This is a genomic window from Psychrobacter sp. JCM 18902, from assembly GCF_904846615.1.
Classification (GTDB): domain Bacteria; phylum Pseudomonadota; class Gammaproteobacteria; order Pseudomonadales; family Moraxellaceae; genus Psychrobacter.
Map to the genome: position 1 here is coordinate 2,133,843 of NZ_CAJHBK010000001.1, position 115,343 is coordinate 2,249,185.

101 protein-coding genes, 1 tRNA gene and 1 pseudogene (2 of these 103 cut by a window edge) are annotated in these 115,343 nt (G+C 42.9%); 48 read left to right on the plus strand and 55 right to left on the minus strand.

From position 1 onward, the window contains the following. Window positions 1–1,188: the 3' portion of a tRNA (N6-isopentenyl adenosine(37)-C2)-methylthiotransferase MiaB gene (miaB, locus tag JMY05_RS08760; protein WP_201614846.1), read on the plus strand. 303 nt of this gene lie to the left of the window's left edge; only the last 1,188 of its 1,491 coding nucleotides appear in the window; its start codon lies off the left edge, out of view; its stop codon occupies window positions 1,186–1,188. Window positions 1,189–1,287: 99 nt separating this feature from the next. Here miaB and JMY05_RS08765 read toward each other — a convergent pair whose 3' ends face one another. From JMY05_RS08765 to JMY05_RS08790, 6 genes are all read right to left on the minus strand, one after another. Further along, window positions 1,288–1,524, minus strand: a complete 237-nt coding sequence (locus JMY05_RS08765; RefSeq protein ID WP_045444143.1) for a hypothetical protein — start codon at window positions 1,522–1,524, stop codon at window positions 1,288–1,290. Window positions 1,525–1,674: 150 nt separating this feature from the next. Next, a complete protein-coding gene (locus JMY05_RS08770) occupies window positions 1,675–2,889 on the minus strand; it encodes an RtcB family protein (protein WP_045444141.1) in 1,215 nt (404 codons plus the stop codon). 796 nt (window positions 2,890–3,685) lie between these two features. After that, entirely contained in the window at window positions 3,686–4,420 is a 735-nt protein-coding gene (locus JMY05_RS08775; RefSeq protein WP_045444138.1) for a LysE family translocator, read from the minus strand. Window positions 4,421–4,565: 145 nt separating this feature from the next. Further along, window positions 4,566–5,786, minus strand: a complete 1,221-nt coding sequence (argE, locus tag JMY05_RS08780; RefSeq protein ID WP_201614848.1) for an acetylornithine deacetylase — start codon at window positions 5,784–5,786, stop codon at window positions 4,566–4,568. Window positions 5,787–5,920: 134 nt separating this feature from the next. After that, window positions 5,921–6,403: a nucleoside deaminase gene (locus tag JMY05_RS08785; protein WP_201614850.1), complete on the minus strand. Its 483-nt coding sequence runs from the start codon at window positions 6,401–6,403 to the stop codon at window positions 5,921–5,923. A gap of 78 nt (window positions 6,404–6,481) precedes the next feature. Next, window positions 6,482–7,135, minus strand: coding sequence for a UPF0149 family protein (locus JMY05_RS08790; RefSeq protein WP_055124733.1), 654 nt, complete (start codon window positions 7,133–7,135; stop codon window positions 6,482–6,484). Window positions 7,136–7,381: 246 nt separating this feature from the next. On the opposite strand from JMY05_RS08790, the gene JMY05_RS08795 reads away from it, so the two are divergent. Further along, a complete protein-coding gene (locus tag JMY05_RS08795) occupies window positions 7,382–7,822 on the plus strand; it encodes a hypothetical protein (RefSeq protein WP_045444135.1) in 441 nt (146 codons plus the stop codon). A gap of 114 nt (window positions 7,823–7,936) precedes the next feature. Beyond that, the gene (locus JMY05_RS08800; protein WP_045444132.1) at window positions 7,937–8,368 is read left to right on the plus strand and encodes a cell division protein ZapA; all 432 of its coding nucleotides are present in this window, start codon (window positions 7,937–7,939) and stop codon (window positions 8,366–8,368) included. 82 nt (window positions 8,369–8,450) lie between these two features. Here JMY05_RS08800 and JMY05_RS08805 read toward each other — a convergent pair whose 3' ends face one another. From JMY05_RS08805 to JMY05_RS08820, 4 genes are all read right to left on the minus strand, one after another. Continuing rightward, window positions 8,451–8,747, minus strand: a complete 297-nt coding sequence (locus tag JMY05_RS08805) for a hypothetical protein (RefSeq protein WP_045444128.1) — start codon at window positions 8,745–8,747, stop codon at window positions 8,451–8,453. Between the two features lie 360 nt (window positions 8,748–9,107). After that, entirely contained in the window at window positions 9,108–11,201 is a 2,094-nt protein-coding gene (gene glyS / locus JMY05_RS08810) for a glycine--tRNA ligase subunit beta (protein ID WP_201614852.1), read from the minus strand. Window positions 11,202–11,210: 9 nt separating this feature from the next. After that, entirely contained in the window at window positions 11,211–12,188 is a 978-nt protein-coding gene (glyQ, locus tag JMY05_RS08815) for a glycine--tRNA ligase subunit alpha (RefSeq protein WP_201615386.1), read from the minus strand. Window positions 12,189–12,695: 507 nt separating this feature from the next. After that, the gene (locus tag JMY05_RS08820) at window positions 12,696–12,908 is read right to left on the minus strand and encodes a PspC domain-containing protein (RefSeq protein WP_045444125.1); all 213 of its coding nucleotides are present in this window, start codon (window positions 12,906–12,908) and stop codon (window positions 12,696–12,698) included. Between the two features lie 562 nt (window positions 12,909–13,470). On the opposite strand from JMY05_RS08820, the gene nadR reads away from it, so the two are divergent. From nadR to JMY05_RS13870, 4 genes are all read left to right on the plus strand, one after another. After that, entirely contained in the window at window positions 13,471–14,511 is a 1,041-nt protein-coding gene (nadR, locus tag JMY05_RS08825) for a multifunctional transcriptional regulator/nicotinamide-nucleotide adenylyltransferase/ribosylnicotinamide kinase NadR (RefSeq protein WP_045444122.1), read from the plus strand. Window positions 14,512–14,624: 113 nt separating this feature from the next. After that, window positions 14,625–15,356: a nicotinamide riboside transporter PnuC gene (pnuC, locus tag JMY05_RS08830; protein WP_045444119.1), complete on the plus strand. Its 732-nt coding sequence runs from the start codon at window positions 14,625–14,627 to the stop codon at window positions 15,354–15,356. Between the two features lie 195 nt (window positions 15,357–15,551). Further along, window positions 15,552–16,004: a DUF962 domain-containing protein gene (locus JMY05_RS08835; protein ID WP_045444116.1), complete on the plus strand. Its 453-nt coding sequence runs from the start codon at window positions 15,552–15,554 to the stop codon at window positions 16,002–16,004. A gap of 578 nt (window positions 16,005–16,582) precedes the next feature. Continuing rightward, window positions 16,583–16,795, plus strand: a complete 213-nt coding sequence (locus JMY05_RS13870) for a hypothetical protein (RefSeq protein ID WP_305080009.1) — start codon at window positions 16,583–16,585, stop codon at window positions 16,793–16,795. Between the two features lie 149 nt (window positions 16,796–16,944). Here JMY05_RS13870 and JMY05_RS08845 read toward each other — a convergent pair whose 3' ends face one another. The 4 genes from JMY05_RS08845 to JMY05_RS08860 all read right to left on the minus strand — a co-directional run bounded on the left by JMY05_RS08845 (window position 16,945) and on the right by JMY05_RS08860 (window position 19,184). Next, window positions 16,945–17,361: a roadblock/LC7 domain-containing protein gene (locus tag JMY05_RS08845; protein WP_140412966.1), complete on the minus strand. Its 417-nt coding sequence runs from the start codon at window positions 17,359–17,361 to the stop codon at window positions 16,945–16,947. A gap of 8 nt (window positions 17,362–17,369) precedes the next feature. Continuing rightward, on the minus strand, window positions 17,370–17,903 hold the full coding sequence (locus tag JMY05_RS08850; protein ID WP_060491787.1) for a GTP-binding protein: 534 nt from the start codon (window positions 17,901–17,903) through the stop codon (window positions 17,370–17,372). A 4-nt stretch (window positions 17,904–17,907) separates the two neighbouring features. Next, window positions 17,908–18,636, minus strand: a complete 729-nt coding sequence (locus JMY05_RS08855; RefSeq protein ID WP_201614854.1) for a BLUF domain-containing protein — start codon at window positions 18,634–18,636, stop codon at window positions 17,908–17,910. A 188-nt stretch (window positions 18,637–18,824) separates the two neighbouring features. Continuing rightward, window positions 18,825–19,184, minus strand: coding sequence for a hypothetical protein (locus JMY05_RS08860; protein WP_045444104.1), 360 nt, complete (start codon window positions 19,182–19,184; stop codon window positions 18,825–18,827). A 432-nt stretch (window positions 19,185–19,616) separates the two neighbouring features. Between JMY05_RS08860 and JMY05_RS08865 the strand changes: the two genes are divergently transcribed. After that, window positions 19,617–20,855: an amidohydrolase family protein gene (locus JMY05_RS08865; RefSeq protein WP_045444101.1), complete on the plus strand. Its 1,239-nt coding sequence runs from the start codon at window positions 19,617–19,619 to the stop codon at window positions 20,853–20,855. 202 nt (window positions 20,856–21,057) lie between these two features. Here the strand turns inward: JMY05_RS08865 and JMY05_RS08870 are convergent, their stop codons facing one another. Together JMY05_RS08870 and JMY05_RS08875 are read right to left on the minus strand one after the other, a co-directional pair. Next, on the minus strand, window positions 21,058–21,849 hold the full coding sequence (locus JMY05_RS08870; RefSeq protein ID WP_193007180.1) for a glucose 1-dehydrogenase: 792 nt from the start codon (window positions 21,847–21,849) through the stop codon (window positions 21,058–21,060). Window positions 21,850–22,139: 290 nt separating this feature from the next. Beyond that, window positions 22,140–22,214, minus strand: a tRNA-Gly gene (locus JMY05_RS08875). Between the two features lie 687 nt (window positions 22,215–22,901). On the opposite strand from JMY05_RS08875, the gene JMY05_RS08880 reads away from it, so the two are divergent. The 4 genes from JMY05_RS08880 to JMY05_RS08895 all read left to right on the plus strand — a co-directional run bounded on the left by JMY05_RS08880 (window position 22,902) and on the right by JMY05_RS08895 (window position 25,407). Further along, window positions 22,902–23,714 (plus strand): M48 family metallopeptidase, encoded by an 813-nt coding sequence (locus JMY05_RS08880; RefSeq protein ID WP_201614856.1) that lies wholly within the window; start codon window positions 22,902–22,904, stop codon window positions 23,712–23,714. A gap of 368 nt (window positions 23,715–24,082) precedes the next feature. Next, entirely contained in the window at window positions 24,083–24,406 is a 324-nt protein-coding gene (locus JMY05_RS08885; RefSeq protein ID WP_055124744.1) for a BolA family protein, read from the plus strand. Window positions 24,407–24,498: 92 nt separating this feature from the next. Next, window positions 24,499–24,858 (plus strand): SirB2 family protein, encoded by a 360-nt coding sequence (locus JMY05_RS08890; RefSeq protein ID WP_201614858.1) that lies wholly within the window; start codon window positions 24,499–24,501, stop codon window positions 24,856–24,858. 147 nt (window positions 24,859–25,005) lie between these two features. Continuing rightward, entirely contained in the window at window positions 25,006–25,407 is a 402-nt protein-coding gene (locus JMY05_RS08895; RefSeq protein WP_045444098.1) for a hypothetical protein, read from the plus strand. A 161-nt stretch (window positions 25,408–25,568) separates the two neighbouring features. On the opposite strand, the gene trxC is transcribed toward JMY05_RS08895, so the two are convergent. From trxC to JMY05_RS08910, 3 genes are all read right to left on the minus strand, one after another. Beyond that, entirely contained in the window at window positions 25,569–26,006 is a 438-nt protein-coding gene (gene trxC / locus JMY05_RS08900; protein ID WP_045444096.1) for a thioredoxin TrxC, read from the minus strand. Window positions 26,007–26,103: 97 nt separating this feature from the next. Continuing rightward, complete coding sequence (locus JMY05_RS08905) at window positions 26,104–26,286, minus strand: DUF2892 domain-containing protein (protein WP_045444095.1); 183 nt, start codon at window positions 26,284–26,286, stop codon at window positions 26,104–26,106. Between the two features lie 166 nt (window positions 26,287–26,452). Further along, window positions 26,453–27,325, minus strand: coding sequence for an MBL fold metallo-hydrolase (locus JMY05_RS08910; RefSeq protein ID WP_201614860.1), 873 nt, complete (start codon window positions 27,323–27,325; stop codon window positions 26,453–26,455). 279 nt (window positions 27,326–27,604) lie between these two features. On the opposite strand from JMY05_RS08910, the gene JMY05_RS08915 reads away from it, so the two are divergent. From JMY05_RS08915 to JMY05_RS08935, 5 genes are all read left to right on the plus strand, one after another. Then, window positions 27,605–27,973 carry an ArsR/SmtB family transcription factor gene (locus tag JMY05_RS08915; RefSeq protein ID WP_319020723.1) on the plus strand — a complete coding sequence of 123 codons (369 nt, stop codon included), beginning with the start codon at window positions 27,605–27,607 and terminating at the stop codon, window positions 27,971–27,973. A 238-nt stretch (window positions 27,974–28,211) separates the two neighbouring features. Next, on the plus strand, window positions 28,212–29,921 hold the full coding sequence (locus JMY05_RS08920; protein ID WP_201614862.1) for a SulP family inorganic anion transporter: 1,710 nt from the start codon (window positions 28,212–28,214) through the stop codon (window positions 29,919–29,921). A 217-nt stretch (window positions 29,922–30,138) separates the two neighbouring features. Beyond that, window positions 30,139–30,465 (plus strand): beta-lactamase hydrolase domain-containing protein, encoded by a 327-nt coding sequence (locus JMY05_RS08925; protein WP_045444092.1) that lies wholly within the window; start codon window positions 30,139–30,141, stop codon window positions 30,463–30,465. An 81-nt stretch (window positions 30,466–30,546) separates the two neighbouring features. Beyond that, window positions 30,547–30,879 carry a TIGR01244 family sulfur transferase gene (locus JMY05_RS08930; protein ID WP_021813753.1) on the plus strand — a complete coding sequence of 111 codons (333 nt, stop codon included), beginning with the start codon at window positions 30,547–30,549 and terminating at the stop codon, window positions 30,877–30,879. Window positions 30,880–31,031: 152 nt separating this feature from the next. Then, the gene (locus JMY05_RS08935) at window positions 31,032–31,772 is read left to right on the plus strand and encodes a glutathione S-transferase family protein (protein ID WP_045444090.1); all 741 of its coding nucleotides are present in this window, start codon (window positions 31,032–31,034) and stop codon (window positions 31,770–31,772) included. An 84-nt stretch (window positions 31,773–31,856) separates the two neighbouring features. Here the strand turns inward: JMY05_RS08935 and ahpF are convergent, their stop codons facing one another. After that, a complete protein-coding gene (gene ahpF, locus JMY05_RS08940) occupies window positions 31,857–33,434 on the minus strand; it encodes an alkyl hydroperoxide reductase subunit F (RefSeq protein WP_201614864.1) in 1,578 nt (525 codons plus the stop codon). Window positions 33,435–33,936: 502 nt separating this feature from the next. Between ahpF and JMY05_RS08945 the strand changes: the two genes are divergently transcribed. Continuing rightward, window positions 33,937–34,185, plus strand: a complete 249-nt coding sequence (locus tag JMY05_RS08945) for a YdcH family protein (protein ID WP_045444089.1) — start codon at window positions 33,937–33,939, stop codon at window positions 34,183–34,185. Between the two features lie 173 nt (window positions 34,186–34,358). Here JMY05_RS08945 and ahpC read toward each other — a convergent pair whose 3' ends face one another. After that, a complete protein-coding gene (gene ahpC, locus JMY05_RS08950) occupies window positions 34,359–34,925 on the minus strand; it encodes an alkyl hydroperoxide reductase subunit C (protein WP_045453533.1) in 567 nt (188 codons plus the stop codon). A 348-nt stretch (window positions 34,926–35,273) separates the two neighbouring features. Between ahpC and JMY05_RS08955 the strand changes: the two genes are divergently transcribed. Further along, window positions 35,274–36,182 (plus strand): hydrogen peroxide-inducible genes activator, encoded by a 909-nt coding sequence (locus JMY05_RS08955; RefSeq protein WP_045444087.1) that lies wholly within the window; start codon window positions 35,274–35,276, stop codon window positions 36,180–36,182. Window positions 36,183–36,224: 42 nt separating this feature from the next. Further along, a complete protein-coding gene (locus JMY05_RS08960) occupies window positions 36,225–36,911 on the plus strand; it encodes a hypothetical protein (RefSeq protein WP_227678150.1) in 687 nt (228 codons plus the stop codon). Here the strand turns inward: JMY05_RS08960 and JMY05_RS08965 are convergent. The 7 genes from JMY05_RS08965 to JMY05_RS14020 form a co-directional block, all read right to left on the minus strand. Continuing rightward, window positions 36,889–37,494, minus strand: coding sequence for a methyltransferase domain-containing protein (locus JMY05_RS08965; protein ID WP_045444081.1), 606 nt, complete (start codon window positions 37,492–37,494; stop codon window positions 36,889–36,891). The two genes, JMY05_RS08960 and JMY05_RS08965, sit on opposite strands and share 23 nt — an antisense overlap. A gap of 154 nt (window positions 37,495–37,648) precedes the next feature. Beyond that, window positions 37,649–38,317: a M48 family metallopeptidase gene (locus JMY05_RS08970; protein ID WP_045444078.1), complete on the minus strand. Its 669-nt coding sequence runs from the start codon at window positions 38,315–38,317 to the stop codon at window positions 37,649–37,651. A gap of 2 nt (window positions 38,318–38,319) precedes the next feature. Beyond that, window positions 38,320–39,861, minus strand: coding sequence for a DUF1513 domain-containing protein (locus tag JMY05_RS08975; protein WP_201614866.1), 1,542 nt, complete (start codon window positions 39,859–39,861; stop codon window positions 38,320–38,322). Window positions 39,862–39,864: 3 nt separating this feature from the next. Continuing rightward, entirely contained in the window at window positions 39,865–41,013 is a 1,149-nt protein-coding gene (locus tag JMY05_RS08980) for an imelysin family protein (protein ID WP_045444075.1), read from the minus strand. A gap of 151 nt (window positions 41,014–41,164) precedes the next feature. After that, window positions 41,165–42,844 carry a di-heme oxidoredictase family protein gene (locus JMY05_RS08985; protein ID WP_413786570.1) on the minus strand — a complete coding sequence of 560 codons (1,680 nt, stop codon included), beginning with the start codon at window positions 42,842–42,844 and terminating at the stop codon, window positions 41,165–41,167. A gap of 290 nt (window positions 42,845–43,134) precedes the next feature. Further along, on the minus strand, window positions 43,135–44,595 hold the full coding sequence (locus JMY05_RS08990; protein ID WP_045444072.1) for an imelysin family protein: 1,461 nt from the start codon (window positions 44,593–44,595) through the stop codon (window positions 43,135–43,137). A gap of 470 nt (window positions 44,596–45,065) precedes the next feature. Then, window positions 45,066–45,719, minus strand: coding sequence for an OmpA family protein (locus tag JMY05_RS14020; RefSeq protein ID WP_045444070.1), 654 nt, complete (start codon window positions 45,717–45,719; stop codon window positions 45,066–45,068). 351 nt (window positions 45,720–46,070) lie between these two features. On the opposite strand from JMY05_RS14020, the gene JMY05_RS09000 reads away from it, so the two are divergent. The 5 genes from JMY05_RS09000 (at window position 46,071) to minE (ending at window position 50,985) form a co-directional block, all read left to right on the plus strand. Beyond that, the gene (locus tag JMY05_RS09000; RefSeq protein ID WP_045444067.1) at window positions 46,071–47,033 is read left to right on the plus strand and encodes an acyltransferase; all 963 of its coding nucleotides are present in this window, start codon (window positions 46,071–46,073) and stop codon (window positions 47,031–47,033) included. A 313-nt stretch (window positions 47,034–47,346) separates the two neighbouring features. Further along, window positions 47,347–48,408 (plus strand): hypothetical protein, encoded by a 1,062-nt coding sequence (locus tag JMY05_RS09005; RefSeq protein ID WP_413786584.1) that lies wholly within the window; start codon window positions 47,347–47,349, stop codon window positions 48,406–48,408. A gap of 126 nt (window positions 48,409–48,534) precedes the next feature. Further along, window positions 48,535–49,428 (plus strand): septum site-determining protein MinC, encoded by an 894-nt coding sequence (gene minC / locus JMY05_RS09010; RefSeq protein WP_201614868.1) that lies wholly within the window; start codon window positions 48,535–48,537, stop codon window positions 49,426–49,428. A 451-nt stretch (window positions 49,429–49,879) separates the two neighbouring features. Further along, entirely contained in the window at window positions 49,880–50,695 is an 816-nt protein-coding gene (gene minD, locus JMY05_RS09015; RefSeq protein WP_045444058.1) for a septum site-determining protein MinD, read from the plus strand. After that, window positions 50,695–50,985: a cell division topological specificity factor MinE gene (minE, locus tag JMY05_RS09020; RefSeq protein WP_055124765.1), complete on the plus strand. Its 291-nt coding sequence runs from the start codon at window positions 50,695–50,697 to the stop codon at window positions 50,983–50,985. The genes minD and minE overlap by 1 nt, the downstream gene beginning before the upstream one ends. Window positions 50,986–51,094: 109 nt before the next feature. Here the strand turns inward: minE and JMY05_RS09025 are convergent, their stop codons facing one another. The 9 genes and pseudogenes from JMY05_RS09025 to pilG all read right to left on the minus strand — a co-directional run bounded on the left by JMY05_RS09025 (window position 51,095) and on the right by pilG (window position 64,468). Continuing rightward, window positions 51,095–51,622 (minus strand): cytochrome b, encoded by a 528-nt coding sequence (locus JMY05_RS09025; protein ID WP_201614870.1) that lies wholly within the window; start codon window positions 51,620–51,622, stop codon window positions 51,095–51,097. Window positions 51,623–51,768: 146 nt separating this feature from the next. After that, window positions 51,769–52,284 carry a hypothetical protein gene (locus JMY05_RS09030; RefSeq protein WP_045444051.1) on the minus strand — a complete coding sequence of 172 codons (516 nt, stop codon included), beginning with the start codon at window positions 52,282–52,284 and terminating at the stop codon, window positions 51,769–51,771. A gap of 17 nt (window positions 52,285–52,301) precedes the next feature. Further along, window positions 52,302–53,306, minus strand: coding sequence for a chemotaxis protein CheB (locus tag JMY05_RS09035; protein ID WP_045444048.1), 1,005 nt, complete (start codon window positions 53,304–53,306; stop codon window positions 52,302–52,304). Continuing rightward, the gene (locus tag JMY05_RS09040) at window positions 53,296–60,204 is read right to left on the minus strand and encodes an Hpt domain-containing protein (protein WP_201614873.1); all 6,909 of its coding nucleotides are present in this window, start codon (window positions 60,202–60,204) and stop codon (window positions 53,296–53,298) included. The genes JMY05_RS09035 and JMY05_RS09040 overlap by 11 nt, the downstream gene beginning before the upstream one ends. 30 nt (window positions 60,205–60,234) lie before the next feature. Continuing rightward, the gene (locus JMY05_RS09045) at window positions 60,235–61,176 is read right to left on the minus strand and encodes a CheR family methyltransferase (RefSeq protein ID WP_413786585.1); all 942 of its coding nucleotides are present in this window, start codon (window positions 61,174–61,176) and stop codon (window positions 60,235–60,237) included. Window positions 61,177–61,321: 145 nt separating this feature from the next. Then, window positions 61,322–62,395, minus strand: a pseudogene (locus JMY05_RS09050) (methyl-accepting chemotaxis protein); the annotation flags it as partial. Between the two features lie 516 nt (window positions 62,396–62,911). Next, window positions 62,912–63,442, minus strand: a complete 531-nt coding sequence (locus tag JMY05_RS09055; RefSeq protein ID WP_045444036.1) for a chemotaxis protein CheW — start codon at window positions 63,440–63,442, stop codon at window positions 62,912–62,914. 3 nt (window positions 63,443–63,445) lie between these two features. Continuing rightward, window positions 63,446–63,808 (minus strand): response regulator, encoded by a 363-nt coding sequence (locus tag JMY05_RS09060; protein ID WP_045444033.1) that lies wholly within the window; start codon window positions 63,806–63,808, stop codon window positions 63,446–63,448. Window positions 63,809–64,090: 282 nt separating this feature from the next. Then, on the minus strand, window positions 64,091–64,468 hold the full coding sequence (gene pilG / locus JMY05_RS09065; RefSeq protein WP_045453505.1) for a twitching motility response regulator PilG: 378 nt from the start codon (window positions 64,466–64,468) through the stop codon (window positions 64,091–64,093). 689 nt (window positions 64,469–65,157) lie between these two features. Here pilG and JMY05_RS09070 point away from each other — a divergent pair. The 7 genes from JMY05_RS09070 to JMY05_RS09100 all read left to right on the plus strand — a co-directional run bounded on the left by JMY05_RS09070 (window position 65,158) and on the right by JMY05_RS09100 (window position 74,111). Further along, window positions 65,158–66,450, plus strand: a complete 1,293-nt coding sequence (locus tag JMY05_RS09070) for an efflux RND transporter periplasmic adaptor subunit (protein ID WP_045444608.1) — start codon at window positions 65,158–65,160, stop codon at window positions 66,448–66,450. A 297-nt stretch (window positions 66,451–66,747) separates the two neighbouring features. Beyond that, window positions 66,748–67,470 carry a response regulator transcription factor gene (locus tag JMY05_RS09075; protein ID WP_045444030.1) on the plus strand — a complete coding sequence of 241 codons (723 nt, stop codon included), beginning with the start codon at window positions 66,748–66,750 and terminating at the stop codon, window positions 67,468–67,470. 102 nt (window positions 67,471–67,572) lie between these two features. Further along, window positions 67,573–69,762 (plus strand): sensor histidine kinase, encoded by a 2,190-nt coding sequence (locus JMY05_RS09080; RefSeq protein WP_045444027.1) that lies wholly within the window; start codon window positions 67,573–67,575, stop codon window positions 69,760–69,762. Window positions 69,763–70,305: 543 nt separating this feature from the next. Next, on the plus strand, window positions 70,306–71,076 hold the full coding sequence (locus JMY05_RS09085; protein WP_055124775.1) for a methionine ABC transporter ATP-binding protein: 771 nt from the start codon (window positions 70,306–70,308) through the stop codon (window positions 71,074–71,076). Window positions 71,077–71,095: 19 nt separating this feature from the next. Then, the gene (locus JMY05_RS09090) at window positions 71,096–71,782 is read left to right on the plus strand and encodes a methionine ABC transporter permease (protein WP_060491817.1); all 687 of its coding nucleotides are present in this window, start codon (window positions 71,096–71,098) and stop codon (window positions 71,780–71,782) included. A 218-nt stretch (window positions 71,783–72,000) separates the two neighbouring features. Continuing rightward, window positions 72,001–72,960 (plus strand): MetQ/NlpA family ABC transporter substrate-binding protein, encoded by a 960-nt coding sequence (locus JMY05_RS09095; RefSeq protein WP_193009030.1) that lies wholly within the window; start codon window positions 72,001–72,003, stop codon window positions 72,958–72,960. A gap of 302 nt (window positions 72,961–73,262) precedes the next feature. Next, window positions 73,263–74,111, plus strand: a complete 849-nt coding sequence (locus tag JMY05_RS09100; RefSeq protein ID WP_045444024.1) for an aldo/keto reductase — start codon at window positions 73,263–73,265, stop codon at window positions 74,109–74,111. A 280-nt stretch (window positions 74,112–74,391) separates the two neighbouring features. On the opposite strand, the gene ccmE is transcribed toward JMY05_RS09100, so the two are convergent. The 5 genes from ccmE to ccmA all read right to left on the minus strand — a co-directional run bounded on the left by ccmE (window position 74,392) and on the right by ccmA (window position 77,869). Beyond that, the gene (gene ccmE / locus JMY05_RS09105; RefSeq protein WP_045444021.1) at window positions 74,392–74,889 is read right to left on the minus strand and encodes a cytochrome c maturation protein CcmE; all 498 of its coding nucleotides are present in this window, start codon (window positions 74,887–74,889) and stop codon (window positions 74,392–74,394) included. A 271-nt stretch (window positions 74,890–75,160) separates the two neighbouring features. Continuing rightward, window positions 75,161–75,382 carry a heme exporter protein CcmD gene (ccmD, locus tag JMY05_RS09110; RefSeq protein WP_045444018.1) on the minus strand — a complete coding sequence of 74 codons (222 nt, stop codon included), beginning with the start codon at window positions 75,380–75,382 and terminating at the stop codon, window positions 75,161–75,163. Window positions 75,383–75,425: 43 nt separating this feature from the next. Next, window positions 75,426–76,214, minus strand: coding sequence for a heme ABC transporter permease CcmC (ccmC, locus tag JMY05_RS09115; RefSeq protein WP_060491821.1), 789 nt, complete (start codon window positions 76,212–76,214; stop codon window positions 75,426–75,428). A 241-nt stretch (window positions 76,215–76,455) separates the two neighbouring features. Continuing rightward, the gene (locus tag JMY05_RS09120) at window positions 76,456–77,112 is read right to left on the minus strand and encodes a heme exporter protein CcmB (protein ID WP_045444605.1); all 657 of its coding nucleotides are present in this window, start codon (window positions 77,110–77,112) and stop codon (window positions 76,456–76,458) included. 127 nt (window positions 77,113–77,239) lie between these two features. Further along, entirely contained in the window at window positions 77,240–77,869 is a 630-nt protein-coding gene (gene ccmA, locus JMY05_RS09125) for a heme ABC exporter ATP-binding protein CcmA (protein ID WP_045444015.1), read from the minus strand. A 76-nt stretch (window positions 77,870–77,945) separates the two neighbouring features. Here ccmA and JMY05_RS09130 point away from each other — a divergent pair, with 76 nt between their 5' ends. The 3 genes from JMY05_RS09130 (at window position 77,946) to JMY05_RS09140 (ending at window position 80,951) form a co-directional block, all read left to right on the plus strand. Then, complete coding sequence (locus JMY05_RS09130) at window positions 77,946–79,037, plus strand: hypothetical protein (protein WP_227678151.1); 1,092 nt, start codon at window positions 77,946–77,948, stop codon at window positions 79,035–79,037. Window positions 79,038–79,105: 68 nt separating this feature from the next. Continuing rightward, entirely contained in the window at window positions 79,106–79,915 is an 810-nt protein-coding gene (locus JMY05_RS09135; protein ID WP_045444012.1) for a YbjN domain-containing protein, read from the plus strand. Window positions 79,916–80,033: 118 nt separating this feature from the next. After that, the gene (locus JMY05_RS09140) at window positions 80,034–80,951 is read left to right on the plus strand and encodes a histone deacetylase (protein WP_201614879.1); all 918 of its coding nucleotides are present in this window, start codon (window positions 80,034–80,036) and stop codon (window positions 80,949–80,951) included. Between the two features lie 48 nt (window positions 80,952–80,999). On the opposite strand, the gene JMY05_RS09145 is transcribed toward JMY05_RS09140, so the two are convergent. Both JMY05_RS09145 and coaBC read right to left on the minus strand, forming a co-directional pair. After that, window positions 81,000–81,782, minus strand: a complete 783-nt coding sequence (locus JMY05_RS09145; protein WP_201614881.1) for a sulfite exporter TauE/SafE family protein — start codon at window positions 81,780–81,782, stop codon at window positions 81,000–81,002. A gap of 39 nt (window positions 81,783–81,821) precedes the next feature. Continuing rightward, window positions 81,822–83,240: a bifunctional phosphopantothenoylcysteine decarboxylase/phosphopantothenate--cysteine ligase CoaBC gene (coaBC, locus tag JMY05_RS09150; protein ID WP_045444009.1), complete on the minus strand. Its 1,419-nt coding sequence runs from the start codon at window positions 83,238–83,240 to the stop codon at window positions 81,822–81,824. A gap of 127 nt (window positions 83,241–83,367) precedes the next feature. Between coaBC and radC the strand changes: the two genes are divergently transcribed. The 3 genes from radC (at window position 83,368) to JMY05_RS09165 (ending at window position 89,517) form a co-directional block, all read left to right on the plus strand. After that, window positions 83,368–84,051 carry a RadC family protein gene (gene radC, locus JMY05_RS09155; protein ID WP_045444006.1) on the plus strand — a complete coding sequence of 228 codons (684 nt, stop codon included), beginning with the start codon at window positions 83,368–83,370 and terminating at the stop codon, window positions 84,049–84,051. Between the two features lie 349 nt (window positions 84,052–84,400). Then, window positions 84,401–87,346, plus strand: coding sequence for an acyl-CoA dehydrogenase (locus JMY05_RS09160; RefSeq protein WP_201614883.1), 2,946 nt, complete (start codon window positions 84,401–84,403; stop codon window positions 87,344–87,346). Between the two features lie 794 nt (window positions 87,347–88,140). Beyond that, window positions 88,141–89,517, plus strand: a complete 1,377-nt coding sequence (locus JMY05_RS09165; RefSeq protein WP_045444003.1) for a dicarboxylate/amino acid:cation symporter — start codon at window positions 88,141–88,143, stop codon at window positions 89,515–89,517. A 111-nt stretch (window positions 89,518–89,628) separates the two neighbouring features. Here JMY05_RS09165 and JMY05_RS09170 read toward each other — a convergent pair whose 3' ends face one another. After that, the gene (locus JMY05_RS09170; protein ID WP_198330152.1) at window positions 89,629–90,384 is read right to left on the minus strand and encodes a TSUP family transporter; all 756 of its coding nucleotides are present in this window, start codon (window positions 90,382–90,384) and stop codon (window positions 89,629–89,631) included. Between the two features lie 509 nt (window positions 90,385–90,893). Here JMY05_RS09170 and nhaA point away from each other — a divergent pair. The 3 genes from nhaA to JMY05_RS09185 all read left to right on the plus strand — a co-directional run bounded on the left by nhaA (window position 90,894) and on the right by JMY05_RS09185 (window position 94,257). After that, the gene (nhaA, locus tag JMY05_RS09175; protein ID WP_045444001.1) at window positions 90,894–92,096 is read left to right on the plus strand and encodes a Na+/H+ antiporter NhaA; all 1,203 of its coding nucleotides are present in this window, start codon (window positions 90,894–90,896) and stop codon (window positions 92,094–92,096) included. A gap of 149 nt (window positions 92,097–92,245) precedes the next feature. Then, window positions 92,246–92,830, plus strand: a complete 585-nt coding sequence (locus JMY05_RS09180; protein WP_201614885.1) for a DUF2799 domain-containing protein — start codon at window positions 92,246–92,248, stop codon at window positions 92,828–92,830. A 62-nt stretch (window positions 92,831–92,892) separates the two neighbouring features. After that, complete coding sequence (locus tag JMY05_RS09185) at window positions 92,893–94,257, plus strand: oxygenase MpaB family protein (RefSeq protein WP_045443999.1); 1,365 nt, start codon at window positions 92,893–92,895, stop codon at window positions 94,255–94,257. A gap of 66 nt (window positions 94,258–94,323) precedes the next feature. On the opposite strand, the gene JMY05_RS09190 is transcribed toward JMY05_RS09185, so the two are convergent. After that, complete coding sequence (locus JMY05_RS09190; protein ID WP_109591867.1) at window positions 94,324–95,058, minus strand: NUDIX hydrolase; 735 nt, start codon at window positions 95,056–95,058, stop codon at window positions 94,324–94,326. A 591-nt stretch (window positions 95,059–95,649) separates the two neighbouring features. Between JMY05_RS09190 and JMY05_RS09195 the strand changes: the two genes are divergently transcribed. Together JMY05_RS09195 and JMY05_RS09200 are read left to right on the plus strand one after the other, a co-directional pair. Continuing rightward, the gene (locus tag JMY05_RS09195) at window positions 95,650–96,213 is read left to right on the plus strand and encodes an NUDIX hydrolase (RefSeq protein WP_045443995.1); all 564 of its coding nucleotides are present in this window, start codon (window positions 95,650–95,652) and stop codon (window positions 96,211–96,213) included. Between the two features lie 191 nt (window positions 96,214–96,404). Then, complete coding sequence (locus JMY05_RS09200) at window positions 96,405–97,733, plus strand: serine hydrolase domain-containing protein (RefSeq protein WP_045443993.1); 1,329 nt, start codon at window positions 96,405–96,407, stop codon at window positions 97,731–97,733. 130 nt (window positions 97,734–97,863) lie between these two features. On the opposite strand, the gene JMY05_RS09205 is transcribed toward JMY05_RS09200, so the two are convergent. Next, complete coding sequence (locus JMY05_RS09205; protein ID WP_201614887.1) at window positions 97,864–100,941, minus strand: insulinase family protein; 3,078 nt, start codon at window positions 100,939–100,941, stop codon at window positions 97,864–97,866. Window positions 100,942–101,378: 437 nt separating this feature from the next. Here JMY05_RS09205 and JMY05_RS09210 point away from each other — a divergent pair, with 437 nt between their 5' ends. Then, window positions 101,379–101,840, plus strand: coding sequence for a universal stress protein (locus JMY05_RS09210; protein ID WP_045453475.1), 462 nt, complete (start codon window positions 101,379–101,381; stop codon window positions 101,838–101,840). A 165-nt stretch (window positions 101,841–102,005) separates the two neighbouring features. Here the strand turns inward: JMY05_RS09210 and JMY05_RS09215 are convergent, their stop codons facing one another. Further along, on the minus strand, window positions 102,006–102,941 hold the full coding sequence (locus JMY05_RS09215) for a LysR substrate-binding domain-containing protein (protein ID WP_045443990.1): 936 nt from the start codon (window positions 102,939–102,941) through the stop codon (window positions 102,006–102,008). Between the two features lie 233 nt (window positions 102,942–103,174). Here JMY05_RS09215 and JMY05_RS09220 point away from each other — a divergent pair, with 233 nt between their 5' ends. Further along, complete coding sequence (locus tag JMY05_RS09220) at window positions 103,175–104,260, plus strand: YeiH family protein (RefSeq protein ID WP_087813546.1); 1,086 nt, start codon at window positions 103,175–103,177, stop codon at window positions 104,258–104,260. Window positions 104,261–104,518: 258 nt separating this feature from the next. Here JMY05_RS09220 and JMY05_RS09225 read toward each other — a convergent pair whose 3' ends face one another. From JMY05_RS09225 to JMY05_RS09235, 3 genes are all read right to left on the minus strand, one after another. Then, window positions 104,519–104,728, minus strand: coding sequence for a cold-shock protein (locus JMY05_RS09225; RefSeq protein ID WP_045453470.1), 210 nt, complete (start codon window positions 104,726–104,728; stop codon window positions 104,519–104,521). A 244-nt stretch (window positions 104,729–104,972) separates the two neighbouring features. Next, window positions 104,973–105,395: a YbaN family protein gene (locus tag JMY05_RS09230; protein ID WP_045443986.1), complete on the minus strand. Its 423-nt coding sequence runs from the start codon at window positions 105,393–105,395 to the stop codon at window positions 104,973–104,975. 296 nt (window positions 105,396–105,691) lie between these two features. Continuing rightward, window positions 105,692–106,987, minus strand: a complete 1,296-nt coding sequence (locus JMY05_RS09235; protein ID WP_201614889.1) for a VWA domain-containing protein — start codon at window positions 106,985–106,987, stop codon at window positions 105,692–105,694. 125 nt (window positions 106,988–107,112) lie between these two features. Between JMY05_RS09235 and JMY05_RS09240 the strand changes: the two genes are divergently transcribed. Further along, window positions 107,113–108,183 carry a DUF262 domain-containing protein gene (locus JMY05_RS09240; RefSeq protein ID WP_045443984.1) on the plus strand — a complete coding sequence of 357 codons (1,071 nt, stop codon included), beginning with the start codon at window positions 107,113–107,115 and terminating at the stop codon, window positions 108,181–108,183. After that, window positions 108,180–109,028 (plus strand): MAE_28990/MAE_18760 family HEPN-like nuclease, encoded by an 849-nt coding sequence (locus JMY05_RS09245; RefSeq protein WP_045443982.1) that lies wholly within the window; start codon window positions 108,180–108,182, stop codon window positions 109,026–109,028. The genes JMY05_RS09240 and JMY05_RS09245 overlap by 4 nt, the downstream gene beginning before the upstream one ends. 76 nt (window positions 109,029–109,104) lie before the next feature. Here JMY05_RS09245 and JMY05_RS09250 read toward each other — a convergent pair whose 3' ends face one another. Continuing rightward, window positions 109,105–112,038 carry a valine--tRNA ligase gene (locus tag JMY05_RS09250; protein WP_201614891.1) on the minus strand — a complete coding sequence of 978 codons (2,934 nt, stop codon included), beginning with the start codon at window positions 112,036–112,038 and terminating at the stop codon, window positions 109,105–109,107. Window positions 112,039–112,450: 412 nt separating this feature from the next. On the opposite strand from JMY05_RS09250, the gene JMY05_RS09255 reads away from it, so the two are divergent. Then, a complete protein-coding gene (locus tag JMY05_RS09255; protein ID WP_227678152.1) occupies window positions 112,451–113,467 on the plus strand; it encodes a formate/nitrite transporter family protein in 1,017 nt (338 codons plus the stop codon). 94 nt (window positions 113,468–113,561) lie between these two features. On the opposite strand, the gene JMY05_RS09260 is transcribed toward JMY05_RS09255, so the two are convergent. The 3 genes from JMY05_RS09260 to JMY05_RS09270 form a co-directional block, all read right to left on the minus strand. Next, window positions 113,562–114,485 carry a bile acid:sodium symporter family protein gene (locus JMY05_RS09260; protein ID WP_045443973.1) on the minus strand — a complete coding sequence of 308 codons (924 nt, stop codon included), beginning with the start codon at window positions 114,483–114,485 and terminating at the stop codon, window positions 113,562–113,564. A 290-nt stretch (window positions 114,486–114,775) separates the two neighbouring features. Then, window positions 114,776–115,030, minus strand: a complete 255-nt coding sequence (locus JMY05_RS09265) for a hypothetical protein (protein WP_201614893.1) — start codon at window positions 115,028–115,030, stop codon at window positions 114,776–114,778. 126 nt (window positions 115,031–115,156) lie between these two features. Next, window positions 115,157–115,343, minus strand: partial view of a YbjQ family protein gene (locus JMY05_RS09270; RefSeq protein WP_045443970.1) — the final stretch only. The gene runs 284 nt beyond the window's last position; only the last 187 of its 471 coding nucleotides appear in the window; the start codon falls outside the window, past its right edge; its stop codon occupies window positions 115,157–115,159.

Genomic DNA, 115,343 nt, shown 5'->3' on the forward strand with positions numbered 1-115,343 from the left:
GAATTGGGTCGCTGGCGCAAATTAAAAGAAAAGCGTCCTGATCTTGTGATCGGTGTCGGTGGTTGCGTGGCCTCACAAGAAGGCGATAACATTCAAAAACGCGCGCCTTATGTCGATATGGTATTTGGCCCGCAGACATTACACCGTTTGCCAGAGCTGTATGATCAATCAAATGAGCAGCGTGAAATCGCACCAAAAAATCGCATCGGCACAGTTGACGTATCCTTCCCAAGTATTGAAAAATTCGACTTTTTACCTGAGCCAAGAGTAGAAGGCTTTAAAGCCTTTGTCTCTATCATGGAAGGTTGCTCAAAGTATTGCTCATTTTGCGTGGTGCCTTATACCCGCGGTGAAGAATTGTCACGCCCACTCGATGACGTATTGGCTGAGATTGATAGCTTAGCGGCGCAAGGCGTGCGTGAAATCAACCTATTGGGTCAAAACGTAAACGGCTATCGTGGTGAAAAAGATGATGGCAGCATTTGCCGTTTCGCTGAGCTATTACATTATGTCTCGCATGTCGATGGCGTTGAACGTATTCGCTATACGACTAGCCATCCGCTTGAGTTCACCGATGACATCATTGATGCCTATGTACAATTGCCAGAGCTGGTATCGCACTTACATCTACCCGTACAAAGTGGCTCAAACGCTATCTTGGCAGCGATGAAGCGCAACCATACGATTGACGTTTATATCAATCAAATTAATAAGCTCAAAGCCATTCGCCCAGATATTCACTTGTCGAGCGACTTTATCATTGGCTTCCCTGGCGAGACGGATCAAGATTTCCAAGATACCTTAAATCTAGCAAAAGAATTAAATTTCGATCACTCCTACAGCTTTATTTACTCCAAACGTCCGGGCACGCCAGCCGCTGAGTTGCCAGATGACGTGAGTTTCAAAACTAAAAAAGAACGCTTGGCTGAATTTCAAAAAGTCATCATTGACTCAACGCTTGCCAAAACCCATGAGATGGTCGGAACCACGACTCGTGTGTTGGTGGAACAAGTTGCCAACCGCCATCCTGATTGCTTAATCGGCACAGCGGATAACACTCGTACGGTCATGTTCCCTTATGACGAAGACAAAATGGATGAGATGCTGGGTAAACTCGTGAGCGTACGTATTACTGATTTCGTCAGCCCGCACATGGTAAAAGGTGAGCTAATCCAAGTATTGGCGTAACTGTTAATTTTTAAGTCTGAGTAAAAATAAAAAAGCCGTTCACTATAAATAGTGAGCGGCTTTTTTGTTGTTTAAATTTAAGATTAAGATGAACGATTGCTACTCCGACAACCAATCCGTCTGCCGTAGCTGCTGCTTGGTCTCACGGCGACGTTTTTTTCGGACGATATCGATATCCTCCTTTTCGTGAATACCACCTTTTCTTAACAGTGGATCTAGTGCCAAATAGTTGCGCGGCTTGACAGTGCCTATTGAGTGTTGTGCACCTGTCTCGGCTTGCTGTTCTAACTGCCGCTCAATCTGTTTGGCTTTTTTTAAAGTTTGTTTTAAGCTCATATTGTTACCTATACTTTTAATATATATCAATCTGTTTTGTCTGTTCGAGTGACGGCATAGTGAGGCCACGACTAGGAAATCGAGCGCAAATAGTACACTTAGTACATTTAGCTCGGTTGACATCGTCGTGGCTCGCTATGGTTTAACTCGTTAGCCTTTAATACACATCACCTGCTTCAGCGTATGCACCACTTCTACTAAGTCAGATTGATTCGCCATTACTTCATTAATGTCTTTATAAGCGCCAGGTATTTCATCGATGACGCCTTTATCTTTGCGACATTCGACACCATCTGTCTGCGCTTTTAACTCATCAATAGTGAACGCTCGCATGGCTTTACCACGGCTCATCTGTCGTCCTGCCCCGTGCGAGCAAGAGCAAAACGATTCCTCTGCGCCTAGACCGCGCACAATAAAAGACTTTGCGCCCATAGAGCCTGGGATAATGCCGAGCTCACCTGCATAAGCACTGATCGCACCTTTACGAGTGACATAGACTTGCTCACCGAAATGCACCTCTTCATTGACATAATTATGATGGCAATTGATGGCTTCTTTGGTCAACTGAAATCGTGGTAACCCCGCTTGTGGCGACTGCAATGACTTGATGACCAAGCGCATCATCTCACGGCGATTTTCTAGCGCGTAATCCTGCGCCCAGCCCACCGCTTCAACATAATCAGCAAAGCTATCAGACCCTTCAGCAAAGTACGACAAATCATGATCTGGCACATGACCAAAGCGCGATTGACGCTCTTTTTTGGCAAGGTTAATAAAGTACTGGCCAATACAATTACCAATACCGCGACTTCCAGAGTGCAGCATTACCCAGACGTCTTTGTTTTCATCCAAGCAAAGCTCAATGAAATGATTGCCACCACCCAGTGTACCGAGCTGCTTTGCCCAAGTGCGCTCAAAACCTTTGAGCATTTTGAGCAAACCTGGATGCTTATCAGTAATCGGCTTTAAGCGCTTGCCTAGTGGATCAAGCGTTGAGTTCTTGGCTTGGATTTGTTTGTGCATGTTGAAGCCAACAGGCACTTGCTGCTCAATGATCGACCGCAATGACTTTAAACTGTCAGGCAGATGACTCGCTGTCAGTGACAAACGCACCGCGTTCATACCGCAGCCGATATCCACACCAACGGCGGCAGGAATGATGGCTGATTTAGTCGGAATCACACTACCGACTGTAGCACCTTTGCCAACATGCACGTCAGGCATAACTGCAATGTGTGAGTGTACAAACTCCAACTGAGCCAAATTGCGTAGTTGCTGCATCGCACCTTGCTCAATATCTGAGGTATAAATCTTGACTGGTACGCCGTGTTTACGGTTTTCGTTTAATACTAATTGAATGCTCATAATTTATGTTTTCCATTTTATTATTTTTATAACCATGTACATTTTTTATTTAACTATTATTATAATTTTTAGACATTACTTATCCGTACCAATTAAACATAGCGTTTAATAAGAAATTATTTAATAATCTATAAAATTTAGGTAATAAAATACCGTATTTCTATTAAATTAAGAATCAATAGAAATGCACGGTTAGTTTATTATGGACGTTTTAAAGGAAGATTTTACCATACCAAAATTGAAAGCATAAAAATTATGCATACAGAAGGGCATACGCTAAACGATGGCGTAAGTAACCTTATTGGCAATAACGGTAAAGTAAGATGTAGGGCAAACAGATAGCAACAGGCACAGTGCTTAGCACAATCGCAGAGCTATTTTGACACAGTAGACTTAAAAGAAGGATAAAGGGATTAGATACAGAACGCTATTCATTGATATCAAAAAATAGGATATCACTCAATAGCTTGTATATAGATTCAGCCAAACCTGTTCGAAGTCGTCATTGCTGTCAGGTAGTTTACACATTCAATCTTTAAAAACGTCTTGATAGTTAAATAGGACACGATGATTCCTCCATAGGTTGTGGCTAATCATTGTAGACAATAATAGCAGATTTATTGGGATGACTTATCGCTTACATAGAAGCTAATAAATAGATGTAGTAATACTAACGATTTAAAAAATAAAGTCAATAATTAATTTTAATTAAATAAAAAAAATATATTTCATTAATCATGTTATTTAAAAAGTGTTACTTTGAGAGTGTTATTTTAAATATAGAACTAAAAAACCTTTAAACCATAAAGCTATTTATTACTTCAGCCAATAAAGCGGCTGCAATAATGATAAATATGAAGCCGCAACCACGATTGAGCCACGCTAAACGATTGCCAACATCGAGCCAACTTGCCAGTTTTGTACCACCCAAGGTATAAACGATTTGCCAAATTGTTTCACTTAAGAACAACCCTATCGTTAATAAAACATATTGTGGCCATAACGGCGCACTAAAATTGATAAATTTAGGAAAGAAAGCTGCAAAAAATAAGATGGCTTTGGGGTTAGATAGCGATACCCAAACACCTGTACGGAACAAGGTTACATTGCTTGGCGAGATTCTAACCGCTGCGCTTGAGAGCGAACGCGGCTGCAGTGTACCAGCTGTATCTTTACTGCCAGAAATAGAATATTCAGCCGCGACTTCTTCGCTCATTTCACGAGCGTCACTCATCAAGCTGCCATCGCCTGCATCGCGCCAAGAGCTAATACCCAGATAGATTAAATAAGCCGCACCCACTGCTTTAATGACTGTCAACAACCAAGGCGACTGGCGACTGATCACATCGAGTCCAAGTAGGGTCGAAAGCAGTAATATAAATAGCCCAAGGCTCAGTCCTGCCAGCGTCCACAATGTGCGCTTTACGCCATAGTTCATGCCATACTGAAACGCGAGCAGCATATTGGGACCTGGGGTCGCTGAGATAAAAAACGTACTTGCAAAGAATACTGCAAACAGATGCCAAGACATCGACCAACCCCTACTTTATTATTTATAAAAATTTATCGTAATAATGCCAAACTACTAAAAAATAAACACCGCCATAAAGACGGTGTCTTTTCTGCTAACTCGTCACTTGCTGATAACAGAAAGGAATACTTGCTGATTTAATCCATCAATTGATCGCACAGCTGTCTAATAACTTCTGTAAAAAACCATCACAACGCTCAATTTCGCTCAGCTCGACATATTCATCGGCTTTATGTGCCTGCTCAATGCTACCGGGACCGCAGATAATCGTTGGGATGCCAGCATTGGTAAATTGCCCGCCTTCAGTGGCATAAGCGACTTTATGACGTTTTTCATCGCCCGTCAAAGCAGCTATCAACGCTTGTAGCTCAGCGCTGTCGCTATCGGTCATTGCCGGTACGCTTTCTTCTTGCAGCAGCTCAATGCCAGTATCGGCAGCGCGTGCTTGCATTTGTGCGCTAAGCTCTGCAACCTTCGCCTGAATCGGCGCGAGGATATCGTCTTGCGTCATATGCGGCAGATTGCGATAGTCAAAGGTAAACTCACATAGATTAGGCACAATATTGGTCGCCGTCCCACCCTTTATCGTGCCCACTGAAAGTGTCGAATAAGGTACATCAAACAACGTATCATTATCGTCACGATGGCTCAATTCTTCTGCTAAATCATCGACATAACCAATCAAACGACTGGCATAGCTGATAGCATTGACACCTTGGGCGGTCAATGACGAATGCGCAGACTTACCATGGACGCGGCAACGATAAACGGCAATGCCTTTATGTGCCACAACCATCGTCATATTGGTTGGCTCACCAACGATACAATAATCAGGGGTGATACCACGCGCTTTCAAATCTGCCAGTATCAATGGCGCACCCAAGCAGCCCACTTCTTCATCGAATGACAGCGCCAAGTGCAGCGGGCGACGCAACTGACCTTCATTGGATAACTGCACAGCGCGTGGTAATAACGTCAATGCACAAGCGATAAAACCTTTCATATCACACGCACCGCGCCCGTATAGCTTATCGCCACGTATCGTCGCAGTGAATGGATCTGACGCCCAGTCTTGACCATCAACTGGCACCACATCGGTATGACCAGACAGCACCAGACCATGATTTACTTCATCAGAGTTTTTGCCTGCTGGCACAGTAACGAATAGATTGGCCTTGTTTTTGGCCTCATTAAAAGTCAAATCTATTATCAAACCTAATTGTTCACAGTACGCTTGCACATCTTCAATCAAGGCTAAATTTGAATGGCGACTGACCGTATCAAAGCCAATCAAACGCGTTAGCCAATCAATACTATGCGCAGGGTAAGACGTATTTTTGAGCTGATTATTATTGTTCGAAGTCATGAAATATCCTTATCACGATATAATACCGATTTTAGAAATACGGTTAGCGATGTTAAATTTTCCAAGCCTACTAGATGTAGTACTCGCACACATTTTTCGCTACTGTAATTTCTGGAATGGTAAAATAGAAAGCGTTAGCGCCTTTGAAATGCGCGATGTTGCAGCGCCTTTACTTCTGCATCTAATCCAGCAATCGGACCTTGTACTGATACATTTGGTGCTACTTCTTGAATACTTAATGAATTAATTGGTGATGTTGATGTCACGCCCATCTCCTCCATCCATTCATCCAACTGTTTTGATGAGCTGACATAAACGATACGACCAAGCCCTGCCCACGCATGCGCGGCCGAGCACATGGCACAATGCTCGCCTGAGGTATAAACCACAGCGTTAGCGCGCGCCTCCGCTGTCATATTTGCTGCTGCCCATTTTGCAACAGCAATTTCAGGATGATAGGTTGCATCGACCGTATTGGCACGATTGCGATCTTCATGCAGCACACGACCGTCGCCGTCGACCAATACGCTACCAAATGGCTCATCGCCCGCCTCTAGCGCTTCAGTAGCAAGCTCTACGCACCGGCGCAAATACATCATATCATTGTCGGTAATCATCTCCATCTCCTTTTATCACTTCATACTAGGACGTGTTGAATATCAACTCATATCAAAGCATTTACGATAGCGTCTTTATTATGAAGGACGGTTTTGATTCATCGCATCGACGACTGGCGGCATTGGCTTTGGTAACTTGCCTTCTGCCTGCAGCTCTTTGGTGGTTTTGGCATCGATAGCCAGTCCAGCAATCAGGGCAATATCTTTAACAGGTTTACGCGTGCGGGTGGCAAAGCTCACTGGCACCATGCGCGCAAACTCATAAATATGCAGATAAGACTCTTCGCCACCTTCAAAGTTTTCATCATCTTCTAAGCGAATACCACCGATTTTAGCCAAATCAGACAGCATCTCATTTTCGTCACCACTGAGACCACAGTCAGTAATTCCAAAACCGGTCATAAAACCATTTGCCCACTGTTTCAATGCCATCACGCGCTCGTACAAATCATGTTCATCATCTGGCACTAATGGCGTGTAAGAATAAGCATCGTCTTTGTCTTTAAGCTGAAAAACCGTGTCTTCCGCTTCTTCTGTTAACAGTGTCAATGCCTCATCAGGTAAAGGCGCAAAACTGAGTTCCTCAAATACCTTAGCCCATACTTGCTCATCAGGCGCATTACAGGCAGTCATCAGCCCTGTCATCAAGCCGTGCACTTCGCTGATAGATACGTCAGTCCAGTCATCAAAAGCAGTCAGCCATGTATTCCAGCCAGATATATTGTCATTCATAATAGAGGTCCTAGTGATTGATTATTGCTTAAAAAATATTGCTTAAAAAATAAAAACAGACGGATAAAATAGGTGTGAGACATCGCTTGATATTATCAATCAAACCATGGCTAATAAAAATAAACAAACAACGCCTAATATAGGTAATTACTTTGTTGATATAGATATTATGCGGTCACCTATGGCATTATTAAACGCAGAGAACAAAATTCATTCACGCTTACTTGTTAAGGATAAAAACTGACTATGTATGATCAACTTAGAATATTAGAAAAAATGATACTCGACATAAAAAAACAGTATCAGCTTGTCAGTGCTGAACTTAGCAGCCTCAAACAGCATCCTGTTAGCGACCCTCAAGAGCTTGCAGCATTAACGACCAAGCTCAACACTAGTCATAGCGAACGCGACGGTGCCAAAAAACAATTGAACGATCTCGACAAGCGCTACCAAAGCTTGGCTGAAGCGCATCATATGATAGGCGAAGAACAAGACAAACTGCAAAAACAGGTCAGCCAATTGCAACAACAAAACAGCCAGTTACAACAACGAAATAATGAATTAAAGCAGCAATATAGCGATATTAAACAGCAAAACAGTGAGCTGCAGAAAAAGAATCAATTGGCAGCTGAGCGTACACAAGTTGTATTAAAACGCTTAACTCACATCGATCAAGTAGAAGGCTGATGGGATGGTAATAAACGATGACCGATCATCACTACTTGCTAATGAAACCGACAAAATCAAAACGGTAATATCTTATATTACTCATTTTACTGACCAAACATTGTAGGATTTATCATGACCGATGACCACAAAAACTCTATAGAAAAACAGCCACAAAATGGCCAACAGCAAAATATTTCTTCTAAACCACAACCAGTCGCTGCAACTGGTTCAAATACGTCGAGTGCTACTGTGAAAACCACTATCCCTGAACCACAAATCAAAAAGGTTGATATTGCAATTGCGGGTGTCACTTATCCTATTTATTGCCCAGTACACGAACAAGAAGAGCTGCTCTCAGCTGTCTCGTATATCAATAACCATGCACTAGATCTCAAACGAGATGCGCCAAGCCTCAGTCAAGAAAGCATCTTGGTACTGTGCTGCTTAAATTTGTATGAAAAAATACACACCAATCAAAGAATCGATGAAGATCGACTACAGCAAGATAAACAATCTGAAGCGCTATTAAATAAAATTATGAAAGACGCACAGTCTGTTTTATAAGCACATATTACGCGACGAAACAATAAGCGCTTCGCTCTGATGAGCCAAGCGCTTTTTTATGCCCAAGCCATAATCTAATTATTTATACGTCAGGGTTATAAACCTTACCTGCATGAAAATCTGCTTGATGCTCATAATTGCAAAAAAACAATGCTTGGTTTTCGCCAATAGTACTCTCACTATTTGCAGCCAAGTCGGGCTTGGTTTCAAGGACGCCGCGGTATTCAGCCAAGCTGTTGCCACAAAAATTGCACTGACACGGTGTAATCACATCCCCTTTTTTTGGCATCATGCTTTTGGGCGCACGCGGGTACATAAATTTATAAAACCCCCACATTACTATCCAAATAACGATGATGATAATGATAACAGCAAACACGGCAGTGCTCCTTTGAATATGAGTAAGCGCTATGAATGATAAAAGCCGCTTGGCGGATTATTCAATACGTCTGAACAGTATAACTTAACCAGCAATACTGACGATATAGTCAGAGCATTTTTAAACCGCTACGGTGTTACCCGCCCTAGATGTAGTCAGTGTACTATCTGCGGTCGGTCGCCTTGTAGCGATTCTAAAATTCCTTGACTATAGTGCTATGCTTTAGCGAGTTAATTGTCCATCCATTTATCATGATAATTTATCAATAAATGCCATGATATGGCGTAAAAAACTGGCCATAGCGGGCCAGTTTTTATATTAAATAGAAAATAATAAAGTGAGCGATCTATATTAGTGAAACTATAGCTGCAACTCACTGATATCAGCGACGGTTAAAAACAATGCGCGTACTTGCTTAAGCAGCGCTAAGCGGTTGTTTTTAAGGGCGGCGTCTTCACTGTTGACCATCACATTATCAAAGAATTGCGTCAACGGCTCATCTAAGCTGGCAAGCGTTTGCAATACTTGCGTATAGTCGGCTTGCTCAAGTAATGGCTGTACTGCTGTCTGCGCCTCACGGACATTACTATACAAGTTCTGCTCGGCAGGCTCAGATAATAACGATTCATCGACATTATCAGCGACACTCACTTCTGACTTGGCTAATATATTGGCAACACGCTTGTTTGAATCAGCAAGCATTGAAGCTTGTGACAATTCGCTAAAGGCTTGTACCGCGCGAATACGCTGATCAAAATCAAGCGGCATATGCGGGTTAATCGCTTGCACTGCCTGAATGGTATCGACGCTCACGCCCTGCTCGGTATACATCGCACGATAGCGCGAGTTTAAGAATGCCATGACCTGAGTAAACGTATCACCCATTTTTTCAATCTTGCTGCCTTCAGCGTCACTATAGCCTTTGATTGCTTGTTCAACCAACGCAACTAGATTAATTGGCAATTGCTTTTCGATCAAAATACGCAAGATACCGATGGCTGAACGACGTAAGCTGAACGGATCTTTTGACCCTGTCGGCGCTTGGTCAATGGCAAAAATACCAACAAGCGTATCTAAACGGTCGGCTAATGCTAAGCAAATGCCAATTGGCGTCTGAGGCAGTACATCACCGCTGAACTTGGGCAAATATTGCTCTTCTAAACTTGCCGCGACTGCTTCAGGCTCATTATTCAAACGCGCATAATAAGTGCCTGCAATGCCTTGTAATTCAGGATATTCACCGACCAATGAGCTTGCCAAATCGGCTTTTGACAAAATACCCGCACGCACCGTTTCATCGATATCAATCTGCTGATCCTGCTGTTGCATCAAGGCGGCAATAAAGGCGGCAAGCTTGGCAATACGCTCAGACTTCTCCCAAATCGTACCCAGCTTGTCTTGGAAGACACGAGTTTTGAGGCTTTCTGTCAACGCAAACAATGGCTGCTTCTGGTCTTGTAAGAAGAAAAACTCGGCATCGGCCAAACGTGGACGTACGACTTTCTCATTACCTTCGATAATTTGATTGGGGTCTTTTGATTCAATATTGGTAATAAAAATAAAGTAAGGCTGCAACTTACCTGCTTTATCGGTTAAACAAAAATACTTCTGATCCGCTTGCATGGTAGAGATAAGCGCTTCTTGCGGTACCTGTAAAAAACGCGGCTCAAAGCTTGCTCGTAGCGCAATGGGAAAATCAACCAGTGCAGTGACTTCATCCAACAAATCTTGCGGCACGATAGCATCAGCATTGACTTCATCTGCTAGCGCTTTGACTTGGTTTTTGATCAGCATTTGGCGCTTATCAAAATCAGCCACGACTTTTAAACCGCCTAGTAATTCTTCGTAGTCATTGGCGTGCGCGATCTCATGATAATTAGGACTATGGAAGCGATGACCACGAGTTTGCATGCCTGTCTGATGGCCTTGGATAATGGCATCAATGACAGCACTATCTTGCATCAATACTACCCACTGTACCGGACGCACGAATTCATTGCGGCTGGCACCTGAACGCATACGCTTAGCAATCGGTAAATTGTCTAGTGCAGTCTGGAAAATGGCAGCCAACAGTTCAGTAGTTGCTTGACCATGAATGACTTGCTCATAACCGACATAATCACCTTTATCGGTGTTGATCGTTATCAGCTCACTGGCTTCAATGCCTAAACCCTTGGCAAAACCCATCGCTGCACGTGTTGGATTACCTTCCGCATCAAAGGCAGCTTTAATCGCAGGACCGCGCTTTTGCTCACTGCGATCCGGCTGCTTATCGCTAATACCCTGAATCTGAAGTGCCAAACGACGCGGCGCAGCAAAAGCTTTGATACTATCGAAGCTAATTTCTGCTTCATTCAATTGTTCAGTGACACTCGCTTGTAGCGCATCACGTAGTGACTTTAGACTTTTTGGAGGTAGCTCTTCACACCCCAGTTCAAATAAAATGGTACTCATGGGATGCTCCTATTTATTGTTATTAGTAGATTGATTGTTATCGATAGCTGTATTCTCAGCGGCTTCTTCTTTTGGCAAATACTTATCAAGCGCCGCCTGACGATGCGCCTCATCTGCCAATGGAAAACCCAATTTTGCGCGTGCTTCAACGTAACCAATGGCAACCTTACGGGCAAGCGTACGCACACGTAGGATAAAACGCTGACGTTCGGTCACTGAAATCGCACCACGAGCATCGAGTAAATTAAAAGCATGTGAGGCTTTTAGTACCATCTCATAGGCAGGTAATGGCAAACCTTCGGCAACCAATTTATCTGCTTGCTGCTCATAAAAGTCAAACATCTGACCCATCATTGGCACATCGGCGTGCTCAAAGTTATAGGTCGATTGCTCAACTTCGTTTTGATGGAAGACATCGCCATAAGTGACGCGGCCAAACTCACCATCTGCCCACACCAAATCATAAACGCTGTCAACACCCTGCACGTACATTGCTAAGCGCTCAAGACCGTAGGTAATCTCGCCGGTCACTGGGAAGCACTCAAGACCGCCTACTTGCTGGAAGTACGTAAACTGCGTCACTTCCATACCGTTGAGCCAAATCTCCCAGCCTAATCCCCACGCACCCAGCGTTGGCGACTCCCAGTTATCTTCAACGAAACGCACATCGTGCACCAATGGATCAATACCAATGGCTCTTAGCGAGTCCAAATACAGCTCTTGGATATTGGGTGGATTTGGCTTTAGCACCACTTGAAATTGATAATAATGCTGCAAGCGGTTGGGGTTGTCACCGTAGCGACCATCAGTTGGACGACGTGATGGCTGCACATAAGCAGCATTCCAACGCTCAGGACCTAACGAGCGTAAAAATGTCGCGGTGTGAAAAGTACCCGCGCCGACTTCCATATCATAAGGCTGCAAGATAACGCAGCCCTTATCGGCCCAATAATTCTGTAGGGTTAGAATTAAATCCTGAAACGTCATCGGTTGAGGGTCTGTATTTTCTATCATCGGAGTTGTCGCTTGGGATGTCATAGTTTGGGTTTTCATAGTAAAGCCACTGTGGAATGGATATTTATAAATAAAGTTTTGATAGCACTCGTATAGCCTATTCGGCAACAACTCTATTTGCCTGCTCACCTTACTAAAAATTGACTATTTTATCTATATTTACATCAATTAAATTTATGCTACAGACCTAAACGAGTCGTTATAAGGCTCATTTATAATCAAACTGCTGCAATATAGGAGGCACAAAAGTAGCAGATAAAAAAATACCCAAATGCGCGAGCATCTGGGCAGGAGGAAAAGTATGTCTTTGGTATCCTGATGAGTCAGGCTTTTTGTTTTTTAGTCGAACTGCTATTCTCTTTTTTTGGTAAAAATCTATCTGAACTAATTTCTATAGTAATTCTATTAAAACGATACTGCTATTAAGCTGTTAAACTGCTATTAAGCTGTTAAAAAGATACGAGCAAATATGAAATAACTTTACTGGTAAGAGGCATTAGTCGCTTTTGGCATGATTATCCATAAAATTATATAAATTAAGATGCCAGGTACTGCTGCACTCAAAGATGAGATAATCACGAATAATACTCTCACCCAAGTTGGTGACCAACCAACGTATTCGGCAATGCCGCCCATCACACCTGCTATCATGCGATTGTTCTGTGAGCGATGTAGTTTTGCTAGTTTAGCCAAATCAAATACCTCTCTATCATTTCTATTGTTATTTAAAATTCTGCTTTTTACTTTTTTTCTTCTATTTTTATGCTTTTTTTCCGATTCTAGTCAGGAAACTACTTAGCCTTCTTAACTTATGAATAAGTATAGCAACTATTTAATATTTATCTGTTGAACGTATAGACGTACTTTGTGAGTTTATGCTAACCAAGCTTGCCCTAATCTGTCATAAAACCTCATAAACTGCTGATTTTAAATAGTTATTTCAAAATGTTTCACAATTAGCTTTATTGCTGCCATATTACACATGTTGTTACAAATCCAATATTTAGCCATTTTCAGCACATAGATATTGTGTAGATGGAACTTCAGAAATGGTGAGATAGTCAAACAATCACAGTTAAATTAATAACTTGGTCATATTTTTATCAGAAAAAAGTCATATAAAAAAACACCCCTTTACAATAACCTACCTGTAAATCGCCTTAAACCTTTATAACATGCTGGTAAATAACAGATATTCCAGCAGTCTATCGATAAAATTAGTGCGATGAAGCATGAATAAAAATTAAGGAAAGCTATGTACGAGTCAGGCTTGATGATTGGACATTTTGAGCCACTACATTTAGGTCAAATGCGCAGTATATTGGCTGCGGCAGGACAAACGAAAACCTTGCATATTATCATTATGGCGCATCCAGCACCGCATCCAGACTTTGACATTACTTTGCAAGACAAAGCACGTTGGCTACAGATGGCGTGTGCTGATTTACCATTTATCCAAATTCATACCACTCATGAGATTGAGCTGCCGCTACATGATAGCTTCGTCGATGTGACAATCGACATTCCTGCCAGCAATGCCAAACTACAACGTTTGACGACAGCGCTCGACTTACCAGCAGATACAGTCTTGTTTGTCGCAGAAAACCACCCATTGGCGCAGAGTGATGTCTATGAGCGATTATCGATACCAGTCGTCACGACCCCGTTACAGCCTGAGTTTGATTCTTATGCCATCGCTCGTAATCCAGTCGCGCATTGGTCAGCTATTCACCCGCAAGCGCGCGGCGACTATACCAAAACGGTGGCGATTGTTGGCGGCGAAAGTTCGGGTAAGACCACATTGGTGCATAAACTGGCCAATTATTATGGCGCCAGCTTTGCTTTAGAGATGGGACGCTTATATGTCGGTACAGATTTGGGCGGTAGTGAAGTCGGTCTACAATATAATGACTATGGTCCGATTGCCCTTCAGCATGCTCAAGCTATAAGAGATGTGGCGGCTAATGCGACCGCTCCTGTCACCATCGTTGATACCGATTTTGTGACCACTCAAGCATTTTGTGAAGAATATGAAGGTCGCAGCCATCCTTTTGTGGCGGCTTGTATCGATGAGTTTCGCTTAGATCATACCATTATGCTGGATAACAATACGCCGTGGATTGATGATGGTATGCGCTCATTGGGCACGCCTGAGGCGCGTGGACGCTTTGAGCGACGTCTTGTCGATATTTTTGCTCGTCATGATATCAAACCACATATGGTTGATCAGCCAGATTACGATGCGCGCTATCAGCAAGCGCTGCTGCTTATCGATCAGTATGTTTATGGCAGATAGAGGAGATGGTAAAAATAGCGATGGCAAGAATAGCGATAATACAAAAATAATATGATACTAAAAAATAAAATAAGAACTCATTGTAGTTTTAATACTTTAAGGAAAAAGGCTTTATGCGTATTCAGCTATTAGATAATATTACTGGAAAGTGGGCGATGCAATGGATTGTCACTTGGTTCATTTGCGGGATGATAGCCTTATCCGCAGGTTTTTGGCTCACAACAGAACACACCACGCTTGATATGTTTTATTTGGGCGTGTCTTTCGTTGGTTTGGTCTGTGTGGCTTCGCTATCATTTCGCAAAAACGTCATGGGCAACGGGCTGGGAATGGCAGCGACTGCGGGAGAAGTCGTCGTGCAGGCGACGTCTGGTGCAGTCGGTTTGATGCTCGCGCCGCTCTTTAACTTTTTCACCCATGTCTACGGTATTTTTTATTGGTCAAAACATACCGATCCTGATGGCGACATGATACCAAAGGCGGCGAGCAAAGCGGTTTGGTTGATTACCGCCGCCTTTATTATTATTGGTCTCGCACTTTTCCCCACGGTAAATAATTTACTAGCCAGCTATGGCTATGCAGTGGTTGAAGATGATAATAGTAAATTCCTAGGATTTATTTCCTTCTTTTGGATCAACGTCATTGCTTTTGTCCTCTCCATTACTGCACAAGCCGCGATGATTTTGCGCTATTCATTTAACTGGTGGTTATGGATTATCGTTAACTTTGTCTGGCTCATCGTCAATCTAATGTCAGGCAATTACATTTTTGCCATTCAAACTATGATATATCAAATAAACGCCTTTATTGGTTTGTATGAATGGCAGCGCAGTGAACAAGGTTAACGCTTATCTTGTATGGTCATAAGTGGTGATATCTTAAAAGAATAAAACCAAAGAGCTCGCAGATATTGGCAAACATGTTGATAACGTTATAGGTTTTGACTGTGGCGTCTATCAGATAATGTGGTGGACTGGCTCAATTAATGCTACAACTGATAGGAGAGATTTTTCAATTTATCTACTAACATGGAGGTTAGTATGTCTCGTACTCAGCAAAAACGCCTGTCTAAACGCACACTTGAGCAATGGCTTAGTGAATATTCTGTCAGTCATCAAAACCTACTCAATAAGAAGATCCATTGGCTATGCGTTCCCACGATATTTGTCAGCCTGTTAGGCATGGGCATGTCGCTATCAGTCTGGTTTACCTTGGTACTTAGCGCGTTGGTATTGTTATTTTATATGCGTCTATCCACGCCGTTATTCTTGGCTATGGGAATGTTTATTCTTATTTGTTTGTCAGTAATGACATTATTACCATGGGGCTTTAAGGTTTGGGCAGCTGTTTTTGTGGTTGCTTGGATTGGACAGTTCATTGGTCATAAAATTGAAGGCAAAAAACCCTCATTTTTTGAAGACTTACAATTCTTATTAATTGGTCCAGCATGGGTAGCTAATAGCTTGATGGGTCGTAAAAAAAGCAAAGCCTAACTATTTATCCTTGATAGTATCTTTAAGCTTAGTATCTTTAAGCTCGGTATCGTTAGAATTAGTACCTAAAAAACCACTATCTAAAACTGATATCTTGACTCAAAAAAGCACCGCTCAACAATCCGTTAAGTGGTGCTTTGTGTATTAAGCTAGCAAATAACAAGTTATAAAAAATAAGCTCTCAAAAAAATTTATTTACTGTAATTAACTCCTCTAAATTTCAGAACAATAACACTGTAAACATAGCGTCAAATAGCCACAGCAGAACCGTTTACTTCAGAATAGAGCCATTCATTTTAGAATAGAACCAACAGCACAAATTCAGCCTATTTGTCCGATAGTTAATATGCGACAAGCCTCTATGCAATGTGTTGTAAAAACTCTTTATTACGCGCCATCACCGATAGATACAGCACTGCTGTCCCGTCCTAAACGTTGAGTTGGATTTTCCTGATCGACATTGACTTGATCGAAGAAGGGTATGAGCTCGCTGTTCGCATTAAGAGCTGCAAGATTCCAGCGACCAAACAAAACGGCTGGCGCTGATTCGTTATTCACTCTGTGCCAGTCCCGATTATCTGAGCAGAATGGGATTACTTGAGACGTTAGCAGATTTGGAGAATCATGAATTTTTACAATATGGTCTGGGCACAACCAGCAACCTAAAGCTGACGGACGAAGAAGGCAGAAAGCTTAAGCATAGGATTCATGCCAAAATTAATGCCACTAATGGTGCGTTTTTGGTAGATATGGTCGTCAAAGGTCAGGGCATTACCTTTATACAAGGTTGATACCTGAATACAGTGTCGATATCTGAATACAGTGTCGATATCTGAATACAATGTCGATATTTGATCACGCAAATAATATCACATGTCTATCACAGTCGAATTATCGCTTATAGCCTGACGAATCCAACAATCTTGGTTACTTGTGCGCCTTACTCAGTGATAGCAGAAATGACACCAATTAGTTTTTTGGTCTTATATCTTGCTTCTGCTAGTGCCATCTTATTCTGCGCTACCACGGTCAATACACACGGCTTACCGATATAGTCAGTTTTGACAAATAGCATATTTCCAGCAGTGGCTTCGACAATAGTGATGTCGCACTTGCCCTGCTTCATTTGACTCGCGGATGAATCGCTCAGCGCTGATAGCGTACTACTCATCGCTGCAAACTTGTCCGTTTGATTGCTCAATTCACTGATCGAAAAGCAACTAATGGGAAAGCCATCTGTGGTGCATAAGCTAACCAATATGACTTCTCTATTGGCGTCACACAATGCTTTCATGTGGCTTAATAACGCTATTTTTGCTGGTGATTTTTCGTCTAATTTTTCTTTTAACATAGTCATATCTGGCATTAGTCTTGATTATTAAGGGTATTAAATAATGACAACAGAGACACGGCGGACTCTCTGTTTCTAGGATCTGTATGGAGCACAGGTGCCACCACGTTATGCTGCATCAACATCACTCTTATTTCTTGTCCCAGTGCTGAAAGACTATCTTTGTCAGCATCTTCGCAATGAGTGATGCCAATGATACACGTGGTCTGATTTTTTTCTGGTGCAAAAAAGTGTAACAGCTTATCTAAATTGGCATAATCGGGTGTCTCGCCATATCTAATCAAAATGAGCAATCCCCATAGCGACTGATTGACAAACTCCCATAAAAAAGAAAACCGCTCTTGACCTGGCACACCGTAAATACCTAGTGCCATATCGTCAGACAGAGTGATGCGTCCATAATCGATGCCGACCGTCGTATACTCTTTACCGATATCGATACTAGATTTTGCTTCTGTTTCGATGGGGCTTATCTCGCTTAATGTCTTGACCAACCGAGTTTTTCCAGCACCTACTTCACCAATGATTGCTAGCTTCTGATAATTCAATTTTTTACCTCATTCCTAAGAATTTTTTGATCGCACCATAAAATTTATTAGGTTTTTTCTCATTTACGGTTTGCTCGTGTATCGGTGCTGCCTCTGTGACACTCAATAAACCTAAACGATCAAACTCTCTGATAATCTGTGTGACTTGATGATGGCTGCCAAAATCACCACTATCCGCTAGTGCATTAAACGAATAAGGCTTTTTAGTCAATTTAATACACAGGTTCATAATCATTTGCGGCTGGCTTTCATTGTTGAGATCAGGCCATGCCAGCAATCTTAAATCTTTACCTTCATAATACTTTTCAGGCACCGTATCAGATTTTTTTATATCAATAAACGGTTGAATACGTCTTTGTTGAGACTCATTAAAGCTGTTTAACACAGCGCTATTATTCTCAATGAACGCATTAAAAAAGTTGCCTTGATCCACAAAATCAAACACGCTCACAGCCCAATTATTAAAGCTGCGTTTGATCACGCGCACATCCAAAAACACCCAAAGATCTTCATGTCTAGGATCAGAAGCTATCTTACTCATTAACTTGTCTACTTCCAGATGAGGGCCTTCTAGCACTTGCAGATACTGACCGTCACGGTAAGAGATGATACCCGTAATTTGCGATTTTGGATTATGCTTACGAGAGACGCTAACGATGTCTGATAACCCAGTAGGCATTCGAATAGTACGATCACTGATAGGCACTCTACTGACGTATGCAATACACTTCATTTTGCCACCACTTGATAAAACGGCTCACGCTCGTTAAGTTATTCCTACTGCTTATAAAATAATAATTCGCTATGTACAGTACGTACATAACGAATTTGACCTTGTTGCCAGTCTTGTCTTGTTTAAGGCGCGATAAGCAACAAGGAGAGTTTGATAAATCACTCATTTTTTGAACACGACCAACCGAATTATACCTCTAGTTTATTTTCTACCGCTTGTACCTTACGGCGGGCTAATGCAAGATTGGCTTTTGATTTATCAAGCACCAAATAAATAAACAAGTCTTCATGCTTGGCTGTAGGACGGATGATGTGCAGTTGAGACTCCAAGGTGATCAACATATCTTCGATTTCACCTTTGATATCTAATGACTTCATCGTTGCTACTTTCGCCTTTACCACTTGCGAGTTACCTGCTGCTGCAAGTTCTAAGTCAACGCCGCCGCCAGCCATACCAAGTACCATGCCTGACATATAGTCGACGATACAGCCACCCATTGCACCATCAAGATTCATTAACTCTTGTAACGACTCATCGATATTTGACATACTTTTTCCTGTTTATCTGATTGTATTTAAATGAAGTCATTCCATCACAGAAATGCCTTCGTAGTTTCAAGCTATGAAGCTAAATTTAGCTTATTATTTACTCTTTTTTATTATTAGTATATCTTAACGTACACTAAAAATTTATAAGATAATTATAACAATAAAATATCAATAACTAAGTATGTTTTTTGGTAAAAACCATATAGTCTATTTATAAACAAAGTCTACATACCGTAGCGGTGGTCATTATATTCCATATATTAGACTCGATGACGCTTGCCCCTAACCACTCATGAACAAAAAACGACCGTTGAGTAGGAAAAAATAAAAACATCGAATAGTCATGCGGATTTAAAGCTTAAAACCCCCACTCTTGACACTAAAATGCCATTGATCGTTGAATCACTCCAAGCAAAGAAACAAGGAAAAATGATGCCCGATTTACTTATAAAAAATGCCCAATTACCCAATCATAAAAACTTGGTTAATATCAGTATAAATGGCGCTTATATTGAAAGTATTGACGACGTTGCAAAAAAAACTGAACATGATGATGCGCCAAGAGCACTTTACGATGCTAAAGGTTACTTTGTCTGTGCAGGATTCTATGAGAGCCACATTCACCTTGATAAAGCCTGCATCCTTGATCGCTGTACTATAGAGCAAGGTGATTTAAACGAGGCTGTTGAAGAAACAGGTAAGGCTAAAAAGGATTTTACGGAAGTAGATGTGTTTAATCGTGCTTCACGAGTGATTGAGATGGCGATTAAAAAAGGCACCGTTGGTCTGCGCACCTTTGTTGAAACAGATTCAAAAACAGAGATGCGTGCCTTTAATGCCATCAAAAAAGCCCGCGATACCTATGCATTTGCCATCGATATAGAGATTTGCGCCTTTGCGCAATCAGGATTGAGCAATGACCTGCATACTTATGAGCTACTAAAACTGGCATTGTCGCAAGGCGCTGATTTGGTTGGCGGATGTCCATACAAAGATGAGAATCCTCACAAGCATATTGAAATGCTGTTTGATTTGGCTGAGCAGTTTGACGTCGATGTTGATTTTCATCTGGATTTTGATCTGGATCCACAAGGCTCGAGCATTCCAAAATTGGTTGAAGAAACCATCAAGCGCCATTATCAAGGTCGCATATCTATTGGTCATGTGACTAAACTGTCGGCGATGGACAAAGACAAACGTATTGAAATGGCTGCGTTACTTAAATTCGCTGACATTACCTTGACCGTGTTACCAGCTACCGACATATTTTTGAATGGACGTGATTATGATACGCTCATTCCTAGAGGCATGGTCAACGCCAATGAGCTATTAGCAATGGGCATCAATACGACTATTTCTAGCAATAATATTTTAAATGCTTTCACGCCTTACGGTGATGCCTCACTAATTAGAATGGCAAATATGTATGCCAATATCACTCAATTAGCAAAAGATGAGCAGATAGCGGAGGTATTCGATATGATTAGCAAAAATGCAGCGAAGCTTTCGTCACGGCAAACGGAGATTAAAGTAGGAGCACCGGCTACCCTAGTCATATTAGAAGCGAAAGACGCGGTAGAAGCGATTAGAATCAATTCTCAAGCCATAGCAGGCTTCAAAAATGGCAAGCAAACCTTTTGCAATGAGGTTGCCCATATTTGCTTTGAATAACTTGAATATCATCAATTGAGCATATTCAGTCAATTGAAAGATACAGCCTATCAATGCGCCAGCACCTTTATCGTAGAACATAGGCTTAAAACGATAAAAGCGTCACCCAACTATACGTTGGATGACGCTTTTCATAACAGTTCTTTTACTATTTACTATAGCTTTAACATCATGGTTTAAATACTTTCATATGCAGATAAGCTTAGTCTAAGGTTTGCACACCGCCGCCATTCACAAATATGGTTTGACCACTGACCCACTCAGATAGTGGTGCGGCAAAGTACAGCATAGCACCAGCGATATCATCGGCTTCACCCAAACGTTGAATCGGCGTATGCTCTAGCATTTTCTTTTCGATTTCTGGTGTTAGTACGGTTTTTAACGCATCAGTACGCGTGGCACCAGGGCCAACCGCATTGACGCGTACCTCAGGGCCAAAATCATGTGCCAAGTTCGCCACCATATGATTGACAGCCGCTTTTGATCCTGCATAACCACTCATGTTCGGGCTTTTATTGATACTCGACATCGAAGTGGTAAATACAATCGAACCATAACCCGACGCTTTCATGTGTGGCACGCATAATTGAGACAAGCGCCAGCCACTAAACACATTTAACTCAAAGTCACGGCGAATATCATCGACCGATGCGGTGGCTGGGTTTTCACGACCACCGCCGCCGCCACCAGCATTATTGATTAAAATATTGACAGTGCCAAATTCAGCGACGACCTTGTCTACCATAGCGACCAAATCTTCATCTTTTAAGATATTACATTCGACTGCCAAGCCTTTGACACCATACACTTCGATATCCTTGACCGCAGCCTTTGCATCTTCTAACTTTAAATCAGCAATAGCGATATTTGCCCCAGCTTGTGCTAGACGTAACGCCGTTGCTTTACCAATACCATTTGCACCACCTGTCACAATTGCGGTTTTTCCTGACAGATCAAATAATTCATTAAATGCTCTATGTTTGAATTCTTGCATAATTATTCCTTATTATCATCATTATTTATAGATGGATTATTTGTTGTTATATTCGTTTAAACGATCTATATAATTATGCATGATTGAACTGAGCCTAATGTGTCAAATTGACCACCTTTTGTAACTTAGTTTTGGCGCTACAACTTTTAGTAATCTATGTCGTGAATTCCGTCGATAGTAACTTGGCATGTCATCGAAATATTCTTAAAAAACAATGACAACCCTTAAAATCAGGACAAAAAAAAAGCCTCACAATAAAGTGAGGCCTTGATGCTTTTTCAAGCCATATTTGGAGCGGGAAAAGAGATTCGAACTCTCGACCCCAACCTTGGCAAGGTTATGCTCTACCACTGAGCTATTCCCGCTGATTATCGAATTGTAGTGTTGTTAACAACAACTCCGTCTCGATAGGCTGGCTATTCTATCAGATATTCTAACCCTGTCAACCTTATTTTTAACGTTTGTTTCCAATAGTATGTCTTTAACTCGCTATTTATTGATGTAATTATCATAAATAATTGATTTAGAAATAATTATTTATTTTAAATAATATCAATTATTTTTCACAATAATGTTAAAAATCTAAAGCTCTGTCCTTGTAGGTAGTGTCTCATTACCTATGAGACTATTTTTTGACTGAGATTTATGCCGCCTATCAAGTTTATAGACGTTAGTATCGAAAAATAGATTTGTTGGTGTCAACGTCCCTCTCACTTACAATCCTACGTTGTATTGTTACTTTTCCTGCATTGGTTTTGCCTTAGTAACATTATTATACTTATGCCTAATGACAGTTCGGGTAAAATTTTACTGTTGAGGTCGCGTAGCAAGCATAGGTAGAACATTAATAAAAAATTGCCTTACTTGCTGCTTTGACTCTTTATTCCACAAAAAAATTTAATACGAGTCATTTGAACGACAATTGTTTCAACGATAGTCGCTTTGATAATAATCACTTTGTTATTAATAGCCGCTTTGATAACAGTCACTTTGTTATTAATAGCCGCTTTGTTCTATTTTACTTTTTATCATTTACAGCGAGGATGTTTATTATGAAAAAATTACTGATCAGCACCGTGATGGCCGCTTCATTGTCGGCACTAGCCCTGACAGGCTGTACCAGCACCACCAGTACTGGGGCCGTTGGCGTTGACCGTCAGCAGCTATTACTGGTTTCTAGTGAGCAAGTTTTGCAGCTGTCTGCACAGAGTTATGCCAAAACGTTGCAAGAAGCAAAAGCGCGCGGCGTACTAGATACCAATAAAGCTCAGCTTAATCGCTTAAAGAACATCGCTAATCGTTTGGTCGGTCAGGTCGGCGTCTACCGTCCAGATGCGGCGAAATGGCAATGGGAAGTGCATACGATCAAATCTAATGAGCTGAATGCCTTTGTGGTACCGGGTGGTAAAATCATGTTTTACTCGGGTATCATTGACCGCTTGAATCTCACCGATGACGAGATTGCGGCTATTATGGGTCATGAGATGTCACATGCGCTGCGTGAGCACTCACGTGAACGTCTCTCACGCCAATATGCGACACAGACTGGTATCGGCGTGGCTGCTAGCATCTTTGGACTGTCACAAGGTCAAGCTGAGCTAGCAAACGTTGCTGGGGATTTGGGGCTGAGCCGTCCACACAGTCGCACACAAGAAGCTGAAGCCGATCAGATTGGTCTAGAGTTAATGGCACGTGCTGGCTATAATCCGCAAGCAGCGGTTACCTTATGGCAAAAAATGCAAAGCGCGAGTCAAGGTGAGCCACCGCAGTTTTTAAGCACTCACCCGACAAGCAGCAATCGTATTGCTCAATTGCAATCATTAATGCCTAAAGTGATGCCGCTTTATCAAAAAGCGCGTCGCTAACAAGATTGTTAGATTTCATGCTTTGAGTAAATGGCTGTTACTTATAATGATTGTTACTTATAAAAGCAGAGTACAGGCTATCAATTGTGCTCTGCTTTTTTATGCTGATAGCTAACAGATGCCGCTACTTGCCATGACTGGCTATTATTTATCGTCATTAAAGACAGTATGTTAAAAAGAATATCTTTCATAGCTATATTTTTTAGAAACAGGATAGCTCAAAAGTGTAATCGCTTACAGGCACACGCCACTTAATAGCAGGTTTTACCGCTAATAGCGTCTGCTATAATGGGCATTATTTGCAATTCACAAATTGCTAAGTATGATACCGCCAAGTACTATTAGGCAAAATATATGGAAAGATTATTATGAGTAAAACACCGACTGCTGATGCGCTCAATGCTGAGCTACAAGCGTTGCAGCCGCAACATATAGAATTGTTGAATGAGTCAATGAATCATTCTGGTTATTTTGATGGTAAAGAAAGCCATTTTAAGCTTACGATTGTTAGTGATGCTTTTGAAGGCAAAAGATTGGTCGCACGCCATCAGCTTGTATATGGACTGGCAAACTCCTTATTAACCTCGCAAGGCGGTCAAATCCATGCTTTAGCGATTCATGCTTATACCCCAATAGAATGGCAAGGTCAAAGCCCTGATAGTCCGTTATGTGCTGGACAAAACAAGGGCTAATAACGAACTATTGCGAAGATAGTGTTTTCCATACCATCATTATATGTAACCAGTAAGCGCTGAAACTGCACCTTTAAAGGAAAGAATATCTCATGAAACATCTACACATGCTCATGGCTGTATTGCTCATTGCACTGTTTTTATATCAGAGCTATTTGGTATTAAGCTCAAACAAGCAAGCGCCACGCGTGGTTAAAATCTCTTCGCACATTCTCTATGCCCTCATTATTGTGTCAGGGGCAGTCATGCTAATGCAGCTGATGAGTGCCAATGCACCCATACAATGGGTATTTGCAAAAGTAATCTTACTCGTTGCGGCTATCAGTGCCAGTATCAAAGCGTTTAATAACAACGCCACATCTAGTCAAAGAAAGACCGGTATTCTTATTGCTGGAGCGGCGTATGTGGGCATTGTGGTACTAGCCTTTGCTAAACCTAGTAACTTATTTTAATAAACATATCATATTTTGATTGCACAAATACTTATATTACTAGCATTGAAAATATTTAATAATTGCTATATTTTCAATATCTTAATCCCATTATTTTTGCTATCTTACATAAATACAATCGCCTCAACCTAGCCTAATGGAGCCACTATGAAAACTCTTACTGCAGCGACACTACTGGCGACAGCTGGCATTTTTGGTCTCTCAGGCTGTGCCTCGACGGGTAATGTCACGCCACAATATGTGCCACCAAGTACGTATCAAAGTTACGATTGCCAAGCCCTTAGTCAAGAATATACCCGCGTCAATCGCTATGTCGATGCGGCGCGCAACGAACAATCAACTTTATCCGCCTCAGGTGTCGGGGTTGGGGTTTCTGCGGGACGTTGGGGCATCTCCCCTAATATTAGCTTTGGCGTTGGCAAAAGCAACAATACCAAGGCGCGCGATGCAAAATTATCACGGCTCTATGGCGAGCGTGATGCCATCATTCAATCCGCCCGCATTCAGCGTTGTAGCTTTGCCAATGGTGTTAAGATTTATGGCGAGTAATGCGTGATAGGTTATGTTTAATAGATTATATTTAATAAGTTAAGTTTGATAAATAATATTTAACTGTTCAATCCTTTGATGACTTTAGATAGTGTTTGTTATGAAAAAAGCCAGCATGCAATAAGCATACTGGCTTTTTTATAATCATAATCCGTTAAAACTCAAGAATGTAAGCTTTGTACCCACTGAACAATTTGATCGCTAGGTAACGCACCTGACTGCCGTGCTATCTCTCTACCATTTTTAAAAGCCACCATGGTTGGCAAACTGCGAATATTATAAGGTGCCGCCGCTTGCTCATATTTATCTGTTTGTATTTTGGCAAACACTACTTGTGGCAGTTGAGCCGCTGCGGCTTTGAACTGCGGTGCCATCATTAGACACGGCTGACACCAACTCGCCCAAAAATCAACGATGGTCAAGACCTCATTTTTTTGAATGACTTTACGAACCGTTTGGGCGTTTAGTTCATGAGGACTACCCGTTAATAACAGCTGACCACATTTGCCACAATTTGGCGCAGCACTAAGTTTGGCCGCTGGTATGCGGTTGGTTGCCTGACAATGTGGGCAGACCAGATGAGAGTTTTGCTCACTCATTATAAGACTCCTATGCAAGTAGCATGGGTATTGGTCAATCAAAGTATCCAATACCCATGCTTGATTATGTATTTATGACAATAAATCTAGCGACTGTTTAACGCTTGCAGGTATTCATCCCAAGCATTTTATACAAAGGACAAAAGCGGAAGAGTCCTGTGAGTAAAGGCACTAAGCCAATCACGCCCCACCAGCTTTGAAAATACAAACCCAAGCCGATAATCACAACACCCGCGATGATACGTAGTAAACGCTCAGTACTGCCGATATTAATTTCCATGGTTCAATCCTTAAGTGTGAAGACTCAATGGTAGAGGAGTAATATAGCCCTGTGTTTACGGTAAAGACTAGCATTATGATGGCTTATACTCGTATTGTGCTTACATAACGTTATGCATGTTTATAATGTTTGCTTCTTCTGATGTTTACTTATCCTGATATCTGTCTTATTGCCCAAGTACATTAATCGGTACTTTGAGATAACGGGTACCATTGTCTCCTGGCTCTGGGAAATGACCTGCATCGATGTTTACTTGTACCGACGGAATAATTAGACGCGGCATGTCAAGAGTGGCATCGCGGCGCTCACGCATTTGCACAAACTCTGCTTCATTGATACCATCTTTGACATGGATATTGCCCAGTTTTTGTGCAGCGACAGTCGTGGTTGGACAGTGCTGGCGACCCTTGCTTGGATAATCATGGCACAGATATATTATCGTATCTTCAGGGAGCGCAAGGAGCTTCTTGATTGAGTGGTACAGCGTCTTGGCATCCCCACCTGGAAAGTCACAGCGAGCCGTCCCGACATCAGGAGCAAATAAAGTATCACCAACAAAGACCACGGTCTTTTCATCATCAGTAGCAATATAGGCCATATCTGCCGGCGTATGACCCGGTACATACATGACCGTAATAGTAATATTGCCAAGCGCCAAAGTATCGCCCTCATCCGTTAGAATATCGAACTGGCTGGCATCGGTGCGAAAGCTGGTATCAAAGTTGAATATTTGCTTAAATATTTTTTGCACTTCGGTGATATGTTGACCGATGACCAACTGCCCGCCAAGTGCGTCTTTGACATGTATCGCGGCGGATATATGGTCAGCATGCGCATGAGTCTCTATGATATAAACCAGCTCCCAACCATGCTCGCGGACGAACCCTATCACCTCATCGACGCTAGTAGTACTCGTGCGCCCTGACTTAGCATCAAAATCCAATACAGGATCGATGATGGCACAGACTTGTTGTTGAACGTCCGCGAGTACGTGAGTATAAGTTTCTGTGTCGCTATGTAAGAATGAATGAACTTGCATGGCTACCTCTTTGCTTTTAGATGAATATTTTATTTTTTGATAAATTGTTCAGTATAATATGCACCGGCTTCAGCTTATCGTATTGACCGCCACATATTTATCAACGATGCATACCAATATAACAACGATTTAACATTTTATCAATTTATATAATGTAAATAATGATAACTTGCTATCCGTGGCAATATCATTGATAATTAATCTTATCTTAGCTATTAATCCTAAATTTTTTATTATGTCTTATATAAGGAGCTTGCTCTGACTACTTCTACTTCAGCATTGAGCACCTCGACTACCAGCATTGATGATGCGTCATCTAGCGTAGCAGACTTTGCCCCTAAAGACCTTGCTGAGCAAATGCAGCAAGCGTCCATGCAAGCCAGCCAATTATTAAAGTCGCTTTCACATCCTGATCGCTTATTACTCTTATGTCAGTTGACTCAAGGAGAATATTGCGTCAGCGAGCTTGAAAGCTTAGTCGGTGTTGGTCAGCCAAGCTTGTCACAGCAGCTTGGTATTCTACGCAAAGATGCGCTGGTGACGACCCGCCGCGAAGGCAAGCAAATTTATTATAGTATTGCCAGCGACGATGCCTTGGCGGTGTTACATTTATTGTATGAACGCTTTTGTGCCAAAACTGACAGCTAGTTTGTTGGCTTGCGTTTTTAGCATCACTTGTTAGCGTCATTTTTCAGCATAACTTTATGAATTTAGCGCTTGGCTGTAATTAACCTTTTCTTTTATTCAATTTTTTCTACTATAGTCGGTTCAATATAGTTTAGATACAAGGAAGGCAAGCGAAAATACTACAAATAGTAGACTAAGCGAGCCTGACACCATATCTGATTTATATAGGATTGACTATATATTGTGATGACATATTGCTATGCCTTCTATTGCCGCTCGTCTGATTCCTGCTTGGTTGCGTCGATACCAGCTGTCTGCGTTGCCAACTGACGTTGTTGCTGGGTTGGTAGTTGGGGTGCTCGTCATTCCGCAAAGCTTAGGTTATGCGGTATTGGCAGGATTACCACCCGTCTATGGACTCTACGCGGCCATCGTCCCCGTGTTGGTCTATGCATGGATAGGATCGAGTAATGTGCAAGCAGTAGGGCCTGTCGCTATTACAGCGATTATGACAGCCAGCAGCCTGCACCCTTATGCTACAGAGGGTACTCAGCAGTATATATTGATGGCAAGTTTACTGTCATTGATGGTTGGTACGATGTTATGGCTAGCAGGGCGGCTCAAGCTTGGCTGGATTATGCAGTTTATCAGTCGCGGCGTTTCAGCAGGCTTTATCAGTGGTGCAGCCGTATTGATTTTTATCAGTCAGCTTAAATATCTGACCGCAATTCCGATTGCGGGAAATAACTTAATCGGTTATCTATCAAGCATGCAACTTTATGCACGCCAGCTACATCCGCTAACCTTAGTTATTGGCGTCATTGCTTTTGCACTGTTGGTGGCCAATCGCTACGGTAGCAAATGGCTATGGAAGTCTTGGTTATCAGTATCTTATGCCAAATGGGCTGAGCGACTATTTCCGCTTATTTTGCTCGGTATTGCGATTGTTTTGAGCATCAGCTTACACTGGACCACGAACGGCGTGGCCACGATTGGGAATATTCCACAAGGCTTACCAACCTTTACTCTGCCCTATGTACCAGACTTCGATGAAGCGCTGAATTTATTACCTAGCGCAGGTTTGATGGCATTGATTATCTTTGTCTCTAGCAGCTCCGTCGCCAGCAACTATGCACGCCTGCGCGGTGAGACTTTTAACGCCAATAGCGAGCTGACTGGACTAGGACTTGCCAATATGGCGGGTGGCTTTTTTCAAGGCTTTACTGTCGCTGGTGGCTTTTCGCGCACCGCTATCAATGCCGACTCAGGGGCCAAAACACCAGTTGCAAGTTTAGTAACTGTGCTGGTCATGATTGCTGCTTTAATCGCTTTTGGCAAGGCACTCGCACCACTGCCCTACGCTTTATTGGGCGCAACCATCATGGCATCGATCATCGGTCTCATTGATATGGCAACCTTGAAATCGGCATGGCAACGCGACCGTCTAGATGCGGCCAGCTTTTTGGCGGCATTCATCGGCGTATTGATATTTGGATTAAATACAGGCTTAGTAATTGGTTTGATGGTGTCGTTTGCTAGCCTCATTTGGCAATCGAGTAAACCGCACGTCGCTGTGGTTGGTCAGCTAGCTGGCACAGGGCATTTTCGCAATATAAACCGTCACGATGTAGTGACCTTTAGCAATTTATTAATGCTGCGTATCGATGAGAGCTTATTTTTTGGCAATAGTGAATCTGTCCATCGTAGGGTCATACAAGCCACTCAGCAATACCCAGAAGCGCATGAGGTCATACTTATTATGTCAGCGGTCAATCACATTGACCTGACCGGACAAGAGATGCTGATTAGCCTCAATCAAGAACTGTTGAACCAAAATAAACATTTAAACTTTAGCTTTATTAAAGGGCCAGTAATGGACATTATCGAGCATACTCCGGTCATTACCACCCTCTCAGGTCAAGTTTATTTAAGCACGATGGATGCGGTAAATGCGCTAAAAGATATCTAATCGGTCTGTGAGACATATGTTGCTCAATCAAGCATACTTATTATTATGCTGTGACAAAATATAGATATGATAAAAGCTGTGTTATGCTAAATTGGTATAAGCCCTTAAAAAATACAGCCTTTAGAAGAGATACCTAAAGTACAGCCTTTATACAATGGCTCTTAGCTACAATACTATACCTCCAAACGTCTTTTAATATACGCGACCGAAGCTACTTATGACCGATAATTTAACCATTTATAAGCAAATTTATCCAAGCCAATGCACCAAGATTGCTGAACTTGGCTATCGCTCCGTGCTTAATATTCGTCCTGATGCCGAGACAGAAACGCAGCCCAATAGCGACGACTTTACCAGTGCGACGGCAAAAGCCAACCTTACTTATCATCATTTACCCTTTGATGATGAGCGCTTGAGCATGGCGACTGTCGAGCAGTTTGCGGCGTTTTATCGCTCGATGCCTAAACCGATATTGATGTTTTGCGGGACAGGTGCACGTGCTAAATTGTTGTATCAAAGCGCATTGATGCAAGGTTTGTTGTAAAAAACCGCTATACCCTATTGAAATATTTTAATCCAAGCGCAAAAGTTTCGTTTTTACGCTAAAAAATAAAAAGGAGCTCTTATGAGCCATCAAATTAGTATTACCGGACAAATCACCCCTGATCAAGTACCTATGATTGCTGAAAATGGTTTTAAAACCATTATTAACAACCGTCCAGATGGTGAAGAGCCGAACCAACCGACCAGCGCTGAGATTGAAGCTGCTGCTAAAAAAGCAGGTCTTGCTTATAAAGAAGTGTCTTTCGCTGGTAGTGAGCTTAATCAAAACCATGTCGAAGAATTTGCTGATTTCTTTAATCAAGCTGAACAGCCAATGCTGATCTTTTGCCGTACTGGCAACCGCTCAACAGGTATCTACGAAGCAGCCAAGCGTATGGATTTATTAGACGATTGATAGTGATTTAAATATAATCGCTACTGTTGAAAAAACGCCCGTCCAAATTTTGGATGGGCGTTTTTTATTGGAATTACTGAACTATAGACTGGTTAATTTTTAATATTGAGCACATAATAAAGTACTACTTATACAGCTCAATAGGACTTTTTATGCAAAAACCGCTACTCATCATCGGCAATAAAAACTATTCGTCATGGTCATTACGAGCTTGGCTATTACTCAAAGCTTTTAATATTGATTTTGATGAGCAACTGATTGAGCTGTTTCATCCATCCGCAACAGCCATTCTCGATGAGCATGCGCCAACAGGCAAAGTGCCAGTTTTAGTCTATGGTCAAGATGATGAAAAAGTCACGGTCTGGGATACTTTAGCGCTTGCCATTCATGCCAATGACTATCTGACAGAATTAGATCTTTGGACAGGATTGAAGAAGTCTGACGCTGAGACCAATACCAGCAACAGAATAAATAGCGCTTATTGCCAAAGCATCATCGCTGAGATGCACTCAGGGTTCATGGGCATTCGTAGTGAGATGCCGATGAACATTCGAGCGACGGCGAAGATACAACCCAGCAATGCCTGCTTAAATGATATCGCGCGTATAGAAACAATATTCGAAGATTGCCTGAAAGAGCGCTCAAAAGACGGCTACTTGTTTGGTTCATTTACGGCTGCTGATGCTTTTTTCGCACCAGTTATTCTACGTTTGCAAACGTATGCCGATGCCTCTGGCATAGTATTGAAATCAACGACCAAACAGTATTGTGAGACGATGTTAAACGATCCTCATCTACAGGCTTGGCGAGAGGCAGCACTTGAAGAAACTCGCGTAATTAAAGAAGATGAAGCAGGTGAGATACTTTCGGTGGTTGGGGTGTTGGCTGAATAGTACTTAATTCATATTTATAAGCAAAAAAACCCGACGCCTTAGCATCGGGTTTTTATCTAAACTTGTAGAAAATTCATTTAAAGCTTACTGCATAACCAAGTACTCGAACGCTGATAATGCCGCTTTACTACCCTCACCCATCGCAATATTAATCTGCTTAAATGGCACAGTGGTCACGTCACCACAAGCAAAGATACCTTTGCGATCAGTACGGCAGCGCTCATCAATCTCAATCTCGCCAAAACGGTTCAAATCAACAAAGCCTTTAACAAACGCAGAGTTCGGTACTAGACCAATCTGTACAAACACCCCTGCCAAGTCACGCTCATGAGTATCACCTGTGCTGCGCTCTTGATAAACGATCGAAGTCACTTTACCATCAGTCGCTTTAATTTCTTGCGTCGCTGCGCCAGTGATAAATTCGATATTATCTTTCTCTTTGGCTTTGTTAATCAATACCTGATCCGCTTTTAAATCATCCGCGAACTCAAGCACGGTCACATGCTTCACGATACCAGCAAGATCTAATGCCGCTTCGATACCGGAGTTACCACCACCGACGACAGCAATGTCTTTACCCTTAAAGAATGGGCCATCACAGTGCGCACAGAAAGCCACGCCTTTACCGATGTTTTCTTCTTCACCCGGAACACCAAGCTTACGCCACTGAGCACCCGTCGCTAAGATAATACTGCGTGTCTCAAACGTCTCACCCGTGTTTAGATGAATGCGATAGTTTTCATCTTCTGTCTCACTGATTTCTTTGACGCTGACGTGCTCTTTTAAAGTAATATCGTATTCGCGTAAATGCTTTTCAAAGTTCGCTGATAGCTCAGTACCCGTGGTTAAAGGCACAGAAATCAAGTTTTCGATATCCTGCGTGTCTTTCACCTGTCCGCCGATACGATCAGCAACCATCGTCACTTTTAAGCCTTTACGAGCGGTATAAATCGCAGCGGCAACACCAGCTGGACCTGCACCAATAATCGTCACATCTTGCTGCTCTAACTGCTCAGCATCGTCATCAGCTTCTGCTAACAAGTCAGGAAACTGCTCTTGCAACTTTCCAATCAATTTGGCCATGTCGATGAGACCATTGGCAAACGGTTTACCATTTAAGAATACCGCTGGTACACCTTGGATGTTATTAGCATCAACCTGCTCTTGGAATAGAGCACCATCAATCATCTCGTTGCTAATACCATCGTTCAATAGTGCAAACTGGTTGAGCGCTTGTACCACTTCTGGGCAACTGTGGCAAGATAGCGATACGTAAGTTTGAAACTGTAGTGGCTTATTAAAACGCTTAATCAGCTTTTGAATACTTTCATCCAATTTTAGCGTATGACCACCGGCTTGCAAAATAGCCAGAATCAGCGAGGTAAATTCATGACCACCGGGGATACCACTAAAAACAATACCCGTATCAGTCAATGCACCATCGACATGACTGACCACTTTAAAGCTAATTGGACTTGGTAAGCTGTCATCAGTTGCTGTTGCATCAAAATTGATTTTATCTGTGGTGCCAGCGATTTTAGTCAAAAAATCAATCAACTCAGCACGCTTACTATGTTCGCCACTACCCAATACGAAGGTAATTGGACGAGTCATTTTTTCACTATAACTTTTGATGGCATCTAATAAACTTTTATCTATCATGTTTGTTCCTCATCATTACTGGATATGTAACGGCAACTGTCATGTTGCTCGTTCAAATATAGACTATTTGGTATTAATAATTTTATGTAAAATCTTATAGGCCATAAGTTTATGCCCTTTGATGTCTCTATTATCATAGGTTCTGAGGGTTTCGGCAAGCTGAGAAACTCAAACCTTATGTTTTATAAAACCAATCATTAATTATAATTCATAATTAAATATTAATCTATATGTGGATTATTCTCATGGTAACAATGCTGTTTTTTCGCTACAATCAAATGAGGCTAATAGGAAAAACTCTTATTTCCCTCGTTGCAGATTGTCTTTTATGCAAGTTTATCAAAGAAGCTTTCTGCTACTATTAGGTCTTATCCATATTGAGCTAAATAGTGTTTTGGCTTAATAAAATCAAGTCTCAGAATCATAGCAATTCATCAAAAAAATCTTACGACCATGCGCGGATGCTTACTGCAAACTTGCGCTTCATAACAAGGATGACAACATGAGAAAGACTGATACATGGCAAGATAACAAAGACATTATTGCTGAGCTTAAGCTAAAAGACAGTCATTTTGCGACGATCTTTGATGAGCATACCCAGCTAGATCAGCAGATTAATCAGTTGGATAAAAACTTGGTGACACACACCAGTCGCGATGAAGAAATTGAACTGATGAAACGACGAAAACTGCATTTAAAAGATGAGATTTATAAGATAATTGATAAAAATAAACTACAATCTCATGCTTAGCGCTTCACTTATTATCACGATGCATAAATAAAAACATTTATTGATAAATGACATAAAAAGACCCCATCAACTTATGCTGATGGGGTCTTCATTTATAATGCTCATTTAACTCAAAGTAGGATATACAGCACTACAAATATCTAAAGTATTGAGCCAGTTCGTTAAATCAAGAGTTAGATTTTACCAACAAGATCAAGACTTGGTTTTAGCGTTTCTTGACCAGCTTCCCAAGCTGCTGGGCAAACTTCGCCATCGTTTTCACGAACATATTGGGCTGCTTTTACTTTACGTAGCATGTCTTTTGCACTACGGCCAATACCACCAGCATGAATCTCAGCAACTTGAATCAAGCCGTCTGGATCAACTAGGAATGTACCGCGTTCAGCCAAACCTGCTTCTTCGATCATGACGTTAAAGCCACGAGTGATACGGCCAGTAGGATCGCCGATCATTGGGTATTGTACTTTACCGATCGCTTCTGAAGAATCATGCCATGCTTTATGCGTGAAATGAGTATCCGTAGATACTGAGTATACTTCTACGCCCAAACCTTTAAGTTCGTCGTAATGAGCCGCCATGTCTTCAAGTTCAGTTGGGCAAACAAAGGTAAAGTCAGCTGGGTAGAATAAAAAGATTGCCCAGTTGCCTTTTACATCTTCTGAAGTGATGGTTTTGAATTCGCCATTAACGTACGCATCAGCTGAAAATTCTGGGATTTCTTGATTGATAATAGACGCCATGATTGGCTCCTTTATAGTTGATTGATAGTTAAGTTGATTAAAATTTCTTGGTATGATTGTTTCTATTAAGCCTTTACTGCTTTGGGCTACCTGACAAACTATACGCGAATTCTATCGTTAATCCAGTTAAAAGTTTTTAATGTGATGTTTTGTTTTATTAAACTTGTTAAACTATTCTCTCTACTTTTTATCATCAGTGCATTATGCGTAAGCCACTATAGAGCATGCGTCAGTCACTATACAGCCGTTAGGTTACGTTAAGATGACATCGAGTTTGGATATCGAATTGGTACACCAAATGAATCAGCATAATATATCACGTTAAAAACCCATTAATAGAGAGGTTTTATGATTACTTTACGTCAACTTGAGTTTGCTTTAGCAGTGGCCAAGCACCGTCACTTCAAACGTGCAGCAGAAGACTGTAATATCTCACAATCGGCACTGAGTTTGGGGATTGCCGAGTTAGAAAAGCAACTGGATACGCAGATTTTTGAGCGTAATAATAAGCAAGTATTGATTACCCCTATCGGTGAAGACATTTTAACACGGGCGCAGCGAGTTTTCTCTGAAGTCAATGATTTGACCACACGCGCCCATAGCCATCAATCGCCGCTGGCGTATCCGATGACTGTCGGTATCATTCCAACGATTGCGCCTTATCTACTGCCAAAAGTCTTACCTGCCCTGCGTGCTCAATATCCTGAGTTTCGTATGACCATCGTTGAGCAACAAACGGAGCGTTTGCTAGAGCAAGTGCGTTACGGTCATATTGATACGGCTATTATTGCGCTGCCTTATGCGGTCGATGGTTTGCACAGCTTTGAGTTTTGGAGCGAGGATTTCTTTGCCGTATTCCCAAAAGATGATGTGCATGCCAAGCTTAAGACCATCAACGCGGATGAGCTGGCTACCGCCAATCTTATGCTGCTCGGCGAAGGGCATTGCTTGACCGATCAAACCCTGTCTGTCTGTCATTTTGACCGTGCACAGATGAAATCAAGCTTTTCAGATGCCAGTCTAAACACCCTTATACAGATGGCACTTGCCAATATGGGGACGACATTGGTGCCAGAAATGGCATTGGATCAGCTGCATCTGCAGAACCAAAATGCCGTCGCGATACCACTCGCTGAGCAAGGACCGCATCGTCATATTGCCTTTGTCACCCGTTTGAACTACGCACGCGTCGATGATGTCAATTTATTGGGTAAAGTGTTTAAGCAAGCCTTTGAAAATGCTGCTAATAAAGGATAATGTGTTGGTTGTAAATTGCCAGCAGTTATCAAACGAAGGTTAATGATGGACGATTTGTCGCAACTAAATACTGAGCTTGGTACGATTTTTACGCAGCATTTATCCGCTATGAGTAGCCATATCACGCTAGAGCAAGTGAGCATACTTTGGCAGGATATCGCCATGCGTTATAACGAGCCGCAGCGTGCTTATCATACCTTGCAGCATATTCAGCAATTATTTGGACAGTTCGATCAGGTTAAGGCTAATTTGCATGAGCCGCATATCATTGCGTTAGCACTGTTGTATCATGATGTGATATATGAACCGACGCGCTCAGATAACGAGCTTAAAAGTGCAGAATATGCAGTAGAGTCATTAATTGGTTATTTAAATGCGGAGCAATGCCAACATATCTATGCGCTGATTATGATGACGGCTAGTCATCAAATTGACAAATGGTCAAACGAAACTAAAGAGAGAGAAAAATACAGCGATGCCGCTTATTTACTAGATATGGACTTAAGTATTTTAGGGTCATCTTGGTCGGAGTATGAACACTATGCTCACGCTGTACGCCAAGAGTATGCGCATGTCTCAGATGACGATTATCGCGTCGGACGCATGGCAGTGTTAAAAGAATTACTGGCGCATCCAACGCTTTATCTGACAGATTATTACTATGAACGGTTAGAAAAACAGGCTAGAAAAAATATTGAGCACGAAATTACGCTTTTACACGCATCTTAATAAACAGCTCACTGCCCTGCCGTGCAGGATGTGAATTATAGCTTGGCTCCATGACTTCAATATCAAAATGTTGCTCAAAACGCTGCTGATATTCAGCTTTTGTGCCGCCAAACGGTGGTTCTTCCCGTCCAAAGTCTTTATCAAAGAGCAAACCAATCAGCTTACCATTCGGTTTTAGTAACGCTGCCATCTGCTGCACATACTCGTCACGGCGTGATGGATTTATCGCACAAAAAAACGTCTGCTCAAGCACCCAATCAAACTGATACTGCTCAGGCGATAACTCAAAAAAGTCGGCACAGATTAAATGCTCAACTGGAAAGTCAGGATAACGCTCAGCAAACGCTGCAATCGGCGCTGGGGCAAAATCAACCAAGGTGACATTGGTAAATCCTTGCTCATGTAAATAACCTACTTCGTAAGCATTGCCCGCACCCGGCACCAGAATCGCTTGCTCTTTGGCAGATTCGGGCAGTTGGTCAATATAGGCTTTGAGCGGTGGCGATACCTGTCCCATATCCCAGCCGATACTGTCTTGCTCATAACGCTGCTGCCAAAATTCCGCTTGATTGACGTTTTCCATATGACATCCCTGTAGACAAACTTATTATTTAAACGACACGATTTATATCGTTATTTCTTATCATATCAGGCTTATTAGAGCGTGTCTCATTTTAAAGATGGTGATGAAAATGAGGACATGCCTTACGATTATGCATATTATTTAGATAAATCGTTTAATCTAGCTTTCCAGTCTTCCCTGCCAGCATATCGTGCCAATGCTGATAATCAGGCATTGCGGTTGCGACCGTATGCCAAAAGGCACGGCTATGATTGGCATGATGTAAATGACACAGCTCATGGACGATGACGTATTCGGTGCACGCAATAGGATAAGCAGGCAGATACACAGACAACCAAATTCGGCGCGCACGCGTATTACAACTGCCCCAGCGCGTATGCATTTTTTTTAGGCGTATCTCATTGGCTGTCGCACCGATAATCGGTTGCCACTTTGCAAATAATGCAGGTATCACTTCAGAAAGATGTTGCCGATAATAGGCAAGCTTTTCATCATGGTTTAAAGTGAACGGTTGCTCTTTACCCCACAATAGCAAAGTACTATCAGCAGTTAAAGCTTGCGCTAAAGCAAGTTGTTGCCGTTTATACTGCTCTAATACTTGCGGATGGTTTGCTATCGCCCATGACACGCGTTTCATCACAGCCTGCGCAGCTTCAGCTGGGCTAATAAATAGTGGTACAGATACCAGTAATTGATGTGGCTTTAAGCGAAAGTTGATATTTTTCACCCGCTTTTTGCTGATATGTAGCTCAATACCTGCTTGCGCCAAATGCTGTATCGATTTTTCTAGTAAGCGAGACTGATATGCTGGCAGTACATTCATGCTCAGAGCGCTTGCAAGTGATTATCAAAGGACATCATATGGCATTGACTGTCTTTAACGATAGCTTGATTTGTAGTGACGATGTCTGAGTTTGGTATAGATAAATCATTGATCGTTAATCTGGTCAATTGACCTTGACCATCACTAACGATAAAACCTGATCGCTCATAATGATTGGCTGTATTATTAGTACTTTGCCGCAAAAACACTGCTGCCCCTGCACAATCTGGTAGGCTAACGTCATTTATTAAGGTGCGAGTGTTTAAATCATAAATCGCTGCACAACCGCCAATAGGTGTGGTCACGCATAGTAGGTTACGCGCACTATCGACCGCTACACTGGCGATATACTGATGAAAGCGCTGCCATTGATCATTGGGCATAATGAGCGCTTTAAAATCAGCATCACCGCGCTTATGCGTCAATACTAACGGTACATTAATATGTTTTTCACCTTGGAATTGAATACCTATCATCACCGTTCCATCGTCATGCATGGCTAGGTGACGCACGCTCATTTGATTGTGCTCAGGCATAATCTGCTCAATTAAAGCACCAGTATGACGATTAACGTAAACCAATGAAGGACACATGCTGTCTAGATTTAGCTCTTCACGCGACGCTTGCTCGGTTTTGATACCGCCGTTAGCGATCACCAACGTCTCGCCATCAGGATGCATAATCAGCTCATGCGGACCGATACCATACGAGTCATACTCTGCTATTTTTTTATAATTATCGTAAGCATCGTAGATACCGATTTTACCATCCAAACTTATGGTGTCATTCTCGGTCACATACAGCAATTCACCGTCTAAGCTATAACAAGCGTGTCCATAAAAATGACGGTTGTTTGCAGCGTTAATGGCAAATTTCACGTGTCCAGTTGCTGTGTCTAATACCCAAAAATTTTCGCTCGGACGACGCCCCATCACCACGACGTCACGACTGCTATGATTCTTCATCGTACTATCTTGATCACTAAGCACAGGCTGAACGACAATATCATGGACACGTTCAGGCATGGTCGTTTGCCAAACAATTTGTCGCTCAGCATCAATACCAACCACACCAAAATCATTGTCAGCACGCTGATCATCATTTGCTAAGGCGCTATTTTTTGGCATAGACGCCACGCCGCTAACCCAACAAATGGGTCGCGTCAATACGGTGGTGGTATGTGCCGCGCTAAAGTCAGCGACACTATGATGGTTGGTATTATTCTTATCATCTAGCGATAAATGATAAGCGTGTTGCCATGCAGTAGCGGCTTGCTGACAAGCGTAACTAAACCGTGCTAGCTGGGGTGTTGGTGTAGAGGTTAACGACTGCAACTGCGAACGTATGCCTACGACATAATCCTGCAAGCGGGCATCAGCCTGACGCTGCTTGCGATAACGATGATGAATACCGACAAGCGCTACGGTACCCATTATAGTAGAAAGCATCGTCAATGCTGATGTTGCCAACAGCTCATTATTAGATTGCTTATCTTCTGGCTGCGGCTGTGATTTTTTTGCTGTCTTAGTATCGATAGAGTGCATTTTTTAATCGCCATCAGTACTGTTAAAGCCCACACGGATACCCAGCGTCGGAATCAATTGGCGCTTAATAATACGTGTAATAGTCGTGAGGTGATCAAACAGCTCTTGTTGAGTGGCTTTATCGGCAGTCCCTAAGTCTTCTGGCATTTGCGCTAATAGTGTAGTGGCATCAGCAAGCGCGGTCGATAAGTTATCCGCGACTTCATTTTCATTATTGCTGCCCAAAATAGCTGTCAAAACGGGATCTGTCAGTGCTTCATTCAATGTCGCCAATTTAGCATTGATAATGGCACGGCTTTGCTCTGCGGTAGCGGCTGGCAAATGACCTTTTGCCTTTCCTGTTAAGCCTAACGGTTGATCGATGGCATTAGACTTCATGGTCTCAACCAACGAGAGTAAAGAATTAAACCATTGATTCAATCCTTGATCGCTGTCAGCCGTTTTATCAGTGGCTAATAGATTAGTGGCATTTTGCTGCCAGTTTTTCTCAATATCTTTTAGGCGCGTGCTCAAAGCACTGCTTGCACTCATCACATAAGCACATTGAGCAGCATCCAGACTGTCATTGGCATATAACGCTTCTTCTAATCCTGGCACCCCTTGCACGATGGCGCTCTCGTTAGCCAATTGCTCAGCGGTGAGCTTAGGATTGGCAGCGATTAGATCCGCAACGCCACTGTGTACCAGACCGCGCTCATCAGGATAGTAATTGATATATAAATTACTCATGCTGGCGGTCGCTGGACCAAAGTTAATCATCTCAGCGCCTGCCCATGCTTGTGCCAGCACTAGCCATTGATCGCGCAGTGCTTGCAACTCGTCACCGCTGACTGGTGCTTGCTGACAATGCTTTTGTGCCAAATCATGCAATAAATCACTCTGCTTTGCGGCATCCGCATAGGCTGGAATGACAATGTCATTTGCCACATGGGTCAAATAGGTCTTTTCAGTCTCGGCACTAATATCGACAGCGGTAATTTTATCTCCACTACTATCTTTTTCTGCTGCGCTGGTAGATGCCGCACTGTCTTGCGCAACTTTTTGGCTATCTACTTCTGGCGCTTTATTGTCATCAGCCGGTTTAACACAGCTGATCAGCAAGCCTGCGCTTAAGGCCGATAAGGCCACCGCTAAAGCATGGTTCATTTTCATAAATTTCTCAATATTATTATCAATAATGGTTTAAATTCTAATCTTTACAAGCTCTAGTCTCTAGTGTTTGATTGGGCGGATAACCTTATCAACACTTACTTATTTTCTTAGCCATTATTCAGTCATTTAGCATAGATAAATGACTTTATCTCTATAATGACTGTAAGAACGCATTCAATTCAGAACGACCTTGTTTGTCGAGTTTGAGTACTTTTTGCTGTTGCTTCTGGGCTTCACCGCCGTGCCATAGCACCGCTTCCATCAACGTACGGGCACGACCATCATGCAAAAATGTCGCTTGTGGATCGACCGTTTGCGCCAGACCAATGCCCCATAAAGCAGGCGTACGCCATTCATAAGAATTCGCTAAAAACTCAACTTGGATATTTTTTGCGGGTAATTTTCCAGCAATCGTGCGATCGGCAAGATCATCACCCATGTCATGTAATAGCAAATCCGTATAAGGATAAATCACTTGTCCATGCTGCTCAAGATGGTCATCGTCAGTTTTTGGCAACTGATATCTTGGCGTATGGCAACTTTGGCAACCCATATCATAAAAGCGTTTTTTACCTGCTAATACTAGCTGATCGTCAGCATCACGCCGATGCGGTACGGCTAAATTTCGCGTATAAAACTCCACAAACTTAGCCACTTCATCATTGACTTCAACGGGCGGCTTGCCATTGCCTTGCTCATCAGCCCCAGTTGTCGCATTCATACAAGCCGTCTGTGTCGGCATACAGGATTCATGAGGACGTATATTTGAGGTCAAGCCCATGTCTTCATTAAAAGCACTTTGGTTTTGAGTAATCAGCTTGGTTTGCCCTGCTTTCCAGCCAAAGCGTCCAAGAGCATGCTTGCCAGTCTGTGGATCCATGACCCAATTGAACTTGCCACTGATATCGCCATTCGTACTGTTTTTATTATCAACCGCTTGTTTTTTAATCGCTTCATCCGGTATTTGCTCAAGTAATCCAAGCCCAATCATCGGTAAAGCCACTCGCGGCGACACCATCAAATCATCATCAAATGCCCCATAACCCGGTTTGGTTAAATTAAAGGTGGGCGCACGCAATGTTTCGATATGACCATCTGCAAAAGTAACGGGCTTGTCTGTCCACTGGACTGCAATTCTGGCTTCAGCAGGCACACCTTGGATGCCTCGATCTTGTAGCTGACCACCATACATAGGATGAACGACTTTTTCGATAAGTGAGTTTTGCAGTTGCTGACGCTGCTCATCGGTGGTCGCTGGCATCGCAAGGCGAATAAGCAAGCTATCAGCATCGTCATCACTGGTCATCGGTGCATGACCGCGACCGTCCTTGACATGGCACGACTGACAGGCAGCAACATTGAACAATGCGCCCAGACCATCGCGGCTGTCGGTGCTGGCAGGGGCAATCACCCAGGGTTGCCGAAAGAACGCATTACCAATAAAGAAATGCCCTTTTCGTGATGCCGTCAAGTTTGATGAAGGTTTAGAGTAACTCTCAGCGCTGCTAATACTGATTCCTGTATCGCCACCTTGCTTGACCTCTTGCGGATCAAAGCTTGCCAATTGCTGCATTGGTACGCCAGCGAGCGTTTCGATGGTTTGGAGGCGTTCAGGTGTTAGCGTTGGGTTGTCACCATTATTAATGGCAGATTTTTCATTTTCAGAAACGTCATCAGAAACACTGTCCGTCGGCTGACAAGCACTAAGGGATAGCACACATAGAATACCAAGCATTGGCTTTAACAGGGTGGTTTTGCTGACAAAAGGCGCATAAAAAGAGGCAGGGGTTTTGGCTTTAAAGATATTTGTGGTGTTCATCGTGGTGTTCATAAAGAGTACCTTAGTTCTAATCTAGAACCATTAAAATCGCATGCTATAAAGTGTTTCACTTCTAGTCGATAAGGTACAGCAATGTAATTACGTACTGACCTATCAGGCTATTTTAATATGGTAAAAAAACACGCTGCCAACGGTAGTCGACAACGTGTGTATTATACCTAAATTATTTTTCCATGAAAATAATTCTCATTAGCTTATAACGACTTGTCAGGCATTATCTATCAATGCTATGTCGATCAATACTATGTCAATCACTGTTAAGCCAGTAAATTCGTGATCGGTTAAAACTGCGAACCTGCGTCAGCATCTAAATTGTCAATACCGACCGCTTTTGCCGCATTTTCGATACCCGCTGTCAGCTCTTGTAGGCTAGTGATACTATTTTCAATCCAGCTACGACGGGTATTTTGCTCTTCAGCTGAAATACCTTGTTTACTTACTTGACCAGCGGTGGCAATCATTTGATCAACTTTGATACCTTCTTTTTCACCTTTTTCAACGATCACATTAAAGGCGGCTTCTACCTTAGCAAAGTCAGTCGCCAATTTATCAGCCGCTTCTTTGTTGTTGGTATCGACGAGGTAGTTTTTAACACCATAACCACCAACGCTCTTACCAGAGACTGTCTTATAGTTGCCGTTAAAGACATTTTGGATACCACGGGCATTGTTGGCATAGCTTAGATGGGTCAAATCACTGAAGCATTCGTGCTCATCTTCGGTAGAGCCCGTTACAAACGCAACCTGTATACGCTCAGAAGCAAGCTCACCCAATGCTAAGCTGCCCATCTGATACATGATTTGGCGTAGACCATTATCGTATTTGCGAGCCATCAGGTCGCTACGTAAGGTATTCTCACTCTCAGGCTGCCACTCAGCTTCCATTGCAGTCAAATCATCAACCAGTAATTGAGTCGCTGCTTTCAAGAACGCGCCACGACGCTCACATATACCAGCATCTGCATTGACCGTCTCACCACTGGTACATTGACCCGCTTCAGTTACATAGTCAGTCACTGGGCGGTTGCCTGCACCTTCGCCAACACCGTTGTTATCTTGTCCCCACAGCATAAACTCAATCGCATGGTAGCCGGTCGTCACATTCGCTTCACTGCCACCAATCTCATTCATTTCTGCTAATAGCTCAGGAGTAATAGTACTGGTATCTTGTTTGATACTACCGACCGTAATGCTATCGCTATTGATGATATTGTCTTGGCTATTGTATTCACCTTCATAACCATCACTAACGTAATCAATCAGCGCCTCATCAAGTGGCCAAGCATTTACCTGTCCTTCCCAACCATCGATACTACCGAGTGCTCGTTTATCATTGGCTGTCACAAAGCCTTCATCAAAACGGAAAATCTCAGTTTGCGAATACGGCTGGCGCGCGGCTTTATACGCCGCTTTTGCCGCATCAAGGTTTGCTTGGGTTGGTGTTGTCACATAGGTCTCTACTGCCGTTTGCAAGGCTTTAGCAGTATCTAGCGAATCTTTATAGGCCGCATGCGCCATGTTGGCATAGCTGATCATCAGTCTATCGGTATAAGCTTGATCAACCGCTGATAGTTTCGTCGTATCTGCAGCGGTTGTGTCTTGCACCGCTGTTTGCGTATCAGCGTTAGTGTCCGTGTCTTCCTTGGCTTGCTTGGTACAACCCGACACCATTAACAACCCTGCAAGCGCAGCAGCTAAAGTAGTTGGTAAAATCTTACGGCTCGTTACTGTGGTAATCGTCATACATATCCTCAAAAAGTATCGCAAAAGAAAAATGGGCTTTGAATAAAGAGCATTAGGGCATATCCTCATTTTAAATAACGCTGATAAAAATGAGAAAAACAGCGCCCATAATATCAAGATATTGACCAGAATTTGATACTATTAGACAAAATTTAGCTATTTTTAGTCCATTTAGAAAAGCCTCAAATGAACTGACAACCTACCCTAGTATCGCCACGATAACAAAGCTTTGTAAATTATAGTGTTATTGATAATCATTATCAATATTTAATTAATATTAATGTAACCATTTAGCTAACGATTGTTTTATAAATAAAAGCATCAGAAATATTCTAAATTGATTTAAAGATAACGGAATCCTGATACATAAAATCATTTTTAATTTCAAATCTAAATATCAGGCATAAAAAAAGGCCAGTTTATCACTGACCTTTTTTAACACTATAATGACAGCTAAACCATCATATGAATTAACGTACGTTGTTTGGCGCATTGATGGTTAATTCAACACGGCGGTTTTGCTGACGACCATATTCGCTGCTGTTATCCGCAACTGGACGAGACTCACCATAAGCGACGACATTGATACGGCTAGAAGCCACACCGCGTGCGCTTAAATAGTTGGCTACTGCATAAGCACGATCGCGTGACAGTTTCATGTTATAAGCATCAGAACCTTTGCTATCAGTATGACCAGCAACGGTTATCGTGTTTTGGTTATACTCATTTAGCGTTGATGCAAGCTTATCAAGCGTTGGTCTAAATGATGGGTTTAAAGACGCATCATCAAATGAGAACGTGATGTTGCCTGGCATTACTAGGTCAATATTACCGTTCGCATTTGGCGTAACGGTTACACCCGTACCAGCCATTTGCTGCTCAAGCTGCTTGGCTTGACGCTCCATGTAGTAACCAACACCAGCACCCAAAGCTGCGCCAATCGCGGCATCACGACCTGTGTTATCACCACCTGTTGCTTTTGAAATTGCACCGCCGCCTAAAGCACCTGCCAATGTACCAATGGCAGTTTTGTTCAAGCGTTGTTGTCCAGTGTTTGGATCAGTAGCACAACCGCTAAGAGCTAGACCTGACGCTACTGCTGCAATCATTAATGTATTACGCATAATATTTCCTCTTAAGTTTAAAAAATTATAGACAAAGTGTGCTTTTTATAAATATTTTCTGTTAATTCCATCTACATGCTTAATATACACTCGTCATTATTATGGCAATTACAATCTAATCATGTGTAATATTTTGTCACACCTGTGTATGAGAAGTGCAGAATGATTTAATGAGACTTTCACAGTGATTGGATACGTTTGTGTTCTCACTTTTCACTACCCATTAGCGCAAGGTGTTATCACAAGTCACGTTTACACTCGTACACTCTGAACCGTTTCTGCTAAAATTGTGCAATAAAACTGGCAATGAATCATTTATATACTAATAAGACTGACCGAAAAGGATTTAGCATGCGATTGACATCCACTATTCGAAAAATACACGAACGCAACCCTAAATTAGGCAAAGCCGTTTCACTTGCGACAGCGACTGGGGTTATTGCAGCCAACAGCTTCGGTGGTAGTATTCCCTTATGGTTAATGGGTGTCGGCAAAGTCATCACTGGTGCTCCTATCGCAGACAAAGCGGTCATCAAAATCGCGACTTATTGGATCAGTAGCAACAGTGCCTTGATCGATGACATGTTGCCACGTAAAGATTGGCGCATCAGCTTACCCGATGACGTGCACATCAATGGCAAATATTTGCTGGTCAGCAATCATCAGTCTTGGGTCGATACCAGTATCGTGCAGTACATTAGTGAAAAACGCTTGCCATTGACACGGTTTTTTACCAAATTTGAACTGATTTACATTCCGATTGTGGGTCAAGCCTTTTACTTTTTAGACTTCCCAATGATGCGTCGGCATTCTAAAGAAGCCGTCGCTAAAAATCCTGCTCTACAAGGCAAAGACATCGAAGAAGCCAAACGTGCCTGTGCCCTGTTAAAAGACAAACCTTTTACTTTGTTAAATTACTTAGAAGGCACGCGTTTCACCAAAGCCAAACATGCAAAGCAACAGTCTCCTTATACGCATTTATTGAAGCCACGGGCAGGCGGCCTATCTTTAGCCATTAACGCGCTAGGCGAAGACATCGATGGCATGCTAGATATGACCATCGTTTATCCTGATGGTGTGCCAAGTTATAGTGATTTGTGGAAAGGTAACATCAAGCGTTTGGGCGTCGATGTGCGTTATATTGAGATGCCTGATGCATTATTTAACGGTATTAAAAATGGTGGTTACGAAAATGATGACGCGGTAAAATCTCAAATGTTTGATTGGGTAGAGCAAATTTGGCAGCAAAAAGATCAGCGTATTACTGATATGTTGGCTGAGTTTGAAACAAACCCTAAAGCTCCGAGCGCTTAGAGACATCGTTAACAGAGCAACGGCATACAACAGTGAATTACTTTAAGTCGTTTTAAAACTACGATCGAGCGCGGTTGTTTAAAATGCCGATTCGTAAATGCTGACTGTAAACCCCCACTCATAAATGATAATGCGTAATTATAATGAAAGATGGGTTGTTTTTTGGCTCTATTCATTGATAATGTGAATAGTCATGAGCCCATGACTTTTTGACCGTTAGTGACTTGATAGCCCTGTACTATTTGAGCCGCTTATTTTTCGTGCTATTTATCATTTATAAGGTTTGACTGTGCCCGCTTCCTCTTCTACTAGCCTGCCTCTAGACTCAGCGCCTGTATCCAATCAGCCGCCTAATAATACGCTGCCACCGCCAAACCGACCAACGCCAAATCGCTTAAAACTCACTTACGATATCGTGATGATTATTGCCATCAGTATCGATCTATTATTGATTAGTATTGATGCTATCTTGATGAGTAGCTTTAGTAGCAATGCCGCAGGATGGCTCAGTATTAGCGATGCTCTCAATTGGTATCAAAATACCTTACATGAGCCTTTGCGTACCGCTGGTGGATTTTTTACCCTATTTTTGATCTTTGAGCTACTGCTACGTTGGGCGATTGCGATTAAACAAAACGTCTACTATCGCTGGTTCTTTTTTCCTTTTGTACATTGGTATGAAGTATTGGGGTGCTTTCCGCAGCTGCGTGCCTTACGTTTATTCCGAGCGGTCATCATTGGGCGACGCTTATACCAGCTTGGTTACCAAGTGCTGCCGCAGCCATGGATCAATCGGATTAGGTTCTATATCGACTTATTACTAGAAGAGCTGTCCGACCGCGTTATATTGACGACTATCCAAAACTTTCGGCAGCAACTGACCGATCCTAAAACGCATAAATCTTTTATTGAATCAACGATAACTCGTAATCGTAACGAGATTGAGGCAGCAGTGCTGTCGATACTGCGCACAGAGCTAGCACCAAAACTGCAGGAGTTGACGGCATCATCAGGTGGCGGCAGTATATTAGCCAGCGAGATGGGCAATGCTATTGAAGAGGGTTTGGCCAATACGCCTGAGCTGCGTCGCTACCTACGCATGATACCGATTGCCGGTAGCTTGATTGAATCACAGTTGCAACACGTCGGGCACAATATAGGCGAAAATGTCGTTTACGCACTGAATAAACGCCTTCTAGACCCCGAACGCCTCGATTCATTGATGGTAGCGATTGCCAACGGCATTGCCAGTATCGATACGGATAATACTGCGTTAGATACCTTGATTTCGAGTATCATTGATGACAGTTTGACAGAATTTGAAGCGCAGGTAAAAGTGCAGCAGTGGAAGCATCAAGAGATGCTTCATCTATAATCCATACTGCTAATAGCACGCCCTGCCTAAAAAACATTAGGCAGGGCAAGCAAATGAATGGTATGACTCGATAATAAAAACAACACCGTGAATACAGCGACAGAATTATCTCTTGAGGATTTATATATGACAGTTTCAGACAACGACAGCCAAGGCTCGAGCGCCGCGCCAGCATTACCAGCATTGGCATTTTATGGCAAGATGCTGACTTTTTCACGTTTGCAATTTAGCACAGATGATTTAAGTGCGATAGACGACCAGCTTGCCGCAACGCTTAGTAATAAATCTAGCAATATCCCTATCCTTATCGATAGCGAGGTTGAACAGGATCTCTCAGCATTGGTAGAGCTTTTATGGTCGTGGGGCTTACAACCTATTGGCGTCGTGACTGGCACACTAGATGCGCAAGCCCGTGAACAGCGATTGGCCATCTTCCCTGCTGATGGCAAACGTATTGAGCGTATATTACCTAGCAAGAAAGCTGCAGCTCAAGTAAGCAAAGCTCCCGATGATAAACATACAGAATCAGCCAGTACCAATTCAGACAGTACCAATTCAGACAGTACCAATTCAACCAGTAACAATTCAGACAGCACCAATGATACTGCAGCCATCAGCGAGTCAAACACAGAAACAACGATAGCAACCACCACATCAGAGACATTGGTGAGCGCTGAGCATATTACCAGCCTAATTTACGATCAAATGCTACGTTCAGGACAAAGCCTAAATCACGTGGGCGGTGATTTGATTTTGACCAATAGTGTCAATAGCGGGGCGGAAGCGATTACCGATAATAGCTTGCACGTTTACGGTCGTGCCCAAGGTCGCTTGGTTGCTGGCGCTACTGGTGACAAAGATGCTCGTATTTTTTGTCAAGTTTTTAACCCTTCTTTGGTGTCAGTAGCGGGAACTTATTGCTTACGAGACAACTTACCTGAGCACGTGATTGACAAATCTGTACAAGTAAGATTTGTAGAAGGTGAAGGCTTAGTATTTACGGTAATGGATGACGCTTAAATTCTTTTGCCGTTAAGAACAATAGATGCGTCCGTGATTTTTATAAATGTAAACAGGCTAAGCCGATTTTCATCATACATGACGCTTATCAAAAAACGTTTATTAGAAAATCTCAACAGTAGACGTTTAGACAGCACATTTAATATTATAGTAAGTTTATTTAACAAAACTGTTCTATGATGAATCGCTAGCTCTGCCACTATCTACACTACTCGTCAGCGTCTATTTTATTATTCACAATAGGCAATATTGACCAGAAAATTCTAGGTAGCAGCGCTTTGTGATCCATATATAAGCTGTTTTTCTGCTTTACTATGGACGTGCTATAAATTTTTGTTTATTTATGCTAGGCTACCTTCGCAGGTAGTGTATATATAGCATGTGAATAATGTGCAATTGCGCTATTTTTTTATATAAAAGATATCCCATTGATTCATAGGAGTGTGCCATTGTGGCGAAGATAGTTGTAATCACTTCAGGTAAAGGCGGTGTGGGCAAAACCACGACAAGTGCCTCTTTTGCCGCAGGTTTAGCATTGCGTGGCTATAAGACAGTCGTTATCGATTTTGATGTAGGTCTACGTAATCTAGACTTAATCATGGGTTGTGAAAACCGAATTGTTTATGATTTTGTTGATGTCATCACTGGTAGCGCACGCTTGTCGCAAGCACTGGTCAAAGACAAACAGCTTGAAAACTTGTATATCCTACCCGCCAGTCAAACGCGTGATAAAGACGCCCTGACAGACGAAGGGGTGGCAGAGGTCATGTCTGAGCTGTCTAAACAGTTCGACTATATTATCTGTGATTCACCAGCTGGTATTGAGCGCGGTGCACAACTCGCCATGTATCATGCTGATGAAGCGATCATCGTCACTAACCCTGAGATTTCTTCAGTGCGTGACTCAGACCGTATTATTGGTATCTTGCAAAGCCAGACCAAAAAGGTTGAAGAAAACCAAGGCTCTGTACGTGAGCATTTGATTATTACTCGTTATAATGCTGAGCGCGCAGCAGCCAACGAGATGATGGACATTGATACCATTTCAAATGATATCCTAAAAGTTCCGTTACTTGGGGTTGTTCCTGAAAGTCACTCAGTGCTTGAAGCATCTAACCATGGTGAGCCTGTCATTCATTATACCGATTCAGTTGCTGGTCAATGTTATGATGACATCGTCGCCCGCTTCTTAGGTGAAGAACGCCCACTACGTCATATTGACGTGAAGAAAAAGAGTCTATTACAGCGCTGGTTTGGAGGTCAATGATGACGAAGAAAAAAGGATTTTGGAGTAGCCTATTTGGTACTGACGACAGTGGTAGCGCAGGTAGCGCTAATATGGCTACTGAGCGTCTTAAGGTTATCGTTGCGAGCGAAAATCGCTTAAATAACCGCTTAACAGCTGATCGTATCGAAAAAATGAAACGTGAGATTTTAGAAGTGGTCAACAAATATGTCAATGGCGTACAGATTGATGATGTGAATATCAATCATCGTTCTGAGGACAGCCTAGACGTATTAGAGATGAATATCAGTCTACCTGAACACAAAAAATAAGCGCTGTCTTAGAAAAACAAAAAAGCCCTAAGTATCATAACTTAGGGCTTTTTTATATTGCATGAAATAGTAAGTTTACCTATAGCAGCCTACGATTATTTTGATACCATTATTTTATACGCGCTATTAAATTGTCTTTTTTGACAAACTGATGATATAGAGCAGCACCGATATGAATAAGTGTAAAGGCAATAATGGTCGGCCAAATAATATCAGTATGCAGGTCATTATAAAAGCGTGCCAACCCTCTATCTGGTGTGACAAATACAGGGATTTGAAACAAGCCAAAAATATCGACGGAGCGTCCACCATAAACGGACATCAGCAAACCAGCTATTGGCATTGCAATTAATAAGGCATATAAGCCAAAATGCGACAGTTTAGAGACTAATAACTGCCACTTTGGCATCGGTACAGGTGGCGGCGCCTTAATAAATACACGATTAAGCACCCGTGCTATCATCCAACATAACAAACTAATACCAAACGCTTTATGCAACCCAATATAAAGATTGTTATCCAGATTATCGTACAACAGAATCATTATCCACGTAACCAACAGTAAAACTGCACTGATCCAGTGAAATATCCGGCTGCTGACTGGCCACTTTGACACATTTGAATTGCTACTATTCATGAGCTGTCCTATTACCCTCATCACTAATTATCTATCATCAATGTTATAGACAAAATAACCACTCATTCAACGATTAGCAATTATCAAAGTAATTGGGTAACCCTATTTCTCTGATAGTAGAAATAAACCCTGATATAAGCGAGATGCTATCTGTCTAAATCGACCAATTGATGCGCAATTTTGTCTAAGTCGGGCACCAAATAAGCCTTATCATCAATCATAACCGTTTGGAAAAGATAGGATAGCATAACGTTTTCATCAAAAGGTAGGGCTGTTTTGTCGCTGTCTATATTATCGGCATGCTTAGGGCTGTTAAATTGCTCAGGAACGTCAATATCTTTAACCTCAGAAATACGCACTTGTCGGTGGTGCAGCTCGCCTGCCGTTTGTAAAGCTAAGCGATGATCGGTAGTATTGCCCTCTAATACAATCATGGTATCTGGCATTTGATCCTGTGGTAGCAGATGACATACCACTACCTTTTGCTGCTGCCATTCATAGGTTGCCGTGCGCTCATTATAATCATCCACACTCAAAATTAGGCTGCTTGGAATAAGCCAGTCAGGTTGGTCAAACGCTGGCACAATAGTGACATCAAGCATACCGTTATTTGTGGTCAGTAAACTCACTGCCTCAAACGAATGTTTCAAAATTTGTTTCATACATCGCTCACAATCAGTTAATGCAAAGAGGCTACTACTAATCTTTCATCAATATAATCTGTTAGTTTTTGTGCTAAATCCGCTGGACTGCCAATAAAACCACAATACCCTGAATCAATAATCGCCTGAGGTTGACTTGGGCAAGCGCTTAAGCTGGGATCTTGTACCCACAATTGACTGTTGTTTTCTTGAATGAGATCCAGATACTGCGAACCATCATTACCCATGCCAGAAAATATAATATTGATAAGCTCGCTACCATAAACGTCGCTGGTGTTTTTGAGAATCTGACCAATCGCGGGCTTATACTCACCCTCCCAAGCTTGCTCTAGCAATATGACTCGACCGGTAGAGTCACAAACAATCTGCTTATCAATAGGAGCTATAAGACACTGGCCTGCTCTTAAACGCTGCGAAGAAGTAATCACCTGACAATGCCAGTCATTATGGCGATTCAGGATGCGTGGCAGTGTGCCAATCATCGTTTTATTAAAATGGTGCGCCAGTAAAATACATACCGGTAGCGTCGCCGACAAGTTATCCAAAAATTCTTTTATAGCGCTCGGCCCACCCATAGAAGCACCCAAAAATACTACGTAGCGCCAGTCTGCATCAGCATTATCAGGTTTGTGCACGGGTGCATCCATTAAAACGGGTAATGCCAGCATATGTGCCAGCTTACGCTTTAATTTGCGCTGCCATTTGGCGTATTGCGGCGCTTCATTTAGATAAGGTGCTTGACTAAAACCCACCAACACCGCAGCAGGTTTAGATGCCGTGGTCGCGGCTACCACACTGTCGTCGTAATCACTATCTATTAGCCAGATGTCAATAGAGGTATCAGAGCGCCCCTGTTTTTCTTGCAGTTGCGCCCGTGACATACAGCCAACAAGGCTAAAACCACAACTGCGTACAGTATCTGAAAAGGCCATACGCTGATGATGGTCTTCTGCCACTACCATCACCTTAATATCATCCTTGTTTTTTCCTCTTAGCGCCAAGACACGTGCATTATCCTTCATAAGTTAAGCTGACCTTTTGACCCAGTATGTGCTGGATTTTATTAAGTAGCTCTTGTTCTTGGAATGGCTTACCCATGTAATCATTCACACCAATTTCCAGTGCACGCTCACGATGCTTTTCACCTGTACGTGATGTGATCATGATGATTGGGATATGTTGTAAGCGCTTGCTGTGTCTCACTTGAGTAGCCACCTCGAAACCATCCATGCGTGGCATCTCAATGTCGAGCAATATCATGTCTGGTATCATGTCTTGTAATATCTCAATCGCATCGATACCATCTTTTGCCACCGCCACAGTAAACCCTTGTCGTTCTAAGAAACGTGACGTCACTTTACGAACGGTAACAGAGTCATCAACCACTAAAATAGTAGACTTAAACTCTAAACGACTCCGTTTAGAATCAGCAGATTGCGAGATATTTTTGACCAACTGCGCATTACGCATCAAAGCAATCAGGTCTAAGATAAGCATTACTGAACCATCGCCCATGATAGTCGCTGCTGAAATACCTGGTAGATTCGATAACTGTTGTCCTAGAGGTTTGACCACGACTTCAATACGTGACCCTGCAATCTGATCAACCTGCAATGCAATATTTTGTCCGCTACGATTCTTGATGATAATGAGTGGCAAACTGGTATTGGTATTAACGACCAGCTCATTCAGTTCATTGCCTGACAAAATCTCATTTAAATAACGCACTCGATAATCAACATCTTCAAAGTTCAACGTTGCATCGCCTGACTGGTAATAGTCATAAAGCTTCTCTGGATTAATCCGTACCACACGCTCAATCTGTACCAAAGGTATCGCATAATAGCGATCCGCGGCACGCACAACCAATGCATCAGATACCGCAACCGTCAGTGGTAAACGCATCGTAAAGCGTGAGCCTTTACCCAGCTCTGAGACAACCGATACAGCACCACCTAATTGACGAATCTCGCTGATGACCACGTCCATGCCCACGCCACGTCCAGAAATCTGCGTTACTTGCTTACTGGTACTCAATCCAGCATGGAAAATATACTGCATGATATCAAGATCTGTTAGGCTGTTATCATTGGCATCAATCAAGCCTTGAGAAATGGCTTTGTTACGAACGGCTTCTACATCGATGCCGCGACCGTCATCTATTAACTGAATGACAATCTCACTACCTTCTCGATTTACCTCAAGAGTAATGCGACCACTACGCTCTTTACCTGCTTTTAAACGCGTTGAGGTATTTTCGATACCATGATCGACGGCGTTACGGAGCATATGTTCAAGCGGTGAAGTGATGCGCTCTAGAATGGTTCTATCCATCTCATCATCGGCATTGATGATCGTTAATTCGACAGATTTATTCAGCTCATTGGCAGTTTGTCGTACGATACGCTCAAGACGTGGCGTTAAGCGCGTAAACGGCACCATACGTGAATTCATAAGCCCATCTTGTAACTCGGTCTGTGTACGAGACAGCTGTAATAAAAGGCTTTCACTGTCTCGTGTTTTTTCTAATAAAGTATGATTAATATCAATCAAATCTGAGGCTGACTCTGTCAAAGATTTGGATAACTGATTTAAAGAAGAATATTGATCCATCTCTAGAGGGTCAAACCCTTCGTGATTAATCAGCTCATCGTCTATCTGCGACAAGATCTGCGCCTCAAGCTCGATTTCCATTCGGCGTAACTGATCAGCCAAGCGCTGTACCGTAATACCCATATCTTCGATACTATTGGTCAAGCTACTCATGCCCATATCGATACGAGCACGGTTGATGGCTGACTCACCAGACAGGTTAATCATATGCTCGATCAAACCACCTGAGATACGAATCATCTCATTATTATTGGCACTCTGATCTTCCTCACCCGTACTGCTGAGCATAGAAGGCATCTCACTAATATCTTTTGCCAGATACTGTGAGTCTTGCTGTTCTCTAGCAATAAAGAGCGCTTCATGCTGCGATTGTAGGGATTCTTTAGGAATTTGCTTTAGGCTGTCAGGATTTTTACTAAATTGCTGCAATGCCTCAATCAATAGCGCAGGCGTCGGTGGATTGACATGTTGTCTAAGGATAGAGATCGCATCAGCAAGCCAGTCATGACTGGCAACCAGCAACTCCAATACTTTTTTGGTAGCAGGACGACGATTATCTACAAAATCTGTATAAACCGATTCCATTTCATGTGCCAGATCAGCGATACCAGCTGCGGTGACCATTCGTGCGCCACCTTTGATGGTATGCAAATCACGCTGCAATGCCTGTAATGCTGTCGTATTATTGGTATCTTTTAAGAACAGTTGCAGATACTTATTACGATTGGTGAGCTCTTCAGCTTCTTCTAAAAACACCGACAATATATCAGGATCTGGCAAACCATTCGCCCATGACTGTTTAATCATCATGTCTAGGCTCAAGGTATCCGATACGTCAGCGCTGAGGTGAGCGTTGTTAGTCACCCTGCTTTGTGCTTCAGGTTCGAAGTGGGTTTTTGGTATAGGTATGATTAGCTCTACCGTTTCTGGCAAGGCTTGGGCTTTTACAAACTGTTGTAGTTGCTCAATCAACGCTGAGGCAAAAAATGATTTTTTATGATTTACGATATGCAGTACTTGCAACGACATTGTGTCTTGCACTATTTGCATTATTTCAAGCCATTGTGCTGTCGGTATTCTTCTATTTTCTACAAATGCTTCATAGACACTTTCAGCTTCATGGGTCAGATCACCAATACTACGAATACCTGCCATTCGCGCACCACCTTTGATAGTGTGCAGATGGCGCTGTAAAACTTTTAGCGCATTTATATTGCTGATATCAGTACGCCACTTATTAAAACTCTCATCCAACGCAGCATCGAGCTCTTGAGCTTCTTCTAAAAATATCTCTAATAGCTCAGCATCAGTATCAATAGATTCAAGCTGTAGCTCAGGTGCTGCAACGGCTCTCACGACAAAGATACCCTCATCACCATTGCTATCATCGTCTTGGTAAATACGTTGTAGATCTTCAATAACTTGTTGGTCAATCTTCAATGACGTGCTACCAGCCAATGCATCGAACAAACCAACCAGTTGAGCATGTCCAGCGTGTAAAACCGCTTGGGTATCGATATTTCTTGCTGTATCAATATTATCTTTCAAATAGCCATAAGCGTGACCCAACTCATTGAGAATAGAGGTGAATTTTGGAAACGCTTCTGCTTTATTGGCTAAGTAAGCTATTTGCGATATTTGCTGCGATATATAGCCCTGAACATGTGCTGTCTCAGAATGATTAAGTGCGTCATCTAACTCCCACTCAGCATCCAATAGTTCATCAATATTATTATCCAACAACTGCTCTATCGTTGGTTTGTTATCGGCCGTGATCTTATCATCGCTAATGACGTATTGCTCACCAAGCATGGCTTGCAATGAGGCTATGTCTTGCTGACTTTGTGCATCTTCGATCGATATATTTTGCGGCTGAACGTTTTGCTTGTAGTTGTTTAAATAACCGTCCATTAGCGTAGCAGACTTCGCCAATGCTTCTAGATGTTGAGCATTCATGGCAGTATCTTGCTGCTGCAGTAGCTCTAAGCTATGCTCTATCGTTGCGCTAACCTCGCTGATCGCTGCTAAAGCGCTAGAACCTGAAGCCCCTCGTAAGGTATGAAATGCGCGTACAATCTCATCCGTCACTTCAATATAAGACTGATCTTGATGCTCATCAACGAATTGGTCAATATCTTGCAACAGTCCTTCTGCTTCGTCGATAAAAATCTCACAAAACATTTTTTCTTCTTCGCTTTGCGGTGCTAAATAAATAGGCGCTTCTGCTATCATTTCATTGACAGAATTAATCGTCTGCAGCGTGGTATCTATCGCTGCATTAAGATTATCTTGGGTCGGGCTATGCTCATCAATAGCAGGCGACAGTACTGACGCTTGTATGGTCTCATCCTCAGAACTATTTGATGCTTGCTCATACAAGGCAGAATAGCTAAATTCGTCCCCTTGCTGTTTGCTATAAGCATTGGCGCATGCGATCCATAAAGGCACCATCGCTGGATAATTTTGGCTGTCATTTTCAAATACTGTTAGCATCGCAGGATAGGCAGCTAGCACATCAGCAATAAGCTGGCGCATATCTGCTGAGACAGTCACACTATGATCCAAAATGCGATTAAGCATATTTTCTATAGCCCAAGCCAGCTCAGCCGTATAATTTGCACCGACCATACGACCGGAACCTTTTAAGGTATGGAACCCTCGACGAATATCCACCAATCCGCTTAAGTCGGCTGGCAATAATCGCCAATCTTCATATAAAGGTACAATCTCAGCCAATACTTCATCAGCTTCTTCTAAAAATATCTCTTTAATATCAGGATCGGCATCATGAGCATCTGCCGATAGCTGCTCAGTTTCTTGCATAAAGGGTTTGAGTATCGCTGGAATATCAATAGCAGATAAGGAAGCAACAGCAGTGCTCTTTGTACTATCAGCAGTTGTCTCGTTTGACTCATTGCTCATGTCGAGAGCAGTTAGCAATTCAGCATCATCATCGAATGGAGGCGATAGTTCTAATGCTGAGTCTGAATCAGTAGTGACAGCATCTAATATGGTCAGCCCAGCATTGATAGGTTGCTGTGTCATGAGATTATGGCTTTGTAGAATAGTGATAGCAGGATCAAAGCTTGGAGATTGTTGCGCTTCAAAATCTATCACTAATGCTGGTAGCCGTTTTGCCGTATCCATCACCAGATTTACGACGTCATCTGTGACAGGCAGCGTCTTATCTAACAGACGATTGAGCAGATTTTCGATTGACCATGCCATCTCGCTGATGCTAAAAGCCCCAACCATACGTCCTGATCCTTTTAAGGTATGGAACCCTCTACGCACTTCAGTGAGTGGGGTTAAATCCTTTGAATCTTGCTGCCAAATAGGTAAAAAGTCTTCTAAATCAGCAATGACTTCCGTCACCTCTTCGATAAAGATGTCACGAATCTCTGCGTCCATCTCAAAATTATCAGGCTTAACTTGCTCACGAGCACGCGTTAATGCGTCACTCTCCGTACTATCACCATCAGCCGTATCTTGCCCTACCACACGCTCATGATCTACATCAGTCAAAGCTTGGTTAGCAACATCATTTTGACTATTAGCAGGAGCAATCTCGCCACTATCATCGTAACGCAATACGTTGGTCGCTACGGATTTTTGGGTAAGGAAAGTGTCGCTAATCGTCTCTGGCGATGCAATATAATGAGTAAGAAGTTGGGCGGCAGTCGCAGTATACTCATTTGCCCGTATTAATAGCTGCTGGTCAAAAACCTGCTGTGCAAGGTAATCAAGCAACAATTCAATAGACGTTAGCCCTTCAGCCAATGCCTGAGTCACATCCCAACTGAGTACGTCAATCTCATGAATGGTCAATTGTGTAAATATGCTTGCCATATCATTCATGGTTTGACGAATTGATGGCAATCCCATGTCGGTAAAAGCATCACCAATATAGGTAAAATCAGCAGAAATGGGCAGTAAGTCAATGTCTTGACGCTGTACATATTCATGGAAGCTTTGTTTGACATCTTCTACCGCGATGCGCAGCTCACGTAAACTTCCACCAATGGAAGCCGTCGCAGGGCTTTCTTCCGACTGCGTTTCAATAGCTTCAAACGTTGCAGACAATGTCGTAAAAGAAGCGGCGTCCCCTATTTTGAGAGATATCGTCTGTTCAGTATGATAGATAGCGTTATATAGCTCTTGAAGCTGACGCTCAATCTGCCATTGTTCTTGCGCAAATCCTGTTCCTGATGATAGAGCCTGCTCTATGTCTGTAACAATTGCATGTATTTGCGACACGTAATAAGTCCAACCTCGACCTTCGAGTTGACTTTGTATTTTCTGTAAAGGAACGAGAAGCGTGTCTGGCTTATCCAAAGTAAAGATAAGTGTCTCAAGCTCACTGAGTATACGTGGTAAAAAACGTGATCCCGTTGACGACGTTTGTGACAAATTATTTAGAAGTGACTGAGTGCGCTTGCTACTTTGAGCAAGGCTATTTAGTTCGATATACACTCTTATGATTAAGCTTCGAATAACGCTTGATGATAACTCAGCTTGCTGAGTGCGAGACTCTATTACTTGATCCAGCTGACTTAGCAATGACGCATAATGCTCAGGTAATGGGGTGTCATTATGAGCAAGGTCATTTAGCCACAGTTCCGTTAAGTACCAAAGGCGTTGTAAGTCATCATGTTGAGTGGTCTGCCATAAGTATTGGCTGACTCTTTCTAATGTAGGCAATAAGGACGGTTGATTGGTATTGGCACTCAATAACGCTTGTACTTGCTGTCGCCAAACCAGTAATAATTGTTGATAGTGATAATCAGCTAAATGCGTCGCCGTTCTATTCGCCGGCATCATCACTTCGATGCTATTGATACCATCGATAATATGATCATCGATAGCATGATTATTTAGATTCTTATGCTGAGTATTCGGCAAGCTGAACGAGATATCTGGTGCTATCCCTAGTTTCGATAGTGCTTGAGTAAGCTCCTCAGCAGCATTATCAATTAAAATGATGTTGTGATTACCCATACCTGCGTATTGATTCAACTCACGCTGTAGCAAGCGATGAGAAAACTGACCAATGCGGCGGTCGTTAGCAGAAATACGATCGCGACTACTCACGTCTGCCAGCAAGCTCAGTTTATTGGCAAGATCTGCTAATAAATTAAGGCGAATCATCGTTAGCGCGCCGCCAACCTGATGATAATGTTGCACCATCTGATCGTAATCAGTGCTATCAGCGTCTAACTGCCAGCCATCAGATATCTGTGATAATTGCTGATTAAACAGTGGTAATAACCACTCAAGCGTCACTATGTCATTGGGCTGGTTTTTCATAGGGTTATCCTAACTTGTCTAGGCACTAATCTAGACATTAATTTTTTGCCACACATTAACCTGTGGGTGCGCAATACGGCGCATATTTGAAGGACGCCAAAACAACGCCTCACCTGGAGCCAATATAATATATCCACCTAACGCACACTGCTCTGATAGCCTTGCCAAAATATCACGCTGATCAAACTTGCGAAAATATAGCAGCATATTTTGACAAATAATGACATGCTGAAGGTGCGAATTGGGTGGTTTTTGCTCAATAATATTGTGTAAAGCGAAGCTAACATAGCGTCGTAACGTTGGCGCAATCTGCCAGTCTGCCTGAGTGCCAGTCATCGCCTTTTTTGCGGTAGACACCTTATAAAAATGCGATTGACTGATATCACACTTAGCTCGCAATGGCTGAACGAACTGCTGGCACAGGTCTGGAATTAACGACTGCTGCCGCTTATCATACTGCCCTAGTCGTGCTTTTGTAATGGCTTGTTGGCTGACATCTGTACCCAATATCGTATAATTAATCAATTGTTCAGAAGCCAAGCTCATCGCCAATGACCATGTTTCTTGTCCACTGGCACAACCAACACTCCAAATGCGAAATAAATCATTAGCATCATTGTCGTGACCACGATCAGTACTAGTGGCAGTAAGCTGCTGGCGCTGATGCTGTAATGCACACTTTGTGACAAACTCGATAGAAGGCATATGACGAAAAAAACGACTTTCGTGAATCAGTACTTTATCCAATAACTGCTGGCGTATTTCATCATTCTTTGGTAGTTGACACCACAGCTTTCCAACTGTCAATCCATGTGATAATGCCGTGTGTTCAATCGCATTTATCAACCATTGCAGCTGGACATTGGGTAGAACGAAACCTATCTCTTGTTCTATATATCGCTGCCAATGCTGCACATCAAAACTGTCTGCCTGCAGCAAACCCTTAATCAACGAGGGCTTGATTGCTTTGATAGAATTGCTGTCTGGTTGAGTAAAATTATTCACGTCACCTGCTATAGTCACTGCTGCAAATCATCGTATATGCACAGCATATTATTAACACATTAATTTAAAGACGGTCAGTGGTCTCACACCTACTTGACGTTAACACTTGTCATTACACACTTGCTGATAACGCTTCTTCGGTGTCCAACATCTCGTTTTCTAGTAGCTCATCATCGTTCGATACTTTAAAACCAGTGACTGACTCTTGCAATGCTGCAGCCATTTCGCTCAGCTCACCAATAGAGCGCGCGGTTGCCATTGTGCCAGAAGAGGTTTGTGAGGTAATATCTTGAATAATATTCATCGTATGAGAGATGTGACCAGCAGATTCTGCCTGCTGCAAAGCGGCGTTTGAGATGTTTTGAATCAAGTCAGCCAAGGTATTAGAAACGCTCTGCACTTCTTCTAGCGCTTCACCAGCATCTTTTGCCAAGCGTGCACCGCGCACAACTTCAGAGGTCGTCGATTCCATTGACATAACTGCTTCGTTGGTATCTGCCTGAATGGTTTTCACCAAGGTTTCAATCTGCTTGGTAGCGTTAGCTGAACGCTCAGCAAGACGTTGGACTTCATCAGCAACGACCGCAAAGCCTCGACCGGCCTCACCTGCCATCGATGCCTGAATAGCAGCATTCAATGCCAAAACGTTGGTCTGGTCAGCAATATCATTAATCAAACCAACGATATCACCAATTTCTTGCGAAGACTCACCAAGACGCTTGATACGTTTTGAGGTCTCTTGAATCTGATCACGAATCACGTTCATACCCTCAATAGAGCGCTGTACAACTTCCGCTCCATTATGAGAGATGGCTACTGAGCGCTGAGCAACAGTCGCTGATTCTGAAGCGTTGTTCGAAACTTGGTCAATCGATACTGTCATCTCATTAATAGCCGCCGATACACCAGCAATTTCTTGTGCTTGGTGCTCAGATGCTTCAGCAAGTTCGACTGCATTCATCTGTGTTTGGTCTGAAGACTGCGAAACGCGGTCAGCCGTGTTGTTAATCACCAAAACCAATTGACGTAATTGGTCAATCGCAAAGTTCACTGAGTCAGCAATTGCCCCAGTAAAATCTTCTGATACGGTGGCATTAACGGTCAAATCACCTTCTGCTAAATCACCCAATTCATCAAGTAGACGTAGAATAGCAATCTGGTTACGTTCGTTTTCTTCTTGAATTTGACGCGCTCGCTCAGATTCTGCTTCTGCTTCCTGACGACGACGCAAGGTTTCTTTTTCAATGAGTAGACGCTCTGATCCCCCACGCTGCTTCAGTAACTGATACAGCGCAAAGAGGATGCCTAATACCCCTACGACAAATATAAGCGCTGGTAAAGTAACGGATTGGTTAAAATCAGCCAAGTACTGACTTACTGACGATAACGAATTGACCAACCAAATCAGGCAGGCCACACTTATTAGCACAAAAAACCCTAATAATAACTTCCACTTGCTATTAGCGTCCTTGCCATCTGTTGTATTGGTCGTACCAGCTACAGGTTTCTTTATAACATCACTCATCGTACGTATTCCTTTCAAACAATCATCAAAGTCTCATCGTGACTGACTTTGACAATCTTATTGTTATAAAAACAACAGTGATTAGCAAAGCCTGTATGAATACTGACACCCAACCGTATCATGTCATTCGCTATTATTTCGTCATCGTTATAGCAGCCAGATAGCTGTTATCGACTGCTATACTGCAGCATCGGTATACTGCAGGTCTTGTGCGAGCAGGCTTGGCATAAAAACATACCAATCTTGCTCATTTTTAAAGAACTTGCCGTGATTATAAGGAGCAAAGGGCGAATTAGGCTCTATAGCTTCTGCACGGTATTGATCATGCGTAAATTGTTCAATCCCAATAACTTGATCCACTAACAGTCCTGAAAAGAGATTGTCATGTTCAATGACAATGACTTTGCGTTGGCTCATTTGCGTTAAACGACTAGGAACCTGTAAAAACTGAGACAAATCGGTGATTGGCAATAGGCGTCCGCGGATATTGGCGATGCCTAGCATCCAAGGCTTCACTAGAGGCAAGCTGGTATACTCTGGCATGGCCAATACTTCTGATACTTGACCCATCGGTGCAACTAACCGCTGTCCGCCAATCTCGAATACCACACCTTGCCAGTCATACTCTTGTCCACCGCGGCGACCACTTTTGCGCGCGCGTGCCAAGTCTGCTAAACGCAGAAGCTCAATAAACCCTCTGGAAGCCACAATCTACTCCATTACTTTACGAATGATATTAACCAATCCATTTTCGTCAACGGGCTTTGCCATATACTCTTTAGCGCCTTGGCGTTTTCCCCAAACTCGATCGGTTTCCTGATTTTTGGTACTGATCATAATCACTGGAATATGCGCGGTGGTCTTACCTCGAGTAATTTTGCGAGTGGCCTGAAAACCGTTCATCTCAGGCATAACCACGTCCATTAAAATGACATCTGGTAAGTGATCAATGGCCATCTGGCAACCTTGCTCACCATTTATGGCCTCTAATACTTTAAAATTATGTCTGGCAAGCATGTCGCGAAATTTCGCCATCTCAGATGGTGAGTCGTCAATGACTAAAACTGTAGTCATAGGAATTTCCTTTATTTTCGAAAGTATCCATAAGGATATGTTGTTATATTATTGAGACAATCCGACTGAAAGTAGCACGCCAACCATAAATGGCAGGGCAACTCTCTTAACAGTTTCGATTAAATATTGAGCCGTTATTAGTAATATTTTATCAATACTAAATCTCTTAACCGTAATGCCTAGCCTAATTTATCTGACTCTATATAAAGCATAGCTGTGCATAAATCATACCAACTTGTAAGACGATATTTAATGATATATCTACAAGCGGACTTATTTATATTAGCGGTACTGATTAATTGCCTCGAACAGCTCATCTTTACTAAATGGCTTGGTCAGATACTCATCTGAACCCACGATACGACCACGCGCTTTATCAAATAAGCCATCTTTAGACGACAACATAATCACAGGTTTGCTGGCATAATCAGGGTTGTTTTTTATTAGCGCACAAGTCTGATAGCCATCCAAACGCGGCATCATGATGTCGACAAAAATAATATCTGGATTGTTATCGACAATTTTTGCTAAAGCATCAAAACCATCAATGGCGGTCACAACTTCGCAACCCGCTTTTTGTAATAAAGTCTCTGCGGTACGGCGAATGGTTTTTGAATCATCAATCACCATTACTTTTAAACCATCAAAATTATTTTCCATTATCAGTGTCCTATAAACGACTATTTATTCTTAATACTATCCATCAATGCAAAAATTTAACGGTTATTTCAACTTGTCATATCATTCATTGTTGGACTGATATGAGACGCTAAATTTGCATTACCATATGTTATGACAGTCAACATATCATCTGCCAGTATCTGCCTGTCAAACAGAGCGTCAACATGGGCTACTATACGCACTTTCTAATTAATAAGCTTACTAAATTGCGCCAAATCTATGGCTTTTTAGACGACTTATTTTGCTTTTATTATCGTCCACTGCAACCGTATTTGGTCTAAAACAAGGTAAAGTACCTTTTATTACTGATGACCTTGACGATAAAAGAGGTAAGCCCGAAGTAGAAGAACCATCAACCTTATGATATTTCTGCATTATATAGAAACGCTTGGCACATTGCTGAATAATTTTCTTTTGTAATAAAAATGTATCATTGTATTTTGTTATGTTTGTTTTAGCACAGTTATCGACTAATTTCCAGTTATGAGTGAGCCAATATTCGAACTGGTCAGTAATATAAAAATTTGTTCAGACTTGCTATCACTACTAGCTTAGCTAATGACTGGATTTATCAGCCTTAATGTCAGCTGTTTATTAAGTTTTCTGCACTTATTTCACCCAGTTGCAATTCACTATATAATAAAACGATGACTACTATGGTGACTGCTATGACGGCTTCTAAATTTTTAAAAAATAGCACCTATCTACTGAGTGCTTTTCTTCTTGCTGCCTGTCAGCCATCACCGCCTACCAATGAGCCTGTGACTGCAGAAAACAGTGAGACTGTAGATACCCCTATTGTCATTACCGACGATAGTGTGACCATGACGCCAGATCATATATTAAGCATAAAACCTTCACGTTATCAGCCTAGCCTTGGTTTACAAGGTAAGATCGAACCTATCAAACAGACTAAGCTTATCGCTGCATACCCCATTAACGTCGAAGAAATACTGGTTACTGAGGGTCAATGGGTAGAAAAAGATATGCCGCTGCTTATTGTTCGACGCGTGCAATCAGAAAGCAAAACAGTAGATGCATCCAACCCAGCCAAGGAGCAATCTTCGGCATCGAACAGCGTTGCCCCAGATTCTGAGATGACGAACGATGCGGTTGATGTAAAGCAAACACACTCACAAAAAACGGACGCTAGCTCAAAACCCAATCAACCTACAGCAGAAAATGGTGCAACAACCACTAAAAACGATCCAATTGCTAACAAAGAAGAGGCAGCAGCAAAAGCCACAGTGGGCGCTCCTAAAAACGCAGTCGGCAATCCTAAAAACAATGACCAAACCAGCGCTAATAGCACGGCGAGCTCAAAACCGCAGCAGAATCAGTATAATTTGATCACTGTGCGTGCCAGTTTTTCTGGCCGTGTAAAAAACTTATATGCCAAAGCAGGTCAAAGACTAGAGGCGCGCACGCCTTTATTACAGATTAGCGATGAAACTAAATTACACTTTATCGCGACCCTACCTATTCAAGCAGAACCGCAACTTTCGGTTGGTCAGACTGTCAATTTTACAGCTGAAGGTATGTCGGAACAGTTCACAGGACAAGTCAGTAAACTGACCGCGACCAGCCAGCCAAAAAAGCTGTTGGTCTATGTTAACGTCATTGACAATGAAGCAAGTCGAGACAAGTTATTGCCAGATATGAAAGTCACGGGGCGGGTTAATTATGGTCAAATAGATGTGGGCACTATCGTACCTAAGCGCGCGTTGCACGATGTTGACTTGACAGAATTACAAACGTCACCATATAAGCCTCTGTCACCGTTGACTGCTAACGTGTGGATTATTGGACAGGATCAGCGCCTGACACGCCAGCCTATTGAAGTAGTCGAATATGACCCTATCACAAAGCAGTATTTAATTGCAGGTATTAGCAACGACAGTTTGATTTGTTTGGCTGATTTACCGGCTGATGCTAAAGGTAAAAAAGTCAATGTCTCATAGCTATGCATGCCGACAGTTACATTGTGTAGAAACATTAACAAAGCCTCTCTTGTTTTGTAACTGCGTAATTAGGCAATATGACCGTATAATATATAGCATGAACCGAGTATTATGAATCATTGGTATTAAATGACTCAATATCTTGAAAGTTTGAGAAATCTTAGAAAGTTTGAGAACCTAGAGGCTTAATCGTTTAACTGTTTAAAATCCTAAAATCAGCGATGTATTTATCGTGATACAAAATATCAAAACAGATGAAACGTTTGGCCAACCATAACAACAACTAGAGGATAACCCATGAGCAAGCAGATTTTATTAATCGAAGATGATCCTGATCTAGCTGAGTTAATCAGCGATTACCTGACCATGAATTATTATGACGTCCATCATGCAGGGCTTGGTCAAGAAGGGCTTGATTTATTGGACGCCAAAGAGCGTGACATTGATTTGGTCGTGCTTGACTTAATGCTGCCTGACATGGATGGTATGCAAGTTTGTCAAAAAATTCGCGGCAATAAAAACAACATGACCAATAAAGTGCCAATTATCATGTTGACAGCGAAAGGTGATACCACCGATCGCGTGCTAGGTCTTGAGATGGGTGCTGACGATTATATATCTAAGCCTTTTGAGCCACGCGAGCTTCTCGCTCGAATCCGTGCTGTTATTCGCCGTCATGAGCAGCCCAATCAAGCAGATAGCCAGTCTGACAGCTTGACCTTTGGTCGTTTGAGTGTCTTTCCTGATAGCCATGAAGTGACCATCGACGATGAGCCTGTTCGTTTAACGACGCATCAGTTTCAATTATTGCATTACTTTGCCACCCATTCTGGTAAAGTATTGAATCGCGAGCAACTGTGGCAAGCCATGCCTAATGATGACAGCTCAGATAATATCGATCGCGCCATTGATGTTCATATCTCGCGCCTGCGTGCTTTAATTGAAGACAACCCACGCCAGCCAAAACGTATTATTACCGTACGCGGTGTTGGTTATCAATTTGCCACTGATCAAGTTTGATCGCAAAAGCGGCAAATTAATCGATAAAAACCATACTTTTGATTTGTTTATGCAAATTAGAAGTATGAGTCGATATAAACGGCTGATAGTAGAGACGGTTTAATGCAGCAGTTGGGATTTCGTTCGGTATTTGCCAAGTTATTTGCCAGTGTCATGCTGGCACTTATTTTATTTGCAGTGGCGATGGTGCTGTTGACGCAACTTGTGCATGATAAAGATGCAAGTATTCGATCAGAAGTATTGGCCACCCAGATTTTAGGACAAATAGACCCCTTCTTGCATGAGCTGAATATCTCTGTTAGTGAGGACAATCGCTTGCAAGCGCGCTTTATGCTAGCAGTGGTCAAAAAGAGCTTTGATATCTTTGATGAGTCATTACAGGCAAAGATGGGCTTGTATGACAGCGAAGGTCGATTGCTAATGCAAACGGATAACAGCGATTTGCCATTGGAGTTGCCCGCACCGCCCTCTTTATTTTCACGCGTTTTTCCCTCTCTCGCAGACACCTCCCCTACCAAGCAAGCTCAGGTTTATAGCAGCACCGGCTATACGCTTTTGTATGAATCACGCTTACCGCCTAAAAAACCAGTACTCTCTTCTGCGCTGAATTTATTTACTGGCACACTACTACTGTTACTTATTATGGCAGGTGTCCTATGGTGGATTGCTCGTACCATCACTTGGCGCATCAATCAGATGAGCCAGCAGATGGCGCAACTGGGTGATGGTGATTTTACCGTACGGGTGAATGCTCGTGGTAACGATGAGATCGCCTCACTAGCGCGTGGATTTAACCAAGCAGCACAAAAAATTGAACACCTTATCGATGCCAATAACCTGCTCTTAGCACATGCTTCTCACGAGCTACGTACCCCAATTACTCGTATCCGCTTACAGATTGAGATGATGGATATGCTCGCAGGAGCGCTACCATCTGATACCAAAGCAAAGTTTGATAAACGTGCGCAAGCGATTAACCGCGATTTGTCAGGGCTCAATGATTTGGTAGAGAGTATCTTATTGGTGAGTCGTTTAGACGCCGGTCATGCCTTGCAGCAAGTTGAAAGTTTAGATTTATACGATCTGGTGAATCAAGAACGGCAACATTATCCTGAAGCGACGCTCATTGGTGAACATATTGTGATCGATGGTCAATCATCGATGTTGACCCATTTAATTCGCAACTTGTTAACCAATGCCATGCTACACGGCAAGCCACCCGTGACGGTACTATTGTATGGTGTGCAAACTATTGATGAAGCAGATACCATACCTAATTACCTGCTACAAACGATACTCTGCAGTAGCTTTGCCGATTATAATAGCTCTGATTTTGACTCCTATCACGAACCAATCGAGGTTAATGAAGACAATACGCATAATCATATTGCGCATAGTCATACACACTCAAACGATTCTTCTCATAGTACTGGTAAAGTTAAATCTGAAGCAACGGATGCTATTATCGTGTTGCCAGCACCACCGATATATAGAAACGGAGAAAATATTGCGGTTGAGCATGATCTCAATTCCGATATTGATACCGATACCGATACCAATGTAAATATAGAGACTAAAATAGATAAGGCTGATATTAATAATATCAACGGAGACATTGACTCTATTGAGACCTGTGCGACAACAGAATCTACTGATGCGAATAGTGTTCAAACTGACGCAAGTACTTCGGCAAACTCAGTCAACAGTAACGATACCGTTGGAAGCACCAGTGCATCCTCATTGATTGCTAATTATCATAACTTTACCAATGATTTGACTGACAAAATTAAAAAAATGGTTTGGAAAGCAGTTCCTGACACTGAAGAGCCGTCTGCAGTTATCAATGACGCTAAGAGTACAGCCTTGAATGATGCAACTCCTAAATCCAAAGGCGCCATAACAAATAAAGGTGGCAATACACGCGATAAGGTTGATGCTCAAAACAACACTCAAAATCCTACGGAAGTACTCAGTACACCGCGCAAAGAAGGCTTGTTTGCCAAGCATCTCAAAAAAGCCAAGACCGATCCTGTACGCCCATTACCGAAATATGCAGTATTGGCAGTGATTGATGAAGGCACGGGTATTCCAGAAGACAAACGTGAAGAAGTATTTAGTCCATTTGTGCGGTTGCAACAAAAAAATAAAGGCTCTGGACTAGGCTTATCGCTAGTATCACAAATCGTTACCGCCCATCAAGGGCGCATCATTACTGATACGTTGAATGGACATACCAGGTTTTTAGTTGTCATACCAGTCAAGCACGACCCACATTATCACCAACATGACTAGGGCGTTTCTTCAATTCAATCTAGTAACCTTTAAATGGGCTAAAAATGGCTAATTTTTGCCAAACATCGTCAAATAGCGTATCAATATCTCGATATTATTTGTGCTACTTTCCTTGTTTGACGGCAATTTATCTCATGTTTATCACCATTTTTAAAATGAAGACACGACCTAGTCAGCGATGCTATAGTCGAGTCAATTTAAAAGTAGTACAAGGCAACCAAGTATAGATGTATATTTAATACTTCAAGCGAAGTTAGCGCAGTAATACTTTTATGGTGGAATGATTATATAAGGTGCTATGAACAGACACTTCATTCTACTCGATCGTCGCGACTCACATTCTACAAAACCCCTCTTACTAATAGCTATTAATCATAAGCCTGTCACGGATGTTCATATCCAAAGTGCTCGATAATATGCTATATTAGCGCCCCTTATTATAGGGTTATTAACGGTTGTTTCTTAATTGGCTTCTTACATTGTTAAAGAGGCCCGACAGCGCGTTTGTGACTATTAAAAAAATTATTGAATTTTGAGCCCTCCATGAATGACATGATTGTCTTAAACAATGTGACCAAGAGTTTTTTAAGCGACCGATCAATCAAAGACAAAGATGGCAAACCACATTGGTTTACTGCCGTTGAACCGACCTCGTTATCTGTCCAGCAAGGCGAAATCTTCGGCCTAATGGGATACTCGGGTGCCGGTAAGTCTACTTTGCTACGCCTAATCAATATGCTTGAGCGTCCAGATGCCGGTCAAGTCATCGTCGATGGCACCGACTTGACCACATTGTCTGCCAGTGAATTGCGTATCGCTCGGCATAATATTGGTATGATTTTTCAGCAATTCAACCTGATGTCCAATCGTACTGTTTTTGACAACGTGGCCTTTAATTTAACCGTTTCAGGATATCCGAGCCGCGACATTCATAAACGAGTGATGGATTGCCTAGAGATTGTTGATCTAACAGACCGTGCTGGTCACTACCCTGCGCAGCTGTCAGGCGGACAAAAACAGCGTGTCGGTATTGCCCGAGCGATTGCCCCCAGTCCTAAAGTATTATTGGCTGATGAGCCAACCAGTGCGCTTGATCCTGCGACGACCCGCAGCTTGTTGACTTGTCTACGTGATATCAACGAACAACTTGGCGTCACCATTGTGATTGTGACTCATGAGATGAGTGTCATCCGTAGGCTGTGTGATCGCGCCGCATTACTGCATCAAGGTCAACTCTTGGAAGTTGCGGATGTGAGAGACGGTCTGATTCAAGCGACCACCCCGATTGGCAAAGGCTTAGTGCACGAAGACTAATGAGGCAGGAGAAATAAATATGTTAACTGGTAGTGAATTATCCGCCTCGATAGATAAGCTGTTTGCCCTGCGCAAAGAGATTGTGAACGCGTTTATTGATACATTTATTATGCTTGGCATCTCAACGACGGTGGCGATTGTCATCGGTGGGTTGTTTGGCGTATTTTTGTTTTTATCCAGTGATCGACAGTTTTTGCAAAACAAAACATTGTATGGTCTGCTTGGTGGTATCACCAACTTTATGCGCGCCTTTCCATTTGTCATTTTGATGATTGCCATGAGCCCATTTACGAAGGCTATCGTTGGCACAGGTATTGGACCGATTGCGGCCTCATTGGTACTCGCCATTGCAGGTTCGTTTTATTTTGCCCGTTTGGTCGAGCAAAACTTACGCGAAGTGCCACGCGGCATCATTGAGGCGACCGAATCTATGGGCGCACGTCCACTGACCATTATTAAAGTTTTACTCAATGAAGCACGCTCAGGACTGGTATTGTCCGTGACGATTCTCTGTATCAGCCTGCTCTCTTATTCAGCAGCGGCGGGTATGATTGGCGGCGGTGGTCTGGGGGATTTAGCCATTCGTTATGGCTACTATCGTTATCAAACGGAGGTAATGATTTTTATCGTTATTGTCCTATCAATAATGGTCGTCTCCATTCAAGCATCGGGTAATTGGTTGGCTAACCGTTTGGATAAACGATAGAAAAAAGACTTAGACAAAGCCAGTTAACGCTAATATGAATAATACTCAGGGTTTAATGCCGATTCATCCTAAGCAAAATGCTTGACTTTGTTACTGAGACCCTTTAATTTTGATACTAACTTAACAGTCGTTAACTTAGCAGCATTACTATCCCTAATGTTGCTTTTTTAATGGCCAGCGTTTGCCCTCCATCCCATCCCTCTTATTAAGGAAGCTCCATGAAATTAACAGATATCAGCCGTCAGTTAGCAACTGCATTTGCTGCCGTTGGCGTATCAAGCCTAGTCTTGGTTGGTTGCAACAACTCATCAGCACCAGAAGCAACTAAAGAGCCTGTTACGGAAGGCTCAACAGCAGAGACTGCCGCTAGCGATATCGATCCTGAGCATACAAAAATCGTCATCGGTACCACCGAAGGTGACTTCGCCGATATGGTGCGCAACCAAGTGAAAAGCTCACTGGAAGCGCAAGGTTACGAAGTTGAGCTGATTGCTTTTACTGACTATGTACGCCCAAACCTTGCCTTGGCTGAAGGTGATTTGGACATCAACATCTTCCAGCATAAGCCTTATCTTGATACCTTCAAAAAAGAAAACAATCTTGATCTGGTAGAAGTTTTCCAAGTACCTACTGCTCCACTTGGCATTTACTCAGGTAAAAAGACCACGCTTGATGATGTCTATAAAGGCATGAGAGTCTCTGCCCCAAATGATCCAAGTAACTTTGCTCGTGCGCTGGTGATGATGGATGATCTTGGCTGGATCACGCTAAAAGACAATATTGACCCACTAACGGCATCAAAAACTGACATCGCTGATAACAGCAAATACGATATTGAAATCATTGAGTTAGAAGCCGCTCAATTGCCACGTGCTCGTGATGAAGTCGACTTCGCCGTCATCAATGGCAACTATGCCACGGATGCTGGTATCAAGCTGACTGAAGCGCTATTTCAAGAGCCTAGCTTTGCTTATGTCAACTGGTCAGCCATCAAATCAGCAGATGCTGGCAAAAAATGGGTCGAAGATGTGACCAATGCATATAATTCAGAAGCCTTTAAAAAGTATGCTCATGAAACTTTCCCTGGTTATAAGTACCCAAAAATCTGGGGCTCTGATCACAGTGCGCACACGGATACCGCAACAAAACCTGCACCTGTAGAAGCGGCTGCTCAATAAGCTCTTAAGCCAAAAACACTTAAATATCGTCTTCGTCCCGATTGTAAACGCCCATTGCTAGATAGTGATGGGCGTTTTTTATGGACTCGATTTTACGATTTTTATTTTTTTAACCGCTTGCTGCTGTCTATCAGTTACTAAAAATGACGTTACAGCCTGTTTGTCCTTTGTAGGAAAGCGTCACGTGCCCTTTTACTTGCTGCCAATTTTTTCTATAGTGGGTAGGTCAAATAGAGAGGGTGATCAGAATATTGATGATTCGATGCTCTATCAATAAATACATAAATAACAAGGATAATAAGATGCGAGCTAAAACTTATAATATTCGTACTGCTGGACAAGCAAATATTCCTGTACTAGGGCTTGGTACATGGCAATCGACCGGTCAAGATTGTGTTGATGTCGTCAGTCAAGCGTTGAAAATGGGTTACGAGCACATCGATACCGCTCAAGCTTATGGTAATGAAAAAGAAGTGGGTCAAGGTATCAAAAAATCAGGGGTATCTCGTGATAAGTTCTTTTTGACCACAAAGATTTTTCCTGATGATATGAAGTTTGAGCCTGAGAAATTGATTGCCGCCGCCAAACGCTCTTTAGCAGACTTAGATACTGATTATGTTGATTTGCTACTATTGCACTGGCCGGATGACCGTGTTCCTTTATCTGAAACCATTCCTGCCTTGTGCGAACTACAAAAACAAGGTTTGACGCGCCATATCGGCGTCTCTAACTTTAATATTGCCAAGATCATTGAAGCTGAGAAATATGCTGATGTGCCGATTGTGGTCAATCAGGTTGAGTTTCATCCTTTCATCAAGCAAAAAACCTTGCAGACTTTTTTGAATAATCACCACATTCTACTCGAAGCTTATTCACCACTTGCACGCGGTGATGTATTCGATAATAAGATTATTAAAGAAATCGCTGACAAACATAATGTCACGCCAGCACAGATATCATTGGCTTGGATTCTGGCAGACAAGCATCGTATCGCTATTCCGAAAACGTCTAACCCTGATCATTTGCAAGGCAACTTAGACGCTATAAAAGTACAATTAAGTGCGGATGATATTGAGAAAATCAGCAGCTTAGCGCGTGCTGATGGGCGCAAAATCGAGCATCCAGATTACTCGCCTGAATGGGACGACTAAGTTCTTGTAAGAAACTATCAAAACTTATTAGGTCGTGTCCTCATTTCAAAAATGGTGATAAAAATGAGATAAATTGCCGTCAAACAAGGAAAGTAGCGCAAATAATATCGAGATATTGATAAGCTATTTGACTATGTTTGGCAAAATTTAGCCGTTTTTAGCCCATTTAGAGGTTAATTGGTTGAACTGAGGGCACGTCCTAGTACCAAAATTCATGTAAAAAAAGAGCCCCTAATAATATATTAGCGGCTCTTTTACTACGGTATGGACTATATAACTACTACTGTAAGGTATCCGTCTCATGCACCTTTTCAGCAGGATTATATTGCTCAGAAGGAGGCACTACACCGCTACGGTTGTTTTCTTTCATTGATTTGGCCACTTCTGGCGGCATGTAATTTTCATCATGCTTAGCCAATACTTCTCCAGCGACAAAAGTGTCACCCTGCATCTTACCTGTCGCGACGACACCTGAGTTTTCAGCAAATAAATCTGGCAAAATACCTTGATAAGTCACAGGTACTGTCGATTGAAAGTCCGTAATGGCAAACTCAACGTTTAGTGGATTGTCTTCTGCGCGCTGGACACTACCCGCAACGACCATACCGCCTGCTCGAATACGCTTATCTTGTGGTGCTTCACCTTGTGCAATCGCGGTAGCATCAAAGTAGTAATCGGTCTGTTGCCCAATGGCATAAAGAACCAATACCACGGCTATCGCCGCTCCTGCAAGCGTAAACATAACCCACATCAGTTTTTTGCGACGAACTGCGTTCATACCACTACCTCATTGATGAGTCACTGTTTTATAAACTATAGTCAATGCCATACAAATATATAAAACAGAAAAATTTGAAGAAACTACCATTAGAAAAACGTTCTAAAAATGTCTTTCTAATCGTACTCTTCTAGTGGCTATATGGTAGCATTTTTCGGACAAATCAATAAGCCCTATAACCTCTGTGGCAGTCACCTCTTTATCAGGTGCTAAGTTACAGATTGAGTGGCTAAAAATTAACGGCTAACGCTAGATAGGACGAACCTACTAGCTAATTAGGCTGCTTGGTGACAGGCATGGTTGTTTTAGCAGTACGCTGTGCTTGCCGCGCTTGCTGAATGGTTAGCTGCTTGATTAAAGCCTGTCGTTGTCTGCGACTATAAATAACAAAAGCCAGCATCATGCCAACGGTAATTGCCCAGCATGACCAAACAAAAACACCATGCTTACCCATGGCAAGAAACTCAGATACGCTATAAAAGTAAGGCTGCATAATATTTTCCTAGCCGTGATTTTTTTGGCGACAGTCATGACCGTCATTTAGCTTGCCCGCGAATGTATTCTTTGACCCACGCTTTGCCTTGATCACGATACAAGATAAGGGTATTGGTACGATAAATCGCTAATGTTGCCACTAATAAATAACTACCAATAATCATCAGTAATAATGGCATCCACATATCTGCTGACATCTTAGGCGCGGCGGTCAAAGTAAAGGTCGAGCCTTGATGCAAGGTGTTCCACCACTGTACCGAGTACTTGATAATGGGTAGATTTACTGCGCCAACAATAGACAAAATGGCGGCGGCTTTACCACGATTGGCAGTATGCTCAAACGCGGCAAATAACGCCATCACGCCTGCATACAAAAAAGCCAAAATGAGCATAGAGGTCAAACGTGCATCCCAAACCCAGTAAGTACCCCAAGTGGGTTTCGCCCAAATAGAGCCCGTGATTAAGCTAATCACACAGAGCAAGAATCCTAGCGGAGCAAGCGCCTGTGCCACTAAGCTAGCCGTTTTTATTTTCCAAACTAAAAAAATGACCCCGAGCACCGCTAAGGCAAAATAGATGGAAATAGCGATACTGGCAGCGGGTACGTGGATAAAGATAATGCGGTAGCTATTACCCTGCAGATAATCAGGCGGCGCAAAAGCGAGACCCCAGACACTACCGATCAACAGGCAAATACTGGCTAATATGGCCAACCACTTGACCCAAGGCGAAAAAATTCGAAAAAACTGCTTGGTACCCACAGTGGTCAAAAAGCCTTGCCAGATACGCTGCCACAGGCTAGGAGATGAGACGTTATTCAGGTTGGGCATGGGAATAAACCTATTGGCACAGCGTATTGGTTGTAACCGATATAGCGCATCATGGGCGCGACTACCTGCTAACCTGCTGGCGTTAAACACTGGATAGAATCTACAAGTGATTGTTTGCTTAGTTAACTGACTATTATAGCAAAATTGCCAGTTTTCAACATGCTGTTAATACAAAGGTTTTTTATAGCGTTTTTTATTACAAACTCTCAATACAGAGAGTTGTACATAACTTATGTCGTTTCTAATTCAGCCACGCCATTTTTAACGTCATGGCAATCACCCATGGCATCACCAAAACCGAGATAATACTACCTGCTAATAATAAAGCCAGTATCGGTAAACCATTGAGACCAGTGGCAAATAAATCAACCGCTCCTGTGGCAAAAATCAACACTGGCAACTGCATCGGCAAAGCAATCAAAGGCACTAGCACCGCACCATTCTTTAATGACAGCGTCAAACTACTCGCGACCGCTGACAGCATCAACAACATCGGACTGCCGGTCACAATAGAAGCCATCAATATCCACGCCTCAAACCAACTAAGCTGAAACAAAGGCACGGCAAGTAAACTAAGCGCTGCCACAATACCACTACTAAAAATCCAATGGATAACCAAACGAATCAACACCCATAAGGGCAATGACGCTTTGGCAACGACCAATTGTGCCAGCGTGCCATTATCAAGGGCAGGCTTAAACAAACCATCGACACCCATGACCAGTGATAATAAAGCAGCAATCCAAACCGCCGATACGCCAAGGCGTTGCAATAGCGCAGGCTCGCTACCCACTGCTAGCGGAAATAAAGTGATAATGACCAAAAACAGTACTAAAGGGTATAACCATTGCACGGCGCCTTGCTGTTTGACTTGCCACTCGCGCCGCCATAACTGCATAAAGCTGATACCGCGCACCGCGGCTAAGTCAGCATTTGAGCTTTTATTCACTGTTTGTACTGGACCGTCTATTTCTATCATTTATTTGCTCTTCTACGGATGCTTGAGACACTTATACTGAGAGTATTCAAACCATATGATCGGACAAATCGAGCACTTGATTGGCAACACCAACGGCCTGATGACTGGTCATTAATATAGCGCCACCTTCATGGGCAAAATCGCGCAATCTGTCTTCCATTCGCGCTACCATATCGACATCAAGGGCAGTAAAAGGCTCATCGAGTAGCCATAATGGTGTCACCTCAGGGGTCAATAAATATAACCTTGCAAGGGTAATGCGGCGGGTTTGCCCAGCAGATAAATGGCTTGAGCTAATCGTCTCAAAGCCTTGTAATCCGACCCAAGCCAAGGCGTCATCAATATCAGTAACGCTTGGGCTAATCCCATATAAATTCAGCAAAAAGGTCAGGTTTTGCGCGACCGTTAGATTTGGATGTATACCTAACTGGTGCGACACATACAAAGGCTGAATAGGTAAACTTGCTACTCCTTGATAATAAACCTCACCGCTTAACACTGGCAATAACCCAGCCAGCTGCATCAGTAAAGTGGTCTTACCAGTACCATTGGCACCAATTAAATGGCAAATGCTACCAGCTGCCAGATTGAGTACAACCCCTTCACATAGAGGGATTTCGCCGCGCTGAACGGTCAGCTCATCAAGCGAAAGTAAGGCGGTATTCAGAGCTGTCATCAAAACCTCTCATTATTTATTAAGCGGCAATCAATATTCATCACAAACACAGATGACGTTCATGGCATAATACTTTATGCTTACCCCAACCACACAGTATAACAAATTGTCGATTATTATGACCTCAAAACCTATGCAGACTTCAAAAGATAACCAAAATTTAGATATGCCAGCGCTAACCATAGATGGCTTAATCGAGGCACAAGTTGCCTTTATGCAGCAATGGCTACGCACACAAGCTGAACCGCTGTCTATGCAGGCATGGCAATGGTTTGCTGCACAGCCATTGAATAAATATGTCAGTGCCGATGATTTGCAACAGCTGATTAACGACTGGTTACTCAATCAACCGATGACGGATGTGATACGTAAAGATATTCGCGATATCTTGCATACGATTATTTATCATCCAGTCAATGATAACGTGCCGTTGTCTGAGCTGGTGGATGACACTCAAGTTGAAACCCTTGCCAACTATGTCGGTAGCCACGATCAGCAACGCAATATCTTGATTCATACCCTGGTCGGCAACGAGACTTTTGCCGATTTGCTAACCCAAACGCTCTATCATGCCATTAACGACTTTATGGAAACCACGCTGGATAAAGCAGGCGCTGCTGGTAAACTGATGAAATTTGGGCGCAGCTCTTTTGAAAAGGCGACTAATAGAAATCTTGATGAAAAACTGCAGGCGTATTTGCATCGTAATATTAAAGATTTAGCACGCCGCGCAGAAGCCAATGCGCAAGAGCATTTATCAAATGACGAAGTCGCACGATTATTAATCACTGGTTGGGCGCGAATCAAAGACCAGCCTGTCAGTCATCTACAGACTTATCTGCGTGATGAGCCTGACAACAGCAGTATCGATCATATCGAAGCCAGCATTCAGCAAAGCTATAACCGCCTGCGCCAGTCACCTTACTTACACAGCCTTGTGGCAGCGAGCATCGATACTTGGTATGGTAATCATCAGTTAGATACCATTGCGACGGTAGTTTCGAGTCTTCATATTGATGAGCAAGCCATGACTCAATTGAGTACAGCGCTATTACCTGTGGTGCACGATGCCATTGAAAGCGAGTGGTTGACGGCACATACTCGTGAAATGTTACAAGCGTTTTATGAGCAACCGAATATTAAAAAAGGCTTAGCATTTAATACCTAGTCATTTACTGTCTTAACGTATTTATATCAGTTTTCCATATCATTTATTTATTTGACAGCACCATACTTATGAGTCAACGTAATACACTCAGCTTGTGGCAAAAACTCAAACAGTTACTGACTGGTTCAGTAGCGCAGGCTGATGAAATTGATATGATACAAACAGAGCCTCATAACATATATAGTAGTGATACATATAGTAGTGATACAGATGATGAGGATACTAGTGACGCTCATGATGATACCAAAATCGATTCTGAATCTGATGTCAAAAATAATAGCGAACACTCAGAAACTGACGCCTTTAACTCGAGTGCCAGTCAACACGAAACTAGCGACACGCCCATTATCGATTTTCTGAAACAGTACTTTAATGATAAGCAATGGCACTATACTCACTATCGACCCAAAAGCAGTGGCAACAAAAACAATGACCGTCAACAATCGCATCACTTATCGCTTAGAATGCGCAATAAAAGTCTCGATTGCGGCTATTTGTTTCGCGTGCAAGAAAACAATAAGCTATTAGCAGTCTATGGAATTTTGCCATTTTTAATACCAGAGAGTCACCAAAGCGCGGCGATGCTACTGATTACTCAAATAAATTATGACTTGCTAATCGGCAATCTAGAAATGGATGTCAATGATGGCGAGATACGCTACAAACACGCTATCGATGTCGAAGCGGTAGGCATCGGTAATGATGTTATCGAGCATTTATTGCAAAGTGTCATCGCGATGACCACGGTCGCGAATGAGATATTTAGTGATTTGATCGATAATCAAAACCCTGCGGAAGACTTACCGACATTACTAACCGAGCTACGTCAACAATCAGATTCTAGAACCTTTTTTTTGCCAACGCAATTTGTGCAGTAATGAACAGACTACCATAGCTATCTGTAGCTTTTACAATGTCTCATCAGCACCTTATTGTTAAAGCGCTTAAATCTATTTATCCTTAATATACTTTTCAAAAAAGACATCCTCTAACACTATGCTAAAAATTGCTTACTCTGATATTTTTCGATATTCTGTGCCTGAAAAACACCGCTTTCCCATGCAAAAATACACCATGATTCCCGAGCGGCTATTGGCTGAAGGCACTATCAGTACCGACAACTTTTTTGCCCCTGCACGTTTGAGCGAAGATGAAATTTTGACCACGCATACTGCGGACTACTGGTATCAGCTGAAAACCCAAACGCTACCACGAAAGGAAGCGCGAGCCATTGGCTTTGAAATGACGCCAGAGCTGGTAGAACGTGGACGTTATATTGCTCATGCCACTTATGAATGTGCATTATATGCGCAGCAATATGGTGCGGCGATGAATGTCGCAGGTGGCACGCATCATGCGTTTGCTGATCATGGCGAAGGGTTTTGCGTGTTTAATGATGTTTGTATCGCGAGTAATTTATTATTAAATCGTGGACAGGCGCAAAAGATTTTAGTGGTCGATTTAGACGTCCATCAGGGTAATGGCAATGCCAGTATTATGGCAGGCGAGCCGCGCGTTTTTGTGTTTAGCATGCATGGCGCAAAGAACTATCCATTTCGAAAGCAAGTATCAGATTTGGATATTGAGCTAGACAATAATACTGGCGATGTGGAATATTTGCAGTTACTAGAGGCGACATTACCACGTTTGATTAGCGACGTTGCGCCAGATATGATATTTTATCAATCCGCTGTCGATGTACTGGCAACTGATAAATTAGGAAAGTTAGGGCTGACGATAGAGGGTTGTAAAGCGCGTGATGAATATGTATTACGCCAAGCAAAAGCTGCCAATATTCCTATCGCTATCGTGATGGGTGGTGGCTATTCAGAAGATATCGACGATGTGGTTGAGGCGCACTGTAATACGTTTCGTTTGACGCAACAGATATTTTTTAATGAAATAACAAAATAATGCGCGCATAAAATAGCATCTAAACAGCCAGCTGCCTCGCAAGCTATCTTATAAAAATGCCATAACTCCCTGCCAGCCGACACGAATACCAAGCACGGTAAGTATCAATAAAATAAGCTGACGAAAGCGTGCTTGTGGCAAATAGCGACGCAAGCGGATGCCGACTAAAAGCGCAGCAATCGATAGTACACTAAGTAGAATAATCAGCTGCCATTCACCACTGCTGAGTGCCATAATAGGCTCACGCAATACAATAATTTGGGCGATTTTACCCAAAAAATAGCACATGTTACCGACTTTAGCGATGGTGTTTTTATCATCGCTGGCAGACAGTAGATACATCATTAATATGGTCGACATGGCGTTGGTCGAGCCACCAATCACCCCTGCACTAAAGCCAACGATGATTAACACAGGCTTGGTAGCAGGTAGACGGAGTTGCTTACCAAGCAAGCTGCTTATGACATAAAAACCAATAACCGCTGCCAATAGCAATAAAATATAGGCGCTATCGACCCATAGTAAGAGCTTCGCGCCTAGAATACTACCAAGTAAGCTGGTCAACGCCAATAACCAATAGCGCCTGCCGTAATAGATAAAATTTTGCCAGATTGTGCGCCCGCCACCCGCGAGCCAAGTCATGGCATTAAGCAATAATGACGGAAAAATGACCAACACAATAGCATGTGGTAACGGGTAGATACTAGCAAGCGCAGTGGTCGTCACCAACGTCACACCTAACCCACTAATACCGTGTAGCAACGATGCCAGTGCAAAGATTACCATCAATACCAACGTCTGGGTGCTATCACTATCCATCATATTAGCCATAAACATTAAGACCTAATATCTGGATTAATAGTGACATAACTAGGCATTGTGACCATTTTGGCGTTGCCATATTGTCTCGCCAATGATGCCAGCCAACTGCTCGGCAATTTTATCTTTGCTCGCCTTCTCAAGTGTGACGCTATCGTGCTCATAACGCTCTGAGAAAAATACCTGCATGGCATTGTCATCACTGGCGAAACCAATGTCTGCTCGGGAAACATCATTACAAGCGATCAAATCTAAATCTTTAGACACCAGTTTGCCACGAGCATAGCGTTCGATATCTTGCGTTTCTGCCGCAAAACCAACGACAAACAGCGCTGGATGCGCAAGCGAAATCGTCGCTAGAATATCAGGGTTTTTGACCAAACTCAGCGTCATCGCATCTTGGGTTTTTTTAATTTTTTGCGGGGCAGCTTCTTCAGTACGATAATCAGCGACAGCAGCCGTGGCGATAAAGATATCCGCCATTACATTTTGATTCTCGCTATGAGCATGCTCCTCATCATCAATCTCATGGCTGTGGTTATGACTGTGGCTATGATCATCACCGCAATCACACTCGCCATGATGTTCATGTTGATGGCTATGATCGTGTTCGTGTTCGTGAGAATGGTCGTGCTCATCTTCAGGCACATACTGTAGCGCACTGTGCGTACCATCCACGCACTGCTGGGCTGCTATCAGCATCTCTTTAGCCGACAATACATCAATGCGCGTGACATTCAGCGGAGTCGGCAGTGCCACTTTGCCACCCGCAATCAAGATAACGTCTGCACCAGCAGCCACGCACGCACGTGCTAATGCAAAGCCCATCTTGCCAGTAGAGTGATTGGACAAGTAGCGCACCGGATCGATAGCTTCTACCGTCGGTCCAGCAGTAATCACCACTCGTTTACCGGCCAATAATTGCGGCGTGGTTTGCATGGCATTGAATAATAATACTTCTGCCAATAGCTGCTCAGGTTCAGGCAAACGCCCTGCTCCCACATCACCGCAGGCTTGCTCGCCACTAGCAGGCGCAATAATTTGATAATTCATATCGCGCAGGGTTTGGACATTGAGATTGACCGCAGGGTGCGCCCACATCTGCTGATTCATGGCTGGTGCAATGATGACTGGTGCCGCCGTTGCAAGGCATACGGTTGTCAATAAATCATCAGCCATGCCCATCGCAAGACGCGCCAGCGTATTAGCAGAGGCTGGGGCAATGATGATTAAATCTGCCCATTTCGCCAGCTCAATATGACCCATCCCAGCTTCTGCTTTTTCATCGAGTAATGAGATATGCACCTCATTGCCAGTCAAAGCTTGCAGGGTCAGTGGCGTAATAAAAGCTTGTGCCCCTGTGGTCATAATGACACGCACCTCAAAGCCTGCCTTGATTAATAGGCGAGCAAAGATAGCAGATTTATAAGCGGCGATACCGCCAGTGATAGCAAGCACAATATTGGACATAAGCATGGCATCAATAAAAAGTTGAAAGATAAAATTGCGCTTATAGTAACAATTATGAGATAAGTTGGGTAAGAATTTCCGTATTTACTCAATATATCTGGCAGCAATCCATTCTCAAGGAGTGACAATGGCGATTAAAGACTGGCATGAAGATGATAGACCACGTGAAAAACTACTGAAATTTGGCGCAGCTTATTTATCTGATGCCGAGATATTAGCGATATTTCTGCGCACAGGTACGCAGTCACAGTCAGCTATCGAGTTGGCGCGTCATTTGATCGAGCAATTTGGTAGCTTGGCAGAATTATTGGCAGCGCCGCAAGAGACTGTACTGGCTTGTCATGGTATTGGTCCTGCCAAATACGCGCAGATATTGGCCTCACTTGAGATGGGTACGCGTTATTTGGACAGTCAGCTCAAAACTGGTCACGCACTTGGGCGCTCGCAAATGGTCAAAGACTATATCAGTACTCAGCTGCGCGGGGAGCATCGCGAAGTCTTTGCGGTACTTTGCTTAGACAATGCGTTAAATCTCATTAATTTTGAGATACTGTTTACTGGCGGCATCTCCTCTTGCTCCGTCTGTATCAAACACGTTCTGCGTCATGCTTTGAGTCACGCCGCCAGCCAACTCATCGTCGCACACAATCATCCACATACCGATGCGACCCCTTCAACGGCAGACAATTTATTAACTTACGAGCTAAAGAAAGCCTGCGATTTAATCGATTTATCCTTGGTAGACCACATCATTGTTGGACGCAATGAGACATTATCTTATGCCGAAAGCGGCTTAGCGCCTTTTGGATAATCGATAACGACTGTTATTTTTGCCTATATGAGAAAATCTTGATACATATAATCGACACAGCGTAGCATTTTAGCTATTGATAGTTATCGGCAACTGTTTCATATTGATGGCTAAATTTGTCTTTTATTTGTCTGTCACTGATTAGACAGTTATCAAAGCCACTTTTGTAAAATACTCAACAAATTAAAATTGATTATAAAATATGCTACAAAATCCATAACGGCTCATTGGTTTAATTTGGTCAACAGACCTCTAAACATCAGCAAAAACAACAACAAGATTTATTCAAATACTTTAATACACACACATTTTTCGCGCTTTTGGTTTAGCGTTATAAAAGGAGACAGTCATGGCAATTGGCTTATTTATTTTGGCAATCATTATTCAATTAGCCATGGTTTTGGCCATCTTTTTATTGTCCCTATCACGAGTCACAGGCAGTATCGTTGCCCTAGTTACCGTCCTTGTCACCACCTTTATCAGTCCTTGGTCGCTCATTTTGGGCATACCAATCGCTTTACTTTGCATCGTTTTGCTCGTCGCCCCTATTCGTCAGTCACTGATTGCCAGACCTGTTTACAAGACTTTGGGCGGGGCAATGCCGAGCATGAGCGATACCGAGCGCGAAGCACTCGATGCGGGTACCAGCTGGTGGGAAAAAGAGCTGTTTATGGGCAATCCCGACTGGGACACTTTTGCTCAATATCCCTATCCAGAGCTGTCGGCAGAAGAGCAAAGCTTTATTGATAATGAAGTAGAAGTACTTTGCGCCATGCTTGATGAATGGAAAATTCAGCATGAAGACAAAGAGCTGTCGCCTGAAGCGTGGCAATTTATCAAAGCCAATGGATTTTTAGGCTTAATCATTCCAAAAGAGTTTGGCGGTTTAGATTTTAGCTCTTATGCACAAAGCCGTATCATGAGTAAAATCGCTTCGCGCTCGCCTACCGCTGCGGTTACCTGTATGGTGCCAAACTCGCTCGGCCCTGGTGAGCTGTTGATGCATTACGGTACAGACGCGCAAAAACAGCGTTGGCTACCCGGTCTTGCCAAAGGTGACGAGGTGCCTTGCTTTGGTTTGACTGGCCCAGAAGCAGGTTCCGATGCTGGTGCGATTCCAGATACAGGGGTGGTTTGTTATGGTGCGCATGAGGGCGAGCAAGTGCTCGGTTTGCGTATGAACTTTTCTAAGCGCTGGATTACCCTCGCACCTATCGCCACGGTCGTGGGTTTAGCATTCAAGATGCACGATCCTGAAGGTTTGCTAGGCAATCCTGATAAGACCGATTACGGTATCACTTGTGCGCTCGTTCCTGCCAGCCATGAAGGCGTTATCATAGGACCACGCCATAATCCAATTGGCTCGCCATTTATGAATGGTACAGTCGATGGTAAAGACGTCTTTATTCCACTAGATTACATCATTGGCGGCGTCGAAAATGCGGGTCGCGGTTGGCGTATGCTGATGGAGTGCTTGGGCGTTGGTCGCGGCATCTCTTTACCAGCTTTATCAACCTCAGCCAGTGAAATGACATATCTGTCTGTCGGTGCTTTTGCCAAAGTACGCGAACAGTTTAAAATCTCTGTTGGCAAGTTTGAAGGCGTCCAAGACGCTACCAGCCGCATGGCCAGTAACACTTATATGCTAGAGGCATTTCGTCACCTCGTCACCTGCGGTCTGAACCAAGGCGGTACACCATCAGTGATGACAGCAATGGCAAAATACTATGCGACTGAAACCATGCGCAGTGTGGTCAATGACGGTATGGATGTGGTTGGTGGTCGCGCGGTGCAGATGGGTCCACGTAACTTTTTGGCCACCCCTTATCAGGCAATTCCAGTATCTATCACGGTTGAAGGCGCAAATATCTTGACGCGCTCACTCATGATATTTGGTCAAGGCGCGATGCGTTGCCATCCTTATCTCTTTGATGAGCTGCAATTGCTGCAAAGCGAAAATAAAGAAAGCGCACTCAAACAGTTCGACACACTGTTTTTTAAACATTTGGGTTATACCTTTAATCGCGGCGCAAAGGCATTTGTCGCAGGTTATGTCGGTGGCAGTAATCATGCACCAAGCTTTGCGGACAGCTTTACTCGTCCCTACTACAAACACATCAACCGCCTGAGCGCAAGCTTTGCCTTAACGGCTGACATGGCATTAGGGTTGCTCGCTGGTGACTTAAAACGTAAAGAGATGCTGTCTGGACGCTTAGCTGATATTCATAGCCATTTATTCATTAGCACTGCTATTTTGCAGTTTTATGAGCATGGTACTAAATCAGCGTCCGAACGCTTGCATGCTGAAGTTGCCTTACAAAATAGCTTATATACCATTCAAGAAGCTTTCGAAGCCTTTTTTGCAAACTTCCCTAATCGTATGGCGGCCAGTTTGGTCAGTTTTGTGACTTTCCCCAGCGGCTCTATCTTTACGCCGCCAAGCGATGAGCTCAAACGCAAGCTGGGCGATGCTTTTATGGATGACTTTGAAGCCAATCCGTTTCGTGATTATCTTAAAACCATGGTCTATTATAATACTGAAGCCGATGATGTCACTGGACGTATGGAACACGCTTATCAAACGTTACTTAGCATCGAGCCATTATGGCAGAGGTTTAAAAAGGCTGAACACAAGGACAGTTTTGAAGGGCTTACTTTTGAGGATCATGTGGTATATGCCAGCCAAAACGGCGATATTACCGAAGAAGAAGCTGAAGTGCTTATTCAGTATAACGCCATACGCTTTGACTCATTATTGACCGATGTGTTCGATAAACATTTATTGCATGCCCAAGAGCGCACCAATCCACACAGCCTTGATAATGCCGTACAGCAATTAACGGACTATGCACAATTGAAAAATGACGCGCAAGCCAGAAACGGCATTGCGACAAACATGACAGCTGAAAATGATATCGACTCTAATGATTTGGGTACGCCCGTCAGTACAGACAAACCAACTGGCGATGCCAATCCCAATCATGGTTATGAGAGTGACGGTGACGTAGAAATGGTCAAAGAGCAAGATACCGTTGAGGAGGTACGTGCACAGACCGACTTTGATGAGTCTGAGCCTGAGGTGGAAGCACTAGATCATCGCCACCGTGATGCAGAGTCACACTTAAGCGAACGCATGAGTAACAACCATCGTCTGAATCAACATAATGCTGACGACCTAGAGCGTTCTGAAATATCTGAAGATGCAGAAAATGTGAAGAATGATATAGACAAACCTGCCGCTACTGATCCTAAATGGCAGGATGGTCTACGCCGTGATGAAAGTGACAAAGTCTAAAATCAAAAGCTTTGATAATTCTTAAAATGACAAGCTTTGAAATAATAGGCTTTGAAATAACAAGCTTTGAAATAACAAGGCACAAAAGAATCAGGCTTAAAATATTTAAAAAACAATAGATGTTAAGGCTGCTAGAAGCCTTGCACGATACATTCTGATCATTCACTTAGAAAAGACTGCCCCATTTGAGCAGTCTTTTTTTAGTTATGAATCGCCATTTTTAACCATTAAGGCGTGTTTGATGATTCAACCATGGCACTGACAGAGACTGCTTTTTAGGCAGCTCAACATTAAAAACAGTCAGCTTAGTCATTCTAAGCGTCTACTTTTAACAATGAAATGGCAAAAAACAGCCCTGTCTCCCTCTCTTAATATTGGAAATAATACTAAATTCTCCCAGCTCCATATAAAAAATATGTTATAAAACTAATTCAGGCATGAGCATTATCCTCATTTTATGCTTTGTCTGGAACAGTTTTAGCGATCAGCAGTATCTATTTTTGAATGTTCAACATGCGCTAATATTGGTCAATATGCCTTGTTATTTACCTACTTTACTCGCGAAAAATTCGGCGCAGACAACTTAACTATTGATTTATATTACCTTAGTCATAAAAAAACGTTGCAGTATCCTTAACAATTATTTTATATTGTGCCCCGAAAACGTGACACTAAGTGGAAGTTGAAAGAATTTAATAGACGTAGCAAGAGCGGTGATAATAATGGCAACAATCACATTGATGTGAGCAGCCTATCTATTCGCTACTGGGGCACGTACACAAAGGATATAAGTTATGTGGAAAAATATGGGACTGACCGGCAAGATTATTGTCGCTATGGTACTCGGTATCATACTGGGATTGTTTATAAACTATTCAGGACTGAACGCTGAAGGCGGTTTCATTCATACGTACATTACCAATGGCTTCCTCGCCATTGTCGGCAAGCTATTTGTCAACTCGCTCAAAATGCTAGTCGTGCCTTTGGTGCTGATCTCACTGATTTGCGGTGTTTGCGGTATTGGGGATATTCGTTTGCTTGGTCGCATCGGCACCAAGACATTTCTTATTTATATGATGACAACAGCTCTGGCTATCGCAACAGCAATTGGCCTTGGCGTGCTATTTGGTATCGGTAAAGGCATGAATATCGAAACCGAAGCGGCATTTGAAGCAGCATCAGCGCCGCCGCTGCTAGATGTTTTCTCTAATATTATCCCATCAAACCCCATCAGCGCGATGGCAAATGGTGATATGTTATCGATTATTTTCTTTGCTATTTTGATCGGTGTTAGTATCTTGATGGTGGGTAAACCTGCCAAAGGCTTAGTGCAGAGCTTAGAATTAATCAATGAAGTCATCTTAAAAATGGTGACCATCATTATGAATCTTGCACCTTATGGTGTATTTGCGCTATTGACCAAAGCAATGGCAGAGCTGGGTTTAGACTTGATTTGGTCACTGCTCGGTTATGTGGCGGTATTGGTCGGCTCATTGGCATTCCATTTCTTTGTCACTATGATGATTGTACTCAAAGTCTCTTCAGGCTTATCCATCAAAACCTTTTTGGCAAAAATGCGTGAAGTTCAGATTTTTGCTTTTAGTACGTCAAGCTCGAACGCGACGATTCCTATTACCTTGCGTACGGTCACCAAGCGCATGGGCGTTAATAACTCAGTTGCCTCATTTACAGTGCCTTTCGGTGCGACCATCAACATGGATGGTACCGCCATCATGCAAGGTACGGCGACCATTTTCATTGCCAATATTTATGGTATTGACTTGGGCGTGACTGAGTATCTGACTGTCATTCTAATGTCCGTTTTGGCTTCCGTCGGTACCGCTGGTGTACCAGGTGTTGGTCTGATTATGCTATCAATGGTATTTGCCCAAGTCGGTCTACCTATCGAAGGTATCGGTCTTATCTTAGGTGTGGATCGTATCCTTGATATGTTACGTACCGCAGTGAACGTCGGTGGCGATGCTGCTGTGACGGCTATTGTGGCAAAATCAGAAGGCAAAATGGATTTGGCTATTTATAACGATCCTAACGCTGGTGCAAAAGACGTGTTTGATGGTCACATTGATGAAGACAATGAGCGTGAATTCTCTGAAGTCTTTAGTGATGGGATCATGGGCAGTGAGTACGATGATATCGATCGTCGCCGCTAGGCACTCGCATTGAATAGATTTTGATAATTTATTCACGATACATAAAAAACCTCAGTCATATTGGCTGAGGTTTTTTTGCTTTACTAAATACATTCACTTAATGAAAAGCAATCAACCAAAAACGTATTTGGTTATCATCGCCAAGCATACCACTACAATCATCGGACGAATCAGCTTACTACCGCCCTTGACCACCATATGAGAGCCAAAATACGCGCCTATCGTTTGTCCCACCATCATGGCAAGCCCTACTTTCCACAAGACATTACCGCCCAAAATAAAGAATATTAACGAGCCAATATTGGTCGATAGATTCAATACCTTTGCTGCCCCTGTCGCTTCGATAATTTGCCGACCGCGCAACGCCACGTTGCCGAGCGCAAAAAACATCCCTGTGCCTGGTCCAATATAACCATCATAAAAACCAATTAATGGTGCAACCACTTTTTGCCATTTGCCTTCTGAGATACGCGGCGCAGCTTCTACTTCGCCAAGTCGAGGCGCAAACAAGGTATAAATCCCGATAGCCGCAATCAAAAACGGAATCAGTGTCTCAAGCAGATCCGGCGGCGACATCTGTACAGCGATAGTGCCGAGAACAGAACCGATAAAAGCGCCAACAATAGCTACTTTGATACGTTGCGGTTTGACCACCCCTTTTCTAATCATCGTAATAGAGGCTGCTAGCGCACCTGAAGCGGCTTGTAGCTTATTGGTACCGAGCGTTAGCACTGGTGGAATATTGGCAAGTAACATGGCGGGGATGGTCAATAAACCGCCACCACCAGCGATAGCATCAATAAAGCCTGCCAACGCTGCCACAGCGGTAAGCATTAATATAACCTCTAACGAAAGCGATAAGTCCATGACGCTGACCTGTAAATTTTATGATGGAAAATGAGTAAGTTCTAAAACTGGCTTTAAGAACTGGCTTTAAGAACGGGAAATAAAATATTAGTAGCAATGTTGTTATCAAATTTGCTATTCATGAGCTGCTAGTACTGCTGATATGTATTAAAGCTGTGACAGAACATCACAAAATGCCAATCATTATAAAGATAAAACGCTAAAAAAAGCCAAAAACGTAAAAAAGTCTGCTAGATTTGTCTAACGGCTTAATAAGTATCTAAAATAAACAGCGATTGATTAAAAGTATGTAACGACTTATCACGCTTTTGTCTGCTCTATCGACTTTATAATATCGCTATTATTAATGTGACAAGCGGCACTTATAACTTTTGGTTGACGTATTTTGTTGTCTATATCAATAAGAGTATGAGAAACTGTTGCTGTCTATCATGTCTTTATGAGTCGTGTCATAGATATTTGAGGTTATTGGATTAATTTGTAATTCGTGTTTAGCAAATGAGGATGATATGGCAATACGCAGGATTAAAGCATTTTTTGAATTTGAGGCAGCGGGCGGTATCGTCCTAGCATTGGCTGCCATTGCTGCAATGATTATTGCCAACTCTCCTCTTAATGTGTGGTACGAGGGCTTTATTCACGCACCCGTTGCCATTCAAATCGGTGAGTTCGCTATCGCTAAAGACGCTCATCACTGGATCAATGACGGTTTGATGGCGATTTTCTTTTTCTTAGTGGGACTTGAGCTAAAGCGTGAAGTGTTGATCGGTGAGCTGTCTAACGTTAAGCAAATCATCCTGCCAGCTGGTGCGGCACTCGGTGGCATGATCATGCCAGCGATTGTCTATCTGCTTTTTAACTATAACGAGCCTGAGTTTTGGAAAGGATGGGCAATTCCAGCCGCGACCGATATTGCTTTTGCCCTAGGTATTTTGAGCTTATTAGGCAACCGCGTTCCCAATTCTTTAAAAGTGTTTTTAGTATCTATCGCTATCTTCGATGATATTGGCGCCATTTTAATCATCGCTTTATTTTATACCAGTGATTTGTCATTAGAGTCATTGGCAGTGGCAGGTCTATGTCTACCCTTCTTATACCTTCTTAATCGTCGCAACGTCACCAGCATCACGCCTTATCTGCTGATCGGTGTGATCATGTGGATAGCAGTCCTCAAATCAGGGATTCATGCTACCTTGGCTGGCGTGGTCTTAGCACTATTTATTCCTATGTTTGACCGTACTGATCCTGAGCACTCACCACTAGAAGAGCTAGAGCACGATCTACATAACACCGTTGCCTTCGGTATCTTGCCATTATTCGCATTTGCCAACTCAGGCATATCCCTCAAAGGTGCAGGCTTCGCTGAGCTGTTCCATTCGGTACCGCTTGGTATTGCGGCTGGTCTATTCATCGGTAAGCAACTGGGCGTGATGATCATGTGCTGGTTAATCTTTAAGCTTGGTATCTCAACCATGCCAAGAGGCATGAATTATAAGCAGATTTACGGTGCAGCCTTACTCTGTGGTGTTGGTTTTACCATGAGTCTGTTCATTGGCGGTCTGGCATTTGCTGGTGAAACAGCCTTATTTGATGAGCGCTTAGGTATTATTATGGGCTCAATCGTCTCTGGTATCGCAGGTTACCTCATGCTCAAAGTCAGCTTGAAAGACAATGTAAGCGGCACCTCAGTCGATCTGACTCGCCCTCATTAATAAGAAGATAAGCCATTTAAAGGCGATTTAGCTTATCAGTGGCTTATTATTTTATAGTTCACGTACTTTGGCAGCCGAGCATGGTTCATTAAAAGTATTTTTCATTAGCCATATCAGCACTTGCATCAATAGCCATAGAAGAGATAATCATGCGACAGTTTGTACCGCGGCCTTCGTTAAGCTTAGCGCTCCTTGGTAGCATTGTTTTACTATCAAGCTGTGCCACGCTCTCTAAGCAGGAGTGCCTCGTTGGTGACTGGCAGGCTATTGGCTACAACGATGGCGTGGCAGGTTACCAATCAGATCGCCTTGCATCACATGCCAAAGCCTGTGCCAAGGCCAGTGTTGCCCCCAACTATCTGGCATGGGAGCGCGGTCGCCAGCTGGGGCTTAAGCAATACTGCACGACTAGTAATGCTTACAATGTCGGTCGGCGCGGACGTCAGCTCAATAATGTCTGCCCCTTAACCTTGGTGAACACACTGCAAACTGCTAATCAAAAAGGCTTAGACTATTACGCCTTAGACAGTCAGTTAGACAAAGACAAGCGCCTCATAGAAGCCTACCAAGAAGAATTTGATAAGCTAGAAAGTGGGGCGATGTTAAACTTTGCTAATGAAAAAGAAGCACGCGCGCGCCTACTGTCATTAGCCGACGAGCTGCGCAAAGCCAAGCGCCGCATGAATACCACGCAAAGACAATTAGAAGCTTTAAACCAGTCAAATAGCTATTAATACTATTGGCCTTGTGAAATGATCTAATAGGAAAATATTTGGTAAGAAGGCATTTAATAAATATGGATTCAATCAACATAACTGATAAACAGACGGCTGATACTTTGAATCACCAACAACCCTCAATAAAACCTTATCAGCGTCACGGACGGACAACCGCGATTGATGACCATAGCGACTTGCAAGTATTAAAGCGCATCAAGCGTTATTTATTGCCAAAAGACTTCGTTATCTCGCAAGATTTATTAAATGAAATAGTCGCGGGCTACGATATTGGCGATTCACTAGCAGATACGTTGGCCGCTGACGGCATTCGTTTTGCCAAGCCCCTACAGCAATTTATTATTAGTGATAGCAGCAATAACTTCGACGCGGATCTCACAAATAACCCTGCATTTAACGCCTTAACCGAGCAATTTAGCAGTCATCCTACTTGGTTCGATCCCAAGCTTGCCCAAATCGGTGCGATTGCCTATCGACGCTATCCGCTGATGCTGATTTGGCTACTACGTAATGTCGCCTTGATGGCAGGCTACAGCATTCCTGCCCTCTCCCTGCCGCTCATTCAGACAGGCGCATTGATGCACGATGCCCTACCGCGCCTGATGCGTACTTACGCTTATATCCTAGCCGTCTCTGAACATCCCCCATTACATAAGCCAAATACAAGCGCCCATAATCAACGTCAGTCTATCGAGCAAGTATTGGCGATTGGCTCAGAAGGTTGGCGGCAATCAATCAAGGTGCGGCAAATTCATACCTTAGTACGGCAAAACTTGCTCAAAGGTAAAGGCAATGCTGCTATAGGCGTTATACCAAATGCCGACCAACATCACAACCCAGATGGCAGCTGGAATACTAATTATTGGGGTCTTCCTATCAATCAAACCGATATGATTGCTACTCATTTGCAGTTTTCATTGTTGATTATGCGCGGGTTACGGCTACTTGGCGCACGCATCAGCACTGAAGAAGCAGCAGGTATTCTGCATCTATGGAATCTTGCCAGTTATTGGATGGGTGTTGACTTAGATCGCCTGCCAAAAGATGAAACCGCCTGTTGGGAATGGCTTTATACCTATCTGTCGATTCAGCAACTTGATTTTAAAATGGGGCAACCATTAGCCAAGGCTCTGCATGATTTGCCGCGTCAGCTGATGGGCGAAGACAATCGGCGGGGGCGTTTCGTTGAGATGGTCAATGCTAGCGTGACCCGTACTTTGGTCGGCGATGATATCGGCGATGGACTGGATTTGCCAAAATCAAAAATCCGCTTTGGTGTCTTATCATCGGTGCCGATTCTCTTTGCCCTTGATACGGCACGCCAACACAATCAAAGTATGGCTGAAAAATTAGAAGCCTTCCGCGCCAAACGCCAAGATAATATGAACTGGTGGCTAAAGAAAAACGACGAATATTATAAGTAAGTAATTATAAATAAAGCATAGTAGATAAAAAAATGAATAATGATTAGACGTCAGTCGCCTTACGGATTAATTGCGCGTATTTTGGATACGATAATACCACTCAAGCTGGCGATCAAAGCCTGTTTCTAACAAGCTGGCAATGACTCGTCCTGTCAGACCCCAAACCGTTTCACCATCCACTTGCCAGCTAGGCGTGAGAATGGTCGCGATCTTATCTTGCATTGCATATTCTACCGCATACTCGACAGTAGGCTGAGTCAGCAAGGTTTCAAAATCTGCCCAAAAAATGCGCGAGATTTCGCCAAGCTCAGGTACCAATAATAAATCTGGTGCAATCAGTGCCACAATAGGACGCACACTCATACCGCTTTTAGAGGTTTGAATGGGCAATTGACCAATTAGCTGGACTTTATTAGGTGGTAGTGCCGTCTCTTCACAGGCTTCACGCAAAGCGGTGACGACATTATTACCGTCGCCTGCGTCATGTTTACCACCAACGCAAGAGACCTCGCCAGCATGGCTGTTCATGTGCGCAGCGCGGCGTGTCAGTAGCAGTTTTGGATGGCGTTCATGGGTAATGGCAACCAATACCGAGGCATCGGCAATGGGTGTTTGATACAAGCTATCTAGAATGCGAGTGCTACGAGAAGTGCTAGCCTCATACAACGCAGGACTGGTGACGGCATTTAAGGTCTCATGCTGCACCCGTTCCGCCAACGTTCTAATGGTGGGATAACGAATAAAGTCCGGCACAGCGACTGAAAACTCATCAAAACGTAGCGACTGCGGGGGAAGTAACATGATTATTGCCCTATATTTTTATTAGAATTAAGCATCGGATGGTGGAGCTTATCTCTCGCAATGTGTACAACGCTTGCGCCAGTGTTATTGCTACGCGTATCGCATCTACATGCTGGCCTCCATTCATTCATCGTCATGCTTGGCGACGTAAAGTGGCATTTTTTAATACCCCCTACTCTGATAAATGCGCGCGCTTTGCTGGTTGCCCTTACTTAGAGCAACACCAGTCGCGGCAGCCATTACTCTTGTTATTGGTAAAGCTATCATTCAATAGTTAGCGTGAGTCTAGCCTAGCGCAATCTTATCGTGACTGCATATACTTTATGTGACTGTCCTGCTCTGCCTGCTGATACATTCATTAATAGCAACCGTAGCCGTAAGCAGTTGCGCAAACCTATGTGCTTGTTATTATCACTGCCAGTGTGATGAGAATTTGTGTTATCTTAGGATTAACAGCTATGATCACCTAACATCTGATAAGCTAAAGTCATACTATTTTATAAAATAAGAATCATAATTTTTCAAAGAACGACAATCCTTTTTCTCATTTCTATTTATCATGTAGATTTATCATTAAATAAGGCAGTTGATATGCGCTATTGTTTACAATGCGGTCATGAAGCGGAACGCAAAATACCAGCCACGGATAATATCCCACGCTTGGTATGCCCCAATTGCCACTATATTCACTATGAAAATCCAAAAGTGATTTGTGGCTCACTCGTTGTGCATAAGCATCGGGTACTGCTATGTCGCCGCGCGATCGAGCCACAGTATGGCTTATGGACACTACCAGCTGGCTTTATGGAAAATGGCGAAACCATGGCAGAAGGGGCCGCTCGTGAAAGTTTTGAAGAAGCAGAAGCGGTCGTCGTCAATCCGCATTTATATTGCCTATATGATATTCCTGATATCGGGCAAATCTATAGTATCTATATCACTGAGCTAAAAGACGGCGCTTATGGCATCGGCTCTGAAAGTCTTGATTGTGCGTTATTTACCGAAGAAGATATTCCATGGGACAAACTTGCCTTTGAAGCGGTACGTCGTACCCTAAAAAGTTACTTTGCTGACCGCAAGCAATACGATAATCATGAAAATTTCCCTATTCATCAAGATATCATCGGTAAAGACCAAGCGATCAAGCGCTACTAGCCCTAAGCATATAAAGAATAGAGTTATAAAGAATAGAGTTATAAAGAATAACCTTATAAAAAATTGACTGCTTTACAAAAGTGGTTGGTAAAAACCATTGATAAGTCTTATGCTAAGTTTTGAATATAGCCACTTATCAATGGTTTTTTATTGTCTGAAGTTAATCATTTAAGCCGACTTGCGAGAATATTATGCTGACTTTATTGCAACGCTCTTTACCTCTATTACCGCTGACCATCGCCATGACTCTAACCAGTATAAGTATCACCAGCCATGCGGAAGATGCACGGTTAACCGCCAAACAATCCGACCCACAAACGCTTGGCTGGATGCAAGGTTTTCCGCCGCCTGCCGATAAACTGATTACTCAACCCTCCTCTAATTTTTTTAGTTTTCCCAAGCTGCGCTGGACGGTCTGTCATATCCGTGAATTGATGCCCACCACTGACGTCAGTCGCGGTATCGGCGCGCCTTCCAAGCTCAGCTATGCGTTAGACAAAAACATCGATGCCATCACTTTTATGCCTACTAACAGTAAGCGCCCAATGACGTGGAAGCAATCACTGGATGCCAATTATACTGACGGCATTATGGTCATGCATCATGGCAAGGTGGTATACGAGCGCCAAAACGGCTGCCTCAATGAGCTGGGCAATCATGCGGCGATGTCGATGACCAAATCAATGACTGGGCTGTTAGCAGAAATCCTCGTAACCGAAGGTAAGCTTGACGATAAAGCTTTGGTGTCCTCTATCATTCCAGAGCTCAAGAACAGTGGCTTTGGTGATGCAACCGTACGCCAAGTCATGGACATGACCACAGCGCTCGATTATAGCGAAGACTATGCTGATCCTAATGCCGATATCTGGAAGTATTCAGAAGCGGCAAGCCCACTACCAAAACCGAAAGACTATAAAGGACCCAATGGTTACTTTGAATACCTGCAAACAGTTAAGAAGAATGGCGAACATGGGGAAGCATTCAACTATCGCACCATCAATAGCGACGCGCTAGGTTGGATTATTTCGCGTACGACTGGTAAAGCGGTGAATGAATTACTCTCGGAACGCATCTGGCAAAAAATCGGCGCTGAACAAAGCGCCTATATGACGGTCGATGCTAAAGGTACGCCGTTTGCCGGCGGCGGTCTTAGTGCAGGTTTGCATGATATGGCACGCATTGGTAGCTTGATGCTCAATAAAGGCGAGATTAATGGTGAGCGCTTATTCCCAGCTGCAGTCGTTGATAATATTGAAGCGGGTGGCGATAAAGAGGCTTTTGCGAAAGCCGATTATAAGCAGCTGACGAACGGTAGCTATACAAGCATGTGGTGGTTATTTAATAACCCCACGCCCATCTATGCGGCACGCGGCGTCCACGGTCAAACTGTCTATGTGGATCCAGCAGCGGACATGGTCATCGTCCGTTTTTCCTCATATCCTGAAGCCAGTAATGGTAAAATTGACCCGACTTCTTTACCTGCCTATAAAGCAGTCGCCAATTACTTAATCAAAAAGTAAGCCTGTAAAAAACCAGTCTCTAAGAAATAGCGCTTTAAAAGACTCGCCCAAAATAAAAACCGCCGCTTTCAATATAAATACTGAAAGCGGCGGTTTTTTATAGCAATTAAGTCAATAGACTTTAAGTGAACTAGCTCTTAATTTTACAAACGTTAAAGCCAAGCTCTTTTACTGCTGCTTCTTTATCATAAGGCGCGAGTACTGCACGTACATGCTTTTGACCTTGTAGATATTGCTTAGCAACGCGCTGCAAGTCAGCCACAGTCACGGCCAGTATTGAGGCACGCATTTTACGTTGCCAGTCGACGCCGCGATGATGCAAATCTGCAAAACAGGCTTTAACCGCCTCCCCTGCTGGAGAGCCTGGCTTATCCATTCCTGAGATAATACCTAAGATGGCTTCTTCTAATTGCTCATCGGTTTGTGGCTCATTCAATAGCCACTCGATACTGGCATCAAAATGGGCAAAAGTTTCAGCACACTGCGGGTCACGGTAGCTAAAGAACTTAAAGGCACAGGCATTGGCATCGTAGCCCGCACCGCCGCCATAAGCACCGCCGCGCTCACGAATAGCGCTATGCAGATAACCATTGCGTAGATAAGGCGCGAGTACCATCAGGGCAGCCGTATCAGGATGGTCAGCGGCTGGCACGGTATAAGCACTGGCATTATGATAGACGTTGGTTGGCACTAGCCACGCCAAGTCTTCAACATCGAGCGTCACATCACTTTCTAGCGCTTTGACCGCGTCTTTCTCACCATTTAACGCCGCATCAAGTTGCAATTCGGCAAACTCGCTTGGGATATTGGCGTCGATACTCGCATCGGCATTTTTTAACTGAGCTGCAATCTTTGGCGCTTGACTGTCTTTCCAGCTATCAACGATTAAATTGCTTAAGCGTTCAGTTTGCTCCGCTTCGCAAATAATAACCGCGTGCTTAGGCAAACTAATTAGACGTTGATGTAAGTCCATCAAACTGGTTGCTAATTTATCCCACTGTGCATCATCGCTACTGGCATGGGTTAAGAAGTCTTTTAGCGCGTTCAATGCTGGCAGACCACTGCGCACATACTCTAGCTGCGCTTGGCGACTCATGCCGCGACTAGCCGTTTGCATGGCATAAGAATGACCTGAACCAGCAAGGTTTGATTGCCAGCCTGCTTGACGCTGCTGCAATATTTCTTTGATACGATCATGCTCACTAAAGATACTGTGTTCCATGACTTCTTTGAGCAAATCAATCGCTTCAGGTTTACGATTCAGCGCGCGCGTTGCCACCACAAAGTAGCTGCTAATCGCTTGGCTGTCATCGACATTGGTACGTTGGCTGATACGCGCCGTCACCCCTGATGAATGCGCCGCTTGTTTGGCCTGCATTTCATGGGCACTTAGAGAATCTGTACCTAGCTCTGACAATAAGCTTAAATAGATAGGCAACAGCGGATGATTAATGACTTCATTAACGGGTAGCTCGTTTGTATCCTCACTACCAATCGCATCAGTCAACGGTACAATTATTTGATAATAATATAAGCCGTTAGTGCCCGCTTCATATTCAAATAACGTACTTTCTTTGCCGCTCAAATTAATCTGCTTTTGCGTGCCTTGTTTAAAGCTGATATCGGTCGGTACATCTTCTAAACCCACTTTTGGCAATAGACTTAAATCATCAGGCGCGGCTTGGCGCGCTGCCAAATCAAGCGCTTGTTGTTTTAAGACGGCTTTATCATCAGCGGTCAAATCCATCTCGATGGTATCAAGACGAGTCTGCTCAGCTGCTGCCAAACGGGCTGTTTTTTCACTATCAGGCGTCATGGTCACGCGTACGCGATGCTGATTATCAAGCAAGTGAGTCTTGATTAAATTCGGTAACCATTGCGCATCTTTTACTTGCTCACGTAGCCATTGCAAATGCTCGTCGACTTCCCATACATCGATAGGATTACCGTCATGAATAGCAGTGCTAAAGCCTTCTAGCATGAGATTTAGACCATAGGGCATGCTATCGCCGCCGATATGACGCTGATCAATCTCGATTTGGTGCAGAATCGTCTCAATGGTTTCATCATCAATCGGTTGGCTCGCGACCTCTTTAAGCAAATCAATAATGCCCTGTTCTACCGCTTCGGCGTGTTCAGGGTTAGAACCGCGCAGACCGGTATAAAAGACCATTTCATAATGACTGTCATCCAAACCTAGTAGCGGACTTGGCGCTTTACCGAGTGGATGGCTATCTAGATACGCACGCAGCGGCGAACCAGCATGTTCAACCAACACGCCTTCTAATAAGCGCAATGCCAAACGCTGCTTTGGATCAGTAATCGATGGTAATAACCATGCAATCACATGATGCGTTTGGTCAGGACCTGCTTCGTCAGCCGTATAAGTATCAACCGCACTAATCGGTGCAGACAAACGCTGCTCTGGACGTGAGACGTGTTTTTTACCTGCTTCAAACTGAATCAAGGCATCTTCATGGATTTTGGCTTGGGTTTCAGCGACTGGAATATTACCAAAGCTCATAATCACGCTGTTTGATGGATGGTAATGGCTCTGATGAAACTCAACCAGCTCAGTATGGGTCAAGTCAGGGATATCGGCAGGATCGCCGCCCGAATTATAGTGATACGTCGTCGTTGGGAATAAATGATGGGCGACCGTATGATACAACTGGTCAATCTCACCACTCATTGCGCCTTTCATTTCATTAAAAACGATGCCTTTAAATTTCGGCTTGTCATTTTCGTCCAACTCAACACGGATGCCTTCTTGGGCAAAATCCAGCGGATGAATATTCGGAAAAAACGACGCATCCAGATAAACGGCTAGCAAATTAAAGTAGTCGTTTTTATTTTGCGTCGCATACGGATACGCCGTCCAATCGGCAGCGGTCATCGCATTCATAAAAGTATTGAGCGAACGCTTAATCATTGAAAAAAATGGGTCACGAACGGGGAACTTTTCAGAGCCACATAAAGCCACGTGCTCTAAAATATGCGCCTCACCTTTTGAATCCATTGGCTGAGTGCGAAAGCCGACCAAAAAGGCATTTTCGTCACTCGGATGTGCCAAGTGGTAATGCATCGCGCCTGTTTTGACGTGTTGGCTTATTAATACGTCCATCGACAATGCATCGATATGGCGGTGCTCAATCAGCTCAAAGGCAGGATGCAAAGTTAGATCAGTAGTAGATAACGTGTCGGTCATAATTTTCCTTATGGATTGCTCTAATTTTATTTAGAATAATATGCGATTAGTGACTAAATATAGCCAGTGGCGATAAAATAAAATCGGAGTAAACAATAGATAAATAGTGTATGTAATACTTATCGTAGGGTCTTTTTTATATGCTATTCATATAAAAATATTGTGAGTATTATTGTGATTAACCTATGAGTAATATTCAAATTTAATGGCATGTACCCGTGCATCATTTTAAATGACAGCAATGCACCGGTATAAATTAAAAAGAATTTGCCTAACGGAATTAGATGGGGTTCGGACCTTCATAAGTCAAGATACTATAGTGATAAAGATGACCAAGATGGCAGAATGTCAGATTTTCACAAAGCGAACTCAAAGCTTACTTAACAGCAGCCATCAGTAGTGCTATAGTTAAAATCATCTGTCACAAGGAGCCGCTCATGAGTTACGAACATATTTTATTGGTCACCGACTTAATGTCCGATGCTGATGTGGTCGCCCAAAAGGCCAAACGTATCGTCGAGAATCGTCCTAACGCTAAGTTATCGGTATTACATATTGTCAAAGATACCATGGTTGGCTTTGGCTATGAATTGGTGCCAGCCTCCAGCTTATATGACGAAATTGACGATGAACGCTGTCAAGAAGCGCGTGCCAAACTGGCACAGTTTTTGGAGCGTAATGATCTACATGCGGTGAATTCTGAAGTGACCACTGCCATCTCTAACAGTGAAGGCATCGTCAACTATTGCCACAAGCATGACGTTGATTTGCTGGTCATCGGTCGTCATGAACGCCATGGTATCGCCGCTTGGCTCAGTGGCGCGACGGCAGATAATATCTTGCCTAACGTCCCATGCGACAGCTTAGTCGTAAGACTGGATAAGCCCGTTAATAAGTAGTTTAAAAAAAGACTTAACGTTGTTTCCAAGTTAGTTAAAACTATTAAAAAAGCTCATTAAAAAAAGCGCATTGTCTGACAGTGCGCTTTTTTATTGTTCATTGAAATAGTAGATATTCTCGCTAATACCTCTATATTTCTAATACCTCTATATTTATCACTAAAATTAATCTTCTGTCAAAATATCAATAAAGCTTTGCCAAATCGGGCTTTGATGGCGGGCTTTATGCCACACTAGCCACCAAGTCCGTGACAAATCGATGCCCGCGACTTTCACCTGTACCAGCGCTCCTGCTGTTAGCTCTGCCTGAATGACATGCTGTGATAAACAGCCAAGACCAATATCTGCACTCACCATATGTTTAATGGCTTCCGACTGCTGAATCGCCATCACAATTTCTGCATCAGGCAAATGTTTGAGTAGCTGCTCGTCGATAATCTGCCGTGTACCTGACCCTGCTTCTCGTACCAATAACGGCAGCTTTGCCAGTTGTGCAATGCTAAGCTCGTAGCAATTATCCGCATCGTTATACGCGGTCATGCCTGTCAACCATTTGCTATCGCGCTTGGTAAAGATCATCAAGGTATCTGTCCGCCACGCACGCTGCTCGATCACCTTCATATCTGTTGGACGCGGCATACCCTCTACGAGCGCAATATCAATATTTAACTGCTCAACTTCGCTGACCACTTCTTGAGTATTGGCGATATACATATCGATATGGGCATCGGGTAGCGTCGCATATAGCTTGGCAAGCAGCGGCGGCAGCACATAATTGCCAATCGTGGTACTGGCACCGATATGAATCTGCCCTGCTTGATGCTTATGATAATGCTCTAGAGTTAAGGCCTGCCCCAAGATAGCTTGTGCCTGTATATAAATAGGATGGGCGTTGGGGTGCTGATTGAGCCTACGCCCGATGCGCTCAAACAATGGCATCTGCAGCCTTGCTTCTAATTCTGTCAGCGCACTACTGACGGCCGACTGCGACAAATGCAGCGCTTCACTGGCACGGCTGGTACTACCCGTTTGATAAATACTGACAAACACTGATAATTGCTTGAGGGTAATCTTTGGTAATACCTGCATGGCTTTTTTCATAATTTCTCTGACATCCTATCTTATTGATACAATCTAAAAACCACCTGTTACTTTAAAAGCCCTTTATTATCTAAAAACCCATCTTTTTAGCCCAAAGAGTTTTACTAACCTAAAAAATCGATAGTTTTTATCTAATTAATCTGTTTTTATTATAGATTGGTCTGCCTTATAATGTCTATTCATAAGCTTATGCTTATTTCGATTATAGATAATACATAATAGGACAGTCAATCATGTACGCCTTGACCCAATCAGTAAATAACTATCTCCCGCGCAGCCGCCATTTAGCAGGGCTTATCGTCGTGCTGATTGGTAGCTTATTTTGTTTGTGGCTCAATACTAGTGTCAACACATGGACCAATGGACGTATCGTTGGCTTGTCTTCTCTCACTTTAGCCATTCTCATTGGTATGGTATTGGGCAATACGGTCTATCCTAACCTTGCTGAGCGCTTAAGTGTCGGCGTGGCATTTGCCAAAGGTCAAATATTGCGCCTCGCCATCATGTTTTATGGCTTTAAGCTAACCCTAACGCAAGTATCAAGTGTCGGACTGTCTGCGGTGATGAGTGATGCGTTGGTATTGACATCGACCTTTTTACTCACCTATTGGATAGGTACCCGATGGTTAAAAGTCGATAAACAAACGACGCTATTGATTGGGTCAGGCGCAAGCATTTGCGGTGCCGCCGCGGTTATTGCCGCAGAGCCTGTGGTCAAAGCGGAAGCCCACAAAGTCACTATTGCCGTGGCGACAGTGGTGGTCTTTGGTACGGTTGCGATGCTGCTCTATCCGTTTTTATACCATCTTGGTTGGTTGCAACCTTGGCTAAATGCTCAGCAGTACGGGATTTATACGGGTTCCACCATTCATGAAGTGGCGCAAGTCGTCGTCGCTGGTAACGCCGTCAGTCCCGAAGTGGGTGACACAGCGGTTGTCACCAAGATGATACGCGTCATGATGCTTGCCCCTTTTTTACTTATTTTATCGTTTGCCTTAACCAAAGGTAGCAGCGACAATGGCAAAAAACCATCGTTTATAAATCGCGTTCAACAAGTCAAAGTACCTTGGTTTGCCTTTATATTCATTGCCATCGTTTTACTACACACTTGGGTGCCGATGACCGCAAGCTTTGAGCGTAGTATGGTGATGCTAGACGATGTGCTGCTCACCATGGCGATGTTTGCGCTGGGTCTAACCACGCATTTGGGCGCTATCAAACAAGCTGGCGTTAAGCCCCTTATCTTAGGAGCGATTATGTTCGCTTGGTTGATCGTTGGCGGTGGGTTGATTAATATTGGTATAAGCTTGCTTGGCTAAAGTAAACTACCAAACATCCTTACCGTTCGTTATCATTCTTGCCATGAGTTATATAGATTAAAAAAGCCGATGACTATACTAGTCATCGGCTTTCTTGGTTTATCGTCTGATTTAAAAGCTACTCAACATAAAGCGCACGTTACGTTATAGATATTAAGCTTTTAATTGCAAATAGCTTATCTTAAATCGTAGACGAAAAAAAACGAACCCGAAGGTTCGCTTTTTTTTCATCTTGCTCTAAGTGTCTATAAAGACAAATTAGATAGCAACGATGTTATGGGCTTGTGGGCCTTTTTGACCTTGAGTTACAGTGAACTCAACTTCTTGGCCTTCAGCTAAAGTTTTGAAGCCTGAACCAGTGATTTCGCTGTAATGAGCAAAAACGTCTGCGCCAGTTTCTGGAGCGATAAAACCAAAGCCTTTAGCTTCGTTGAACCACTTAACTGTACCTTTTTGAACGTCTGACATAATATAATCCTACTTTTAAATTTATTAATGGCCTAGTGACCGATAACGCTTGCAAATAGCTACTGAACGATAAATATTAAAACGAAGGATTATAACTAATACTACGAGGTAATGATTTGGTGCAGAACTGCTCTTAAGCTTGGACGTATTATAGGGGGAACATCCTGATTTCGCAAGTCTTATCTTAGCTTTCATGTAACTAAAGCCCATTTCTTACGATTTTTGACCTGAAAATCAATGTATTTTAGGCATTTGGCAAACGGAACATATAGACCGCTACCCCAGTACAGACCACGGCTACCAGCCATGCCACCCATATCATATCGGCGGGAATATTAAAAAATAACATCGTTGTTGAAATAGTCATCATTATTGTCGCTAACCACTTAGCATAGAGTGGCACCGCATGATTATTTTCCCAATCGCGGACAAATTTCCCAAAGTATTTATGATTAATCAACCAAAAATGAAAGCGCCTGGAACTACGTGCCCAGCAACCTGCTGCTAATAATATAAAAGGCGCAGTCGGCATGACTGGCAGTAATACACCGATAATCCCTAATACAAAAAATAGCCAGCCCAGTATGACAAACGTCCAACGCACCGTTGGGCTGTTATGCTGATTGGTTTTGGGTCGATAATAAAAGGCTTTTTTGTGTTGGCTCATAAAAATACTGTCATTGAATGATATAGAGTGGCTAATATTTAATGAAGGTTAGACAGCTAGATTGTTAAACCAGATAATCATTTATAGAACTGCCTACCTATCATAGGTAGCTAAGCATGCAATATCACTCAAAATGGTACAAGGCTATTTTTACGAGGTTTTTGCTATTAATAGGTATGTTTGGTTAGTGGTTGGGTAAGTGAACTCACAACCTTTGACTGAATTTTTTGCAATAAAAAACCGCTCATAGCTGGACTATGAACGGTTTTATCGTTGAAGATACTATCCTAATTTAGTTATTTCGCTATCAATCCTATCTCGCGTGCCTCTTTGAGCCACATTGGGAACTCTTCTAGCATGTTTTCATACAGGGCTTCTTCGCTGATATCATCCAAATCATCGAGTTCAAAAAAGTCGCAATTATCAATCACGCGCCCTGTCATGTCGTCTAGTTTTTTTAGGATGCCATAACCACGACCACCCAAGCCCACGAACTGCCAAAATATCGGCAGTTTCGCGGCTTCCGTCATGACTCTGGTGATACCGCGATTGTCATTCACCCCGCCATCACTGATAAATAGCACGTATACAGGCACATCTAAGCCGTCCTTTTGATAAAACTCCGTCACGGCTTTCATGACTTCTGCTTCGTTATTCACACGTGGGCCAAGTGCCCATTTGCGCCAGCCGCCATGAGCGTTGTCAATGAAACCGTCATAGTTGCTCAGCCCAATCTCACCCAAATACTGCGGATCTCGGGCAAACGCCCAGCAGTCTAGCGCTTGGTCATCATCGAAGCTTACCGCTAATGGCAATAAGCGGTTGACCACCTCTTGCACGCGGCCTTTTTTATACTGTCTGTTCATTGAACCTGAGGCATCTAACACCAACGCTACCTTTGCGGTTAATTGCTGCAATTGGCGTTTCTCAAGCGATATCGTGGCTTTTTTGGCGAGATTGACCAGTTTTGGTGCTTTGTCTAGCATGACCTTTTCTAGCGATGGTTTTGCTTGGACGGGTGTTGCGGTCGGCTCGAGTACTTGCGGACTACCCTCTTCTACATCACCACCGAAGTGCTGCACGATGGCGGCAAGTCCACCATTAAAGCCTTGCGCGACGTTGGATACTCGCCAAACGCCACTCTTACGATACAGCTGCATGAGCATACTGGCTTGCTGCTGAGCAAAGTCTGCGGCTTGATACGCTGCCTGCACTTTTTGTGATTGCTGCCAAATGCCAATCTCTAACGATTGAATTTGATTGAGTGGCGTATCGGCTGATAACACAAAAAACAAGCTGTCTATATTCGTAGCCAGTTTGGATAAATTCACTTCAAACTCGGCTTGGATGCCTTTATTTGTCGTTGGCTGCGACTCGTAATAAGTGAGCTTAATTTGCCCACAAGGTGAGGTTGGCTGATTGTAAAACACCATGTAATCATCGTTGATCAGTTTGCCCGCTGTATCTAAGACAAAGCAGCTGATGTCCATCTCTATCGGGCTTTGGCGGGTGAACTTAAGCGTGATGGGTGCGGCATCGTCAATAGCAAGATTGCTTAAAGGTGAGCGCTGTCCGACGGTGAGATGGTTCATGGTGTTCCTCAGTACAATTAATATTATTTTGTTAAATTAGAATTTTGTTTTCGCTTATTACATTGAAGATGTTATTTGCTACTATGTTCATAGTAGCAGACAGAATTTAATACTAGGTAAACATCATGCTTGCAGATAACTTAAAAGACATACAAAACAAAGCCAAAGAGCGAACAGTGAAAACTCAGAATATTGAGTATGACTTAGAGACGCTTGTAAAAAAAATAAACAATGGAATCATAAAACTAAATCCAGAATATCAAAGGAATCATAGGTGGGAGAATAGTACTTCTTCTAAACTAATCGAAAGTCTTATTCTAAACATCCCAGTTCCATTAATTTATATCTCACAAGACGTTGATGTAGACGATGAAGTGGACGAAGGAATAGCTCGCTACTCAGTCATAGATGGTCAACAAAGATTAACTGCTATACATAAATTTCTGATGAACGATCTTATTTTGGAAGGATTGGAAGTTCTTGAAGAGCTTAATGGGTTGAAGCACAATCAACTTCCCTCTTTCCTAATAAGACGACTTGAAGAGAGAACTATTCGCTGCTTGCGCATCGACTCAACTATAGATAATCAAGTAAAATATGACATCTTCGAACGTCTCAATTCTGGATCTGTAAAATTAGAACCACAAGAACTTAGAAATGCTACTTGTAGAGGCCCGTTTAAAAAATTGATAAAAGAGTTAGCTAAGAATCATTTGTTCATCTCAGCAACAAAACTCACTGATAAAAAAATCGATAAAATGGAAGATGAAGAGCTAGTATTGAGATATTTTGCTCTCTCTTATAAGGATGGGTACAAGCAATACAAGAGTTCTTTCAAAAACTTCCTTACTAGAAAAATGACAGAGTTCAACGAGCTTAGTTTGGACGAACTATCTATACTAAAGAAAAATTTTATAAACACTTTTCAAATAATTGAAAATTCAGATGTTGAATTACCCTTTACTAAATACAGAAGTAAGGATGGTCAGCTCGAATGGATGTCTAATTTTAATGTAGCAGTTTATGACTCTTTAGTTGTACCGCTATCTAAGATGCCACCTTCAACCATTTTGAATATAGATACTTTCCGAACCTTATTTCATGACACTGATTACTTTAAAACTGTAGAAGGTAGTACAAATGATGCCTCGAAAGTACATACTAGAATTGATAAGTCTATTGAGACTCTTCTATGAGTCAGAATTACCTTAATTTATTAATAAACGAGCTAGAGAGTAGATGGGACGAGATCACTACACTACTCAAGGCAGCCGAAGATCATAAAGAGACAAATGTTGCTCTGCATGATGCTATCTGTAGATCAGTTACTGTACTTATGGTTACTAACCTAGAAGGTTTTTATAAGGATTTAATTAGGAATACGATAGATGATTTAAACGATAATTATAGATTTAATGAACTCAGCGAAGCTATTCAAAGGCACTATTGCTCGAAATTTCTAGATAGTCAATCTACTGATAAGGCTAAAAATACACTGACTAATATTCTAATAGAAGAGTTTAAAATACTTAACTCCAATATAAACTTCAAACCTTTTTTATACAGTAAAAACAACAACCCTAAACCTCAAATTATTGAAACGTTATTCGATAATTTGGGTATAAATATAGTATTTCAGATTTTGAAGTCCTCTCGCTATGAACTAGTTTTTTCAGAGGGAAATAGTTATCTAGAAGATAAGATCTCGGAGTATACTTATGAGTTACATAACTGTAGCTTAAATTTTCCTTATCAATATACAAGCAAATCTTTTAATATATTAACCAATACATCTAAACAGCGTAAAGAAAGAACTTTATGGGAAGAATTTTTAGATCAGTTGAATAAGCGTAGACATGAAGTAGCACATGGAAACGATTTACGAAATATAGACTCAGTTGAACATCTCACGTTTCAAAAGAATAAAATCATTTTCTTACAGCTAGCATTAATTCACATCATAATAGAAGAATTTGGTACGTATACTGCGATATATCGTCCACGCTCGATATCTCTAGTAAACATATTAGTTCCAAACTAATACATCTAAAATATTATATGGGGAAAATAAAAAGCCACCTAAAATCAGGTGGCTTTTTATGTCTAAGTTAAAAATATTACAACGCCTTTAACTCTTCCATCTGCCCCGCCATAGCCGTCAACTGCCCTTCCAGCTCAGCCAATTTCGCCTTCTCAGCATCGACCACTTCCGCAGGGGCTTTACTCACAAAGCCTTCATTACCAAGCTTACGCGCGATGCCTTCGGCTTGACCTTTCAACTTATCATATGACTTACCCAAACGAGCCAGCTCAGCCGTAGGATCAATCAGACCTTTCATGGGTACAAGGACGCGCAGCTGACCGACCATGCTTGATGATGACAACGGCACTTCATCGCCTTCTTTGACGATCTCTAGGCTCTCGACTTTGGCAAGCGCTTTGAACTGATTTTTGATACGGGATAGACGCGCATCTTCATCAGCAGAGATATTTTGCAGCAATACTGGCAGACGTACCGCATTGCCGAGTTTCATCTCACCACGGATATTACGGACACTCGCGATTAGCTCTTGTAGCCATGCCATATCGGCTTCGACTTGCTCACTGATTTGGGCGTCATCCGTTTGTGGATAGTCAGCAACGACGATGCTTTCAGTATTTTTACGACCTAGTAGTGGCGCAACCGTCTGCCAGATTTGCTCGGTCAGATATGGCATGATTGGATGGCTAAAGCGTAGCGCTGTCTCTAGCACGTGCAGCAGTACATAACGAATTTGCGCTTTACGCTCGTCAGATACCGAGTCATCATTGAGACTGGCTTTGGCAAGCTCAACGTACCAATCACAGTACTCATTCCAGATAAACTCATAGATATCTTGGCTGACCATATCGAGACGATACTGGGCGAAATGCTGGTGGATATCGCCAACGGTAGAGTTCAGACGACTCATGATCCATTTTTCTGGCAATTCCCAAACGTCAGGGTTTGCCGCTTGGTCGATAGGCTTGGCATTGCCTTCGCTATCGACGCAGTTCATGAGTACAAAACGGCTGGCGTTCCAGATTTTATTACAGAAGTTACGATAGCCTTCGACACGCTTTAGATCAAAGTTGATATCGCGACCCGTACTAGCAAGTGAGGTAAAGGTAAAGCGCAGTGCATCCGTACCAAACGCTGGGATGCCTTCTGGGAACTCTTTACGCGTTTGCTTTTCGATTTTGGCCGCATCTTTTGGATTCATCATATTGCTGGTGCGTTTTTCTACCAGCGCTTCTAGATCAATACCGTCGATGAGGTCAATCGGATCTAAGACGTTGCCTTTAGATTTTGACATTTTTTGACCATTGCCATCGCGTACCAGACCATGCACATAGACGGTCTTAAATGGTACTTGCGGCGTGCCATCTTCATTTTTCACGAAGTGCATGGTCATCATGATCATGCGGGCAACCCAAAAAAAGATAATGTCAAAACCCGTCACCAACACGCTGGTCGGGTGAAAGGTTTCAAGCACGCGTGGATCAGCATTGACGTCCGCCCAGTCAAGCGTACTAAACGTCCATAGACCAGAGCTAAACCACGTATCGAGTACGTCGTCATCTTGGCGTAATTTAATGTCGTCGCTTAGATTGTACTTAGTACGCACTTCTGCTTCATCACGAGCCACATAAATCTCGCCAGTCGCATCGTCATACCATGCAGGGATGCGATGTCCCCACCACAACTGACGGCTGATACACCAATCTTGCAGATCGGTCATCCACGACATATACATGTTTTTATACTGTGCAGGGACGAACTCGATGCTGCCGTCTTCTACTGCGTCAATCGCAGGCTTGGCAAGCTCTTTGACCGCCACATACCACTGATCGGTCAACCACGGCTCAACGATCGTGCCGCCACGCTCAGCACGCGGAGCTTTTAGTGCATAGTCTTCGATATCTTCTAGCCAGCCCTGCTCGCCTGCTTGCGCTACAAGGAACTTACGAGCGGCAAAACGCTCAAGTCCTGCATATTCGCTAGGCGTGGTTTCTAATTCTGGCTCACGCGTTTGCAGATCAGGATAGACTTCCATCGCTGGCAAAATGTTAGCACGCTCATCAAGGATATTAATCAATGGCAAGCTATGACGACGGCCCAGTTCATAATCGTTAAAATCATGCGCTGGGGTGATTTTTACACAGCCCGTACCGAAGTCTTTTTCGACATAATCATCAGCGACGATAGGCACGACGCGACCAGTGATTGGCAGAGTAATGGTTTTGCCAACTAAATGTGCATAACGCTCATCGCTAGGATTGACCGCGACAGCCGTATCACCAAGCAATGTCTCAGGACGCGTGGTGGCTACCACAAGATAGTTTTTGCCATCTTGGGTGGTTAGGTCTTTATCCGTGAAATGATAGCGGAAATGCCACAAGCTGCCTTTTTCATCATGATTTTCGACTTCTAGGTCAGATAGCGCGGTTTGGAACTTAGGATCCCAGTTGACCAAACGCTTACCACGATAGATAAGCCCATCGTCAAACAGACGAACGAACACTTCTTTTACCGCGTTAGACAGACCATCATCCATGGTAAAGCGCTCACGCGACCAATCAACCGAGCTGCCCAAACGGCGAATTTGGCTGGTGATATTGCCGCCCGATTCTTCTTTCCATTCCCACACTTTATCGACGAAGTCTTCACGCGTCATATCACGGCGTTTGAGTCCTTGTGCTTCGAGGCGACGTTCAACGACCATTTGGGTCGCGATACCAGCATGATCTGTACCCGGTTGCCAAAGCGTATTGTCACCATCCATGCGATGATAACGCGTGAGCGCATCCATAATCGCGTTGTTAAATCCATGACCCATATGCAGAGAGCCGGTGACGTTCGGCGGTGGTAGTGCGATAGAAAATGACTCTTCTTTGTCAAACGTCGGCTTAAAATAGCCGCTTTCTTCCCAGCCTTGATACATGCCTGCTTCGACTTCCGCAGGATTGTACGCATTCTCTAACTGGCTTAAGGCCGCTTGAATAGATGTAGTGAGGTTGTGGTTACTCATAATGGCATTATCTTTTATTGATTGAATGTGATTAAAGCGAATATAAAAATTAGGAAAATCATGAATAGAGTGATTTTAACGCAGATGGCCAGATTTTGTTAGATGCTAAGGCAATTTATCAGACTTGCAGAGTGGCATTGCCCCATTAATAAGCGCAAAAGCCCATAAAGGCCCTCAATCGAATGAGATTCCAACAAAATAAGTGCTAGTGATGTTATAAAATATGGGTCATGCTATGAGATATATTTTATAACATCACTAGCATATAAATGGCGTCTTTATCCTAAAATCATGATTTTATAAACAGCGAGCCGACCGTGTCCAAAGATACCGAGCACACCTATAACAATAGCAGCCACTCAACAGCGCTCAAGCTGATGAATCTGACGCTAATGAAATAGACGATAAGCGCTTGATTGATGATAGCGTTTATCAATCATCTACTGCTGAAGATAAAGACATTAGCAAGCCTGCGATACCAGATGACACCGAGGCGACAGAAAGTTTAGAAGACGAAGATTTCTCTGAAGATATGAGCGAAGCAGATAAAGAAACCATCAAAAAAGTCGCCAATGATGATAACTTGAGTCAAGCAAAGAGCTATGCCAGTATCTTGGTTGAGCAGGTGATGGATGCCAAAGAAACCTTTGAACGTTCGCTTGGCTCGCTATTTACCAGTGCTTTTACCGCTGGGCTTGAGATTGGCATTAGCTTCTTTATGATTTTATCAGCTTTTGCGCTGTTGAGTGGCGTACTACCAAGCCAATACGCGATCGTGCTCGCCTCCCTACTTTACCCAATTGGATTTATCATCGTCGTCATTGGTCAGTCGCTATTATTCACCGAACAGACATCGCTGTTAAGCCTACCTGTGCTTAACAAGATTGAACCGCTGCATAAACTGCTACGCCTTTGGGGCATTGTCATTGCTGGCAACATCGTTGGCGGTTGTTTGTTTGCCGCATTGATGATAGGTTTGGGTTTAAATATGCAGCTGTTTAGCGTGAGCGACATCGACACTTATGCCGAACACATTTTAGGATTTAGGTGGTGGGTCATATTTGGTAGCGCCATCTTAGCAGGTTGGATGATGGGCGTCACTGCGTGGCTTGTGACCTCAGCACGCGACACCCTTAGCCGCATCGTTTTGGTGACGCTTATTACTGGCAGTATTGGTTTTTTAGGATTGCACCACAGTATCGTGGGCAACATTGAGATTTTTTCTGCCTTGCTATACGGCAATACCGTCAGCTTGGGGCGTTATTTACTGTTTTTAGTAGTGATATTGCTGGGCAATACCGTCGGCGGCGTGGTGTTTGTGGCGGTACTCAAAAACCGTACCTTCTTATTTCAAATCGAAAAAGTGAAAGAACAAACGGCTAGTGAACAAGCGGAATCTAAAACCAGTATAAATACCCGCCGACCTTGATTGGTATTGGTTAATGCTAAATGCTATAAATAGATAACTCACCTATTACCCATAACAAGGTTCAATATTTAAACCTGTTATGGGTTTTCAGCATCTACAGCATACGCGCTGCCAACACGCTATCTTCTATTTCAGATTTTCTCAGCTTATCGTGTTGAGCGCTAAATATACGCACCAAAATCCCCGCGCTTAAGAACATCACCAAGGTATAAATGGCTGGCATCATTGACATATCGTAGTTAGATAATAACGTCAATGCCATAAATATCGACAAGGTACTGTTTTGTAGACCGACTTCTAGCGTCACCGAGGTTCTTTGCGCCCAGTTGAGACCGACCCATTTACTACTATAATAACCGAGCGCCATGGTTGAGAGATTTAATAATACCGATACGGGACCAGTAGCGATAAAGGCGTCGACAATGATATCGCGTTGCACATAGCCCAAAAACAGCACTAAAAACGTTAAAAATATCACCCCAAATCGAGACACATAGACTTGTGAGCGATCGGCAACGGTTGGTGCATAGCGTTTAATCAGCATACCGACACTAATAGGTACTATCGTCAGTACCACCAAAGTCAGCATCGTTTTTACTACTGGCAACTCAAACTCACTACCGCTGCCCATAAAATAAATCAATGAAAAACTCAGCACAATGGGAATGGTAAAGACGGTAATCACGCTCGCAATCGCGGTCATCGTCACCGACAGTGCCACATCGCCTTTGGCTAAATAGGTAAATAAGTTTGAGGTAGTGCCACCCGGACACAATACGAGGAGCATAACTCCGACGGCATACTCTGGGCGTAATGGCATGATATTGGCCAAGGCAAAGCCAATGATAGGTAACAGTATCAACTGATTGGTCAAGCCAATGCCGACTGCTTTTGGATATTTTAAAACCCGTTTAAAATCGTTGGTGACGAGGGTCAGACCCATGCCCATCATGATTAAAAACAGACAAATAGGAATGATAACTGAATTGACTAACGTGACTATGGCAAGACCTTCCATAACTACATCCTTGTAGATAAGAGCTGTTTATAGGTTCAATTTATAGATGAATTTTATAGACCGAGTATGCTGATTAAATGACACCTGATTAGCAATCCTTGCTAAGGCGTATCCTCATAATCAATAGCCGTTAAACACCGACAATCAATTAAAAAAACAGCAAAAAATAAGACATGGTAAAAGCAAGTATATAGGGGTAAAGTCGCCCTTATTTGCTTTATTCAACGACTCATCAGTCAAATATGGTGTTTGGGTTTAGAAAACGATGAAATATCATTGAACAGCAACCTTCAATCACCACCACCTGAATCACCACCACCTGAATCACCACCACCTGAATCACCACCACCTGAATCACCACCACCTGAATCACCGCTACTTGAGTCGCTGCTGCTTGAATCACTACCATCGCTATCGTCAAGATTATCCTGATCCCAAGAAGAATCCAAAGAAACTGGCGAATTGTCGCGGCTTCCAAACCAACTGGCGACTTTTATGACGATATAAAGGATCATAAATCCAGCGATAATCTGTAGAAGAAGCATGGTTTATTCTTTATAAATAACAGGTGAGGTAAGTAAGAGAAGGTATACATGAGGGACAATCAAAACGCATGAATAGCATTCAAGCATAGATATTGATTACATTAATTCTGAGTGATTCATTGCGCTTTAGAGTTGCTCACGGCTGTTCACTGCAGTGCCATAAGCGATGGCTTCAACCATGCTGCCCAATTGATTGATATTGCTAACTTCTAGACGTAAACCGTAAATATGGTTATAGCCTTTGGCTTGTGCTTCGGTACGCATACGTACAAGAGCTTCGCGGCGGGCACGGTCGAGTAAGGTCTCGTAAGTG

Coding starts and splice junctions, on each gene's coding strand:
- JMY05_RS09130 (WP_227678151.1), top strand. CDS start 77,946: ATGCTTACCCCAACCACACAGTATAACAAATTGTCGATTATTATGACC.
- JMY05_RS09085 (WP_055124775.1), top strand. CDS start 70,306: ATGAATGACATGATTGTCTTAAACAATGTGACCAAGAGTTTTTTAAGC.
- JMY05_RS08980 (WP_045444075.1), bottom strand. CDS start 41,013: ATGAAAATGAACCATGCTTTAGCGGTGGCCTTATCGGCCTTAAGCGCA.
- JMY05_RS08985 (WP_413786570.1), bottom strand. CDS start 42,844: ATGAACACCACGATGAACACCACAAATATCTTTAAAGCCAAAACCCCT.
- JMY05_RS08880 (WP_201614856.1), top strand. CDS start 22,902: ATGAAAAAATTACTGATCAGCACCGTGATGGCCGCTTCATTGTCGGCA.
- JMY05_RS09075 (WP_045444030.1), top strand. CDS start 66,748: ATGAGCAAGCAGATTTTATTAATCGAAGATGATCCTGATCTAGCTGAG.
- JMY05_RS09180 (WP_201614885.1), top strand. CDS start 92,246: ATGCGACAGTTTGTACCGCGGCCTTCGTTAAGCTTAGCGCTCCTTGGT.
- JMY05_RS08910 (WP_201614860.1), bottom strand. CDS start 27,325: ATGCAAGTTCATTCATTCTTACATAGCGACACAGAAACTTATACTCAC.
- pilG (WP_045453505.1), bottom strand. CDS start 64,468: ATGGAAAATAATTTTGATGGTTTAAAAGTAATGGTGATTGATGATTCA.
- JMY05_RS09240 (WP_045443984.1), top strand. CDS start 107,113: ATGCTTGCAGATAACTTAAAAGACATACAAAACAAAGCCAAAGAGCGA.
- JMY05_RS08990 (WP_045444072.1), bottom strand. CDS start 44,595: ATGACGATTACCACAGTAACGAGCCGTAAGATTTTACCAACTACTTTA.
- glyQ (WP_201615386.1), bottom strand. CDS start 12,188: ATGACGTTTCAGGATTTAATTCTAACCCTACAGAATTATTGGGCCGAT.
- radC (WP_045444006.1), top strand. CDS start 83,368: ATGGCGATTAAAGACTGGCATGAAGATGATAGACCACGTGAAAAACTA.
- pnuC (WP_045444119.1), top strand. CDS start 14,625: ATGCGTATTCAGCTATTAGATAATATTACTGGAAAGTGGGCGATGCAA.
- JMY05_RS09250 (WP_201614891.1), bottom strand. CDS start 112,038: ATGAGTAACCACAACCTCACTACATCTATTCAAGCGGCCTTAAGCCAG.
- JMY05_RS09090 (WP_060491817.1), top strand. CDS start 71,096: ATGTTAACTGGTAGTGAATTATCCGCCTCGATAGATAAGCTGTTTGCC.
- JMY05_RS08790 (WP_055124733.1), bottom strand. CDS start 7,135: ATGAATGACAATATATCTGGCTGGAATACATGGCTGACTGCTTTTGAT.
- JMY05_RS09195 (WP_045443995.1), top strand. CDS start 95,650: ATGCGCTATTGTTTACAATGCGGTCATGAAGCGGAACGCAAAATACCA.
- JMY05_RS08935 (WP_045444090.1), top strand. CDS start 31,032: ATGCAAAAACCGCTACTCATCATCGGCAATAAAAACTATTCGTCATGG.
- JMY05_RS08775 (WP_045444138.1), bottom strand. CDS start 4,420: ATGTCTTGGCATCTGTTTGCAGTATTCTTTGCAAGTACGTTTTTTATC.
- JMY05_RS08895 (WP_045444098.1), top strand. CDS start 25,006: ATGAAAACTCTTACTGCAGCGACACTACTGGCGACAGCTGGCATTTTT.
- JMY05_RS09235 (WP_201614889.1), bottom strand. CDS start 106,987: ATGAACCATCTCACCGTCGGACAGCGCTCACCTTTAAGCAATCTTGCT.
- nadR (WP_045444122.1), top strand. CDS start 13,471: ATGTACGAGTCAGGCTTGATGATTGGACATTTTGAGCCACTACATTTA.
- JMY05_RS09120 (WP_045444605.1), bottom strand. CDS start 77,112: ATGCAGTTATGGCGGCGCGAGTGGCAAGTCAAACAGCAAGGCGCCGTG.
- JMY05_RS09140 (WP_201614879.1), top strand. CDS start 80,034: ATGCTAAAAATTGCTTACTCTGATATTTTTCGATATTCTGTGCCTGAA.
- JMY05_RS08955 (WP_045444087.1), top strand. CDS start 35,274: ATGATTACTTTACGTCAACTTGAGTTTGCTTTAGCAGTGGCCAAGCAC.
- JMY05_RS08800 (WP_045444132.1), top strand. CDS start 7,937: ATGACCGATGACCACAAAAACTCTATAGAAAAACAGCCACAAAATGGC.
- trxC (WP_045444096.1), bottom strand. CDS start 26,006: ATGAGTGAGCAAAACTCTCATCTGGTCTGCCCACATTGTCAGGCAACC.
- JMY05_RS09160 (WP_201614883.1), top strand. CDS start 84,401: ATGGCAATTGGCTTATTTATTTTGGCAATCATTATTCAATTAGCCATG.
- JMY05_RS08860 (WP_045444104.1), bottom strand. CDS start 19,184: ATGTCAAATATCGATGAGTCGTTACAAGAGTTAATGAATCTTGATGGT.
- JMY05_RS09040 (WP_201614873.1), bottom strand. CDS start 60,204: ATGAAAAACCAGCCCAATGACATAGTGACGCTTGAGTGGTTATTACCA.
- JMY05_RS08890 (WP_201614858.1), top strand. CDS start 24,499: ATGAAACATCTACACATGCTCATGGCTGTATTGCTCATTGCACTGTTT.
- JMY05_RS08920 (WP_201614862.1), top strand. CDS start 28,212: ATGCCTTCTATTGCCGCTCGTCTGATTCCTGCTTGGTTGCGTCGATAC.
- glyS (WP_201614852.1), bottom strand. CDS start 11,201: ATGAGTACCATTTTATTTGAACTGGGGTGTGAAGAGCTACCTCCAAAA.
- JMY05_RS09210 (WP_045453475.1), top strand. CDS start 101,379: ATGAGTTACGAACATATTTTATTGGTCACCGACTTAATGTCCGATGCT.
- JMY05_RS08835 (WP_045444116.1), top strand. CDS start 15,552: ATGTCTCGTACTCAGCAAAAACGCCTGTCTAAACGCACACTTGAGCAA.
- JMY05_RS09185 (WP_045443999.1), top strand. CDS start 92,893: ATGGATTCAATCAACATAACTGATAAACAGACGGCTGATACTTTGAAT.
- JMY05_RS08855 (WP_201614854.1), bottom strand. CDS start 18,636: ATGAAGTGTATTGCATACGTCAGTAGAGTGCCTATCAGTGATCGTACT.
- JMY05_RS08865 (WP_045444101.1), top strand. CDS start 19,617: ATGCCCGATTTACTTATAAAAAATGCCCAATTACCCAATCATAAAAAC.
- JMY05_RS14020 (WP_045444070.1), bottom strand. CDS start 45,719: ATGCGTAATACATTAATGATTGCAGCAGTAGCGTCAGGTCTAGCTCTT.
- JMY05_RS09215 (WP_045443990.1), bottom strand. CDS start 102,941: ATGAAAAAAGCCATGCAGGTATTACCAAAGATTACCCTCAAGCAATTA.
- JMY05_RS08795 (WP_045444135.1), top strand. CDS start 7,382: ATGTATGATCAACTTAGAATATTAGAAAAAATGATACTCGACATAAAA.
- JMY05_RS09145 (WP_201614881.1), bottom strand. CDS start 81,782: ATGGCTAATATGATGGATAGTGATAGCACCCAGACGTTGGTATTGATG.
- JMY05_RS09060 (WP_045444033.1), bottom strand. CDS start 63,808: ATGACTACAGTTTTAGTCATTGACGACTCACCATCTGAGATGGCGAAA.
- JMY05_RS09070 (WP_045444608.1), top strand. CDS start 65,158: ATGACGGCTTCTAAATTTTTAAAAAATAGCACCTATCTACTGAGTGCT.
- JMY05_RS09100 (WP_045444024.1), top strand. CDS start 73,263: ATGCGAGCTAAAACTTATAATATTCGTACTGCTGGACAAGCAAATATT.
- JMY05_RS09170 (WP_198330152.1), bottom strand. CDS start 90,384: ATGGACTTATCGCTTTCGTTAGAGGTTATATTAATGCTTACCGCTGTG.
- JMY05_RS09225 (WP_045453470.1), bottom strand. CDS start 104,728: ATGTCAGACGTTCAAAAAGGTACAGTTAAGTGGTTCAACGAAGCTAAA.
- JMY05_RS08930 (WP_021813753.1), top strand. CDS start 30,547: ATGAGCCATCAAATTAGTATTACCGGACAAATCACCCCTGATCAAGTA.
- JMY05_RS09025 (WP_201614870.1), bottom strand. CDS start 51,622: ATGAATAGTAGCAATTCAAATGTGTCAAAGTGGCCAGTCAGCAGCCGG.
- JMY05_RS09190 (WP_109591867.1), bottom strand. CDS start 95,058: ATGTTACTTCCCCCGCAGTCGCTACGTTTTGATGAGTTTTCAGTCGCT.
- JMY05_RS08975 (WP_201614866.1), bottom strand. CDS start 39,861: ATGCACTCTATCGATACTAAGACAGCAAAAAAATCACAGCCGCAGCCA.
- JMY05_RS09080 (WP_045444027.1), top strand. CDS start 67,573: ATGCAGCAGTTGGGATTTCGTTCGGTATTTGCCAAGTTATTTGCCAGT.
- ccmD (WP_045444018.1), bottom strand. CDS start 75,382: ATGCAGCCTTACTTTTATAGCGTATCTGAGTTTCTTGCCATGGGTAAG.
- ahpF (WP_201614864.1), bottom strand. CDS start 33,434: ATGATAGATAAAAGTTTATTAGATGCCATCAAAAGTTATAGTGAAAAA.
- minE (WP_055124765.1), top strand. CDS start 50,695: ATGACGAAGAAAAAAGGATTTTGGAGTAGCCTATTTGGTACTGACGAC.
- JMY05_RS08905 (WP_045444095.1), bottom strand. CDS start 26,286: ATGGAAATTAATATCGGCAGTACTGAGCGTTTACTACGTATCATCGCG.
- JMY05_RS08970 (WP_045444078.1), bottom strand. CDS start 38,317: ATGAATGTACTGCCAGCATATCAGTCTCGCTTACTAGAAAAATCGATA.
- JMY05_RS09135 (WP_045444012.1), top strand. CDS start 79,106: ATGAGTCAACGTAATACACTCAGCTTGTGGCAAAAACTCAAACAGTTA.
- minC (WP_201614868.1), top strand. CDS start 48,535: ATGACAGTTTCAGACAACGACAGCCAAGGCTCGAGCGCCGCGCCAGCA.
- argE (WP_201614848.1), bottom strand. CDS start 5,786: ATGACTTCGAACAATAATAATCAGCTCAAAAATACGTCTTACCCTGCG.
- JMY05_RS09200 (WP_045443993.1), top strand. CDS start 96,405: ATGCTGACTTTATTGCAACGCTCTTTACCTCTATTACCGCTGACCATC.
- JMY05_RS08960 (WP_227678150.1), top strand. CDS start 36,225: ATGATGGACGATTTGTCGCAACTAAATACTGAGCTTGGTACGATTTTT.
- JMY05_RS08765 (WP_045444143.1), bottom strand. CDS start 1,524: ATGAGCTTAAAACAAACTTTAAAAAAAGCCAAACAGATTGAGCGGCAG.
- ccmC (WP_060491821.1), bottom strand. CDS start 76,214: ATGCCCAACCTGAATAACGTCTCATCTCCTAGCCTGTGGCAGCGTATC.
- ccmA (WP_045444015.1), bottom strand. CDS start 77,869: ATGACAGCTCTGAATACCGCCTTACTTTCGCTTGATGAGCTGACCGTT.
- coaBC (WP_045444009.1), bottom strand. CDS start 83,240: ATGTCCAATATTGTGCTTGCTATCACTGGCGGTATCGCCGCTTATAAA.
- ccmE (WP_045444021.1), bottom strand. CDS start 74,889: ATGAACGCAGTTCGTCGCAAAAAACTGATGTGGGTTATGTTTACGCTT.
- JMY05_RS09035 (WP_045444048.1), bottom strand. CDS start 53,306: ATGAAGGATAATGCACGTGTCTTGGCGCTAAGAGGAAAAAACAAGGAT.
- JMY05_RS08785 (WP_201614850.1), bottom strand. CDS start 6,403: ATGATTACCGACAATGATATGATGTATTTGCGCCGGTGCGTAGAGCTT.
- JMY05_RS08925 (WP_045444092.1), top strand. CDS start 30,139: ATGACCGATAATTTAACCATTTATAAGCAAATTTATCCAAGCCAATGC.
- JMY05_RS08870 (WP_193007180.1), bottom strand. CDS start 21,849: ATGCAAGAATTCAAACATAGAGCATTTAATGAATTATTTGATCTGTCA.
- JMY05_RS08885 (WP_055124744.1), top strand. CDS start 24,083: ATGAGTAAAACACCGACTGCTGATGCGCTCAATGCTGAGCTACAAGCG.
- nhaA (WP_045444001.1), top strand. CDS start 90,894: ATGGCAATACGCAGGATTAAAGCATTTTTTGAATTTGAGGCAGCGGGC.
- JMY05_RS09245 (WP_045443982.1), top strand. CDS start 108,180: ATGAGTCAGAATTACCTTAATTTATTAATAAACGAGCTAGAGAGTAGA.
- JMY05_RS09230 (WP_045443986.1), bottom strand. CDS start 105,395: ATGAGCCAACACAAAAAAGCCTTTTATTATCGACCCAAAACCAATCAG.
- JMY05_RS08770 (WP_045444141.1), bottom strand. CDS start 2,889: ATGAGCATTCAATTAGTATTAAACGAAAACCGTAAACACGGCGTACCA.
- JMY05_RS09095 (WP_193009030.1), top strand. CDS start 72,001: ATGAAATTAACAGATATCAGCCGTCAGTTAGCAACTGCATTTGCTGCC.
- JMY05_RS09030 (WP_045444051.1), bottom strand. CDS start 52,284: ATGAAACAAATTTTGAAACATTCGTTTGAGGCAGTGAGTTTACTGACC.
- JMY05_RS09260 (WP_045443973.1), bottom strand. CDS start 114,485: ATGGAAGGTCTTGCCATAGTCACGTTAGTCAATTCAGTTATCATTCCT.
- JMY05_RS09265 (WP_201614893.1), bottom strand. CDS start 115,030: ATGCTTCTTCTACAGATTATCGCTGGATTTATGATCCTTTATATCGTC.
- JMY05_RS09000 (WP_045444067.1), top strand. CDS start 46,071: ATGCGATTGACATCCACTATTCGAAAAATACACGAACGCAACCCTAAA.
- JMY05_RS08965 (WP_045444081.1), bottom strand. CDS start 37,494: ATGGAAAACGTCAATCAAGCGGAATTTTGGCAGCAGCGTTATGAGCAA.
- JMY05_RS08945 (WP_045444089.1), top strand. CDS start 33,937: ATGAGAAAGACTGATACATGGCAAGATAACAAAGACATTATTGCTGAG.
- JMY05_RS08845 (WP_140412966.1), bottom strand. CDS start 17,361: ATGACTATGTTAAAAGAAAAATTAGACGAAAAATCACCAGCAAAAATA.
- JMY05_RS09165 (WP_045444003.1), top strand. CDS start 88,141: ATGTGGAAAAATATGGGACTGACCGGCAAGATTATTGTCGCTATGGTA.
- ahpC (WP_045453533.1), bottom strand. CDS start 34,925: ATGGCGTCTATTATCAATCAAGAAATCCCAGAATTTTCAGCTGATGCG.
- JMY05_RS09220 (WP_087813546.1), top strand. CDS start 103,175: ATGTACGCCTTGACCCAATCAGTAAATAACTATCTCCCGCGCAGCCGC.
- JMY05_RS09205 (WP_201614887.1), bottom strand. CDS start 100,941: ATGACCGACACGTTATCTACTACTGATCTAACTTTGCATCCTGCCTTT.